Origin of the sequence: Pacificimonas pallii, from assembly GCF_019204005.1 — a bacterium.
GTDB classification, from domain to species: Bacteria; Pseudomonadota; Alphaproteobacteria; order Sphingomonadales; family Sphingomonadaceae; genus Pacificimonas; species Pacificimonas pallii.
The window spans coordinates 621,066-733,805 of sequence record NZ_JAGSPA010000002.1; the positions used below are offsets into that span (position 1 = coordinate 621,066).

The 112,740-nt window shown below is 61.7% G+C and carries 108 protein-coding genes and 3 tRNA genes (1 of these 111 cut by a window edge); 50 read left to right on the plus strand and 61 right to left on the minus strand.

The genetic code is table 11. From position 1 onward, the window contains the following. Both recN and KCG44_RS08100 read right to left on the minus strand, forming a co-directional pair. Window positions 1-888, minus strand: the 5' portion of a protein-coding gene (recN, locus tag KCG44_RS08095; RefSeq protein ID WP_218445478.1) for a DNA repair protein RecN. 777 nt of this gene lie to the left of the window's left edge; 888 of the gene's 1,665 nt are visible here — the first part of the coding sequence; it begins with the start codon at window positions 886-888; its stop codon lies beyond the left edge, outside the window. A gap of 66 nt (window positions 889-954) precedes the next feature. Continuing rightward, entirely contained in the window at window positions 955-1,737 is a 783-nt protein-coding gene (locus tag KCG44_RS08100) for an outer membrane protein assembly factor BamD (protein WP_218445479.1), read from the minus strand. Between the two features lie 89 nt (window positions 1,738-1,826). Here KCG44_RS08100 and KCG44_RS08105 point away from each other — a divergent pair, with 89 nt between their 5' ends. Continuing rightward, window positions 1,827-2,981 carry a glycosyltransferase gene (locus tag KCG44_RS08105; protein ID WP_218445480.1) on the plus strand — a complete coding sequence of 385 codons (1,155 nt, stop codon included), beginning with the start codon at window positions 1,827-1,829 and terminating at the stop codon, window positions 2,979-2,981. Here KCG44_RS08105 and KCG44_RS08110 read toward each other — a convergent pair. The 4 genes from KCG44_RS08110 to yajC are packed head-to-tail and all read right to left on the minus strand — an operon-like array spanning window position 2,974 to window position 6,293. After that, window positions 2,974-3,354 carry an Mth938-like domain-containing protein gene (locus tag KCG44_RS08110; RefSeq protein ID WP_218445482.1) on the minus strand — a complete coding sequence of 127 codons (381 nt, stop codon included), beginning with the start codon at window positions 3,352-3,354 and terminating at the stop codon, window positions 2,974-2,976. The two genes, KCG44_RS08105 and KCG44_RS08110, sit on opposite strands and share 8 nt — an antisense overlap. Window positions 3,355-3,378: 24 nt before the next feature. Next, on the minus strand, window positions 3,379-4,335 hold the full coding sequence (gene secF / locus KCG44_RS08115; protein ID WP_218445483.1) for a protein translocase subunit SecF: 957 nt from the start codon (window positions 4,333-4,335) through the stop codon (window positions 3,379-3,381). Continuing rightward, the gene (gene secD, locus KCG44_RS08120) at window positions 4,332-5,930 is read right to left on the minus strand and encodes a protein translocase subunit SecD (protein ID WP_218445484.1); all 1,599 of its coding nucleotides are present in this window, start codon (window positions 5,928-5,930) and stop codon (window positions 4,332-4,334) included. Before secD ends, secF begins: the two co-directional genes overlap by 4 nt. Window positions 5,931-5,960: 30 nt before the next feature. Beyond that, entirely contained in the window at window positions 5,961-6,293 is a 333-nt protein-coding gene (yajC, locus tag KCG44_RS08125) for a preprotein translocase subunit YajC (protein WP_218445485.1), read from the minus strand. Window positions 6,294-6,353: 60 nt separating this feature from the next. Here yajC and KCG44_RS08130 point away from each other — a divergent pair, with 60 nt between their 5' ends. Continuing rightward, window positions 6,354-7,154: a DUF815 domain-containing protein gene (locus KCG44_RS08130; RefSeq protein WP_218445486.1), complete on the plus strand. Its 801-nt coding sequence runs from the start codon at window positions 6,354-6,356 to the stop codon at window positions 7,152-7,154. Between the two features lie 20 nt (window positions 7,155-7,174). Here the strand turns inward: KCG44_RS08130 and KCG44_RS08135 are convergent, their stop codons facing one another. After that, window positions 7,175-9,151, minus strand: a complete 1,977-nt coding sequence (locus tag KCG44_RS08135; RefSeq protein ID WP_218445487.1) for a CHASE3 domain-containing protein — start codon at window positions 9,149-9,151, stop codon at window positions 7,175-7,177. A gap of 159 nt (window positions 9,152-9,310) precedes the next feature. Here KCG44_RS08135 and ilvB point away from each other — a divergent pair, with 159 nt between their 5' ends. The 3 genes from ilvB to ilvC all read left to right on the plus strand — a co-directional run bounded on the left by ilvB (window position 9,311) and on the right by ilvC (window position 12,658). Then, the gene (gene ilvB / locus KCG44_RS08140; protein WP_218445489.1) at window positions 9,311-11,062 is read left to right on the plus strand and encodes a biosynthetic-type acetolactate synthase large subunit; all 1,752 of its coding nucleotides are present in this window, start codon (window positions 9,311-9,313) and stop codon (window positions 11,060-11,062) included. Then, complete coding sequence (ilvN, locus tag KCG44_RS08145; protein WP_218445490.1) at window positions 11,062-11,574, plus strand: acetolactate synthase small subunit; 513 nt, start codon at window positions 11,062-11,064, stop codon at window positions 11,572-11,574. Before ilvB ends, ilvN begins: the two co-directional genes overlap by 1 nt. 64 nt (window positions 11,575-11,638) lie before the next feature. Then, entirely contained in the window at window positions 11,639-12,658 is a 1,020-nt protein-coding gene (gene ilvC / locus KCG44_RS08150) for a ketol-acid reductoisomerase (protein WP_218445491.1), read from the plus strand. 63 nt (window positions 12,659-12,721) lie between these two features. On the opposite strand, the gene KCG44_RS08155 is transcribed toward ilvC, so the two are convergent. After that, on the minus strand, window positions 12,722-13,750 hold the full coding sequence (locus KCG44_RS08155) for a L,D-transpeptidase family protein (protein ID WP_218445492.1): 1,029 nt from the start codon (window positions 13,748-13,750) through the stop codon (window positions 12,722-12,724). Between the two features lie 99 nt (window positions 13,751-13,849). Between KCG44_RS08155 and KCG44_RS08160 the strand changes: the two genes are divergently transcribed. The 3 genes from KCG44_RS08160 to KCG44_RS08170 are packed head-to-tail and all read left to right on the plus strand — an operon-like array spanning window position 13,850 to window position 16,965. After that, window positions 13,850-14,890, plus strand: coding sequence for a glycosyltransferase (locus KCG44_RS08160; RefSeq protein ID WP_218445493.1), 1,041 nt, complete (start codon window positions 13,850-13,852; stop codon window positions 14,888-14,890). After that, on the plus strand, window positions 14,887-15,795 hold the full coding sequence (locus tag KCG44_RS08165; RefSeq protein ID WP_218445494.1) for a hypothetical protein: 909 nt from the start codon (window positions 14,887-14,889) through the stop codon (window positions 15,793-15,795). The genes KCG44_RS08160 and KCG44_RS08165 overlap by 4 nt, the downstream gene beginning before the upstream one ends. 21 nt (window positions 15,796-15,816) lie before the next feature. Continuing rightward, window positions 15,817-16,965 (plus strand): glycosyltransferase, encoded by a 1,149-nt coding sequence (locus tag KCG44_RS08170; RefSeq protein WP_218445496.1) that lies wholly within the window; start codon window positions 15,817-15,819, stop codon window positions 16,963-16,965. Here the strand turns inward: KCG44_RS08170 and KCG44_RS08175 are convergent. From KCG44_RS08175 to KCG44_RS08185, 3 genes are read right to left on the minus strand one after another with little or no spacing between them, the layout of a single operon-like run. Continuing rightward, window positions 16,955-18,301, minus strand: coding sequence for an SPOR domain-containing protein (locus KCG44_RS08175; protein ID WP_218445497.1), 1,347 nt, complete (start codon window positions 18,299-18,301; stop codon window positions 16,955-16,957). The two genes, KCG44_RS08170 and KCG44_RS08175, sit on opposite strands and share 11 nt — an antisense overlap. Before the next feature lie 30 nt (window positions 18,302-18,331). Beyond that, the gene (locus KCG44_RS08180) at window positions 18,332-19,000 is read right to left on the minus strand and encodes a hypothetical protein (protein WP_218445498.1); all 669 of its coding nucleotides are present in this window, start codon (window positions 18,998-19,000) and stop codon (window positions 18,332-18,334) included. Window positions 19,001-19,018: 18 nt separating this feature from the next. Then, entirely contained in the window at window positions 19,019-19,747 is a 729-nt protein-coding gene (locus KCG44_RS08185) for an AAA family ATPase (RefSeq protein WP_218445499.1), read from the minus strand. A 248-nt stretch (window positions 19,748-19,995) separates the two neighbouring features. On the opposite strand from KCG44_RS08185, the gene KCG44_RS08190 reads away from it, so the two are divergent. Together KCG44_RS08190 and KCG44_RS08195 are read left to right on the plus strand one after the other, a co-directional pair. After that, window positions 19,996-21,012 carry an SPOR domain-containing protein gene (locus KCG44_RS08190; protein ID WP_218445500.1) on the plus strand — a complete coding sequence of 339 codons (1,017 nt, stop codon included), beginning with the start codon at window positions 19,996-19,998 and terminating at the stop codon, window positions 21,010-21,012. Between the two features lie 72 nt (window positions 21,013-21,084). Next, complete coding sequence (locus KCG44_RS08195) at window positions 21,085-21,402, plus strand: hypothetical protein (protein ID WP_218445502.1); 318 nt, start codon at window positions 21,085-21,087, stop codon at window positions 21,400-21,402. Here KCG44_RS08195 and serB read toward each other — a convergent pair. Further along, complete coding sequence (serB, locus tag KCG44_RS08200) at window positions 21,399-22,268, minus strand: phosphoserine phosphatase SerB (protein ID WP_218445503.1); 870 nt, start codon at window positions 22,266-22,268, stop codon at window positions 21,399-21,401. The two genes, KCG44_RS08195 and serB, sit on opposite strands and share 4 nt — an antisense overlap. Between serB and miaA the strand changes: the two genes are divergently transcribed. After that, entirely contained in the window at window positions 22,267-23,148 is an 882-nt protein-coding gene (miaA, locus tag KCG44_RS08205; RefSeq protein ID WP_218445504.1) for a tRNA (adenosine(37)-N6)-dimethylallyltransferase MiaA, read from the plus strand. The genes serB and miaA overlap by 2 nt on opposite strands. Here the strand turns inward: miaA and clpP are convergent. The 8 genes from clpP to KCG44_RS08245 form a co-directional block, all read right to left on the minus strand. Beyond that, window positions 23,138-23,767, minus strand: coding sequence for an ATP-dependent Clp endopeptidase proteolytic subunit ClpP (gene clpP / locus KCG44_RS08210; protein WP_218445505.1), 630 nt, complete (start codon window positions 23,765-23,767; stop codon window positions 23,138-23,140). The two genes, miaA and clpP, sit on opposite strands and share 11 nt — an antisense overlap. Window positions 23,768-23,941: 174 nt before the next feature. Continuing rightward, the gene (gene tig, locus KCG44_RS08215; protein ID WP_218445506.1) at window positions 23,942-25,591 is read right to left on the minus strand and encodes a trigger factor; all 1,650 of its coding nucleotides are present in this window, start codon (window positions 25,589-25,591) and stop codon (window positions 23,942-23,944) included. A 52-nt stretch (window positions 25,592-25,643) separates the two neighbouring features. Continuing rightward, a tRNA-Leu gene (locus KCG44_RS08220) sits at window positions 25,644-25,728 on the minus strand. Between the two features lie 334 nt (window positions 25,729-26,062). Then, on the minus strand, window positions 26,063-26,800 hold the full coding sequence (locus KCG44_RS08225) for a TlyA family RNA methyltransferase (RefSeq protein WP_218445507.1): 738 nt from the start codon (window positions 26,798-26,800) through the stop codon (window positions 26,063-26,065). A 97-nt stretch (window positions 26,801-26,897) separates the two neighbouring features. Further along, window positions 26,898-28,247 (minus strand): IgGFc-binding protein, encoded by a 1,350-nt coding sequence (locus tag KCG44_RS08230; protein ID WP_218445509.1) that lies wholly within the window; start codon window positions 28,245-28,247, stop codon window positions 26,898-26,900. 214 nt (window positions 28,248-28,461) lie between these two features. Next, window positions 28,462-30,387 carry a 1-deoxy-D-xylulose-5-phosphate synthase gene (dxs, locus tag KCG44_RS08235; RefSeq protein ID WP_218445510.1) on the minus strand — a complete coding sequence of 642 codons (1,926 nt, stop codon included), beginning with the start codon at window positions 30,385-30,387 and terminating at the stop codon, window positions 28,462-28,464. A 123-nt stretch (window positions 30,388-30,510) separates the two neighbouring features. After that, window positions 30,511-30,966 carry a Fur family transcriptional regulator gene (locus KCG44_RS08240; RefSeq protein ID WP_218445666.1) on the minus strand — a complete coding sequence of 152 codons (456 nt, stop codon included), beginning with the start codon at window positions 30,964-30,966 and terminating at the stop codon, window positions 30,511-30,513. A gap of 47 nt (window positions 30,967-31,013) precedes the next feature. Continuing rightward, window positions 31,014-31,412, minus strand: a complete 399-nt coding sequence (locus tag KCG44_RS08245; RefSeq protein ID WP_218445511.1) for a MerC domain-containing protein — start codon at window positions 31,410-31,412, stop codon at window positions 31,014-31,016. Between the two features lie 103 nt (window positions 31,413-31,515). Between KCG44_RS08245 and KCG44_RS08250 the strand changes: the two genes are divergently transcribed. From KCG44_RS08250 to KCG44_RS08300, 11 genes are all read left to right on the plus strand, one after another. Beyond that, the gene (locus tag KCG44_RS08250) at window positions 31,516-32,562 is read left to right on the plus strand and encodes a COX15/CtaA family protein (protein ID WP_218445512.1); all 1,047 of its coding nucleotides are present in this window, start codon (window positions 31,516-31,518) and stop codon (window positions 32,560-32,562) included. Continuing rightward, the gene (locus KCG44_RS08255; RefSeq protein ID WP_218445513.1) at window positions 32,559-32,942 is read left to right on the plus strand and encodes a DUF2237 family protein; all 384 of its coding nucleotides are present in this window, start codon (window positions 32,559-32,561) and stop codon (window positions 32,940-32,942) included. Before KCG44_RS08250 ends, KCG44_RS08255 begins: the two co-directional genes overlap by 4 nt. Window positions 32,943-33,092: 150 nt before the next feature. Then, window positions 33,093-33,566, plus strand: a complete 474-nt coding sequence (gene rplM, locus KCG44_RS08260; protein WP_218445515.1) for a 50S ribosomal protein L13 — start codon at window positions 33,093-33,095, stop codon at window positions 33,564-33,566. 1 nt (window position 33,567) lies between these two features. Continuing rightward, a complete protein-coding gene (gene rpsI / locus KCG44_RS08265; protein WP_218445516.1) occupies window positions 33,568-34,152 on the plus strand; it encodes a 30S ribosomal protein S9 in 585 nt (194 codons plus the stop codon). A gap of 186 nt (window positions 34,153-34,338) precedes the next feature. After that, complete coding sequence (locus tag KCG44_RS08270) at window positions 34,339-34,716, plus strand: VOC family protein (protein WP_218445518.1); 378 nt, start codon at window positions 34,339-34,341, stop codon at window positions 34,714-34,716. Beyond that, window positions 34,716-35,411, plus strand: a complete 696-nt coding sequence (locus KCG44_RS08275) for a helix-turn-helix transcriptional regulator (protein ID WP_218445519.1) — start codon at window positions 34,716-34,718, stop codon at window positions 35,409-35,411. The genes KCG44_RS08270 and KCG44_RS08275 overlap by 1 nt, the downstream gene beginning before the upstream one ends. Window positions 35,412-35,448: 37 nt before the next feature. Next, window positions 35,449-37,542, plus strand: coding sequence for a protein-disulfide reductase DsbD family protein (locus KCG44_RS08280; RefSeq protein WP_369411949.1), 2,094 nt, complete (start codon window positions 35,449-35,451; stop codon window positions 37,540-37,542). A gap of 199 nt (window positions 37,543-37,741) precedes the next feature. After that, window positions 37,742-38,353, plus strand: a complete 612-nt coding sequence (locus KCG44_RS08285) for a redoxin domain-containing protein (protein WP_218445522.1) — start codon at window positions 37,742-37,744, stop codon at window positions 38,351-38,353. Between the two features lie 47 nt (window positions 38,354-38,400). Then, the gene (gene argC / locus KCG44_RS08290) at window positions 38,401-39,444 is read left to right on the plus strand and encodes an N-acetyl-gamma-glutamyl-phosphate reductase (protein ID WP_218445524.1); all 1,044 of its coding nucleotides are present in this window, start codon (window positions 38,401-38,403) and stop codon (window positions 39,442-39,444) included. After that, entirely contained in the window at window positions 39,441-39,986 is a 546-nt protein-coding gene (locus tag KCG44_RS08295; protein WP_218445526.1) for a GNAT family N-acetyltransferase, read from the plus strand. Before argC ends, KCG44_RS08295 begins: the two co-directional genes overlap by 4 nt. Window positions 39,987-40,002: 16 nt before the next feature. Next, complete coding sequence (locus KCG44_RS08300; RefSeq protein ID WP_218445527.1) at window positions 40,003-40,524, plus strand: gamma carbonic anhydrase family protein; 522 nt, start codon at window positions 40,003-40,005, stop codon at window positions 40,522-40,524. Window position 40,525: 1 nt separating this feature from the next. Here the strand turns inward: KCG44_RS08300 and KCG44_RS08305 are convergent, their stop codons facing one another. The 4 genes from KCG44_RS08305 to KCG44_RS08320 all read right to left on the minus strand — a co-directional run bounded on the left by KCG44_RS08305 (window position 40,526) and on the right by KCG44_RS08320 (window position 47,075). Next, window positions 40,526-42,304, minus strand: coding sequence for an ABC transporter transmembrane domain-containing protein (locus tag KCG44_RS08305; RefSeq protein ID WP_218445529.1), 1,779 nt, complete (start codon window positions 42,302-42,304; stop codon window positions 40,526-40,528). 174 nt (window positions 42,305-42,478) lie between these two features. Beyond that, the gene (gene recA / locus KCG44_RS08310; RefSeq protein WP_218445531.1) at window positions 42,479-43,537 is read right to left on the minus strand and encodes a recombinase RecA; all 1,059 of its coding nucleotides are present in this window, start codon (window positions 43,535-43,537) and stop codon (window positions 42,479-42,481) included. 116 nt (window positions 43,538-43,653) lie between these two features. Continuing rightward, entirely contained in the window at window positions 43,654-46,134 is a 2,481-nt protein-coding gene (locus KCG44_RS08315; RefSeq protein WP_255536399.1) for a hybrid sensor histidine kinase/response regulator, read from the minus strand. A gap of 107 nt (window positions 46,135-46,241) precedes the next feature. Then, window positions 46,242-47,075, minus strand: a complete 834-nt coding sequence (locus KCG44_RS08320) for a TorF family putative porin (protein WP_255536400.1) — start codon at window positions 47,073-47,075, stop codon at window positions 46,242-46,244. Window positions 47,076-47,483: 408 nt separating this feature from the next. On the opposite strand from KCG44_RS08320, the gene parE reads away from it, so the two are divergent. Continuing rightward, entirely contained in the window at window positions 47,484-49,466 is a 1,983-nt protein-coding gene (gene parE / locus KCG44_RS08325; RefSeq protein WP_439651436.1) for a DNA topoisomerase IV subunit B, read from the plus strand. Window positions 49,467-49,476: 10 nt separating this feature from the next. Here parE and KCG44_RS08330 read toward each other — a convergent pair whose 3' ends face one another. Together KCG44_RS08330 and KCG44_RS08335 are read right to left on the minus strand one after the other, a co-directional pair. Further along, complete coding sequence (locus tag KCG44_RS08330) at window positions 49,477-50,337, minus strand: LysR family transcriptional regulator (protein WP_218445535.1); 861 nt, start codon at window positions 50,335-50,337, stop codon at window positions 49,477-49,479. 29 nt (window positions 50,338-50,366) lie between these two features. Next, entirely contained in the window at window positions 50,367-52,355 is a 1,989-nt protein-coding gene (locus tag KCG44_RS08335; protein WP_218445537.1) for an energy transducer TonB, read from the minus strand. Between the two features lie 50 nt (window positions 52,356-52,405). On the opposite strand from KCG44_RS08335, the gene queC reads away from it, so the two are divergent. Both queC and queE read left to right on the plus strand, forming a co-directional pair. Then, window positions 52,406-53,101 (plus strand): 7-cyano-7-deazaguanine synthase QueC, encoded by a 696-nt coding sequence (gene queC / locus KCG44_RS08340; protein WP_218445539.1) that lies wholly within the window; start codon window positions 52,406-52,408, stop codon window positions 53,099-53,101. Next, window positions 53,098-53,730, plus strand: a complete 633-nt coding sequence (gene queE / locus KCG44_RS08345; RefSeq protein WP_218445542.1) for a 7-carboxy-7-deazaguanine synthase — start codon at window positions 53,098-53,100, stop codon at window positions 53,728-53,730. The genes queC and queE overlap by 4 nt, the downstream gene beginning before the upstream one ends. Before the next feature lie 134 nt (window positions 53,731-53,864). Here the strand turns inward: queE and lysM are convergent, their stop codons facing one another. The 3 genes from lysM to KCG44_RS08360 form a co-directional block, all read right to left on the minus strand. After that, the gene (gene lysM, locus KCG44_RS08350) at window positions 53,865-54,326 is read right to left on the minus strand and encodes a peptidoglycan-binding protein LysM (protein WP_218445544.1); all 462 of its coding nucleotides are present in this window, start codon (window positions 54,324-54,326) and stop codon (window positions 53,865-53,867) included. A 63-nt stretch (window positions 54,327-54,389) separates the two neighbouring features. Continuing rightward, window positions 54,390-55,364, minus strand: a complete 975-nt coding sequence (locus KCG44_RS08355; protein ID WP_218445546.1) for an NADPH:quinone oxidoreductase family protein — start codon at window positions 55,362-55,364, stop codon at window positions 54,390-54,392. A gap of 49 nt (window positions 55,365-55,413) precedes the next feature. Next, the gene (locus tag KCG44_RS08360; RefSeq protein WP_218445548.1) at window positions 55,414-56,319 is read right to left on the minus strand and encodes a hydrogen peroxide-inducible genes activator; all 906 of its coding nucleotides are present in this window, start codon (window positions 56,317-56,319) and stop codon (window positions 55,414-55,416) included. Between the two features lie 159 nt (window positions 56,320-56,478). On the opposite strand from KCG44_RS08360, the gene KCG44_RS08365 reads away from it, so the two are divergent. The 4 genes from KCG44_RS08365 to KCG44_RS08380 all read left to right on the plus strand — a co-directional run bounded on the left by KCG44_RS08365 (window position 56,479) and on the right by KCG44_RS08380 (window position 58,792). Then, window positions 56,479-57,021 (plus strand): peroxiredoxin, encoded by a 543-nt coding sequence (locus tag KCG44_RS08365; RefSeq protein WP_218445550.1) that lies wholly within the window; start codon window positions 56,479-56,481, stop codon window positions 57,019-57,021. 85 nt (window positions 57,022-57,106) lie between these two features. After that, a complete protein-coding gene (ahpD, locus tag KCG44_RS08370) occupies window positions 57,107-57,625 on the plus strand; it encodes an alkylhydroperoxidase, AhpD family (RefSeq protein ID WP_218445553.1) in 519 nt (172 codons plus the stop codon). 129 nt (window positions 57,626-57,754) lie between these two features. Continuing rightward, window positions 57,755-58,441 (plus strand): serine O-acetyltransferase EpsC, encoded by a 687-nt coding sequence (gene epsC, locus KCG44_RS08375; protein ID WP_218445555.1) that lies wholly within the window; start codon window positions 57,755-57,757, stop codon window positions 58,439-58,441. After that, window positions 58,442-58,792 (plus strand): DUF2794 domain-containing protein, encoded by a 351-nt coding sequence (locus KCG44_RS08380; protein WP_369411950.1) that lies wholly within the window; start codon window positions 58,442-58,444, stop codon window positions 58,790-58,792. Window positions 58,793-58,836: 44 nt separating this feature from the next. Here KCG44_RS08380 and KCG44_RS08385 read toward each other — a convergent pair whose 3' ends face one another. From KCG44_RS08385 to KCG44_RS08415, 7 genes are all read right to left on the minus strand, one after another. Then, the gene (locus KCG44_RS08385; protein WP_218445671.1) at window positions 58,837-59,736 is read right to left on the minus strand and encodes an SDR family NAD(P)-dependent oxidoreductase; all 900 of its coding nucleotides are present in this window, start codon (window positions 59,734-59,736) and stop codon (window positions 58,837-58,839) included. 125 nt (window positions 59,737-59,861) lie between these two features. Beyond that, the gene (phoB, locus tag KCG44_RS08390; RefSeq protein WP_218445557.1) at window positions 59,862-60,560 is read right to left on the minus strand and encodes a phosphate regulon transcriptional regulator PhoB; all 699 of its coding nucleotides are present in this window, start codon (window positions 60,558-60,560) and stop codon (window positions 59,862-59,864) included. A 16-nt stretch (window positions 60,561-60,576) separates the two neighbouring features. After that, window positions 60,577-61,287, minus strand: coding sequence for a phosphate signaling complex protein PhoU (gene phoU, locus KCG44_RS08395; RefSeq protein WP_218445559.1), 711 nt, complete (start codon window positions 61,285-61,287; stop codon window positions 60,577-60,579). Window positions 61,288-61,309: 22 nt separating this feature from the next. Continuing rightward, window positions 61,310-62,110 (minus strand): phosphate ABC transporter ATP-binding protein PstB, encoded by an 801-nt coding sequence (gene pstB, locus KCG44_RS08400; protein ID WP_218445561.1) that lies wholly within the window; start codon window positions 62,108-62,110, stop codon window positions 61,310-61,312. Then, window positions 62,111-63,397 carry a phosphate ABC transporter permease PstA gene (gene pstA, locus KCG44_RS08405; RefSeq protein WP_255536401.1) on the minus strand — a complete coding sequence of 429 codons (1,287 nt, stop codon included), beginning with the start codon at window positions 63,395-63,397 and terminating at the stop codon, window positions 62,111-62,113. After that, window positions 63,394-64,779: a phosphate ABC transporter permease subunit PstC gene (pstC, locus tag KCG44_RS08410; RefSeq protein WP_218445562.1), complete on the minus strand. Its 1,386-nt coding sequence runs from the start codon at window positions 64,777-64,779 to the stop codon at window positions 63,394-63,396. The genes pstA and pstC overlap by 4 nt, the downstream gene beginning before the upstream one ends. A 158-nt stretch (window positions 64,780-64,937) precedes the next feature. Beyond that, window positions 64,938-66,131: an ATP-binding protein gene (locus tag KCG44_RS08415; RefSeq protein ID WP_218445563.1), complete on the minus strand. Its 1,194-nt coding sequence runs from the start codon at window positions 66,129-66,131 to the stop codon at window positions 64,938-64,940. Between the two features lie 277 nt (window positions 66,132-66,408). On the opposite strand from KCG44_RS08415, the gene KCG44_RS08420 reads away from it, so the two are divergent. Genes KCG44_RS08420 through KCG44_RS08435 form a run of 4 tightly spaced genes read left to right on the plus strand, consistent with a single transcriptional unit; the run spans window position 66,409 to window position 69,186 of the window. Continuing rightward, entirely contained in the window at window positions 66,409-66,927 is a 519-nt protein-coding gene (locus KCG44_RS08420) for a hypothetical protein (protein WP_218445564.1), read from the plus strand. A 5-nt stretch (window positions 66,928-66,932) separates the two neighbouring features. Further along, window positions 66,933-67,220 (plus strand): HPr-rel-A system PqqD family peptide chaperone, encoded by a 288-nt coding sequence (locus tag KCG44_RS08425; protein ID WP_218445565.1) that lies wholly within the window; start codon window positions 66,933-66,935, stop codon window positions 67,218-67,220. Beyond that, a complete protein-coding gene (locus KCG44_RS08430) occupies window positions 67,217-68,098 on the plus strand; it encodes an HprK-related kinase A (protein WP_255536402.1) in 882 nt (293 codons plus the stop codon). Before KCG44_RS08425 ends, KCG44_RS08430 begins: the two co-directional genes overlap by 4 nt. Further along, entirely contained in the window at window positions 68,095-69,186 is a 1,092-nt protein-coding gene (locus tag KCG44_RS08435; protein ID WP_369411951.1) for a nucleotidyltransferase domain-containing protein, read from the plus strand. The genes KCG44_RS08430 and KCG44_RS08435 overlap by 4 nt, the downstream gene beginning before the upstream one ends. On the opposite strand, the gene KCG44_RS08440 is transcribed toward KCG44_RS08435, so the two are convergent. Continuing rightward, entirely contained in the window at window positions 69,104-69,802 is a 699-nt protein-coding gene (locus tag KCG44_RS08440) for an HAD family hydrolase (protein ID WP_218445567.1), read from the minus strand. The two genes, KCG44_RS08435 and KCG44_RS08440, sit on opposite strands and share 83 nt — an antisense overlap. A gap of 81 nt (window positions 69,803-69,883) precedes the next feature. Between KCG44_RS08440 and glmU the strand changes: the two genes are divergently transcribed. From glmU to KCG44_RS08455, 3 genes are read left to right on the plus strand one after another with little or no spacing between them, the layout of a single operon-like run. Further along, window positions 69,884-71,236 (plus strand): bifunctional UDP-N-acetylglucosamine diphosphorylase/glucosamine-1-phosphate N-acetyltransferase GlmU, encoded by a 1,353-nt coding sequence (glmU, locus tag KCG44_RS08445; protein WP_218445568.1) that lies wholly within the window; start codon window positions 69,884-69,886, stop codon window positions 71,234-71,236. A 6-nt stretch (window positions 71,237-71,242) separates the two neighbouring features. After that, window positions 71,243-73,069 carry a glutamine--fructose-6-phosphate transaminase (isomerizing) gene (gene glmS, locus KCG44_RS08450; RefSeq protein ID WP_218445569.1) on the plus strand — a complete coding sequence of 609 codons (1,827 nt, stop codon included), beginning with the start codon at window positions 71,243-71,245 and terminating at the stop codon, window positions 73,067-73,069. Between the two features lie 12 nt (window positions 73,070-73,081). Further along, window positions 73,082-73,453 (plus strand): GFA family protein, encoded by a 372-nt coding sequence (locus KCG44_RS08455; protein WP_218445570.1) that lies wholly within the window; start codon window positions 73,082-73,084, stop codon window positions 73,451-73,453. 3 nt (window positions 73,454-73,456) lie between these two features. Here the strand turns inward: KCG44_RS08455 and KCG44_RS08460 are convergent, their stop codons facing one another. The 7 genes from KCG44_RS08460 to hisI all read right to left on the minus strand — a co-directional run bounded on the left by KCG44_RS08460 (window position 73,457) and on the right by hisI (window position 81,422). Further along, window positions 73,457-74,464: a D-alanyl-D-alanine carboxypeptidase family protein gene (locus KCG44_RS08460; RefSeq protein ID WP_218445571.1), complete on the minus strand. Its 1,008-nt coding sequence runs from the start codon at window positions 74,462-74,464 to the stop codon at window positions 73,457-73,459. Between the two features lie 155 nt (window positions 74,465-74,619). Then, entirely contained in the window at window positions 74,620-76,815 is a 2,196-nt protein-coding gene (locus tag KCG44_RS08465; RefSeq protein ID WP_218445573.1) for a 3-hydroxyacyl-CoA dehydrogenase NAD-binding domain-containing protein, read from the minus strand. Between the two features lie 73 nt (window positions 76,816-76,888). Continuing rightward, window positions 76,889-78,100 (minus strand): acetyl-CoA C-acetyltransferase, encoded by a 1,212-nt coding sequence (locus KCG44_RS08470; RefSeq protein ID WP_218445574.1) that lies wholly within the window; start codon window positions 78,098-78,100, stop codon window positions 76,889-76,891. A 62-nt stretch (window positions 78,101-78,162) separates the two neighbouring features. Then, complete coding sequence (locus KCG44_RS08475) at window positions 78,163-79,965, minus strand: acyl-CoA dehydrogenase C-terminal domain-containing protein (RefSeq protein ID WP_218445575.1); 1,803 nt, start codon at window positions 79,963-79,965, stop codon at window positions 78,163-78,165. Further along, window positions 79,958-80,392: a MerR family transcriptional regulator gene (locus tag KCG44_RS08480; protein WP_218445576.1), complete on the minus strand. Its 435-nt coding sequence runs from the start codon at window positions 80,390-80,392 to the stop codon at window positions 79,958-79,960. The genes KCG44_RS08475 and KCG44_RS08480 overlap by 8 nt, the downstream gene beginning before the upstream one ends. Window positions 80,393-80,428: 36 nt before the next feature. Continuing rightward, window positions 80,429-81,091 carry an NAD(P)H-binding protein gene (locus tag KCG44_RS08485; protein ID WP_218445577.1) on the minus strand — a complete coding sequence of 221 codons (663 nt, stop codon included), beginning with the start codon at window positions 81,089-81,091 and terminating at the stop codon, window positions 80,429-80,431. Next, the gene (gene hisI, locus KCG44_RS08490) at window positions 81,066-81,422 is read right to left on the minus strand and encodes a phosphoribosyl-AMP cyclohydrolase (protein ID WP_218445579.1); all 357 of its coding nucleotides are present in this window, start codon (window positions 81,420-81,422) and stop codon (window positions 81,066-81,068) included. Before hisI ends, KCG44_RS08485 begins: the two co-directional genes overlap by 26 nt. A gap of 109 nt (window positions 81,423-81,531) precedes the next feature. Between hisI and KCG44_RS08495 the strand changes: the two genes are divergently transcribed. Next, window positions 81,532-82,287 (plus strand): hypothetical protein, encoded by a 756-nt coding sequence (locus KCG44_RS08495; RefSeq protein ID WP_218445580.1) that lies wholly within the window; start codon window positions 81,532-81,534, stop codon window positions 82,285-82,287. Here KCG44_RS08495 and KCG44_RS08500 read toward each other — a convergent pair. Continuing rightward, a complete protein-coding gene (locus KCG44_RS08500; RefSeq protein WP_218445581.1) occupies window positions 82,229-82,477 on the minus strand; it encodes a Rho termination factor N-terminal domain-containing protein in 249 nt (82 codons plus the stop codon). The two genes, KCG44_RS08495 and KCG44_RS08500, sit on opposite strands and share 59 nt — an antisense overlap. A 113-nt stretch (window positions 82,478-82,590) precedes the next feature. On the opposite strand from KCG44_RS08500, the gene purF reads away from it, so the two are divergent. Both purF and KCG44_RS08510 read left to right on the plus strand, forming a co-directional pair. After that, window positions 82,591-84,051: an amidophosphoribosyltransferase gene (gene purF / locus KCG44_RS08505; protein WP_218445582.1), complete on the plus strand. Its 1,461-nt coding sequence runs from the start codon at window positions 82,591-82,593 to the stop codon at window positions 84,049-84,051. Window positions 84,052-84,096: 45 nt separating this feature from the next. Then, the gene (locus KCG44_RS08510; protein WP_218445675.1) at window positions 84,097-84,777 is read left to right on the plus strand and encodes an SDR family NAD(P)-dependent oxidoreductase; all 681 of its coding nucleotides are present in this window, start codon (window positions 84,097-84,099) and stop codon (window positions 84,775-84,777) included. Here the strand turns inward: KCG44_RS08510 and KCG44_RS08515 are convergent. Next, window positions 84,767-85,738, minus strand: coding sequence for a YncE family protein (locus tag KCG44_RS08515; protein WP_218445584.1), 972 nt, complete (start codon window positions 85,736-85,738; stop codon window positions 84,767-84,769). The genes KCG44_RS08510 and KCG44_RS08515 overlap by 11 nt on opposite strands. A gap of 106 nt (window positions 85,739-85,844) precedes the next feature. Between KCG44_RS08515 and KCG44_RS08520 the strand changes: the two genes are divergently transcribed. Both KCG44_RS08520 and cysK read left to right on the plus strand, forming a co-directional pair. Next, on the plus strand, window positions 85,845-87,143 hold the full coding sequence (locus KCG44_RS08520) for an MFS transporter (RefSeq protein WP_369411952.1): 1,299 nt from the start codon (window positions 85,845-85,847) through the stop codon (window positions 87,141-87,143). Next, on the plus strand, window positions 87,140-88,060 hold the full coding sequence (cysK, locus tag KCG44_RS08525) for a cysteine synthase A (RefSeq protein WP_218445586.1): 921 nt from the start codon (window positions 87,140-87,142) through the stop codon (window positions 88,058-88,060). Before KCG44_RS08520 ends, cysK begins: the two co-directional genes overlap by 4 nt. A gap of 28 nt (window positions 88,061-88,088) precedes the next feature. Here cysK and KCG44_RS08530 read toward each other — a convergent pair whose 3' ends face one another. The 4 genes from KCG44_RS08530 to carB all read right to left on the minus strand — a co-directional run bounded on the left by KCG44_RS08530 (window position 88,089) and on the right by carB (window position 93,062). Continuing rightward, window positions 88,089-88,544 carry a hemerythrin domain-containing protein gene (locus KCG44_RS08530; RefSeq protein WP_218445587.1) on the minus strand — a complete coding sequence of 152 codons (456 nt, stop codon included), beginning with the start codon at window positions 88,542-88,544 and terminating at the stop codon, window positions 88,089-88,091. 81 nt (window positions 88,545-88,625) lie between these two features. Beyond that, a complete protein-coding gene (locus tag KCG44_RS08535; RefSeq protein ID WP_218445588.1) occupies window positions 88,626-89,264 on the minus strand; it encodes a rhomboid family intramembrane serine protease in 639 nt (212 codons plus the stop codon). After that, window positions 89,251-89,730: a transcription elongation factor GreA gene (greA, locus tag KCG44_RS08540; protein ID WP_218445590.1), complete on the minus strand. Its 480-nt coding sequence runs from the start codon at window positions 89,728-89,730 to the stop codon at window positions 89,251-89,253. The genes KCG44_RS08535 and greA overlap by 14 nt, the downstream gene beginning before the upstream one ends. Before the next feature lie 83 nt (window positions 89,731-89,813). Then, entirely contained in the window at window positions 89,814-93,062 is a 3,249-nt protein-coding gene (gene carB / locus KCG44_RS08545; RefSeq protein WP_218445591.1) for a carbamoyl-phosphate synthase large subunit, read from the minus strand. Window positions 93,063-93,138: 76 nt separating this feature from the next. Between carB and KCG44_RS08550 the strand changes: the two genes are divergently transcribed. Continuing rightward, window positions 93,139-93,507, plus strand: coding sequence for an endonuclease domain-containing protein (locus KCG44_RS08550; RefSeq protein WP_218445592.1), 369 nt, complete (start codon window positions 93,139-93,141; stop codon window positions 93,505-93,507). Window positions 93,508-93,533: 26 nt separating this feature from the next. Here KCG44_RS08550 and carA read toward each other — a convergent pair whose 3' ends face one another. Beyond that, window positions 93,534-94,691 (minus strand): glutamine-hydrolyzing carbamoyl-phosphate synthase small subunit, encoded by a 1,158-nt coding sequence (gene carA / locus KCG44_RS08555; RefSeq protein ID WP_218445593.1) that lies wholly within the window; start codon window positions 94,689-94,691, stop codon window positions 93,534-93,536. 138 nt (window positions 94,692-94,829) lie between these two features. Here carA and KCG44_RS08560 point away from each other — a divergent pair, with 138 nt between their 5' ends. The 4 genes from KCG44_RS08560 to KCG44_RS08575 all read left to right on the plus strand — a co-directional run bounded on the left by KCG44_RS08560 (window position 94,830) and on the right by KCG44_RS08575 (window position 100,085). Then, complete coding sequence (locus KCG44_RS08560; protein WP_439651437.1) at window positions 94,830-95,291, plus strand: GatB/YqeY domain-containing protein; 462 nt, start codon at window positions 94,830-94,832, stop codon at window positions 95,289-95,291. Window positions 95,292-95,368: 77 nt separating this feature from the next. Then, complete coding sequence (dnaG, locus tag KCG44_RS08565; RefSeq protein WP_218445595.1) at window positions 95,369-97,264, plus strand: DNA primase; 1,896 nt, start codon at window positions 95,369-95,371, stop codon at window positions 97,262-97,264. A gap of 36 nt (window positions 97,265-97,300) precedes the next feature. After that, window positions 97,301-99,328: an RNA polymerase sigma factor RpoD gene (gene rpoD, locus KCG44_RS08570; protein WP_218445596.1), complete on the plus strand. Its 2,028-nt coding sequence runs from the start codon at window positions 97,301-97,303 to the stop codon at window positions 99,326-99,328. Window positions 99,329-99,365: 37 nt separating this feature from the next. After that, window positions 99,366-100,085 carry a hypothetical protein gene (locus KCG44_RS08575; RefSeq protein ID WP_218445597.1) on the plus strand — a complete coding sequence of 240 codons (720 nt, stop codon included), beginning with the start codon at window positions 99,366-99,368 and terminating at the stop codon, window positions 100,083-100,085. A gap of 6 nt (window positions 100,086-100,091) precedes the next feature. On the opposite strand, the gene KCG44_RS08580 is transcribed toward KCG44_RS08575, so the two are convergent. Further along, complete coding sequence (locus tag KCG44_RS08580; protein WP_218445598.1) at window positions 100,092-101,780, minus strand: M20/M25/M40 family metallo-hydrolase; 1,689 nt, start codon at window positions 101,778-101,780, stop codon at window positions 100,092-100,094. A 189-nt stretch (window positions 101,781-101,969) separates the two neighbouring features. Between KCG44_RS08580 and KCG44_RS08585 the strand changes: the two genes are divergently transcribed. Then, the gene (locus KCG44_RS08585; RefSeq protein WP_218445599.1) at window positions 101,970-102,371 is read left to right on the plus strand and encodes a DUF3775 domain-containing protein; all 402 of its coding nucleotides are present in this window, start codon (window positions 101,970-101,972) and stop codon (window positions 102,369-102,371) included. On the opposite strand, the gene KCG44_RS08590 is transcribed toward KCG44_RS08585, so the two are convergent. Next, window positions 102,368-102,880, minus strand: a complete 513-nt coding sequence (locus KCG44_RS08590) for a 2'-5' RNA ligase family protein (RefSeq protein ID WP_218445601.1) — start codon at window positions 102,878-102,880, stop codon at window positions 102,368-102,370. The two genes, KCG44_RS08585 and KCG44_RS08590, sit on opposite strands and share 4 nt — an antisense overlap. 79 nt (window positions 102,881-102,959) lie before the next feature. Between KCG44_RS08590 and KCG44_RS08595 the strand changes: the two genes are divergently transcribed. Next, window positions 102,960-104,216 carry a cation:proton antiporter gene (locus KCG44_RS08595; RefSeq protein ID WP_218445603.1) on the plus strand — a complete coding sequence of 419 codons (1,257 nt, stop codon included), beginning with the start codon at window positions 102,960-102,962 and terminating at the stop codon, window positions 104,214-104,216. A 12-nt stretch (window positions 104,217-104,228) separates the two neighbouring features. On the opposite strand, the gene KCG44_RS08600 is transcribed toward KCG44_RS08595, so the two are convergent. Then, a tRNA-Lys gene (locus KCG44_RS08600) sits at window positions 104,229-104,304 on the minus strand. Window positions 104,305-104,346: 42 nt separating this feature from the next. Further along, window positions 104,347-104,820, minus strand: coding sequence for a 2-amino-4-hydroxy-6-hydroxymethyldihydropteridine diphosphokinase (gene folK, locus KCG44_RS08605; protein WP_218445605.1), 474 nt, complete (start codon window positions 104,818-104,820; stop codon window positions 104,347-104,349). Between the two features lie 79 nt (window positions 104,821-104,899). Between folK and KCG44_RS08610 the strand changes: the two genes are divergently transcribed. Continuing rightward, window positions 104,900-105,544, plus strand: a complete 645-nt coding sequence (locus KCG44_RS08610; protein ID WP_218445607.1) for a uracil-DNA glycosylase — start codon at window positions 104,900-104,902, stop codon at window positions 105,542-105,544. On the opposite strand, the gene aguB is transcribed toward KCG44_RS08610, so the two are convergent. From aguB to KCG44_RS08640, 6 genes are all read right to left on the minus strand, one after another. Then, window positions 105,541-106,386 carry an N-carbamoylputrescine amidase gene (aguB, locus tag KCG44_RS08615; RefSeq protein WP_218445609.1) on the minus strand — a complete coding sequence of 282 codons (846 nt, stop codon included), beginning with the start codon at window positions 106,384-106,386 and terminating at the stop codon, window positions 105,541-105,543. The genes KCG44_RS08610 and aguB overlap by 4 nt on opposite strands. Further along, window positions 106,383-107,333 (minus strand): agmatine deiminase family protein, encoded by a 951-nt coding sequence (locus tag KCG44_RS08620; protein WP_218445611.1) that lies wholly within the window; start codon window positions 107,331-107,333, stop codon window positions 106,383-106,385. The genes aguB and KCG44_RS08620 overlap by 4 nt, the downstream gene beginning before the upstream one ends. Before the next feature lie 5 nt (window positions 107,334-107,338). Beyond that, window positions 107,339-109,012, minus strand: coding sequence for a M28 family metallopeptidase (locus KCG44_RS08625; protein WP_439651442.1), 1,674 nt, complete (start codon window positions 109,010-109,012; stop codon window positions 107,339-107,341). 341 nt (window positions 109,013-109,353) lie between these two features. Further along, window positions 109,354-110,067, minus strand: a complete 714-nt coding sequence (locus tag KCG44_RS08630) for a PEP-CTERM sorting domain-containing protein (protein ID WP_218445616.1) — start codon at window positions 110,065-110,067, stop codon at window positions 109,354-109,356. Between the two features lie 429 nt (window positions 110,068-110,496). Next, the gene (locus KCG44_RS08635; RefSeq protein ID WP_218445618.1) at window positions 110,497-111,177 is read right to left on the minus strand and encodes an RlmE family RNA methyltransferase; all 681 of its coding nucleotides are present in this window, start codon (window positions 111,175-111,177) and stop codon (window positions 110,497-110,499) included. A gap of 1 nt (window position 111,178) precedes the next feature. Then, a complete protein-coding gene (locus KCG44_RS08640) occupies window positions 111,179-112,237 on the minus strand; it encodes a Ppx/GppA phosphatase family protein (RefSeq protein WP_218445620.1) in 1,059 nt (352 codons plus the stop codon). A gap of 205 nt (window positions 112,238-112,442) precedes the next feature. Here KCG44_RS08640 and KCG44_RS08645 point away from each other — a divergent pair. Next, window positions 112,443-112,516: transfer RNA gene (locus tag KCG44_RS08645), tRNA-Gln, on the plus strand. The last annotated feature ends 224 nt before the right edge of the window (window positions 112,517-112,740 follow it).

Consider the following 112,740-nt stretch of genomic DNA (forward strand, 5'->3'; position numbering starts at 1 on the left):
CCGGTTTTCATCATAGGCCATCTCTTCGGCGGCGCGGCGCAAATGGGTCTCCACATCATCGGTTTCCACCAATGCGCGGTCGAGTGCACCGAGCGCCTCAGCCAGCGATTCATGCACGTCTGAAATCCGTTCCAGCCGCCGCGCGACACCGCGAAGTCCGGCCAGCGCGCCCTTGGAACCGCTCAGTTCCTTATCGATCGTCGACAGATCCTCGGCAATCTTCTGCCCGGCGAGCATGTCCGCACGCTCTTTCGCCAGTTCGGTCTCTTCACCGGCGACGGGGCCAAAGGCCTCGATTTCATCAATGGCATGGTCCAGCCATTCGCGGTCTTCGGCGGCGCGGGCGATCCGCGCCTGCAACTCGGAAAGCTGTTTGCGGGCAGTTTTCAGCGCCGCATGTGCGCTGCGCACCTTCTCCTTCGGCGCGTCAAGGCCGCCATATAGATCCAGCAGGTCGCGATGGCCCCGCGCGTCCAGCAGGCCGCGTTCATCATGCTGTCCGTGAATTTCCGTCAGCGCACTGCCGATATCCCGCAGCAGCGCCGCCGATACCGGCTGGTCATTAACCCATGCCCGGCTACCGCCGTCGGCCTTCACGACCCGGCGCAGGACCAGTTCATCTTCTCCGACATCGATATCCTGAGCCTGAAGCAGACGGCGTGATACATGATCAGGCCCGGCGGAAAATGTCGCGGACACCTGCGCGCGGTCCTGGCCCGCCCGGACAAGACCGCTATCCGCCCGCGCGCCAAGGGTCAGGCCGAGCGAATCCAGCAGGATCGACTTGCCCGCGCCGGTCTCCCCGGTCAGCACCGTAAGGCCGCTGGCGAAATCAAGATCCAGAGTCTCGATCAGCAAAACGTCATTGATGGTCAGCGCCGTCAGCATGCGGGCGGTCTAGACCAGAACAAAGTGGCAACCAATAGCGGAAATGGGCCTCCGCGCACCGGCGGACTATCCGTGCTTCTGGATCAGCTTGTACGAGCGTTCATACCATTTTGAGCCGGGATAGTTCGAGCCGAGCACCGCCGCCGTACGGCGTGCCTCTTCGGGAATACCCAGCAGCAGGAAGCTCTCCACCATGCGGTGCAGCGCTTCCGGTGCGTGGCTGGTCGTGTCGTACCGTTCCACCACATTTTCGAACCGCTTGATGGCGGCGATATATTGCTGACGTTCCTGATAGAAGCGGCCGATCGTCATTTCCTTGCCCGCCAGATGGTCGTTCGCAAGGTCGATCTTTAGCCGCGCATCGGAGGCATAGCGTGTGTTCGGATAGCGCCGCGTCAGCTCGGTCAAGGCGTTGAGCGCCCGCAGCGTCGTCTGCTGGTCGCGCTCGACATCCTCGATCTGTTCATAATGAGAAAGCGCAATCAGATAATAGGCATAGGGCGCGTTCTTGTTACCGGGGTGCAGCGAGAGAAACCGCTGCGCGGCAGAGATGGAATCCTGATATTCCTGTGCCGTGTAATAGCTGAATGCGCTCATCAACTGTGCGCGGCGCGCCCATACCGAATAAGGGTGCTGGCGCTCGACCTCGTCAAATATGGCAGCGGCCTGACGGTAACGCCCCGCATCGAGGCTATCCTTACCAAAGGTGTAGAGGGTTGCCACATCGCGAGCGACATATTTGCGGTCAATGACGCCGTCCGCTGCGTTCTTGCCTGCGCAGGCGGACAGCGTGAGTGCGGCGGCAATCGTAATCGGCAGCGGATGCCTGAGGACGGAAAAGAGCTTCATGAGGTGTGCGTCTAACCTTTCATCCGGCATTCGCCAACCACCATCATACGCTGGCGCTCCTTTGCGTCACCCGCTAGGGAATAGGGGGCATGTTGCGCGTACTGACCCTCTCCACATTATATCCAAATGCGGTCCAGCCGGACCTGGGAAGCTTCTGCGCGCGTCAGACGGAGCGCCTGGCGGCAAGAGATGATGTGGAGGTGGAAGTGATCGCGCCCGTGGCTCGCTTTCCCATTCCCGTGCCAGGTGCGCCGTACAGCGCCCTTCGCGACATCCCCGAACGCGATGAACGCGGCGGCCTCAGCGTCCATCACCCGCGCTACGCGTCCGTGCCGTTCATCGGCTGGCGGTGGAATGCGAAGTCGCTGGCAAGGGCCGTCGTGCCACTTGCCCGTCAGCTGCATCAGGCAAATCCGTTCGACGTCATCGACTGCGAGTTTTTTTTCCCCGATTCCGTTGCCGCGCATGAAATCAGCCGCGCGCTCCATTTGCCCTACTCCATCAAGGCACGCGGCTCCGACATCCGCTATTGGGGGCGCAGGAACTTCACGCGCCGCCAGATGGTCGGAGCCGGTCGGCATTCGAACGGGATGCTGGCGGTCAGCCGGTCCTTGCGGACAGATATGAGCCGGATCGGCCTGTCGCTGGAACGCATCACCGTCCATTATACCGGTGTCGATCTGTCCCGCTTCGCCCCCGATAAATCCATCACCCGCGAGGCGGGGCTGCTTCTTGCCATTGGCAATCTTGTCCCCCTGAAACGACATCTGCTTCTTATCGAAATGATGGTGCACCTGCCCGAATATCGGCTTGAGATTCTGGGCGAGGGCCCGGAACGCGGCGCACTTGAAAGCGCGATCGAGACGTTCGGCGTGAGTGACCGCGTCACGTTGCTCGGTCGGCGCCCGCACGACGAACTCGCCCCGCGACTGGCCGCCGCCGAGGCGCTCGTGCACTCGTCCGAAAGCGAGGGCCTCGCCAATGTCTGGATCGAGGCCCTGGCCTGCGGCACGCCTGTCGTCACGACAAATGTCGGCGGTGCGGCAGAGGTGGTCACGCGCGATACCGGTGTGCTGGTGCCAGTCACGGCGACAGCGGCGCGGTTCGCCAGCGCGGTCAGGCAGCTTCGCAGCCGGCCCCGCAATATTCAGGCGATCAGGGCGGCCGCCGAACCTTTTTCGTGGGCGCGCAACACTGAAACGCTGTTCCAGCATCTCAATTCAATCCGCCAGACCGTTAAATAAGCGGCAGAATCAACGCCGCGACCTGACGGTCCTCCGCGACCAGTAGATTATAGGTTCTGGCCGCGGCCCGCGAATCCATCACCTCGGGGCCAAGGCCGCGGGCGCGCAGCTGCTCCAGCAGGGCAAGGGGCGGCCACGCCATCCGCGCGCCGCTGCCGATCAGCAGGACATCCCGCGCGGGATCGATGGCAAGGACGGCTTCGAAATCCGCCAGTTTCAGCGCTGACAGATCGGGAATATCGGCGGGCACAATGGCAGCCGGCCAGATCAGGAAAGCACCCGCCTGCGCGTCGCCGCCAACCACGAACATGTTTCCTCTGACCGCTTCGATCCGCTTTGCGCCTTCGGGTCCGTGGATTTCCTCAAACGCCATGATATCCAAAGCTGTCCTGCACCTTTATGGCCGCGTGGATACGCGTTCCGCGGCACCTGTGTCCTCTGGCAGGAAACTGTCCGGGCCGACGCCCAGCCAGATTAGAATCGGACCCGCGACATAAATGGACGAATAGGTCCCAACGATAATCCCGATCAGCATCGCAAGCGTGAAGCCGAACAGCGCTTCTCCGCCGTAGACGATCAGTGCGATCAGAGCGACGGCCATCGTCAATGACGTCATGACAGTGCGGGCAAGCATTTCGTTGACGGACAGGTCGACGAGCGGAATCATTTCCATTTTCCGGTACTTGCGCAAATTTTCGCGAATCCGGTCATAGTTCACGATGGTGTCGTTCAGCGAATAGCCGATGATCGTCAGCAGTGCGGCGATGATGTTGAGATTGAACTCCAGGCTCGTCCAGGCAAAGATACCAAGGGCAATCACCACATCATGGACGAGCGCGACGAGCGCCCCGACCCCGAACTGCCATTCGAAACGAACCCAGATAAAGATCGCCACGCCAATCATAGCCACGATCGCGGCGAGCGTACCGTCACGAATGAGCTCGCCGGAAACCTTGCCCGAAACCACGTCCTGGCTGCGCAGGCTTGCGTCTGGATATGCTTCCATGATCGCGCCCAGCACCTGGGCTTCAACGGCCTTCGCCGCGTCCGGATTGTCGTCTTCCTGCAAAGGGACGCGGATGGAGATGATTTCCGCAGAATCAATTTCCTGAATCGTCGCGCTGCCGATGCCGAGGGCGCCGATGCGGCTGCGGACATCATCGACATTGGCTGGCTGTTCAAAGCCGACTTCCATCTTCAGTCCGCCGGCAAAGTCGACGCCGTAGTTCAGGCCCCGGGTCGCGAGGCCAAAGATCGATAACGCAATCAGAATGAGCGTCACGCCAACGCCCACGAAACGCCAGCGAACAAAACCAATATTTGTATTATCAGGAACCAGCTTCACGAGTCTCATATCAGCAGCTCCTTGATCCGGCCCTCACGCCTGGAAAACCAGAAATAGGCGAACATGCGTGTGACCGTCACCGCGGTGAAAAGGCTGGTTACGATGCCGATCGTCAGCACCACGGCAAAACCCTTGATGGGGCCAGAACCGAGCCAGAACATGATGATCGCCGCGATGATATTGGTAACGTTCGCGTCGAAAATGGTTGTCGAGGCCTGCTCATAGCCGGTCTTCACCGCATCCATCACGCGCCGGCCCTTGCGCAGCTCTTCGCGGATGCGCTCGTTGATCAGCACATTGGCGTCGACCGCCGCACCGACGGTCAGAACGAAGCCCGCCAGTCCCGGCAGCGTCAGCGTTGCGCCAAGCAAACTCATCACGCCGACGATCAAGGTCATGTTCAGCGCGAGTGCGATACAGGAATAAATGCCGAACCGTCCGTAGGTGGCAACCATGAACAACATGACGAGCGCGACCGCCAGGATCGAGGAAAAGACGCCAGCGTCGATGGAATCCTGACCAAGATCGGGACCGACCGTCCGCTCTTCGATGACATTCAGTTCGACAGGCAGCCGGCCGGACCGGAGCAGGATCGCGAGTTCATTCGCGCTTTCGACGGTGAAATTGCCGGAAATCTGGCCGCTGCCGCCCAGGATCGGCGACCGAATGGTCGGTGCGGAAATGATGACGTCGTCGAGGATAATGGCAAAAGGCTTGCCCACATTCTGCTGTGTGACGCGCGCAAACCGGCGCGCGCCCGTCGCGTCGAAGTTGAAATTGACGATGGCCTGACCGCGATCGAAACTCTGCTGGGCATTGGTCAGCTGGTCGCCCGAAATAATCACGCGGCGTTTCACGGCCATGGGCTGGCCAATGTCCGCATTCATCAAAAGTTCGCTACCCGGAGGCGCGCGGCCCGACGCGATCTGCTGCGCGTCGGCGTCCACATCGACCATCTTGAATTCAAGCTTCGCGGTCTTCCCGAGAAGGTCCTTCAGTGCCTGTGGATCGTCAAGGCCCGGCACCTGGACGACGACGCGGTCGTCGCCTTCACGAATAATGGTCGGTTCACGGGTGCCGAGTTCGTCGATACGGCGGCGGATGACTTCCACCGCCTGTAGCATGGCGACATTCACGGCGTCCGCCTTGCCCTCAGGCGTCGGCGTGAACAGAAGACGGTTATCGTCCTCAACGGTGACATTATAATCGCGGGCACCGGTGACGCCAACAGCCTGGGTCAGCCCGCGTGCGATGTCGACGGCCTGGTCCACCCGCGCGGCATCGCGAACCATGAACCGAAGCCGGTCACCGCGCAGCGAAACGTCACCAATCGCGATTGCGCCGCCTTCGGCACGGCGCATCTCCACGCGGACATTGTCTTCAAGGCTTTCAAGGCGGGTTTCGAACAGGCTGTCGGAATTCGCTTCGAGCAGCAAGTGACTGCCACCACGAAGATCAAGGCCCAGGTTCATCTGCGCGCGCGGCGCCCATTCCGGCCAGGCACTAACCTGCTTTTCCGGAAACGCATTCGGCACGGCGAAGAAAATTCCCGCGGCCAGCAGGATGATGATCCCCCAGACCTTCGTTTTTGAAAAATCAAGCATCCGGGCGCACCCGTCTATGGCTCGCCAACATCAGTCGTTCGCTGCCTTTGGCATGCCGGGCTGACGGACCTCAGACAGCGTGCCTTTAACAACCTTGACGATGTTGCCATTGCCAAGGTCGACATCGATTTCCGTGTCGGAAACCTTCTTGACCTTGCCGATCAGTCCGCCCGCGGTAACCACAGTGTCGTTCTTCTTGACGCCGTCCACCATCGCGCGGTGCGCTTTCATGCGCTTTTGCTGTGGTCTGATGAGCAGAAAATAGAAGATCGGGATGATGAGAAGCAGCGGCATGATCGCATTGAGAAAGCCGCCGGTGCCGCCTGCGCCGCCCGCCTGCGCATATGCTGGAAAGGAAAACATCGTATATCTCTTGGCTGTGTGTGTGCGGGCGCTACTTAGGCGCGGGAACGAAGAGGTGCAATGCAAGTGACAGATGAGATCAATCTTGGCCGCATCGCGGATGCCCTTGAAAGACTGTCGCCGCCGCCGCGCCGCACCATATTAACGGGCGCGCGCGCTTATGTCTGGTCTGCCGAGGGGTTTCGCCCGGTTCAGCGGATGAACGCCATGCGTGTCGATACGTTTGCCGCCATCGATGACCAGCGGGATGCGTTTCTGGAAAATGTTCGGCGGCACGGCGCCGGCTTACCGGCACATGATACGCTCCTTTGGGGTGCCCGCGGCATGGGGAAAAGCGCGCTCGTCAGGGCCGCCGCCGCGCACATCGCCCTGCCGCTTGTTCAGGTTGAGGCCAACCGATTGACGGACCTGCCGGACATTTTCCGGCAACTTTCTGTGGTGCCGCGCCGCTTCCTTGTTTTCATCGACGATCTTGGCATCGACGACTATGCCGCGGCACGCGTGCTCCGCTCGATCCTCGATGGCGGTCTCGACGCCCGGCCGGACAATTGCTGCCTCGCGGTGACCGCCAATCGCCGCCACCTGGTCAGGCGCAAACTCGCCAGCGATGATGACCGGCAGGACGTTAATCCGCGCGACCGGGTGGATGACGAGCTTGCCCTGTCAGAGCGTTTCGGCCTCTCGCTCGGCTTCCATGCCTGTTCGCAGGAGGATTATCTTTCGATTTGCGAAAAACTAGCCGCCGAGGCCGGCGTCACTATCAGTGCCGCCGAAGCCGTCCGCTTCGCAACGGAGCGCGGCGCCCGCTCAGGCAGGGTTGCGCACCATTATATCACGGACGTCTCCGGACGAACGGCCTGATATCTTCATTCCGTCCGGGGCTAGCCATCGAGGGCGCGCCTCACCGCGCGCGCAAGGGCATCCACCTGATAGGGCTTCCGCAGCAGCTCCGCCGGTGGGTTCAGCCGCGCGGCATCGACACCCGCGGCCTGGGTATAGCCGCTCGTGTAAAGCAGCTTCAGTTCCGGTATTTTCGCAAGCGCCGTGCGGGCAAGCTCCTCGCCAGACAGGTCCGGCATCACGATATCGGTGAACAACAACGCGGCGACCGGCTGCTCTTCCAGTGCGGTTAACGCTTCGCTGGCCGACGATGCGTGCCGCACGACGTAGCCAAGGTCTCGCAGGACATCGACCGTCAACGCGCGCAGCTGCGCCTCATCCTCGACGACGAGGATCGTTTCGCTTTCACGCGCTTCAGGCAGTTCCTGCTCCATATCCGGTTGGGCATATCCGGCGTCCGCGCCGGTAACGGCCTTGCCCTCGGGCAGGAGGAGATCGATGCGCGACCCCTCGCCGGGCTTGGAGAAAATCTCGATCGATCCGCCCGACTGCAACACGAAGCCCTGCACCTGACTAAGCCCCAGGCCGGTTCCCTTCCCCACCGGCTTTGTGGTGAAGAACGGTTCATATACCTTGGCAAGAACATCGGGGGGCATACCTTCACCGGTATCCGCAACCGATATCTTGGCGTAAGTTCCGGCCTGAAGTGATTGACCAAAGGAAATCTTTTCACGTTCGAGCACATATTTCTCGGTCGAAACCGTCAGCACGCCGCCCTTTGGCATCGCATCGCGCGCATTGGCGGCAAGATTGATCAGTACATTCTCAAGTTCGGCGGCATCCGCGAATACGTGCGGCGTATCCTCATGCAGGTCTATCTCGATATGCACCGTCTCGGTCAGCGTCCTGGTGAGGAATTCCTCCATTCCGAGCACCAGTGCGTTCGGATCGATCGCTTCCGGTTTCAGGCTTTGCTGCCTTGAAAACGCGAGCAGCCTTGCTGTCAGCGTCGCGGCCCTGTCGGCGCCTTCATGGGCGTTGTCGATCAGTTTGTGCAGCTTCGGCTGGTCCTTTGTGCGGCGGCGCAGCAGGTCGAGGCTGCCAATGACGACGGCCAGCATATTGTTGAAATCATGCGCAATGCCCCCCGTCAGCTGTCCGACCGCCTCCATACGCTGCGCCTGCCGCAGGCGATTTTCCGCACTTTCGCGTGACTGCGCCTCCGCAATCAGACGCTCATTCGCGTCAACCAGCTCCCGCGTGCGCGCGACGACGGCCTCCTCCAACGCCTCATTTTCTTCCTCCACCACCAATTCGCGGCGCAGTGCGCGTCTGGCGCGGATCAGAAGCGCGGCGACACCGATCAGCGCCAGGAAGGCGACAATCAACAGGGCAAGGCCAAGTTTCGCCAGTTCCGCGATCGAACTTGCAAGCTCCCGCTCTGATTTCTGGACTGCCGTGCCCCGCTCGGCGAGCTGAAGCTGCTCCTCTTCGCGAAGCTCCGTCATAATGTCGCGAATGTCGATCATCAGGCGGCGGCCATAGCCCGAGGCGATTTCCCGTTCCGCCCGCGATTGCTGTCCCGCCTCGATCATTTTCACGACTTCGGCCATCTCCTGCACCTTCAGGTCGGAGATACGGCGCAGGACCATGACCCGCGCAGCCTGTGTCTCGCTCTTCGCCGCCAGATCATCCAACTCAGCCAGACGCGGCGCCACAAGGGAAACATTGTCGCGATAAGGTTCAAGAAATTCCGGATTTTGCGTAAGCGCATAGCCGCGCTGTCCGCGTTCCGCGTCCTGTAGGGCGTTATAGACACCCTCCGCCGCCATAATCGTCTGATAGCTTTCCGCATATAGGTCGGCGGCACGCATGCGCGCACTGTCGTCACCGATCGTTTGGCGGTATCCTGCAGCCGCCAGAAGGGCGATACCGACAAGGGCGGCAGCCAGTATCCCCAGGACAAGGGCCCAGACCCAGAGCCGCTCAGTACCCCGTCGTTCACGCTCACCTGCCATACATAGTGATTATCAGGTGACGCGTAAGACGCAAAGGTGGACTTCAAGACGTTTTATATCAATATTATTCTTATATTCGCAATTTAATAATAAATTAAACGGTTGTAACGCAATGCAATGCTCGGTATCAGCGGTTTCGCATTGTAAGGACCCTCTCCCATGTCAGAGCCCCGCGCTTCGGGTGCGCACAATCTGGTTCGCGCCCTCATCGACCTTGGTGTCGACACCGTCTTTGGTTACCCGGGCGGTGCGGTGCTGCCGATTTACGATATTCTTCATGAACATAAGCAAATCCGGCATATTCTCGTGCGGCATGAGCAGGCGGCGCTGCACGCGGCGGAGGGTTACGCGAGAGCCACCGGAAAATGCGGCGTCGCGCTGGTGACATCCGGTCCCGGCGCGACGAATACAGTGACGGGACTCACCGATGCGATGATGGATTCGATCCCCGTCGTTGTCATTACGGGTCAGGTCGCGACTCACCTGATCGGCACCGACGCGTTTCAGGAATGTGATACCGTCGGCATCACGCGGCACTGTTCGAAATATAATTATCTGGTGAAGACGCCCGAACGCCTTGGCGATGTGGTTCACGAGGCTTTTCGCATCGCCACGACCGGACGTCCGGGACCCGTGGTTATCGACCTTCCGAAGGACGTGCAGGTTGCAGAGGCCCCTTACCGCGCCAATGAGACCCGCCATGCCGGCTACGACCCGCAGATCAAGGGCGATATCGACCTCATTCGCCAGGCAGTGGAATTATTGGCCAAGGCGGAACGCCCGATCATCTATTCGGGCGGCGGCGTCATCAATTCCGGCAGGGGCGCCAGCCAATTGCTGCGCGACCTGCAGCGTGTTACGGGTGCCCCTGTGACCTCGACCCTGATGGGCCTGGGTGCGTTTCCGTCCGAACATAAGGACTGGCTCGGCATGCTCGGCATGCATGGCACCTACGAGGCCAATATGGCCATGAACCAGTGTGACGTCATGCTGTGCGTCGGCGCACGCTTCGACGACCGCGTGACGGGGCTGGTCGAGGCGTTCTCGCCCACCTCCACGAAGATTCACATCGATATAGACAGATCCAGCATCAACAAGAACATCCGCGTGGATCTTGGCATTATAGGTGATGTCGGTCACGTGCTTGAGGATATGCTGAAGATCTGGCGTGCCGCCGGACATAAGGCGCCGGATCAGGAAGAATGGCAGCGTCGTATCAAGGGCTGGCGCGCGACGGGGTGCCTGGAATACGGCCAGCCCGAAAGCGGCGGTATCATGCCCCAGCACGCCGTCTCGCGGCTGCATGCGCTTACGGCAAGGCGGCAGCCGATCATCACCACCGAAGTCGGTCAGCATCAGATGTGGGCCGCGCAATATATCGGTTTCGAGGCACCGAACAAATGGCTGACCTCTGGCGGTCTCGGGACCATGGGATACGGGCTGCCCGCCGCGATCGGTGCGCAGCTCGGCATGCCCAAAGCGCTCGTTATCGACGTTGCCGGCGAAGCGTCCATCCAGATGAACATTCAGGAACTGGCGACCTGCACACAATACCGTCTGCCCGTGAAAGTGTTCGTCCTGAACAACGAATATATGGGCATGGTTCGCCAATGGCAGGAAATCACATATGAAAGCCGATATTCAAACAGTTATTCCGACAGTCTGCCAGACTTTGTGAAGCTGGCCGAGGCATATGGCTGGAAAGGCATTCGTATTGAGGATGTATCCGAACTCGATGCCGGTATCGAGGAGATGCTCGCGCATGATGGCCCTGTGTTTGTCGACTGCCTCGTCGAAAAGCTTGAAAACTGTTTCCCAATGATCCCTTCGGGTGCGGCGCATACCGAGATGATCTTCTCAACGGACGAAATGCTCGGCACGGTTGAAAAGGGTGCGGAGGCGCTGGTCTGATGGTCATTGATGAAACACCCCTTCCGCATACGCTGACCGTGACTCTGGATAATGAGCCGGGTGCCCTCGCCCGTATTGTCGGACTGTTCTCCGCGCGCGGCTATAATATCGAAAGCCTGACCGTCGCGGATATCAGCGAGGGTCATGATGTCAGCCGCATCACGATCGTAACGACGGGCACGCAGCATGTGATCGAGCAGATCATGGCGCAGCTGGAAAAACTGATCCCTGTCCACAAGGTGAGCGACCTCAGCGTAGGCGGTGTCCATGTCGAGCGCGAAATGGCACTGGTGAAAGTCGCCGGCATAGGCGACGACCGGCTGGAGGCGATGCGTCTGGCCGAGATCTACCGGGCACGCGTCGTCGATGCGACGATGGACAGTTTCATCTTTGAAATCACGGGCGCGGCGGAGAAGGTCGACCAGTTCATCGCCCTGATGCGCCAGATCGGCCTCGTCGAAATCGGCAAGTCGGGCATCGTCGCGATTTCACGCGGGAACGACGCGGGTTAAGACGCCGCTGACGCTTGCCTCGATCCGAACCGAACTACCGAAATTTATAAGGGAAATCATCAATATGAAAGTCTATTATGACAGCGATGCCGACATCGGCCTCGTCAAGGGCAAGAAGATCGCCATCATCGGCTATGGCAGCCAGGGTCATGCGCATGCAATGAATCTGCGCGATTCCGGCGTTGCCGATGTCGCGGTCGCGCTTCGCGAGGGGTCCGCCACCGCAAAAAAGGCAGAGGGCGCTGGCTTCCAGGTAATGACCAATGCCGACGCCGCCAAATGGGCGGACATCATCATGATGCTTGCCCCCGATGAACATCAGGCGGGCATCTATAATGACCATCTGCATGCCAATATGAAGGAGGGCGCTGCGCTCGCCTTCGCCCATGGTCTCAATATTCACTTCGGCCTCATCGAGCCGCGCGCCGATCTCGACATCATCATGATCGCGCCAAAAGGGCCCGGTCACACCGTTCGCGGCGAGTATCAGAAAGGCGGCGGCGTCCCCTGCCTGATGGCGGTCGAGCAGGACGCGTCCGGCAACGCCCACGATCTTTGCCTCAGCTATGCGAGTGCCATTGGCGGCGGCCGTTCCGGCATTATCGAGACGAACTTCCGCGAGGAATGCGAAACCGATCTGTTCGGTGAGCAGGCGGTGCTGTGCGGCGGCGTCACGCAGCTCGTCATGGCGGGTTTCGAAACGCTTACCGAGGCGGGCTATGCGCCTGAAATGGCCTATTTCGAATGCCTGCATGAGGTGAAGCTGATCGTCGATCTGATGTATGAAGGCGGCATCGCCAATATGCGCTACTCGATCTCCAACACCGCAGAATATGGCGATTACAAGACCGGCCCGCGTATCATTACCCCGGAAACAAAGGCGGAGATGGCGCGCGTTCTGGACGATATCCAGTCAGGACGTTTTGTAAAAGACTTCATCAGCGACAACCGCGTCGGCAATCCGGAAATGAAGGCGGCCCGCAAGCGCCAGGCCGCTCATCCGATTGAGAAGGTCGGAGCGAAGCTGCGTGCGATGATGCCGTGGATCGGTAAGAACAAGCTGGTCGACAAGGACGTCAACTAAGGCTGTTGTCGTGGCCGTTATCGATCCGGTCAATCCGGCTCGATAACGGCCATTTCCCATGTCCTAATTTACGAACGACACCTGCGTTCCGGCAGATACGGCGTCAGCAAGCTTTCGCGCGTCCCAATTCGTCAGCCGGACACAGCCATGGCTGGCGGTTTTGCCGATGGTCGAAGGGTTCGGCGTCCCGTGAATGCCGTAGGTATCCTTGGTCAGGTCTATCCATACGCCGCCGACGGGATTGTTCGGACCGGCAGCCAAGGTGAGATTCTGATCCGGCCCCCAATTCGGGTTTGCCTCTGGGTCGAAATAGTATTTCGCCTCTGGCGCGACCGCACGTACCTCCATCTTGCCATCTGGCGACGGCATGTCGGAAGACCCCACTGTCGCTGGAAAAGCAGTGATGAGCTTGCCGTCCGCATCATAAACACGCAGCCTGTTTTCCGAACGGGAAATCTCAAGCAGGGCGATCTCGCCGGTCAAGGGCGCGGTGCTCTTTCGAACGACCGTTATTGTTTCCCCCGCCTTGGAAAAATCAGCGTCGGGGTTCAGTTTTTTAAGAAGGTCGATGTCCATGTGATACCGCTCGGCGAACATCTCTTCAGCGCTCTCATAGCCAAGATGATCAAGCTCGGCCTGCGCCTCCATACCATCCGGTATCGAGCTGAAAGATTGCGACGCGTCTTCGGTACTGACCTGGATTTCCTGAAGAAGGGGTGCCTGATCGGCAGACCTCAGGGCATTCAGCAGCGCCTGATCGGTGGTCCCATCGACCGTCATGCCATTGGCTTTTTGCCAGTCGCGGACCGCGGCCTTGGTGTTTCCGCCACCAAAGCCGTCGATGACACCCGGAGAAAAGCCGGCCCTGCCGAGCAGGATCTGCACCGACAGGTCCTGCGCGCTGACGCCTGCCGCCTTGGCCTTCTGGGAAAAATCGTCCTGAGAGACGGTATCAGCGCTTTCGGTATCTGCTGCGGAACCGGACGTAGAACCGGACTTGGCGCGGGACGTGTCCTGCGCTTCCTGCGCTGACACGGGAACAGCTGCACATATGCCCGCCGCTGCAATAAGGGTGATAAAGGCACGTGCCATGGGACAATCCAGTTCGTTATATGTTCGCAGGGGGTCTACGCGTCACTGCGATTTACGTTCCTCTTGAGCGGGATGGGCTCGCCCCCTAGGCGTGGCTTTATGCGCATCGTCACAGCGATTTACGGACAAGGCCGTGGCGGTTCGGAACGGGCCGCGATGCGTCTTGTCAGAGGCTGGCGCGCTGCTGGTCACGATGTGGACTGTATCGGTGAGCGGGGCGATGGAAAGGCGCGCCCTTACGCGCTGGCGGCAAGGATCGCGCGCGCCTGTGGTGCAGCCCCGACCGATGTGCTGTTCGCGCCGGGTCAAACATATGCTGTCCCATTTGCATTGAGCCGCGTGCGCACCGGCAACGCGCCGCCGCTCGTCACCAAGATCAGCAATATGCCCGAAGCGGGCCTGCGCGGGGCCGCAGGGCGATTTTGGCTGGGACAGCAACGCCGCTGGACAAATGTCTTCGTCGCGCCTGATGAAATGAGCCGAAATGCACTGGCACGGGCAATGCCCGCATTGGCGCCGCGTCTCATCGCCATCGCAAATCCTGCCGCGGACGAGCCGCACCTGCGCGCACTTCGAAAGATTCGCGGGCCTGATGCCGATGGTTTGAACCTGCTGGCCATAGGCAGGCTGGTTCGACAAAAAAATTTCGCGCTGCTGATAAGGGCGTTCGCGCAGATCATGCAGCCCGGCGATCGACTCACGATCCTTGGCGACGGACCTGAAAAAGCCCGTTTGTCGGCCCTGGCGCGGCGACTTTCCGTGGACATTGACCTACCCGGTCACCAGATCGACGTTACCCCATGGATCGCGCGCGCGACCGCCTTTGCAAGTTCGAGCGAATTCGAAGGACTACCTGCGGTTCTTGTTGAGGCGATGGCCGCGGGACTGCCCATTGCGGCAACCGATAGCAGTCCTGCCATTGGTACCTTATTGCGAAACGGTGAACTTGGTATTCTCGTGTCGGATGGCAGCGTGCCTGCTTTTGCATCGGCGCTGACGCGCTTGCGCGATTTCACGCCGAACCAGGAAAAAATGTACGACGCGGCGTGCACCTTTACAGGTGAACGGGCCGCCCCGGCCTATCTCGCCCTGTTCGAAAGCCTTGCGAATTCGGCGGGACACGCCAATGCGAACCGATGACGTCCCCGGTCACGACTTTCGCACCTGCTGACGCGGCTGCACTCACCTCAAAGGCGAGGGGGTGGCAGCGCTGGCTTGCGCTCGCCTTCTCGGCGATATTGCTGCTTGTCATCCTGTTCGAACTTCGCGAGGGCGAGCTGGACGATCTGGTGGCGGCATTGCCAAATGCGGTGCCCTTCTACGCCGCTTTTGCGGTCAGCTATCTTGCCCTCCCCATGTTCGACTGGCTGATCTACCGCCGTCTTTGGGGCCTGCCGCTTGCCAGTCTGACACCGCTTATCAAGAAGCGCGTCGCGAACGATGTCATGTTCGGATATTCAGGCGAGGCCTATTTCTATCTGTGGCTGCGCGAACGGCCCGGTCTTGCTGAAGCGCCGCTGCGCACGATCAAGGATGTCTCCATCCTCTCCGCCCTGGCCGGCAATGCGATGACGCTACTGCTCCTGATCTGGGCCTGGCCAATGCTGACGGACCTGACCCTGACCATGGACCCGCGGCTGCTGCTCGGTTCCGGTGCCGTGGTGATCGCGATCAGCTTCGCGATCCTGCTGTTCGGCAAGAAGATATTCTACCTGAGCATGCCGGACCTCCGCGCCAGCTTCGGCCTGCACATGGTTCGCAGCGCGACATCGACATTCTTTCTGGCCATGGCATGGTATTTTGCCCTGCCGGATGTCGGTATCGGCTATTGGGTCATGTTCGCGGCGCTCAGAATGGTGATAAACCGCCTGCCGCTCATCCCGTCAAAGGACCTTCTTTTCGCCGCCGCCGCCATGGTATTGACCGATCAGGGCAGTGCCATGGGCGCCGTCGTCGCGATGAGCGCGGGACTGTTTCTCGCCGCCAATCTGCTCGTTGGCATCCTGTTGACGGGCACCGATTTCATCGGCCGCCGCCGCCGCTAGGGCCGGGCCGCGACATCCGACATGCGCATCGCCGATATATGCGAATTCTATTCCCCCGAAGGCGGCGGCGTGAAAACCTATGTCCACGCGCGCTGGAAGGCAGCTGCCGCGCGAGGACACCAGATCTCCATCATCGCCCCGTCCGCACATGACAGGGTGACGAAGGTGGAAGGCGGGGCACTCGTCGAGGTCAAGGCCCCCCGGCACCCCATAGATCCCCGCTACCATATCTTCTGGGGCACAGCGCGCGTGCACGCCGCGCTCGGCCGCATCTCCCCCGACCTGATCGAGGCCAGCTCACCGTGGCGCGGGGGCTGGCTGGCGGCATCCTATCCCGGTGATATCCCAAAGACCCTGTTCATGCACGAAGAACCCGTCATGAAATGGGCATATGGTCTGTTCGACCGCTGGGCGTCCCGTCAAACCATCGACACACGCCTGACACCCTGGTTCTGGCGCCACCTGAAGCGGTTATATGCCCAGTTCGATCATCTCGTCTGCGCAGCGCCCAGCGTCGCCAAACGACTGAACGCCGCTGGCATATCGAACACCCTCACAATTCCGATGGGCGTTGAAGACGGAGTGTTTTCAGCCCGTCATCGCGACACCGAATTGCGGGGCGGGCTTCTGGAGCGGATGGGCCTGCCAGAGACTGCGCTTCTTCTTATCGGCATTGGCAGGCTTACGGGAGAGAAACGCTGGCCCGTGATCATGGATGCGGTAAATATCGCCGCGCGCGATGTACCACTGGGTCTTGTCATCCTTGGCGGCGGCCATGCGCATGACACGGTGCGCAGTGAAGTGGAGCGCAATCGCCACATGACGTTGCAGCCACCCATTCCCGGACGCCGCGAATATGCGCGGTTCATCGCCAGCGCGGATGTTTTCATTCATGCCAGCAATGCGGAAACCTTTGGCCTCGCGGCGGCCGAAGCGCGCGCCAGCGGCCTGCGGATGATCCTGCCTGATGAGGGCGCGGTCGCCGATCTTGCGGAAGCGCATGTCGATCTGACGTACCGAGCGAAGGACAGCGCCGAAGCCGCTGTCAAAATCCTGCAGGAACATGCCCGCTTCACGCGGGAAGGCGCCGGGCGGCCGCCTTGTGCTGTGCGCACATTGGATCAACACTTTACAGATATTTTTGCTGAATATAAGAAGCTTAGGCTTTGAAATTCCCTTCCCGCACAAAGCAGGAGCCGCCTTTGCTCTTTAGTGCTGCGCAAAGCAGCTTCGCGTCTCCGGCGGTCTCGAAGCGGCCTACGGACAACCGGTAATAGTCGCGGCCATCGATATTGGTGCGTGATTTGACCGGGCGATACCGGGCCAGGAATCCGTTCCGGGTTTTCAGGACCTGCCAATTGTCCTCGACCCATTCCAGCCGGTCGTACGCCCCCAGTTGGACCAGCCAGCTTCCGTCGCCGGATTCAGGCAGCGTCGGCGTATCATCGACCATGGCGGTCGGCGAAATGGCGGTAGCGGTTTCCTCCTCCTGAGGCGCTTCTGGATCGCTTGCCAGCTCGGCTTTATCGATTGGCGCGCGCGGTGCGACTTTCAGCGGAGCGGCCGCATTGATCACGTCCGGGCGCGGTTCCATAGGGACCGATGTGCGCACGACAGAGGCCGGCGCAGCGGTGGCGACGGTTCTGATTTTTGTTTCCGAAGCGGGGCCGACCGCGTCATCAGTCGCGGCCAGCTGAACCGTCATATCGTCGGCGGGAGGCGACCAGGCCAATTGTACCGGACGTCCAATGTCCATCGCGGCGGGCGTGATTTTCATGAGCCCGGCAGTGCGCCATGCGGTGTCATCACTGACCGCGAGGGCAGCCCACTCGCCCACGCGTGCATCGACTTCGGTTGGCGAAAGATCCATGGCGGCGGTTACCCGCGCCGCATTCCATTCCCCTGACAATGCCTGCGCGAGAGCGAGATTCTGTCGCTCGCGCGCATTCGATGTGCCGGACTGAACTGCCGCCTTCAGCATCGCGGTGCCCTTGGTCATGTCGCCCAGCAGAACATAGGCAAGCCCAACATCGCCCTGCCGCCCGGGATCGTCTTCCAGGTCTTTCAAGAGCGCGCGCGCGCGATATTCGTTACCATTGGCCAGCGCGGTAAGGGCAGCGCCAAATTTGTACGTTTGCGCGGATGGGTTCATCGCCAGCAGGTCAGCATAAGCCTGCGCGGCGGACTGGAACCGCCCGGCCGCGAAATAACTTGTGGCCAGCGTCCGGCGCGCGCCCTCATCATTGGTATCGAGCGCGATGGCCTGTTCCGCGAGTTGAATTGCCGACGCAAGATGACCTGCCAGCCGCGCCGCTTCAGCTTCAGCCGCGAATCGATCGTTCATCTTCGCGGCTCGTGATGACGCCTGCTCTATCAGTGCCCGTGTATGCACGGCATTGTTTAGCGTTACGACCGGACTTGCCTGACCGGTCGCGCAGGCTGTGACAAGAAGGCCGCCGGTGGCAATGATAGTCCTGTGCGCGAGCTTAGCCCCGATGCTGAACATGATTTGCTCCTTTAAACTGGCGCGCGAACATTACGCGGGAAGATCCGGAAAATGCTTGGAAAGATATTCGTCCAGCGCTTCGACGACGAGCTTCTGGGCGCTCTTGTGCGCATAAGCGGTCGCCAGGCGAAGACGAAGATGCCGTTTCTTGTCCAGACGCAGCGTGAAGGCTGATTTTGGCCCTGAACCCGCGGGTGCGCGTTGGACCACGCGTTTTGGCGCGTGGACAGGCTCCGGCACGATGAGCGGGTCGTCGGGCTCGCTCTCCCGTGCGAGCCGCGCGAGAAAGGCCGATTGTTCCGCCTCCTTTTCTTTCTCGGCGAGTTCGTCGGCGAGTTGCCGCTGCTGTTCAACGACACTGGGAACATGCTCGGCTTCTGGCTGATCTGCCGCGTCCTCCTGCGGATGGGCGGTATCGCGAATATGTGTCTCAGCATGCTCGGGCCGGGGGGCACCGACACTGGCAGGCTGCGCACCGGTGCCGTCGGCAGAGGGCAGGAGCGATTCACGCTGCTCGGGTGTGAGCATATCGGCGCCAATATCCTCGCCCATGTCATTCCAGCCGCAATCGTCGTCTGCGGCGGAATTATCACCATGATCGAAACGATAGGCCTGAGGGCGCATGGCGGGTTTTGCACCGCCTTTGCGCGCCAGCAGGCTACCCGATAAGGATCCGAAAGATGGTTGCGATGACGTCATCGTTTTCCCCTCGCCCCCTTAAATCGCTGTCTTGCGGCCGAAGCCGCCGGCTGCGCGCGAATGAATGGGCGCTGCGGCGCCGACCCCGGGCCGGCTGCCCGGTCCGTTGAAAATGGTCCTGCGGAAATTCCGTTCGAGGCGATCGGCAAGATATACCCAAAGTTCCTCTATTTCCTTCGCGGACCGGCCATTGGGGTCGACTTCCATCACCGTGCGGCCATCGATCATCGACGCTGCGTAGTCCGTTCGATGATGCAGGGTGACGGGGGCCAGCGTACCATGCTGTGAAAGGGCGACGGCGGCTTCATAGGTGATTTTGGCGCGCGGTGTTGCAGCGTTGATGACAAAGACCAGCGGTTTCCCCGCGCGATCGCAAAGATCGACCGTCGCGCCGGCGGCGCGAAGATCATGTGGGCTCGGACGGGTCGGGATGACGACAAGCTCGGCTACGCTCAGAACGCTTTGAATGGCCACCGTGATCGCCGGCGGCGTATCGAGGACGGCAAGTTTGAAGCCCTGCTGGCGCAGCGCCTCAAGATCGGTCGCGAGACGTGCGACGGTCGTCTGCGCAAATGCAGGAGCGTCCGCCTCGCGCTCGTTCCACCAGTCCGCAAGAGAGCCTTGGGGATCGATGTCTATGAGGACGACAGGACCGGCCCCGGCCCGTTCCGCCTGTACCGCCATGTGGCCCGAAAGGGTCGTTTTGCCCGACCCGCCCTTTTGAGAGGCAATTGCCAACACCCGCATGAAGACGACCCCAATTCCAATATCAAAACGTCAATGAAATCTCCCTTGCGCTCCCTCCACCTAAAATTCCGTAAAGGTACGGTTCACTCCTTTTATAGAAGATGGCAGATACGCGCTTTCGAACCTTGTTTCGGGAGGAATTTTCCTCTTGAAGCCTACCTTGTGGCGAGGGGCATGACCACAGCTGCAACGTAAACCGTGTATTAGGCATCGAAAGATAGACGAGCAGAGATTTCGACTGGGGTATTATGAAAACTGGCCTGCTTCTTCGCGCTGCAAGTCTGATGCTGTTTGCGTTTCTGCTTGGCGGCGTCCCCGCCACAGCATCCGTCGCGGATGGCGTCGAGAAATGGAAAGCGGGGGCGTATAAGGAAGCGGTCATGTTGTGGCTGCCTCCGGCGGCGCGCGGCGATGCGCACGCATTGTTCAACCTCGGCCTTGCCGCGCGGCAAGGGCGGGGTCTTCCCAAGGATCTCGACCGGGCGGAGGATTTCTTTCGCCGCGCCGCACTCAAAGGTCACAATCCCGCCCGTACCTATCTCGGGATATTCCTCGCGCGGCGCGGTGAGGAGAAGGAAGCGGTCGAATTGTGGCAGCTGGCGGCGCGGTCCGGTGATCCGCACGCGCGCTACATGCTTGGCATTCGGCTGTTCAACGGTGACAGCGTCGCGCGGGATTGGCCGCGTGCCTACGCTTATATGCTGATTGCCCGCAATGCGGGTCTGCGGCAGGCAACAAGGGCGCTCGTGAAAATGAATGCGAACATGCCGGCCGCCGATCGCGAAAAGGGCCGGGCGCTGGCGAATGAACTGATGGGCTTCGGCAACGCTGCGGATGGTGTGACGGTCGACGAAGCCGTCTCGGACCCAGCCGCGCCGCCAGCAGAGCGCGCCGCCGCCATTCTGCGCGCAGAGGCGGACGTCGACGGCACGCTGCCAAGAACAGCCCCCGCCAACGCACCCGAACTGGCAGAGCCCCTTCCCGTTCGCGCCGCCGCGATGCCGCAAGCCGCGACATCGTCAGACGTCAGCGGCTTTCGCGTCCAGCTTGGCGCCTATGGCCGTGAAAGCGTCGCGCGTGAAGGCTGGGCGGCCATCAGCGCCGCGCACCCCGACATTCTGGGCGGCATTTCGCCTGTTTTTGCGCAATTCGAGGGCGGCGTTCGCCTGCAAGTGGGCGCATTCGAGGACCGCGGCCCGGCGCGGGATCTGTGCCTCCGTCTCGAGCAGGCCGGCCGGGCGTGTTTCGTGACCACCGCGAATTAACCGAATATTGGCGGTCACGCCGCTAATCCGTCCCCCGCACGCTCGGGTGCGACCGGAAGGATGTCGATCATCATGGGCAAACTCGCCTCGCTGGACCGCAACCGGGCCTCTGTGAAACTGTGCATCCTCACTTGCACCGAAGGTCAATGGCCGGGCCGCCTGGCCGAGCTGTCGGCGCGCAGCGCCCTCGTCGAAACCACCGGCCGCCCCGCCCTTGGCGCGACCGTCGCACTTGTCCATCCGGACGTGGGCGGGATCGTCGGCACGGTATCGCGTCACGGCCTTGACGGCATCGCGATCGAGTTCACGATAAGCGCTGAAACAAGTGCCTTCGCGCTTGCCGTGACGGCGCAGAACATGACCAAACCCGCCGCGCGCACCGCGCGTTAATTCCCGCTGCTATCGGCAGCGCGGTCTGGCAGGTTCAGGCCGATCCTTACGGCGTCCAACGTGCCGTTCCGGACATGAATGTCGGCGGCCCGATTGAGCGCGGCCTTCGCATGATATGCAATGCCCGTTCCGGCCGCCGCCACCATCAGCAGGTCGTTCGCGCCGTCGCCGATCGCCGCGGCTGCATCCAGAGGGATTTGGAGCCGGGCACACTCCTCCCGCAGCACCGCTTCCTTTGTGGCGGCGCTGACCATTTCGCCTTCCACCCTGCCGGTAAGTCGCCCCCCTTCGACCTGAAGGTGATTGGCAACGACCCGGTCAAACCCAAGCGCCTTCCCCACCGGCAAGGCAAATGCGGTAAAACCACCTGAGACCAGCACGGTGCGGGCTCCCGCGGCCTTCAGGCCGCCGACCAACGCGCGGGCACCTGGGGTGTGCGTGACGCGGGCATTGAGACAGTCCTCGATCGCACCTTCTTTCAGGCCGGCGAGCTGCGCCACGCGCTCATGCAGGGCCTCGGTGAAATCAAGCTCGCCGCGCATGGCCGCTTCGGTGACGGCTGCGACTTCGGCCTTGCGTCCTGCATAGTCGGCGAGTTCGTCGATACACTCCACGGTGATCATGGTGGAATCCATATCGGCGACAAAGAGGCGCGGCATCGCAGCGCTATGGCGGACAAAGATATCTACATGGGGAAGTTCACTTTCCAACCTGTCTCGCAGGCCGGGGAGCCGCGCTTTTGGCACGTGAACGTCCAGCGCCCGGCCACCTTCGCGCGTCCGCCCGTCGGCGGCGCAGGTTTCGCTGGCGTGGGCTATGTCAGCGCGCGATAACGGCGTCATGCCGACAAGCGTGACGATGGACATGACTACCTCCGCGAAGAAAACCGTCGCGGTCATCGCAGGCCCTACGGCCAGCGGCAAGTCCGCTTATGCGTTGGCGATGGCGAAAGCGCGAAATGGCGTGATCATCAACGCCGATGCTTCACAGCTATACGCGGACTTGCAGATATTGAGCGCGCGCCCCGATGCCTATGAGCTGGAGCAGGCTGAACACCGGCTCTACGGCGTCCGTGACGGTGCACTGCCCTGCTCGGCAGCGCAGTGGGCGGAAATGGCGCGTGCCGAAATCGGCCCCGCCCATGACGCCGGGAAGCTACCGATCCTGGTGGGCGGGACGGGCATGTATCTGAATGTTCTGATGAACGGCATCGCGCCCGTGCCGGATATTGACGACGGAATCCGGGCCGAGGTGAGATCGCTTTCCACCGCCGAGCTGGCCGCGGCGCTGGCGGCTGAGGATGCCGGGATGGCCGGGCGGCTGCGGCCCAGCGATACGCAGCGCATGGCGCGGGCGCTGGAGGTCGTCAGGAGTACGGGCAAATCGCTGGCGGCGTGGCAGCGGGAAATGGAGGGCGGTATTGGCGGTGAGGTCGATACCGAAGTGTACATCATAGACCTGCCCCGTGAGACGCTCTACGCCCGCTGTGACGCCCGTTTGGGGCATATGCTGGGCGCGGGCGGCCTGGAGGAGGTCAGCGCCCTCAAGGCGCGCCAGCTTGACCCTGCCCTCCCCGTCATGAAAGCGATTGGCGTGCCGCCTTTGATCGCGTTCCTGTCCGGCCGAATCAATCTGGAAGACGCGGCCGCGCAGGCCCGGCAGGATACGCGGCGCTACGCCAAGCGGCAGCGGACCTGGTTCCGGACGCAGGGTCCGAAACTAGGCCGACTGATGGCTATTTCTTAGCCGCGTCGTCGTCCGCCGGGACAGGGCGCTTGTTCATGACCTCGTCGACAATGCCGAAATCCTTGGATTCGTCGGCCGACATGAACTTGTCGCGCTCAACGGCATTTTCGATGATGTCGATGTCCTTGCCAGTGTATTTCGCCATCAGCTCGTTCATCCTGTGCCGGATACGCAGGATTTCCTTGGCCTGAATCTCGATGTCCGTTGCCTGACCCTGTGCACCGCCAGATGGCTGGTGAATCATGATGCGCGCATTGGTCAGGGCAACGCGCATGCCAGGCTCGCCCGCGGCAAGCAGGAACGCCCCCATGGACGCCGCCTGCCCCATGCAGACCGTGCCGACGCGGGGCCGGATATACTGCATGGTATCGTGGATCGCCATGCCCGCCGTAACGACACCGCCCGGCGAGTTGATGTACATGTAGATGTCTTTCTTGGGGTTTTCACTCTCAAGATAAAGCAGCTGCGCGGTGATCAGCGTTGCCATATGGTCTTCGACCTGGCCGGTTACGAACACGATCCGCTCACGCAGAAGTCGGGAATAAATATCGAACGAACGCTCGCCCCGGTTGGACTGTTCGATGACGATGGGAACGAGGGCGCTGAGCGGATCTTGCATAAAGTTTCGGCTTTCTGGCTGGCTTGTTTGGAACAAGGTCGGGGGCATCAGCATCCAAGTCAAGTGGGCGCGTGGCCGGGCGGAGTTTTCATGCCCGGCAGCGGCGGCCTGGAAACGAAAAGGGCCACGGCCGGGAAACGTCCAGCCATGGCCCTCTCCTGTATTGACGCGCGCCTACTTTTTCTTTGCAGCGGGCTTTTTGGGAGCCGCTTTCTTGGCAGGGGCTTTCTTCGCGGCGGGTTTCGCTGCGGCTTTGGCAGGCGCTTTCTTGGCTGGTGCCTTTTTCGCGGCAGGCTTCGCCGCAGCGGGTTTCGCTTCAGCCTTCTTTGCCGGTGCTGTCTTCGCCGGTGTCTTCTTTGCCGGTTCCTTCTTTGCCGGTGCCTTCTTTGCCGGTGCTTTCTTCGCCGGTGCCTCTTTTTCATCCGCCGACGTCTTGGCTACCGGCGTCTTCGCGGCGGCCTTTTTCTTGGCGGGTGCCTTCTTCTCGGGCTCCGGCGTCTCGTCCTCATCCTCGATCGCGGCGGTCAGCTCTTCACGTGTCACCTTGCGCTCGGTGATCTCCGCATTTTCGAGCATCAGGTCGACAACCTTGTCTTCGAACAGCGGCGCGCGCAGCTGGGCAGCGGCCATCTGGTTCTCGCGGAAATATTTCACGACCTCTTCCTGCTGGCCCTGATATTTCTGCGCCTCCTGGAAGATCAGCTGGTTCATCTCCTGCTGCGACACCTGAACGCCCTGCTTCTGACCAATCTCGCTTAGCAACAGGCCAAGGCGAACGCGGCGTTCCGCAATGCGGCGATAGTCATCCTTTTCAGCCTCAAGCTCCTTCATCGCCGCGTCCTTGTCGTCGGCGTTTGACGCTTCCTGCTCCAGCTGCTGCCAGATCTGGTTGAATTCAGCCTCCACCATACCCACCGGCACCGCGAAATCGTAACGCGCCGCCAGCGTGTCGAGCAGCTTCCGCTTCATGTGGGTGCGCGTAAGATTCTCAAGTTCCTGGTTCATCTGGCCGCCGAGCAGCTCTTTCAGCTGATCGAGGCTTTCAAGACCCAGATTTGTCGCCATCTCGTCATCGACCTTCGCGGTCTTCGGCTTGCGGACTTCGTTCACTGTCACGGCGAACTCAGCCTTCTTTCCCTTTAGATAGGCGACATTATAGTCGTCAGGGAACGTGACCTTGACCGTCTTCTGATCGTTCGCCTTCACACCGACGAGCTGATCCTCAAAGCCTGGGATCAGACGGCCGGTGCCGAGTTCGACATCCATGCCTTCACCGGTACCGCCCTCGAACGGCTCACCGTCGACCGTGCCGACGAAATCCATGGCAACAACGTCGCCCATGGCAGCCTTGTAGGATTTGGCGGCGGGTTCGAAGCTCTTCTGCTGCTCCGCGAAACGCTCCAGCGCTTCGGTCATTTCAGCCTCGCCGGCTTCCACGACAAGCTTCTCAAGCTCGATATCGTCAATCGCACCAAGTTCGATCTGCGGCAGGATTTCCAGTTCCATGCCGAATTCGACATCGCTGCCCTGTTCACCCGATTTCAGGTCAACGCTGGGCTGACCTGCGGGGCGCAGTTCCTTTTCGGACATGACCTTCTGCACGCCCTCCTGAACCGCGTTCTGCAGCGCTTCACCGTAAAGCGCGTCGCCGTGCATCTTGCGGACCAGGTTCGCGGGCACCTTTCCGGGGCGGAAACCGGGCATGCGAATTGTCTTTGAAACCTGGGTTAGCTGCGCATCGACGCGATCATCCATATCCTTGGACGGGATCGTAACGGTATAGGCGCGGGCGAGGCCCTCATTCTTGGTTTCTTCGATGCGCATGAGATTGATCGGCTTTCTGTAATCTTGTCAGTGTGCTGCGAGGAGCTTTTTTTGGTGCGGACGAAGGGACTCGAACCCCCACATCTTTCGATACTTGGACCTAAACCAAGCGCGTCTACCAATTCCGCCACGTCCGCAAAGGTTTTGAAGGGCGCGACATAGGCGAGAGCGCGCAGAAGGGCAAGGCGAAGCGCGCCGGTGCGGCGGCCCCGGGAGATGAAGTTGGCGAAGGTGCCACGGAAAGGCGACATCTGAAGTGTCCCCCCGCCCAATCCCAGACCGACGACATCGCAATCGCGCTGCCGCGTGCGATGACACCCGATTTGCGGCGCGTAGGAAAATCACCCGCCGCGGCGGCGTGGCCGCCTGTGCGCGCCGTCCATCTGAAAGTTGCCGGGGGGTCAGGCCGAAGGTTGTGCCGGTCGCGGTCAGGTTCATTCCCTCGCGGGCGAAGTTGCCACCATCAGATGGTCAGGGCGCGCAGGCACCGATCAGGAATTCGACATTGCCGGCCGGGCCGGTGATCGGGCTTCGCGTGATCCCGAGCACCCGCCATTTCGCAATGTCCGTAAGCCAGGCTTCCACCTCTGCACAAACGCGCGCGTGGACCGCCGCGCTGCGGACGACGCCGCCCTTTTCGACATCGCCGGGCCCCGCCTCGAACTGGGGCTTGATAAGCGCCACGAGCACAGCACCCGGCGCGGCGAATGTCAGGGGTGTTTCCAATACCTTGGCAAGGCCAATGAAGCTGGCATCGCAAACGATGAGACCGACCGGTTCGGGGATATGTTCAGACGTCAGATGCCGGGCATTCGTTTGTTCGTGAACGATAACGCGCTCATCCTGGCGCAATTTCCATGCGAGCTGGTTGGTGCCGGAATCCACCGCATAGACACGTTCCGCGCCGCGCGAGAGCAGGACGTCGGTAAACCCGCCCGTGGAGCTGCCCACGTCGAGCGCGACCTGACCCGATGGGTCGAAAGTGAAATGGTCGAGCCCATGCGCGAGTTTCAGCCCGCCGCGCGAAACCCACGGATGATCCTTGCCGCGTACTTCAAGCGGGGCGTCGATTGCCAGCGTATCGCCCGCCTTCGCAATTTTTCGCTCGTTCGAAAACACCAGTCCGGCCATGATAAGCGCCTGCGCGCGCGACCGGCTCTCCGCCAGCCCGCGTTCGGTGAGGAGGAGGTCGGCGCGGCACGTTTTCATGGCATCAGCCATAGCGGTTGGAACACGCAAATAGAAGAAGGGGCACGGCACCTTTTCAAGTGCCGCGCCCCTTCTGTCATCTTTGTCCGCCGCCGCGTCAGGCCATCTTGCGGCGCCGACGCAGACCAAGGCCAAGAAGGCCAAGGCCCAGCAGCCCGATGGCACCCGGTGCCGGAACATCGCCCGGTGGTGGTGGTGGTGGTGGCGAGATGCCCGGTGCGAAGGTCGCACCGCCATAGGTGAAGTAGCTGTCAGCCTGCGCGCCGCCACCGAGCATCACGAGAAATTCGCTATCCGCGGTCAGGTCGAAGAGACCGAGCGGCAAATCGACAACGCCGCGGGCAAAGCCGGACATGCCAATCGCCGTGAAGCCCGAAACGTCAACAGCGACACCATCAAGCATCAGCGAATTGAGATCGGCGAGGCCAATCACGATGGACGCGTAATTCTCGTTGAACGCCTGGGCGCCGTCGGGCGTGGCAAGGCGGTATTCCGCAAGCCAGCTGTCGGCCCCCGGAACCATCGAAAACGCCGGATCGGTCAACTGACCGCTTCTTCCCGTGCCGATCAGATATTGAGCCACGGCGACATCCGCCGTGGCGGTAACGCGCGAGCCACTATTGCCAGACTGGCTGAATTCATGGACCTCGCCAGCATCCAGCGTGGCGACGACAACGCCGTTGACGCTGACCTGGGTATTGTCGACAGTCGCGATTACGCGAACAAGATCCTCGCCCACAGCGCCGCCAGCCGCATCGGAAGCGGCCACGTAATATTCGTTGCTGAGGCGATCGGTCGGGATCATCTGCTCGATCAGAAGATCGCAGGCCACGCGGCCGACCGGGACCTGAGCGCATTCATGGCCAGAGGAAACGGCGACGTCCTTATCCGATGACACAAAGGAGCCCGTCAGATCGGTGGAACCACCGGTATATTTGTAAGTTTCGCCGGCCTGCAGGGTCTGGACAATCGGGGCACCACCTTTTGGCGTGAAGGTGATCGTCGTATTGTCCTCGACGGCCTGGATCATCACCTGGCTACCCTCGCCAATGGAGCCACCCTGGCTGGCAATGACATAGTCGGTACCAAGTGAACCACGCTCCAGAATATATGCCATGTCGGTCGTTGCGCTGGCGCGGTTCACGAAATAGGCGGCGAGTGGATCGGCGGAACTGATCTGAAATCCCGTATTGCGAACGCCGGTACCGGACTGTTGATACTGATTTGGCAGGAACTGGTTAAAAAAACCGTCCCCGTTCAAAACCACGTTCTCGCTAAAACCGGCATTATTGGTGATCGTAGCCATCTGGCCGGATGCCCCGAACAGGAACACCGAGGCGTTTGGCGAATGGAAATTAGAGTTAAAATCGAAATAAAGCGCGGCTGCGTTGGTCGTGGTGCTGCCGAGCAGTCCGGCGGCGGCGGCCGCTAGAATTTTGGCTTTCATGTGGAAGCCCTCCGTTGAAAGTTGAGTTCAAACAGGAGAAGATACGCTCTCGGCTGACCGGGTAAGCAATAACCGTGCCGTTTTTCGCTACTCTGAATAAGACGCTATTTTATAGCTTGAAAAAACCATTGCCGCGGCGTGGCGCGTTTTGGCTGAACCGGAAATGTAAAATATTCCGACACAGGAAAAGTGGAACTTTACCTTGGACTTCCGGTCAGGCGCGGACGCCCCGCTCGACGCCAAGATCGTTGTGGCGAAGCGCCTCAAGGACCTTTTTGACGATCGCCTCGGCGTCCAGTTCCGCCTCCCGGTACTGTTTGGCGGGATCATCGTGATCCTGAAACACATCCGGCAGGCGCATCGTGCGAATTTTCAGACCCGCATCGAGGAGCCCCGTGTCACTTGCGAGCGTCAGGACATGCGCGCCAAGGCCGCCAATCGCGGCCTCTTCCACCGTGACGACGATATCGTGCGTGGTCGCAAGTCTGCGGATCAGCTGTTCGTCCAGCGGTTTGACGAACCGCAGGTCGGCAACAGTCGTCGATAATCCCTTCGCATCGAGTTCGTCAGCGGCCTTCATCGCTTCATGGAGGCGGGTGCCCAGCGACAGGATCGCGACCTTATTGCCCTCGCGGACCACCCTGCCCTTGCCGATCTCAAGCCTGATCGGGGTGTCGGGAAGGTCGATGCCCGTGCCGTTGCCGCGCGGATAACGGAACGCGATGGGACCGTCATCATATTCGGCGGCGGTGTAGGTCATGTGCACCAGCTCCGCCTCATCCGCGGGGGACATGACGATCATGTTTGGCAATGTCGCCAGATAGGTAAGGTCGAAGCTGCCCGCATGGGTCGCGCCATCGGCACCGACAAGGCCCGCCCGGTCAATGGCGAAACGCACAGGCAGGTTCTGGATGCAGACATCGTGCACGACCTGATCATAGGCCCGTTGCAGGAAGGTCGAGTAGATCGCCGCGAAGGGCCGCATGCCCTGCGCGGCAAGCCCGGCGGCAAAGGTCACGCCGTGCTGTTCGGCGATGCCGACGTCGAACGCGCGGTCGGGATGAGCCTTTGCGAATTTGTCGACGCCAGTGCCGGACGGCATGGCGGCGGTAATGGCGCAGATCCGCCCGTCAGTCTCCGCAAGCTTCGCCAGCGTTTCGCCAAAGACGTTCTGGTAGGAAGGCGGCCCCTTGGTCTTGGGCGCCATTTCACCGGAAATCACGTCGAATTTCGTGACGCCGTGATATTTGTCCGCGCTCGCCTCCGCAGGCGCGTAGCCATGGCCCTTTTTGGTGACGACGTGCACCAGGATCGGGCCCTGTTCGCTGTCGCGCACATTTTCCAGCACGGGAATCAGATGGTCGAGATTGTGCCCGTCGATCGGGCCGACATAGTAGAAGCCAAGCTCCTCAAACAGCGTGCCGCCGGTTGCCATGCCGCGGGCATATTCCTCCGCCTTCGCCGCGGCGCTGTGGACGCGGCGGTGCAGCTTCTTCGTAACGCGCTTGGCAAGGCTGCGCAGGCCGAGATATTCCGACGAAGACACCGCGCGCGCCAGATAGGCGCTGAGGCCGCCAACGGGCGGCGCGATGGACATGTCATTGTCGTTCAGGATGACGATCAGGCGATTGCCCGCCTGCTGCGCATTGTTCATCGCCTCATACGCCATGCCCGCCGACATGGCGCCATCGCCGATGACGGCGATGCCCTTGCCCGGATTGCCGGACAGCTTGTTGGCGACCGCGAAGCCGAGCGCCGAGGAAATGGACGTGGAGGAATGCGCCGCGCCGAAAGGATCATATTCGCTTTCGGAACGCTTGGTGAAACCGCTGATCCCGCCGCCCTGCCGGATGGTGCGCATCTGTTCGCGGCGACCTGTGAGGATCTTGTGCGGATAGGCCTGATGGCCGACATCCCAGATCAGGCGGTCCTCGGGCGTGTTGAAGATATAATGCAGCGCGACCGACAGTTCCACGACGCCAAGACCAGCACCAAGATGTCCGCCCGTCTGGCTGACCGCGTCGATCATGTCCGCGCGCACTTCATCGGATAATTGGCGCAGTTGTTCGGGTCTCAGCTTGCGCAGGTCGGCAGGTACGTCAACATGATCAAGAAGCGGCGTTTCAGGACGCGATGTCAAAAGGGTTTCCTCAAGCAATTTGGCACGCTTGTTAACCGCCGCGCCCGGCTTTGTCGAACGCGCTTTGTGTCTCAGGGCTCGGGACGGATTGGCGCGCGTGGGAGATGCGCACCGGCCGCACGGCTAGGCAGCGCAGCTTTTGCAGGTGCCCCTGACCTCCATAACCGGATTGGCGGGCCGAAACCCCGTGTCCAATGCACGCGAACGCATGGAATTGGCGAGTTCGTCATCGTCGAGATGCGTAATCGCACCACAATCGTCGCAGATCAGAAAGATGCAGTCATGCACGCAGTCGGGATGCGCATTCGCCACATAAGCATTCTGTGTCTCGACACGCTTGGCAAGATTGTTGTCCACGAAGAGGTCGAGGATGCGATAGACGCTGTTGGGGGCGACGCGTTTGCCGCGCGTTTTGGAAACCGCATCGGCGATGTCGTAGGCGCTCGCAGGCCCTCTGGTCCTTGCCAGCGCGTCGAAGATGAGCGCGCGCATTTCGGTCCACTGCTCGCCCGCACGGGTCAGCGCGCCCCTGGCGGCATCGGCAAGGGCCTCGCCCCTATATTCATGATGTCCTGACATGACCTGATTATCGTCCTTCACGGGCCAGCCCGCAAGGGCGCGCGGGATCAGCCCCGCTTTGGATGCGCCCAACGCATATTGAGCGCATGCGCGATGGCGACCAGAATGACGCCGAGAATGGTCAGCACAATCTCCCGCGGCCCATGTCCGGCAAGAAGTGCGCCGCCCATGGCGCCCACACCGAAACTGCCGACGGCGACAGCCTCCCACCGGCCATGGCTGACGGCCCCGCCAACCAGCGCGACCACCGCCAGCGGCACCGCGATGGCAAGGCCCCATTGATGTACATTATGACCCAGTACCGCCGTACCGGACGCCGCCACAAAGGCCATGAACAGCGCGCCAATCAGACAGTGCACAAGGCAGAGGCCGGAAAGGCCGATCGCAAAGCGATCCAGATAGACGTTGAACCGGCGGGCCATGATGGCGGAGATATAGTGTATCATTCGCACCGCCGCAAGAGATCAAGCGGCGCTTCCGGTCAATTCCATGGCACGCGACAATTCACGCGTCTTGGTGTGTCAGGCTTCAGCGGTTAAGTGCCGCCAGATGAGCATGTCGAGCGCGATCACATCACCACCGCCACCAGCACCGGCAACCACCCGGCCAAGAGCCATTGCCGCCTGGCTTTCCGCCGTGGCGGCGATCGTCGTGCTGATGGTGGTCGTTGGCGGCATTACGCGCCTGACCGAGTCCGGCCTGTCCATGGTTCGCTGGGAACCTGTGACAGGCATCGTTCCGCCGCTGAGTGAAAGCGGCTGGCAGGCGGAATTCGCCGATTATAAGGCGTCACCCGAATATCGTTACAAAAATGCCGGTATGTCGCTGGCAGAATATAAGAACATCTATTTCTGGGAATGGGCGCACCGGCTGCTGGGCCGCTTCATCGGACTGGCATTCGCGCTGCCGCTGATATGGTTCTGGGCGAAAAAGCAGATTCCCGAAGGCTATAAGCCGCGCCTGGTCGCCCTGCTGGCGCTTGGCGGCCTGCAGGGTGTTATCGGCTGGTGGATGGTGAAGTCGGGCCTTGCGGACGTGCCCGACGTTTCGCACCTGCGCCTCGCGGTGCACCTGAACCTCGCCTTCTTTATCATCGCCGCGCTGATCTGGACGGCGAGCGACCTGATCCGGGGACATGCGCGCATCACGGCACTGGCGGCCGCGGCGTTCATCGCGCTGTTCATCCAGACGGTATTGGGGGCGTTCGTCGCGGGCATGGACGCGGGGCATATTTATGCCGAATGGCCGGGCATGGGCGGGGAGTTCTTTCCCGACCATCCCGAATGGATCGCGCCCGCATGGCGCAATGTCGTCGATAACCCCGTCATCGTGCAATGGCTTCACCGCTGGTGGGCGTTCATTGCCGCCGGCCTGTTGATCGCCCTGTCCGTGGCGGCGATGAAGCGCGGATCGCGCCGGACGCCGATCGCGCTCAAGCTCCTGCTGGTCGCGCAGATCATACTTGGAATCATGACGCTGATGTCCGGTGTCGAATTGTGGATCGCGGCGACACATCAGGGCGTGGCCGCGCTTATCATCTGGTGCGCGGCGGCGTGCGCCCACCGTATCGGCGAACCCAAAGGAGTAGCGGCATGAGCAAGGGAGACGTTAAGAACGTCATTGGCGGCAAGCTTGCCGATTGCAGTCACGACCCGCTGACCGGCTGGCACCGCGATGGCTGCTGTCATTCCATCGATGAGGATATCGGCAATCACAGTGTCTGCGCCGTGATGACGGACGAGTTCCTGGCCTTTTCAAAGGCCGCGGGAAACGATCTGTCGACGCCGCGCCCCGAATTCCTGTTCCCCGGACTGAAAGCCGGCGATCAATGGTGCGTCTGCGCGGCCCGGTGGGAAGAGGCGCGCCAGGGCGGTGCCGCGCCGCTGGTCATGCTTGCCGCGACGCACGAACGGGCGCTGGAAGTGTTGCAATTGGGGCATTTACAGGCACATGCGGCGGACGAAGCCGACGCCTGAGTCCGGCCCGTTGATCCCAATGAGGTATTATTTTACCACATTCGCAACTTACCTTAATCCTTGATCTTTTTCGCGGCTTGCGGCATATGATGCGCATAAAGCGGGCGGCTTCGGCTGCCCGCCTTTTGTTTTTCAACAAGGAATCCATTCATGTACGGCAAGCAGACCGCTTCTTTGAAAGCGGGCGAGATCGAAAAGAAATGGGTGCTGATCGATGCGGAGAACCTCGTCGTGGGTCGCCTCGCCTCCATCATTGCGCTCCGCCTGCGCGGCAAGCACAAGGCGAGCTACACCCCCCACATGGATTGCGGTGACAATGTCATCGTCATCAATGCGGACAAGGTGCGTTTCACCGGCAACAAGCTGACCGACAAGGTCTATTACCGGCACACCGGCTATCCCGGCGGCATCAAGGAAACGACGCCCGCGAAAATCCTGGAAGGCAGGTTTCCGGAACGCGTGCTGGTGAAAGCTGTCGAACGCATGATTCCCGACGGACCGCTCGGCCGCCAGCAGATGCGCAACCTGCGTGTCTTCGCCGGTACAGAACATAGTCATGACGCGCAGTCGCCCGAAGTCCTCGACGTCGCCGCGATGAACCGCAAGAACAAGGTGGGCAAGTAAGATGGCAGAAGAGAAAAAGGGTCTGGAAGACCTGAAGGAACTGCAGAAGGAAGCCGCAGCAGCGCCTGCCGCCGCCCCGGCCGCCGATGCGAACGCCGCCGCGCCTGCCGGTGCAGCCGATACGTCCGCTCCCGCCGTGCAGCACGAGGACCCCAATGCCGTCAACGCGGCCGTTCTGCGTGAGAAGAAGGTCGACGAATATGGCCGCGCCTATGCCACCGGCCGCCGCAAGGATGCCGTTGCGCGCGTCTGGCTGAAGCCCGGCAAGGGCACCATCACGGTCAATGGCCGCGATCAGGGCAAATATTTCGCCCGTCCGACGCTGCGCCTGGTGATCAATCAGCCGTTCGAAATCGCCCAGCGCAAGGGGCAGTATGACATTGTCGCCACGGTTTCGGGCGGCGGTCTGTCCGGTCAGGCGGGCGCGGTGCTGCACGGCATCGCCCAGGCCCTGACGCGCATGGAACCGGAACTGCGCACCGAGATCAAGCGCGCCGGCTTCCTGACCCGCGACAGCCGCGTCGTCGAGCGTAAGAAATATGGCCGCGCCAAGGCCCGCAAGAGCTTCCAGTTCTCGAAGCGCTAATCCGCAAACCGAGAATATTGCTCAGAAAAAAAGGGGCGGGTCACTGGAAGGTGGCCCGCCCCTTTTCTTTGGGGATATGTCCATGCGGCTGAAACTATCACCGTTCAGACAAGACTACTGACACGATGGTGTCAGGAGGGCTATGACAGGAGAGGCTTGTTCAAAACAGAAAAAAGGAACAAGCGAATGACTGAAGCGAACCCCGGACAGATCGTCTTTACCGAAATCCCCGCCGCCAATCCCGAACGGGCCCGCAGGTTCTACGAAGCCCTGTTGCAGGACGGGCTGGTCGAAGACCGAACCGGTCCCAATCCCATCTGGATGCTTCCCCAAGCGCCTAGCGGCTACGCCACGGGACATATCTATCCCGGACAACCGGCAAAAAACGGCGAGGGGATTACCGCGCATCTTGCCGTGACCGATGACCTGGCCGATGTCATGAAGCGTGTTAAGGATGCCGGCGGTGAAGTGGTGTCGGACATCGTCGACATTCCCGTCGGCTCGTTCTTTTACGCCAAGGATACGGAAGGCAATAGTCTGGGCCTTTTCAAATATAAGAGCTGATGCGCCGCGCCGACCGCCTTTTCCAGATCGTGCAGTATCTGCGGGGCGGTCGGCTTGTCACCGCAGCAATGCTCGCGGAGCGGCTGGAGGTTTCGGAACGCACCATTTACCGCGACATTGCCGACCTGCAGTCCACCGGCGTGCCGGTCGATGGCGAAGCGGGCGTCGGCTATGTCCTGCGCAGCGGCTATGACCTGCCACCGCTGATGTTCACGCGGGACGAGATCGTTGCCCTGGTGGCTGGCCTTCGAATGGTGAACTCCTGGGGCGGAATGAGCATGGCGCGCGCCGCCGTGGAAGCGATGGTGAAGATCGAGTCCGTCCTGCCGGAAGCGCTGCGGGGCCGCGTCGCCGATACGAGAATTTTCGCGCCGCCGATGAACCTGAGCGAAGATGTGCGCAAATTGATCGACGTGATCGAAGCGGCAATCGCGAACCGCGAAATTCTGCGTTTCGATTATGAAGATCAGCATGGCAACCAGACCAGCCGCCAGGTGCATCCGCTCGGCCTGTGGTTCTGGGGCAAGGTCTGGACGCTGGTGTCCTGGTGCGAAACGCGGCAGGATTTCCGGATGTTTCGGCTGGATCGTACCATCGGACTGGCCGCAACGGGCGGGACGTTCACACCAGTCGCCGAACGTTCGCTTGCCGCATGCCTGCGCCAGTATGAAACGGAGTGCGGACCGCAGGACTGAGCGGTGCATGGGGGCATGCCCATCCGTGCCAAGCGCCGTGAGTAACGCTTTGCCGAAAGACGCCGAAGTCGGTATCATGTCCGTCATGCACCTGAGCAAAATCCTGATGACGCTGCTGGCGTTGCTAATTGTGCTGCCCGCAAGTGCGCAGCTGGTGCAGAACCCCTATGCACGGATCGAACTGAAGGCCGGGCCCGCCGAGGCCGGCGCGCGAACGGTCGCGATCGTGATGACGCCGATGGCGGGCTGGCATACCTATTGGAAGAATCCGGGTGCGGCGGGCGTCGAGACACGCGCGCAGTGGGAATTGCCGCGGGGCGCGTCCGCAGCGGATATCCAATATCCCGTGCCGTCTCGCTTCCTTGTGTCGGGCATCATGAATTATGTGTTCGAAGGCGAGAGCGCTTTGCTGGTCGACATGGCCGGACTGCCGCAAACGGGTCCGCACCGGGCGGCGCTGACGCTCGATTATCTGGTCTGCGATGACAGTATTTGCGTGCCCGAAAGCGCCGCGCTGTCCGCGGATTTGCGCGACATCGAGACGAGCGACCGGCAGATCGCGGAATATCGCAGCGCGCTGCCCGCGCGTGATGGCTGGACCGGTCAGTTCGCGATCGAGAGCGATGTCCTGCGCGCCGCCATTTCCATGCCCGGCGCGGCGCGCGTGACCGACGCCTACTTCTTTCCGCTGATCGACGGCGCGCTGGATTATAACGCACCGCAGGCGGTGAGCGTGGCGGGCGGCAAGCTCGTGCTGGAAACGGCGGCCGGATATGATCCGGGTGTGACGGAGATCCCGGGCGTCCTGAAGCTGTTCATGGGCGGTGACGCCGTGGGCGCAGAGCTTCTGCTGAGCGCGGGCGATGTTCCGGCGATGGGGGCACCGCTGGCCGCGGGCGCGCCGCCGGCAGAGAGTGCGGGTGCGCCGTCGCCGTCATTGGCGCTGGCATTCGGGCTGGCCTTGCTGGGCGGGCTGTTCCTGAACGTGATGCCCTGCGTGTTTCCGATTTTGAGCCTGAAGGCGCTAAGCCTGGCAAAAGGCGGCGCATCGCCCGCGGCGGCGCGATCGGAGGCACTGTTCTATACGCTGGGCATTGTAACGACGATCCTGGCCCTGGGCGGCGCGCTGCTGGCGCTGCGCGCTGGCGGCGCGAGTGTCGGCTGGGCGTTTCAGTTGCAGGACCCGCGTGTCGTGGCCGGTCTGTTGCTGCTGGTAACGGCCATCGCCCTGAACCTGGCGGGGCTGTATCAACTGCCCGGCATTTCCCTGTCGGGAGACGGCGCGGCGGCATCGGGCGGCAAATCAGGGGCATTCTGGACAGGCGCGCTGGCCGCCGTCGTGGCGACGCCCTGCACCGGCCCCTTCATGGGCGCGGCGCTGGGCGCGGCGCTGGTGCTGAGCGGTCCGGCGGCCATGGTCATTTTCCTGGGGCTGGGACTGGGGCTCGCCCTGCCCTTCCTGGCGATCGGGTTCGTTCCGGCGCTGCGTCACCGGCTGCCAAGACCGGGGCCGTGGATGGCGCGGCTGCGCAAATTGCTGAGCCTGCCGATGTTCGCAACGGCGCTGGGCCTGATCTGGGTGCTGGGGCGGCAGGCCGGTGTCGACGGACTGGTGATCGGTGTGGGCGCGGCGCTGCTGCTGGGGCTGGCGCTGTGGTGGCTTGGCATGTCGGGCAGAAAGATACTGCCGATGCTGACGGGCGCCGCAGCTGTGATCATCGCCGCGATGGTGCCCCTGAAGGCGCAGGAAGGGGCGGCCGCGGCGGTAACGACCGCCGCGCTGCCGAACAGTGCGGCCTTTTCCCGTGCGGCCCTGCAGGGCCTGCGCGATGAGGGCGTGCCGACATTCGTCTATTTCACGGCCGACTGGTGCATCACCTGCAAGGTGAACGAGAAAGGCGCGCTGTCGGATGCGGATGTCGTGCAGGCGTTTCAGGATGCGGGTGTCAGGACGCTGGTCGGCGACTGGACCCGCGCCGACCCGGAAATCACGGACTATCTGGCGAGCCACGGCCGTGCGGGCGTGCCGCTCTATCTCTATTTCGCGGCAGGTGACGAGGCGCGGCTATTGCCGCAAATCCTGAGTGCCGACATGCTCATCGCCCTCACCAGGGAACCGGACACCGCGTGACGGACCGCCCCCCCCCCATTCCGCCTTACCCGCGAGGTGGACATCACCGGCCCATGGATATGACGACATCGCCGCTCTGGCGAGCGCGGGAGCGATCCGGGCGGCGGATGAAGCGAAGTTCCTCAACTTCGAAAAATCATGTATGTTCGCAAATGAGCAATATGAGGTTGTACGCCGACCGCCGCCAAAGGAATCCGATATGAAACTGCTTTTTCTCACTGCTGCGATGATTGCCCTGCCCATGACTGCGTCCACCGCGCTTGCCGCGCCGAAAATCGGTGCACCCGCGCCCGCATTCACCGCAATGTCCGCCGAAGGCACGCCGGTCAGCCTGTCGGATTACCGGGGCAAGACGGTCGTTCTGGAATGGACGAACAAGGGCTGCCCCTATGTGAAGAAGCACTATGAATCGAGCAATATGCAGGAATTGCAGGCGACCGCGGCGCGCGATGGCACGGTGTGGCTGACCATAAACAGCAGCGCGCCGGGCAAGCAGGGCCATGTCGACAGCGCGGGCGCGGCCGCGGAAATGGCGCATTTCGATACCATTCAGGAGGCATATCTGCTGGACCATGACGGCAAGGTCGGCCGTGCGTACGGCGCAAGCGCGACACCGCACATGTACGTGATCGATGATGAGGGCATGCTGGCCTATATGGGCGCAATCGACGACAGGCCGACCAGCGATCCCGCCGACATCAAAGGCGCGCAGAACTATGTGGCCAGCGCCCTTGGCGCACTGGCGGCTGGTGAAACGCCGTCAAAGGCCGCGACGCGGGCCTATGGCTGTTCGATCAAATATGCCGATTAGCTGAGAGGGACTTGGTCTTCCCCCCGGGTACCGCTATCGAGCGGCGCATGAGCAAGACCATTCGCATCGCCGTCCTTGGCGCGTCGGGATATACCGGCGCGGATCTCGTGCGTCTGGCGCTGACGCACCCGCATGTGGAAATCGCCGCGCTGAGCGCCAATGCCAAGGCGGGGCAGCCAATGGCCGATATCTGGCCGCACTTTGCCGCCTATCCCGAGCTGCCGCCCCTGGTGACGGCGGACGAAATCGACTGGGCGGGCATTGACGTGGTGTTCGGCTGCCTGCCCCATGCGACCAGTGCGGCGCTGCTGTCCGGGCTGTCCGGGCCGCGGATCATCGACCTGAGCGCGGATTTCCGGCTGGACGACGCGGACAGCTATGCCAGATGGTACGGCACGGCGCACCCGGCCCCGCAGCTGATGACGAAGGCTGTTTACGGACTGACCGAATATGCGGCGGAGGAGTTGCCGGACGCGCGCCTGGTGGCCTGTCCGGGCTGCTATCCGACGGCGGCCCTCCTGGCCCTGCTGCCGGGTGTCGACGCGGGGATGATCTCGCCGGAGCGGATCTCCATCACCGCGCTATCGGGCGTCAGCGGCGCGGGGCGCGGACTGAAGGAAGCGAACCTGTTCGGGGAAGTGGCCGAGGCCGTGCACCCCTACGGCCTTTCGGGCCACCGCCACATGCCGGAAATCGAGCAGGAGCTTGGCAAACGCGCCGGACGCGATGTCCGGATCAGCTTTGTGCCCCATCTGGTGCCGATGAACAGGGGCGAGCTGGAAACGATCACCGTTGACCTGGCGGAGGGCGTTACCGCCGAAGGGCTGAGGACGGCGATGGCGCAGCGCTATGCCGGGGCGCCCTTCGTACATGTCCTGCCCGAGGGCAAGGCACCGGCGACGCGCATGGTCCGGGGGTCGAACCATGCCGTGATCAACGTCTTTCCCGACCGCATCGCAGGCCGGGCCATCATCGTGGCGGCCATCGACAATCTGGTAAAGGGGTCGAGCGGCCAGGCGATCCAGAACATGAATTTGATGTTCGGACTGGATCAGACAGCTGGTCTGACGCAGGCACCGCTGTTCCCGTGAGCCGGGAGGTGGTCATCGAGACCGAGCGGCTGATCATCCGCGACTGGCGCGACGACGACCGCGCGGCCTTTGCGGCGCTGAACGGCGACCCCGAGGTGATGGCGACACTCGGCCCGCCCATGTCGCGGGAAACAAGTGACGCGCTCGTCGACGACCTGATCGCCCGCAAGGCCCGCGACGGGTTCACATATGGTCCCGTCGAACGGCGGGAGGATGGCGCGTTTCTGGGGTTTGTCGGCCTGAGCCGGGCGCATGTCGGTCTTGATTTCGACGGCATGGGCGAGATTGGCTGGCGACTGAACCGCGCGTCATGGGGCCATGGCTATGCGACCGAAGCGGCGAAGTCTGTCTTGGCGTGGGCCTGGCGGACGCTGCCCGGTGATCAGGTCATGAGCATGACCGCGCGCATCAACAAGAGGTCGGAGGCGGTGATGAAACGCATTGGCATGCGGCACTGTCCGGAGCGCGATTTCGATCATCCGCGCGTCGCCAGGGGCAGCCCGCTGCGGCCGCATATCTTCTACCTGATCGACCGGCCCTGAGGAGCGCCCCCGTCCGATGCCTGTCCATCGTTTCAATGGCGTAGAGCCACGCATCGCCGAAGACGCCTTTGTCGCCCCCGGCGCGCAGATCATCGGCGATGTCGAACTGCATGACGGCGCAAGTGTCTGGTATAATTGCGTGCTACGCGCGGATGTGCAGACCATCGTGGTGGGCGCGCGGTCCAATATTCAGGATGGCAGCGTCGTGCACGTCACGCGGAAAACACATGGCACGTTCATTGGCGAGGACTGCCTGATCGGCCATATGGCGATGATCCACGGGTGCACCCTGCAAGATCACAGCTTCGTCGGGCTCGGCGCGATCGTCATGGATGCGTGTGTGATCGAAACGGACGCGATGCTGGCGGCGGGTGCCATGCTGACCCCCGGCAAGGTGATTCCGTCGGGCGAATTATGGGCGGGGCGTCCGGCGAAGTTCTTTTCCAAAATGACGTCGGCGCAAATCGAGCGAAACCGTGCGGGTGCGGCAGGCTATGTCGACCTGGCGCAGATGCACCGCGCCGAAGCCGGGGACTAGGTCAGGACGCGTCGAACTGAAGACGGGCAAGGCGGGCGTAGAGCCCGTCCTGCTGGATCAGGTCGTCGTGGCGGCCCTCGGCGACGATGCGGCCATCATCCATGACCACGATCCTGTCAGCACCGCGCACGGTGGCGAGACGGTGCGCGATGACGAGCGTCGTGCGGCCCTGCATCAGGCGTTCGAGCGCGGTCTGAACTTCACGTTCGGACTCGGCGTCGAGGGCGCTGGTCGCCTCGTCGAGCAGCAGGATCGGTGCGTCGCGCAGAATGGCGCGCGCAATGGCGACGCGCTGGCGCTGTCCGCCCGACAGGCGTGTGCCCGCCTCTCCCATGAAGGTATCGAGGCCGTCCGGGAGCGCGCGCAGAAAACCGTCAGCATTCGCATCCGCAGCGGCCCGCCAGATGTCCTCCTCACTGGCACCCGGTCGGCCATAGGCGATGTTCTGGCCCGCGGTCGCGGCGAAGACCACGGTTTCCTGCGGCACGACCGAAAGCCGCTGGCGCAGGTCGGACGGGCGCAGCCTGTCAATCGCGACACCGTCGACGCTGACGCTGCCCTTCTGGGGATCATAGAAACGCTGAATAAGCTGAAACAGGGTCGACTTGCCCGCGCCGGACGGGCCGACGACGGCCACCGTTTCCCCCGCCTTAACATGCAGCGTAAAATCGCTGATCGCGGGAATGGCGACCTTGGACGGATAGGCGAAGGTGACATTATCGAATGCGAGCGTCCCCACGGCCTGCGCCGGAAGAGATGCAGGCACCTCTGGCGCGCGGATGTCCGGCACCTGCTGCAACAGTTCTGAAATGCGGGCAGCCGCGCCGGCACCGCGCATGACGTCGCCATACACTTCGGTCAGCGCCCCGAACGCGCCCGCGACAAGCGCACTGGCAAATACGAAGGCAGTAATCGTGCCGCCGGTGATGCGGCCGTCGATGACGTCGACCGCACCCTGCCAGAGCACGAGCGTGATCGACGCGAAAATCAGGAAGATAACGATGGATGTCATGACCGCACGAATACGAATGCGGCGTTTGGCGGCCGCGAAAGCATCGTCGACGGCCCCGGCGAAACGGGCCGATTCGCGCGGTTCCTGCGTGAACGCCTGCACGATGCGGATCGCCCCAAGCGTTTCGGATACGATGGCGCCGACATCGGCAATGCGGTCCTGACTGGTCCGGCTCAGCGCCTGTACCTTGCGGCCAAGCAGAATGATGGGACCAATGGTCAGCGGAATGACGAGGAACATCAGCCCGGTCAGTTTCGGGCTGAGATAGAAAAGATAGACGACGCCGCCCAGCCCCATGAAGATGTTGCGCAGGGCTACGGAAAAACTGGTGCCCACCACCTGCTCGATCACCGAAGTGTCCGCAGTCAGGCGGCTGGCGATTTCCGACGGCCTGTTATCCTCGAAAAACGCCGGGTCGAGCGACAGGAGGTGACGATGAACGGAAACACGCAGATCAGCGACCACACGCTCACCAAGCCAGGAGACGAAATAGAACCTGACCGCGGTCGCAATCGCAAGAATGATGACGATGCCGATGAGCGCGATGAAATAGGGAGCAATGGCGGACGAATCGTCATTCCCGAAGCCCTGATCGACGACCAGCTTCAGACCCTGCGGGATGGCGAGTGTCGACGCCGCCGCCACGACAAGCGCAACCAGCGCCGCGACGATGGGAAAAGGATAAACCTTCGCAAACTGCCAGATGAGTTGCAGCTTGGAGAATTTACGGCTTTTCGGGGGAAGGTCAGCAGTCGGAATATCAGCCATTTGAGTGGCGCTTAGACGTCACGGCGTGCGGCGTCGAGGGTATATGAACAGGATATCGATTGCGGCGCAGAGGCAAGAGCAGGCACGCGCACGCATCCGGATCATATTTTCGAACCGAAAGCGGCGGCTCCGAAATACGAAGCCGCCGCCGGAAAATCGTTCAAATGGAACCGGCTATTTTTCCTCGCCGGCGTCTTTTCCATCCAGAAGGGCCTCGTCGACCGCCTCGGACTTGCCGCGAATGGCGGCCTCGATCTTTGCAAGCAGCTCCGGATTATCGTTCAGGAATGTCTTCGAATTTTCGCGGCCCTGCCCGATGCGTATCGAATCATAGCTGAACCAGGCACCCGACTTTTCAACGATGCCCGCCTTGACGCCAAGGTCCAGGATTTCACCGGTCTTCGAAATACCAAGGCCGTACATGATGTCGAATTCGACCTGCCGGAACGGCGGTGCGACCTTGTTCTTCACGACCTTCACGCGCGTCGTGTTCCCGACCACTTCGTCGCGGTCCTTGATCTGGCCGATGCGGCGAATGTCGAGGCGGCAGGAGGCATAGAATTTCAGCGCATTGCCGCCGGTCGTGGTTTCCGGATTACCGTACATCACACCGATTTTCATGCGCAGCTGGTTGATGAAGATCACCGTCGTCTTCGACCGGTTGATGGAACCGGTCAGCTTGCGCAGCGACTGGCTCATCAAGCGGGCCTGCAGGCCGACATGGCTGTCCCCCATCTCACCCTCGATTTCCGCACGCGGCGTCAGCGCGGCGACGGAATCGATGACCAGAATATCGACAGCATTGGAACGAACGAGCGTATCGACGATCTCAAGCGCCTGCTCGCCCGTATCCGGCTGTGAGACGATCAGTTCCGCAGTGTCGACGCCCAGTTTTTTCGCATAGATGGGATCGAGCGCATGTTCCGCATCGACAAATGCAGCGGTACCGCCCGCCTTCTGCGCCTCTGCAATGGCATGCAGCGCAAGCGTCGTCTTGCCGGAGCTTTCCGGGCCGTAAATCTCGATAATGCGGCCGCGCGGAAACCCGCCAACACCCAAAGCCAGATCAAGGCCGATCGAGCCCGTCGAAATGGCATCGATCTCAACCTTTTCCTGCTGACCCAGTTTCATGGCCGAGCCCTTGCCAAACGCACGGTCAATCTGCGCGAGGGCGGCGTCGAGTGCCTTTTGCTTGTCCATCCCGGTCTCTACTACCTTCAACGATGCGGCCATAGTCTTCGCCTCCCTAAACGCGGCTTCGCAGCCGTTCAACATGCGTATTTCGTACGCACTTTGTTCTCATGAAGCAAGAAAAAAGTTCTTATAATGTTCCGCCGCGCCGAAACCCGTTATCCGGCAAGCGTATTGCGAACCTTTTCGGTGATTTCGGCGACGGAGAACGGCTTTGCCAAGAACCCCGCATCGTCGATTTCCACAGAAGAGCGGAGCTGTTCCTCGGCATATCCCGACATGAAGATGATCTTGAGGTCGGGGAACAGCGCGCGCGCCTCCGCGACCAGCGCCGGGCCGTCCATGATGGGCATCACCACGTCCGTGATCAGCAGGTGCGGCGGCGTGTCCATGCCGCGCAATATGTCGAGCGCGACTTCGCCGTCGGCAGCGCAGATGACATCATAGCCCTTTCTGGTGAGCGCGCGTTCCGCAACGGCGCGGACCATGTCTTCATCCTCCGCGATCAGGATCGTGCCTTCGCCAAAGCTGACCTCCTCACCGACCTTCTGCGCGGGCGTTTCGTCGGTTTCCGCCAGCGCCTCCTGCGCGGGGAGGTAGATGGTGAACCGGGTACCCTCATCCGGTGTCGAGTCCGCGAAGATAAAGCCGCCGGACTGCTTTACGATGCCGTAAACGGTGGAAAGGCCAAGGCCGGTGCCGCGTCCAACCTCCTTCGTCGTGAAGAAGGGTTCGAAGATCTTCGGCAGGGCTTCGGGCGGAATGCCCGATCCCGTATCGGCAACGGAAATGGCAACATAATCGTCAGGGGGCATCCCCTCGCGGTTGAGGCGCTTGCTATCCTGCGGCGTGACGGCAAATGTCCGGATGGTCAGCGCGCCGCCATCGGGCATGGCATCGCGCGCGTTCACCGCCAGATTGACGATGACCTGCTCCATCTGGCCCGGATCGGCGCGCACCGGCGCCAGACCGCGGCCGTGCTCCACCCTGAAGGTGACACGTTCGCCAAGAAGGCGCTTCAGAAGGTGCGACAGCTCGCCAACAATGTCGCTGACCTGCAGCATCTGCGGTTTCAGGGTCTGCTGGCGCGAAAATGCGAGCAGCTGGCGGACCAGATTCGCCGCGCGATTGGCGTTCTGCCGAACCTGATTGATATCGTCGAAATCGGTATCGCCAGGGCTGTGGCGCATCATCATCAGATCGCAATAGCCGATGATGGCCGTCAGGATATTGTTGAAGTCGTGCGCGACGCCGCCGGCAAGCTGGCCCACGGCCTGCATCTTCGTGGCCTGGGTAATCTGCCGTTCTAGTTTCAGCTGTTCGCGGTTATCCTTGAGGGACAGGACGACTGCCGGACCGTCCTGCCACGGCGCGCGGCCGATGGTCAGCATCACCGGCTCGTCCGGGCGGTGCTTCAGGCGAACGCGAATATCCCTGGCAACGTCCATATTTCGCGCGGCCGTGCGCACCATGTCGGCAACCGCCGCCTTGTCGTCCTTGCCAACAAGGTCGCTGGGATAAATCAGCCCGGTGCTTGAATCGCCGGAAATGCCGGCGGCGACGCGGAACGCATCGTTCATATAGGCAAGCTGCCCGTCGCGATCCGCCAGCGCCAGACCGATCGGGAGAACCCCCATCAGCGCGGGAAGGTCGGTGGGCGCAGGCGCAGATGTCGCCGCAGCCGGCGCATCATCGGCGCGCATCAAGAAGAGATATGCGCCGGCTTCCTCGGCATCGGCATCCTCCATATCCATATCCTCCGACGCGTCCTGATTGCTATTGTCCGTCAAGGGAAGCCGCGTGAGCCGGATGTAGATGCGGTCCGCATCGGGCGTCGCCGGGTGAACCGACAGCCAGTGCCCGCCATCATCATCAAGCTCGACAAGATTGCCAAGATTCAGCGGGATACCCGGCGGCTGCGCGCCAATATTGTCGAGAAACGCCGTATTGCTGGCAAGGACGCGGCCATCCGCGCCCGCCATCACAGTCCAAATCCCGGCATCGCCAAACCAGCCGCCGAGCGGCCCCTCGATCATGTCGCGCGTGTCATCAATCGCCTTGTCGATGTGGTTCCGGCGCAGCGTCCATAATAGATAGTCACGCCCCTGCTCCGCAGGACGAACGGTGATGCGAAGGCGGCGCCTGAGGCCGTCGTCGCCGTGCACCGTAAGGTCCGCAAAGCCCGTGCCATCGCGGCGGGCGGCATCGGCCGCGTTGCGGATGGCATCACCGCCCCTGCCGCTGTCGACGAGTTCGAATGGTGAAGGAAAGCCGCCAGCGCGCACGCCATAGGCCGCATTGGCACAGACCAGCCGACCCTCCCTGTCCGTAATCGCAAGCGAGACCCGCTGCGATTCAAGGGCGGCCCTGACGAGCGCCCAGTCGATACGGCCGCCGCCACGGCGTACCCGGCCAAGCGCGGTGAAATAGGCGACAATGGCGCTGCCGATGATGAGCGCGGCAAACAGCGCCGCGAACTGCCACACCCCCAAGGCATATCCCACAAGGGCGGCGGAACCGATCGCCAGCAGGACGGCCATCCCGATGATGCTCCACATACTGCGCTGCACACCAGGCAGGCGCGGCCATTCTGTGGGGTCAGGGAGCTGGTCGGCGCGAAACGGAGCTTGGGATTCCATGCCCTTTCTCATCCCTTCCGCTCGCGCTTCGGTCAAGGCGCTTACAATGATCGGCGGGATGGGCGGCGCACCATTTTCGCTGCGCTGCCCATCCCCTGATCAGGCGGTCAGAAGCTGTAGCCGACCGAGACCACGACCTGACCATCCGCCACGAACGGAGAGCCGCTGCCGATCACGCGGGTGCCGACCACGTTTTCCCGGGTCTTGCCGATGTTCGTGTCGACATAGGCAACACCGAATTCAAGGCCGACAAGTTCGGCTGACGCCCCGATCGACCAATCAAGATAATTGTCGCTGAAGGACTCGAAACCGGCGGCGGAGACGCCCGTCCCCCCCAGCCCCAGAGCCCCATCGGTGTAACCAAGATGTGCTGAAAGGCTGATGGGCGTGTTCGGTATGCCTGCCCCGAGATCGCCATAGACATAAATATTGTCGTCGCCAATCGAGCCCTGGTCCGGTGCCCAGGCCACGCCAACGGTGGCTTCCGCAGGGCCGATCTCAGCGCCCAGGGAACCGTAGAACTCGACATAGTCGTTATTGCCCGCGGCACCCGGATAGAGATAATAGAGCACGCCGATATCATAGGTGCCGACACCGCCGACGGTGCCGCCATAACCGGCATAGACATCGAGTTCGAGATTGGGATCGCCAAAAGTGCCGAAGCCGCCGAGGTTCGAACCCCAGGTGCCGACATAGAAACCGGAACTGTGCGCCAGATCGATGCCGCCCTGCAACGCCAGTTCCTCGTCGGAAAAGGAAATGCCGCGGAAGCGATAGTCGGAATAAAGGCCGACATTGCCCGACAATTCCCAGTCGCCCGGGATGTCGGTATCGGTCGCGGCGTCAAGTGCGGTATCCTGTGCCGTCACCGCGGTCGCGGCCATCGCGGCGCAAAGCCATGCGCCTGCAAAGGCACTGCGTCTTGGAGCGTTATTCATCATTCTATATACCCTTCTGATTTCAGCTGTTTTGCCGCTCGCCCGGAAGGGAAACAAATCGATCTTGCGCCGATCTGCACCCATCATGGCAAAGGTCCTCATGCCACTCAAGCCTGCCTATTAGGCAGCGCGGAGAATTGCACGGTCCTGATGCAAAATCGTCACAAATTGCATGGCGCTGATGCAAAATCGTCACATAAAAAAGGGGCCGCCCCTCAAAAAGAGGAACGGCCCAGTCAATCCTTGGGGAGGATCGCTCCGAAGAGCATGATCATATTGCATCGCAGCATAACGTGACGCAAGGATAAATATATTACGATTTTTCTGATTCTTATCGTTTCCGCATTGCAGCATTCGCCGGGCACGGTGCCAGGTACGGGTGACGCGCAGGATCGCCGCTGATAAGCAGGCGTGATGAGCGATCTGTTTGTCGGCGCCGACGCGCAGCCTGAAAATTACAACGCCAGTGAAATCGAGGTCCTGGAAGGTCTCGAGCCCGTCCGGCGGCGACCGGGCATGTATATCGGTGGCACCGACGAGCGCGCCCTGCACCACCTTGCCAATGAAGTCATCGACAATGCCATGGATGAGGCCGTGGCAGGCCATGCGACCCGCATCTCGATGCACCTGTCCGCCGATGGCAGCCTGAGCGTCAGCGACAATGGCCGCGGTATCCCGGTCGACGAACACCCCCGCTATCCCGGCAAAAGCGCGCTCGAAGTCATCTTCATGATGCTGCATTCCGGCGGTAAGTTTTCCGGCAAGGCCTACGAAACCTCGGGCGGTCTGCACGGTGTCGGCGTGTCGGTGGTCAACGCCCTGTCGGAAATGCTGGAGGTCGAGGTCACCCGGAACAAGACCGTCTACCGGGCCACATTTTCTCGCGGGGACGTCGTCGACGCGCTGGCGGAGGTGGGAACGGCGACCAATCGCCGGGGCACGCGCATCACCTTCCGCCCGGACGCCGAGATTTTCGGAAGAAAGGCGCGCCTGAAGGCCCCGCGCCTGTTCCGGCTCGCCCGGTCGAAGGCGTATCTGTTCGGCGGCGTCGAGATTCGCTGGACGTGCGATGAGCCGCTGGCCGACGCGGACGTGCCGACGGAAGCGACCTTCAAATTCCCAGGCGGTCTGGCGGATCATCTGAAAGAGCTGGTCGACGACCGCGAATGTGCGACAAGCGACGCCTTTACCGGCAGCGCGGAATTTCCCGATGGCCAGGGCCGCGTCGAATGGGCCGTGGCCTGGCCATTATATGGCGAGGGATCGTCAAGCTATTACTGTAACACGATCCCGACGCCGGATGGCGGCACGCACGAAAATGGCCTGCGCGGAGCGCTGACCAAAGGCATGCGCGCCTTCGCAGAGCTGACCGGCACGAAGAAGGGCGCGCAATTGACCGCCGACGACATGGTCAACGGCGCCGAGATCATGCTGTCGGTTTTCGTGCGCGAACCGCAATTCCAGTCGCAGACCAAGGACCGCCTCACCAGCCCCGAGGCGGCGCGCCTGGTCGAGGCCGCGGTGCGCGATAATTTCGACCATTTCCTGTCGGACGATATGAATCGTGGGCGCTCGCTGATGGGGTTCGCGCTCGACCGGCTCGATGAACGGCTGAAGCGCAAGGCGGAAAAGGAGGTCAAGCGCAAGACGGCGACAAATAAGAAAGGACTGCGCCTGCCCGGCAAGCTGACCGACTGTTCGGCCGGCGGTGCCGGTGACACCGAACTGTTCATCGTCGAGGGCGATTCAGCCGGGGGCAGTGCGAAACAGGCGCGGGACCGCAAGACGCAGGCGATCCTGCCCATCCGCGGCAAGATCCTGAATGTGGCAAGCTCCACCACGGCGAAGATTGCCGCCAATAGCGAGATTGCCGATTTGATTCTGGCCATCGGTGCGGGTGCGGGTGCAACTTATGACGACGATGCCGTGCGCTATGACCGCATCGTCATCATGACCGACGCCGACGTCGATGGCGCGCATATCGCAACGCTGTTGATGACGTTCTTTTTTCAGGAAATGCCGGGGCTTGTGAAAGGGGGCCGCCTGTATCTGGCGCAGCCGCCGCTGTACCGCATCGCGCAGGGCGGCAAGGTTGCCTATGCCCGCGACGACGCGCACCGCGAAGAGCTGATGCGGGTTGAATTCACCGGCAAGGGCAAGATCGATACGAGCCGCTTCAAGGGCCTGGGCGAGATGTCGCCGGGGCAGTTGAAGGAGACCACGATGGATCCCCAGAAGCGTACGCTGATCCGCGTGACCCTGCCGTCAGAATATCAGGCCGGTGCGCCGGTACGCGAGCTGGTCGACAGGCTGATGGGCAAGGATCCGGCCCACCGCTTCCAGTTCATTCAGGACAATGCCCGCGAACTGGATGAAGCGGCGATCGACGCGTAGGGCGCGTGCGCTATGCCGTGAGCGCCGTGACGACCGCCTTCACCTTGGCCTGACGCCAGCGTTCGGGCGGCGCGACGAGCCAGAAATGGTCGTCGCTGGGAATGCCATCGAACAGCTGCACCACACGTCTGGCATTGATATCGTCGCGTGCCAATGTGAGGGGCACGCGGGCAATGCCATAGCCAGAGGCGGCGGCGTCGAGCGCAAGGCCTTCGTCGACGACACTCAGGCCGCCATCCACATCCTTGTGCACCAGGCCATGCCCATCGAACCAGGCCTGCCAGCTTTCGCCGGGATGATGGATGAGCGACAGCGTCAGAAGATCGGCGGGCGCGGCGACATTGGCCGCCGCCGCGGGCGCGGCGACGACGATCACCTGCTCCTCCGCGACCCGTGCGCCCGACAGTTCCTCTTCGGCTGGCAGCGCCCCCCATCTGACGGCCAGATCCATATTGGCGGTCGCGAAATCGGTACCGTCGTCGGTCGGGACGAGAATGAAGCGCTGTTCCGGCGCGTCCGCGCCAAGAGCGGCGAGCCGGGCCGACAGCCACTTGCCGATGACCGCACGCGGCGCGCCAATGGTCATGACCTTGTCGCCCTGCCCCGACTGCATACGATCAACAGCCGTCTCAATTTCCGCAAAGCCGTCGCGTAGTGCCGGAAGCGCCGCCTCCGCCTCGGGCGTCAGTTCAAGATTGCGCGTAAGACGGCGAAACAGGACGACGCCGAGCACCTCTTCCAATGTGCGGATCTGCTGACCGACAGCCGCCGGTGTGACGTGCAGTTCATCGGCCGCCTTCGTGAAGGACAAATGCCGCGCCGCAGCGTCGAAGACGCGCAGACCGTTGAGGGGAAGAAGGCTGCGTTTCATTTCGACGTCTCTCGATATTCAAATATAATTTAATCAGCTGACTCAAATTTGTAGCGTTGCCTCCAATCCTGACATCCGATCTGCGTACCCTGCCTGTAAATCGGTGCGAACCGCATTCTGCGCGCTGCTGCACTTACGGTCTTGTTAAACACGAAAGGAGGAAAGGAGTAAGTAATCCTGGGCGTAATTGCCTTGCCGTCGGAACCAATGTCAAACTCGGAAACAACCTGTCCGCTCATGCCGAGCCGGATCAATATGTCCGGGTAATTCCCGCTTGAAATACCTTTCCGTTCCACCAGCGGGCGCAGGTCCACCAAGGAACATTGATCCGGCGTCAGGCCGCTGTTCGTCAGATAATTTTCAGCATCTTCGAACCTCTTGAGTTCCGCCGAAAGCGACGCGAGCCGCAGATTCGCAAGCTGCATGGACAGACTGGATTCCGGCAGACCTGTTTTCAAGACCGACGCATAATCGGAAAGCGCCGTCCGCTTATCATCCTCGAATTCGCGTTCACGGCCCGCTCGTATGTACAACAGCGCCAGCGCTTCTGCGCGCAGGGGGTCCGTGCTTTTCTCTACATCGGCAATCCTGGCAAGATATTCGTCACGCATCGTAAAGTGCTCGAAGTGTTCAGGAAACGCCCACAATAAGGCGCGTTCGCTTGCCGACCAACCAAGCGAACGCGCGAGCGCGTCGGCTCGTGCCTGAAACGCCTGTGCAGCCTCGCGGTCCGTTTCCACATTGGCGAGCTCTACCAAAGTGATCAGACCGGAAAGACTATCGACCGCATCGGCGGCCTCCAATTTTGCCAGCGCGCCGCGCAGGCGAACACGGAACGACTGATCCAATTCATCATCGCCAGGATACAGAATATGTCGAAACTGGCCAACTTCCTCAAACTTTGAATTGACAAGAGAAAATGCATGATCACCCATGGTTCGCAACTGGCGATCATTCTTATTGGTACAACTGACCTGCACGCGCATCGACGCGCGGAAAAAGCGCGAAACATTCTTCAGATTGGCCGAGTTCCAGGCCGTCTTTCGCATTTCCGAAATAAATTCCGCCTCGATTGCGCCGGGGCGCGAGGAATAAATGGGGGTCACGCTTGCAATTGTTCCGTCTTCAGCGATGCCGAGGTCAAGAATCATGCTGTCCTCGGGCCGCACGATGCCGAGCGGTGCGCATTGCGGTAGTCCTAGCCGATCCGGGGCTGGCGGCGTCTCCTCCATCATGCGGCCAGCCCCTGAGCTTTCAAGGACGAGCAGTGCATCATACCTGCGGCCGCGGAGAAAATCGGGATATGACGCCTCCGCACGCAGGCGCGCATCATAAATGTCGATTTTTCTTGAGCGCCGCCCCGCCAGCGCCAGCGCCTTGTCATAATAATCATCGGCGACGGCCGGAGCCTCGTGATTGAGCGCGATGCGGCCCCTCAATGTGAAGAGGGCGGTGAGCAGTTCTTCATTCTCCTTTGTATGCTCCATGCCCTGTACCTCGGCAATGGCCGCTTCAGCGAGCGCCCGCGCCCGGTCAGGGCGATGGAAGATACTGGATCGCGCCTCTCCCATCTTTGCGGGAGACAATGCCGTGCTCGAGGGATCGATTTCCTCAGCGTGAGCATATGTCGCCGCAGCGATGGGCAGGTTGCCATTCATTTCATATATCGAGGCGAGGGCAATGCTGTTCGCGGCGGCTTCACTGCCGCCACCCTCCGGTAAGCCCTCAAATATACGTGCGGCTTCCTCCAGATCGCCAAGGGCCTGTGCGCGCTGGCCGAAATTGACGAGCGCATCCCCGCGGCGGCTAAGGACGGCTGCGCCGACAGCACCGCCGCGCTGGGTTTCACTGAGGTCGTCGAGCAACGCTCCGAACAGCTTCGCAGCGTCGGCCCAATTCTCAGCCTCATAAGCTGTCTGTGCGGTATCGAATCGGTCCTGAAGACTCTGCGCCGATATGGGCGCCGCGAGCAGGATCGCCCCTGCCAGAGCGGCCGCCTGTGCTGTCCTTCTCATCATCCTGCTCCGACCTGCTTGCCCCCGTGCGGCGCAGCGTTTATCGCGCCAGCATGTCAAAAGGTAAAGCCATTGTGCTGCTCTCAGGCGGCCTCGATTCAACGACTTGCGCGGCCGCCGCGAAAGCTGCCGGATTTGCCGTCATGGCCCTGACGATCGACTATAATCAGCGGCACCGGGTCGAGCTCAACGCGGCGCGGCGCGCGGCGGACGCGTTTGGGGCGGAGCGGCATGTGATCCTGCCGCTCGACCTGTCGATGTTTGGCGGATCTTCGCTGACCGACGATATCGATGTCCCGAAGGGCGACGGCGCGGTCGATGAAAGCATCATTCCGCCGACCTACGTTCCCGCGCGCAATACGGTGTTCCTGTCAGTGGCGCTGGCGTGGGCCGAGGCGGTCGGTGCGCGCGACATCTTTATCGGCGTCAATGCGCTGGATTATTCCGGATATCCGGACTGCCGCCCGGATTTCATTAGGGCGTTCGAAGCGCTGGCCGCGCAGGCGACGAAGGCGGGTGTCGAGGGCGACGCGTTTCGGATCCACACGCCGCTGCTTGACCTGGACAAGGCGGGGATCGCGAAGCTGGCGCACAGGCTGGACGTTGACATAAAGGCGACGTGGACGTGCTACGATCCCGTAATGGACGGCGATAGTGCGCTGCATTGTGGTCGCTGCGACGCGTGCCGCCTGCGCAAGAAGGGCTTTGTCGAGGCCGATTTGCCCGATCCCACCCGTTACGCGGCATGACCTATGCGGTGAAGGAACTGTTCCTGACCCTGCAGGGCGAGGGCGCGCAGGCGGGGCGGCGCGCGGTGTTCCTGCGCTTCGCCGGGTGCAATTTGTGGAGCGGACGGGAGCGGGACCGGGCCGCCGCGGTCTGCACATTCTGCGACACCGATTTTGTCGGGACCGATGGGCCGGGCGGCGGAAAATTCTTCGACGCCGCCAGCCTGGCAGGCGCAGCCGTCACGGCGTGGGGCGATATCGATGAGCACCGACTGATCGTGTGCACGGGGGGCGAGCCCTTGTTGCAGCTCGATCGCGCATTGATCGACGCGCTGCACGGCCAGGGTTTTCGGATCGCGGTGGAAACAAATGGAACGATCGCTGCGCCTGACGGGATCGACTGGATTTGCGTCAGTCCGAAGGCCGCCGAACCACTGGTGCAGACATCGGGACAGGAATTGAAGCTGGTATATCCGCAGAGGGAGAATGATCCGGCGGAATTCGCGGATCTGGATTTCGAGCATTTCTTTCTGCAGCCAATGGATAGTCCCGCGCAGGCGGAGAATATCGCGGCGGCGACGCGCTACTGCCTGGAAAACCCGCGCTGGCGGCTGAGTTTGCAGACGCACAAGATGATTGGGATACCATAAATCGAGAAGCAGCACTCATAGGATGAGCCGATCTCGTGCCTTTCGCGGACGACCACGACGTTCGCGCTGAATATGACGACACGCCATTCCCGGATCAGCGGGAATAGCGTGTCGTAAACGAACCGCTGGCCGATTTAGACGGCGGCATTCTCGTCGGGGATGCGCAGAACCTGGCCCGGGTAGATCTTGTCCGGGTCGCTTAGCATCGGCTTATTGGCCTCGAATATTTTCATGTAAGCGCTGGCGTTACCGTAATATTCCTTGGCGATCTTCGACAGGCTGTCGCCGCTTTCCACCGTATGATAACGGCTGGCCGGAGCGCTGCTCGGTGGTCCGTCCGTATCGAGATCGTCGTCATCGACCTTGTTGATATATTTGGTGTTGCCGGCGAGGACCATCAGTCTTTCCTTGGTCGCCTGATCGGGGACCTTGCCGCTGATCTTGACCTTATTGCCATCGACATGGACCTTGATGTCGCCCTTCAGGCCCATGCGTTCGATTTCGTCACGGATCCTCTCGGCCTTTTTCTCGGCGGGTGTCTGCTCGTCGAACAGCTCCGTACCCTTGTCTTTCTTGAAAAAGTCGAAAATTCCCATGGCGTTCGTTCCTTCCTGATATCTGCGATGCCGTATCAACGGCGGATCGCCGAATAAGGTCCATTACATTTCCACTAAGACCTTCCCCATGGCCTTGCGGTCCATCATCCAGCGGATCGCCTGGCCGCCCTCGGCGAGCGGGAAGCGTTTGGAAACATGCGGTTTCAGCTTGCCTTCGCCAAGCCAGGTCAGCAGCTCCGCCATGTTCGCCTGATGCACCTTCGGTTCGTGCTGCGTGAACGCGCCCCAGAATACACCGACAATGGCCGCGCCCTTGATAAGCGCGAGGTTGAGCGGAAGTTTCGGAATCTCGCCTGCGGCAAAGCCGACGACGAGATAGCGGCCTTTCCATGCCATGGAGCGAAACGCGGGCTCGGCGAATTTGTCACCGACAGGGTCGTAGACGACGTCGACGCCCTTCCCGCCTGTCGCACGCTTGATACCGGCGCGCAGGTCCTCTTCGGTGTAATTGATGACTTCATCCGCGCCATATTCGCGGCAGAGGTCGAGCTTCTCCTGTGTGGAGGCGGCGGCGATGACCTTCGCCCCCATCAGCTTGCCAAGTTCAACGGCGGCAAGGCCGACACCGCCCGCCGCGCCCAGGACGAGAAGGGTCTCACCGGCCCGCAGGTCCGCACGCTGTTTCAGCGCATGATGAGATGTCCCGTAAGTCATCGTGAACCCTGCCGCGATATCGTCGGGCATGGCGTCGGGAATCGGGATGACCCGCGGAGCGTCGGTGACGATCATTTCCGCAAAGGCACCGTGACCGGTCATGGCGAGGACCCGCTGACCCACTTTCAGATTTTCAACGCCCTCGCCCACAGCATCAATGACGCCCGCGGCCTCGCCGCCCGGACTGAACGGAAGTTCCGGTTTGAACTGATAGAGGTTCTGAATGATGAGCGTGTCGGGAAAATTCACGCCCGCGACATTGACCTTGACGCGGACCTCGCCTTTGCCGGGCTCGGGCATATCGACCTCTCGCAGCACGAGGTTTTCGGGCGGGCCATGTTCGACGCACAATAGGGCTTTCATCAGCTTGGTCCTTATGTTGGGCTGTTCAGTCAGTTCGGATGCCACCGGCTTATGCAGCCGCCCTGCCCGCGTCGATTAGCGCTTTGGCCAGCATGCGGAACTCATCCCCGCGCGGGCTGGAGGTGCGCCAGACGAGCGCGATTTGCCGCGCCGGATCGGTTCCGGCAAGCGGGCGCGCCTCTACATTTGTGTCCTTCAAAATGCCCGCTTCGATGGCCATCCCCGGAATGAGTGTCAGGCCGAGCCGATTGTCCACCATCTGCACCAGCGTATGCAGCGACGTTCCGATCACACTTGCCTCCGTACGGAATTCAGGACGGCGGCAGGCGCTGAGCGCGTGCTCTTTCAGGCAGTGCCCGTCCTCCAGAAGCAGAAGCTTGTGCGGGTCGATTTCGCCCGCCGCCACGCTTTCCTTCGCACCCGGCTGATCATCCTGATGTGCGGCCACGAAGAAGGGGTCGTCGAACAGGCGGACGGTTTCAACATCGCCGCAGGCCCAGGGCAGCGCCAGCAGCACACAATCCACCTGCCCCTTGTGCAGCGCCTCGCAAATCGGTGCGCTTGGCTCCTCGCGCAGGAACAGGCGGAGCTGCGGGAACGCCGCGCGCAATCTGGGCAGCAGTTTCGGCAGCAGGAACGGCGCAATCGTGGGAATGACACCCATGCGCAGCTCGCCTGCCAGCGGCTTTGATTCCGCATGGGCCAGCTGCGCGAGCTCCTCGGCGCTTGAGAGGACCGATCTGGCCTTGGCGGCGACCCGTTCGCCAAGCGGTGTGAAGCGCACGACCCGCCGTGTCCGCTCGACAAGGTTTGCGTCAAGCTGCGTCTCCAGCTCCCGCAGGCCGGCGGACAGGGTTGACTGGGTCACGAAACTCGCCTCTGCCGCGCGGCCGAAATGACCATGATCGTGCAAAGCGACCAGATATTGCAGCTGCTTCAAAGTCGGCAAATGCATGATTGACCCCATCGATCATACTGTAAAATAAAATTCATTGGCACGATAACGGAACCAGACCCATATGCAAGGTCTTGGTTAGATATGATCGCAGCGCCCGTACGTCGTGGCGGTGCGTTCTGTTACGATTTTCTCATCCGATAAAGGAGCATTAGCATTATGTTGACCGTGGGCGACAAACTTCCCGAATTCAAGGTTCCCGTACAGCAGGGCGTCGGCGCCCTGCCCGCCGACGAGACGATGACCGACAAGGACTTCGACGGTAAGTGGAAAATCCTGTTCTGGTGGCCGAAGGACTTCACATTTGTCTGCCCCACGGAGATCATGGGCTATGGCGACCTGAAAGATGATTTCGAGGATCGCGACGCCGTTCTGATCGGTGCGTCCACCGATACGGATTTCGTGCACTTCGCATGGCGCAAATCGGATGAGCGCCTGGCCGCCTGCGATTTCCCGTGGATCGCGGATAATAAGAGCGAGCTGGCCGGTGCCCTTGGCATTCTGGACAAAAACGCAGGCGTTGCCCTGCGTGCGACGTTCATCGTGGACCCGGACAATATTATCCAGCACGTCACGATCAACGGCCTGAACGTGGGCCGCAATCCGAAGGAAACGCTGCGCATTCTCGACGCGTTGCAGACCGACGAACTTTGCCCATGCAATTGGGAAGAGGGCCAGGAGGTCCTGAAGCCAGCCGCTTAGGCGCACCCCCTGACGAAACTGAAAAGGGCGGCGGGAGCGTTGGCTGACGCCGCCCTTTTTCTGTCCAAAAGAAAGGAATTCACCCATGTCCGTCAAAGACCTTGCCCGCACCCTTCCCGATTATGCGAAGGACACGAAGCTGAACATTTCTTCCCTGCTCGACGATCAGATGGTCGACGATCAGAAGAAATATGGCCTGCTGGTCGCCTGCGCCCATGCCACCGGCTATGGGCCGCTGATCGACGCCGCCGAGGAAGAGGCCGCGGAAAAATTGTCCGCCGAAGCGCTGACCGCCGCCAAGGGCGCCGCATCCGTGATGGCGATGAACAATATTTATTACCGCTTCACACACCTCGTCTCCAACGGGGAATATGGCCAGATGCCCGCAAAGCTGCGCATGTCGATCATTGGCAAGCCAGGCGTCGACAAGGCCGACTTCGAACTATGGGCGCTTGCCGTCAGCGCCATTAATGGTTGCGGCATGTGCGTCGACAGCCATGAAAAGGTCCTGCGCGGTGAAGGCGTTAACGCGGACGTCATCCAGTACGCAGCCCGTATGGCCGCCGTGACGTTTGCGCTCGGCCGCTCGCTGGCCGCGGCGTAAACACGTCGCCGGCACTCGATGTTCCGGGGGTGCCATATGTCGGCATCTCCGGAAAATCAGCTTCAGCATTTGCAAGCGCTGCAACCAGTGCCTAAATCGAGTCGGACTTGAAGGATGGAGGACGCCATCATGCTGACTGCGCTTATTTCATATCTCGACAGCGTGAAGGCGCGTGATCCTGCGGCACGTTCGCGCTGGGAGGTGCTGCTTTATCCGGGTGTCTGGGCACTTGGTATGCACCGGATCGCGAATTTCCTGTACCGCGGAGAGCTGTTTCTGTTCGCACGCGTCGTGAACCATCTGGCCCGCATGTTCACCGCGATCGATATTCATCCGGGTGCCACGATCGGAAGGCACCTGTTCATCGATCATGGATTTACCGTCATCGGCGAAACCGCGGAAATCGGCGACGATGTGACGATCTATCAGTGTGTGACGCTGGGCGGGACGAACCCTGCAAACGGCATCCCCGGCAAGCGGCATCCCACGTTGCAGGACGGTTGCATCGTCGGTTCCGGCGCCCAGATTCTGGGGCCGATCGAGGTCGGCAAGCGGGCACGTATCGGCGCCAATGCCGTCGTGACGCGCGACGTCGCCGAAGGCGCGACAATGGTCGGCATTCCTGCCCGCGCCGTGCCGGTGGCCGCCGAGAATTACGCGCAGGACTTCCTTCCCTACGGGACGCCTTGCAGCGAGAAATTCGATCCCCAGACAAAGCAGATCGATTTCCTGCGCTGTGAATTGCAGGCCATGCAAAAGCGCCTGGACGCCCTGGACCAGGCCGCGGATGACGAACAGAAAGAACGCCGCGCCTAGGTGCCAGCGACGGTTACACCCTTATTCGACGCCTCTCAGGCGGCGACGCGGCAGGTCCCGTGGCTTCGACCGGAACTTGCGCGCCTGATGGACCTTTATGGCCGCATGGTGGCGGCCGGCGAGTGGCGCGATTACCAGATCAGCATGGAAAGAAACGAAGCCCGCTTCGCCGCCTTTCGCCGCGCCGCTGATCGACCGGAAGTCACCGTGGTCAAGCGGCCGAGCCTGCTCCGCAAACAGGGGCAATATGCCCTGATCGGCGAGCATGGGCAGATCCTGAAACGCGGTAATGACCTGCAGGCGCTGCTGGTTCCGGTCGAGCGACGACTGGTCAAGCTGGTGCAGGCCTAACGGCATGCGGCCTGCCGGACCGCCAGTTCCTTCTGGTTTCCGCCTCAGCTGATTTCACTTTGCCGCATCATCACAAGCTGACCCTGTTCAGCTCCCGACTGCGGTACGGTTTCGCCGGTACGGTCGACGATTTCGTCAAAGCGGGCGGCGATGGTTTCCGCCGAGCGCTCATCCGCCGTCAGCATGATGCCCTTCGTCAGCGTGACATGTGCCGCATGATAGCCGCCCGCGCCCGCGCCCAGTATCGTATTGGTCGGTGCCTCCTCAGAGGCGAGGAAGACGACGGCGGGCGCGACCTTGTCAGGCGCATATAGTTTCAGCATCTCCTCGGGCATGATGTCCTCGGTCATGCGCGTTCCGGCGACGGGGATGATGGCATTCACATGGATGTTATTTTTCGCGCCCTCCTGCGCGAGGCTTTTCATGAAACCGACCAGACCAAGCTTCGCAGCGCCGTAATTGGTCTGTCCGAAATTGCCATAGCAGCCGGTCGAAGACCCGGTCATGACGATACGCCCGTAATTCGCGTCACGCATATGCTGCCAAACGGCTTTCGAACAATTGACGCTGCCCATCAAATGGACGTCCATGACGAATTCGAAATCGTCGAGCGTCATTTTTGCGAAGCTCTTGTCGCGCAGGACGCCCGCATTGTTGATGAGGATGTCGATACGGCCCCATTTTTCCATGACCTCCGCAACCATGGCGCTGACGGCATCCCGGTCGGTGACCGATGCGGAATTCGCAATCGCTATCCCGCCCGCAGCCTGGATTTCATCAACGACCGTCTGCGCCGCACTGGCACTGCCGCCGGAGCCGTCGCGGGCACCGCCCAGATCATTGACACACACCTTCACGCCGCGGCGGCCCAGCGCAAGCGCATATTCGCGGCCAAGCCCGCCGCCGGCACCCGTTACGATCGCGGTGCGGTTCGTGAAATCCATCATGAGTCTCCAAAAGAAATGGGGCGCGGCCGGTCATCTACACGGCGCGCGGCGATACCTGCCTAGAATAGGCCTGCCCACGCATCAGCGGCTACCCTGTGCTTTTGCCAGTCCGGCGGACGGGCTCAGTCGACCTTGCCAGCCTCGTCGAGCGCATATCCCGCCGAGCGCACGGTTCGGATCAGATCGGGCTTGCCGCCTTCGTTGATCGCTTTGCGCAGGCGGCGGATATGGACATCGACAGTGCGCTGCTCGACATAGACATCCCTGCCCCAGACATTGTCCAGCAATTGTTCGCGGCTGAAGACGCGGCCCGGGTGCTCGAGAAAATGCCGCAGGAGACGGAATTCGGTCGGTCCCAGCGGCACACGGTCGCCCCCGCGCAGCACCTTATGCGCGCCCAGATCCATTTCGATGTCCGCATAAGCGAGCGTGGAATTGGCAATGGCGGGACGCAGGCGGCGCAGCACAGCGTGCACGCGCGCGATGAGCTCCCGCGGGCTGAACGGCTTTGTGATATAATCGTCCGCGCCGGTGTCGAGCCCGCGAATGCGGTCCGCTTCGTCCGTGCGCGCGGTCAGCATGATCACGGGCAGATTCGCCGTCTGCGGATCGCGGCGCAGGCGGCGGCAGACTTCGATCCCACTGAGATTCGCGATCATCCAGTCCAGGATAATGATGTCCGGGTCCTGCTCGAGCGCGAGCATCAACGCCTCCTCACCATCCTCCGTCTGGATGGTATCGAAACCCTCCTTCTGGAAATTATAGGTGAGAAGCTCAACGAGATTGGCGTCATCCTCGACGATCAGCACTTTCGGGTTCATGGTGCCTTCTTCCTATCTATAGCGGGAGCGTGAGGCCGGTCGCGTCGCCGCCCTTGGCCCGCGCTTCCAGATATTCGCCCGTCGCGCTATAGTGAACCATCTCGGCGATATTTGTCGCGTGATCGCCGATCCGCTCAAGATTTTTGATGATGAAGATGTAGTGCGTCGCGGGCGCGGTCAGCTCGCTATCCTCCGCGATTTCCCCAAGCAGGGTCTGGAACAGGCTTTCGTAGAAATCGTCGATCGCTTCGTCCTGGTCATTGACGGCGCGGGCCAGATAGGGATCACGGTCAAGAAATGCCCGCATGGCGTCATCGACCTGTTCCGAAACCATCTGGCCCATGCGCTCGACCCCGGAACCCGCACCGCGATATTTGGAATCCGATATCGAGGCGACGCGTTTGGATATGTTCTTGCCATAGTCGCCGATGCGCTCGATCAGCGCGCCGATCTTGAGAGCGGCAATCACCTCGCGCAGGTCCTGCGCCATGGGTGCGCGGCGGGCGATGATGGAGATGGCGAATGCCTCCACCTCCATTTCAAGGTCATCGATCCTGCGATCATCCGCAATGACGCGTTCCGCAAGCTCCATGTCGAAACTGAGAAGGGACTGAATGCTGCGGTCGAGCCCGGAACGGGCAAGGCCGCCCATTTCGCCGATGATGGAGCGAAGCGCGCGAAGGTCGTCGTCGAACGATTTGACGATATGTGCGTTGGGAGGTGCCATTTTTCTGCTCTTCTCTAACCGATCAGCCGAAGCGGCCAGTAATGTAATCGCGTGTCCGGTCCGCACGCGGATTGGTGAAGATGGCCTCGGTACCCCCATATTCGACCAGATTACCGAGATGGAAGAACGCGGTCCGCTGCGACACACGCGCTGCCTGCTGCATATTATGCGTGACGATGACGATCGCATAGTTGCCGCGAAGGTCATCGATCAGTTCTTCGATGCGGGCCGTCGCAATCGGGTCCAATGCCGAACAGGGCTCGTCCATCAGGATGACTTCCGGATCGACCGCGATCGCCCGCGCGATGCACAGGCGCTGCTGCTGACCGCCTGACATCGCCGTTCCGCTTTCGTCGAGCCGGTCCTTGACCTCGTTCCAAAGGCCCGCGCGGGTAAGGCTGCGCTCGACGATCTCGTCCATATCCGCCTTCGCGCTGGCAAGGCCGTGAATGCGCGGACCATAGGCGATATTCTCATAGATCGATTTCGGGAACGGGTTTGGTTTCTGAAAGACCATACCGACCCGGGCGCGAAGCTGCACCACATCCATCTTCGGATCGTAAATGTCCTTACCGTCCAGTTCGATCCTGCCGCCAACCCGGGCGATGTCGATGGTGTCGTTCATGCGGTTGAAGCAGCGCAGGAACGTGGACTTGCCGCAGCCCGAGGGGCCGATAAAGGCAGTCACATAATGTGAGTCCACGTCGATAGAGACCTTATCGACGGCCTGCTTCTCGCCATAGAACACGTCCACGTCACGAGCTGTCATCTTGGCACCATCGGCCATGACCACCTCATCATGAACTACAGTTGCATCAGGCATTTACCAGCGCCTCTCAAACTTGTTTCTCAGGTAGATGGCTACGGCGTTCATGCTTAGTAGCACTGTAAGAAGCACCATGATAGCGGCGCTCGTCTTTTCGACGAACCCGCGGCCGACCTCGTCGGACCACAGGAAAATCTGTACGGGCAGAACCGTCGCGGGCTCGGTCACCCCTTCCGGCACATCGGAAACAAAGGCACGCATGCCGATGAGCAGCAGCGGCGCGGTCTCCCCAAGCGCGCGGCTGAGACCGATGATGGTGCCGGTAAGAATGCCCGGCAGTGCCACGGGTATCAGATGATGTAGGATCACCTGCAAGCGGGAGGCACCGATACCCAGCGCGGCATCGCGGATCGACGGCGGCACGGATTTCAGTGCCACGCGCGAGGAAATGACGATCACCGGCAACGTCATCAGCGCGAGCGTCAGACCGCCGACCACAGGCGCGGAACGCTGCATGCCGAAAGTATTCAGAAACACGGCAAGACCGAGCAGGCCAAAAATGATCGACGGTACCGCGGCGAGATTGTTGATCGACACTTCGATAATATCGGTCAGCTTGTTTTTCGGTGCATATTCCTCGAGATAGACGGCTGTCATGACACCAAGCGGAAAGCTGATTCCAAGCGTGATGGCCATGGTCAGAATGGAGCCGATCAGCGCGCCCCAAATGCCCGCCAGTTCGGAATTGGTGCTGTCGGCCTGCGTCAGGAAACCGCTATTGAACGCCAGCCGGATGCGCCCCTCTTCACGAAGGGTGCGGTAGGCAGCGACCGTGGCAGTGGACACGCCGCGCCGGTCCGGGGCGAGGTCGAAGTCAACCTGTCCCTTGGCCAGAATATCCATGTTCGGTGCACCAACGACCCAGACACGCTGTGTGGTCCCGATCAGGGATGGATCCTCGACCACCTGATCGCGCACCGCAAGCCACGCGCCCTCGCTAACGAGGCTGCTGTCGCCAAGTTGCGCCTGCGCCGCAGATGCGAGCAGCGGCCGAAAATCCGCACGGCTGACGGCGGTTGCGGCCGCCTCTTCCGACGAATCGGACGCCTGAATGCCGAGAATCGCCGGGTCGTAGTTCAGGTCCAGCGCCAGTTCCGCGCGGCGGAAACCGCCAATGCCGTTCGACGTGATGGTGAAGAGGAGGAACGCCAGAAAGCTGGCCGCGATGATGACAGCGCCAAGGCCGACCCGGCGGAACCGCCGCTCGCGCACGTAACGCCGACGCACGCGGGCTTGCATCTCCTTGCTCTGCCAGTCGAGTTTCCTAGTGCCAGACTGGCTCATTCGTAAGCCTCCCGGTAGCGCTTCACGACCGTCAGGGCGTAAATGTTCAGCATCAGCGTCACAATGAACAGCACGAGGCCAAGCGCAAAAGCGCTGAGCGTCTTCGCGCTGTCGAATTCCTGGTCACCGGTGAGAAGCTGGACGATCTGCGCCGTCACGGTGGTCACCGATTCCAGCGGATTCGCCGTCAGGTTCGCCGCCTGCCCCGCCGCCATGACCACGATCATGGTTTCACCGATCGCGCGGCTTATCGCGAGCAATACGCCGCCGACAATACCGGGAAGTGCGGCGGGGACCAGTACGCGCTTGATGGTTTCCGACGATGTCGCGCCCAAAGCGAAACTGCCATCGCGCATCGCGCCCGGCACCGACGACAGGGCATCGTCGGCCATGGATGAAATAAAGGGGATGATCATGATCCCCATCACGCTGCCGGCGGCGAGCGCGCTTTCCGACGACGCACTTTCAATGCCGACGGAAATTGCGAGATCGCGCACCGCCGGTGCGACGGTCAGGGCCGCGAAATAGCCATAGACGACGGTCGGCACGCCGGCGAGAATCTCAAGAAGCGGTTTCAGGATCTTGCGTGTCGATGAACGGGCATATTGCGTCAGATAGATGGCCGCCATCAGACCGAGCGGTATGGCGACCAGCATCGCGATGATCGCCCCGATGAAGATCGTCCCCCAGAACAGCGGCACGGCACCGAAGGCACCGCTTGAGCCGACCTGATCGGCGCGGATTGCCGTTTGCGGACTCCACTGCGTGCCGAAAATGAACTCGAGCGGATTGACCCGACTGAAGAATTCGAGGCTTTCGTAAAGAAGCGACAATACGATGCCCAGCGTGGTCAAGATCGCGATAAGCGATGCCAGGGCCAACACGACGGTGGCGAACATTTCGACCTGCGTTCGCGCCCGCACATCAGGTGCCGTCCTGAGCCAGGCGTAACCGCCGCCGATCAGGGCGAGCAGCACCGCGAGGCCGCCGATCAGCAGCGTCCAGCTTTGCTGCGTTGACCGGTAAATGGGAACGGCTTCGTTCGCGGCGGGGCGGAATGCGGCCGGAAGCTCACCCGATACCACGCCGCGCACTTCGTTGAGGAACGCCTGCTTATCGAGGCCGGGGGCGGGACGACTTGCCTCTGGAAGCTGCGAAAGCGTCTGTTCCGCGACAACGCCGTCGCCGACAATACCCCAGGCGAGAATCAGCAGGCCCGCGGGGACGAGTGCCGTCAGGCCGGCGCGCAGGCCGTGATAGCTGGGGCGGGAGTGAACATGGTGGTGACTGTCCACCTTGAACGCCCGCGCCCGCGCACGCGCGGCGACGTAAGAGAGCGTTGCCAACGCCAAAAGTACAAGCGCGAACGCGCCAAGCGACATTTTCGTACTCCCGAATCGCCGCCACGGACGCGCTGAATGGATATACCCGACCGGCTTCGCCGATTACGCAGTCGTTTCTTTCCGATCCGACGGGTCGCCCTTGCCACAGGCATTTGTCACTTTTGTTACGGCAGAAGGCATAGCGCACGGGCATCGCCTCAATCGGAAGATTCCGGCAGGGAGAAACTGACCGTCGTGCCGACGCCCTGCGTTGACCTAATGTCAAGGCGGCCGCGATGACGTTCCACCATGTGTTTGACGATCGCCAGGCCAAGCCCGGTCCCGCCGAGTTTTCGCGACCGCCCGGCATCGACCCGGTAGAAACGCTCGGTAAGACGCGGAAGGTGTTCGGGCGCGATGCCGTCGCTACTGTCCGTGACCCGCACGGCAACGCCGCCCGGCATGCGCGCCGCCGTAATCGTCACGGGTGTCCCGGCGTGCCCGTATTTCAGGGAATTGCTGACCAGATTATTGAAAATCTGCAGCAATTGATCACGATCCCCGATGACATTGGGAATATCGTCCTCAACCTCTATGATCAGGCTGCGGTCCCAATCGCTGAATTTGACGGCCATCGTTTCCGCAAATTCGCGAATCAGAGGTGCGAGGCGGACTGACTGGCGCGGGCGGAGATTCTTGTCGAGCTCCACACGCGACAGGGAAAGCAGGTCGTCGATCAGCCGCGTCATGCGCGCCGCTTCCTCGGCCATCAGCCCCAGAAAGCGCGTGCTCGCCTCCATATCATCCGCGGCAGGCCCCTGTAAGGTCTCGATGAACCCCGCAAGCGTCGCGAGCGGGGTGCGCAGCTCGTGACTGGAATTCGCGACGAAGTCCGCACGCATGCGCTCTGCGGCGCGGGCGGACGAGACGTCGGCAAAGGTGACGATAAAGCCGCCATTCTCGGTCGGCGCGGCGCGCAGGCGGTGCACAGCGGTCTGCAGGCCGATTCCCTCAACCTCCGCCGTGACTTCGCGCTGTTCCCGAATGGCCCGCTTCACAGCATCGAGCGCGGCCGGATATCTGAGGGCCAGTGCGACGTCCTCACCCACACTGTCGCCAAATAGTTTCACCGCATCGGCATTGACCGCAAGGACCGCGCCCTGCCGATCCAGAATCATGGCGGCCATTTCAAGATCGGCAAGGCGAAGCACGTCAAAATTCTGGGGCGATGGCGGGACGTCCGTCGCCCTGCGATTATGTTCAGACGCGGACTTCGACGGGAACCCCACGGAGAGCGCGATGGCTATAGTGCCTGCGACCAGCGCGACGGACCAGGAGCCTGTGCCAATACCATAGCCGGCGGTCAGCAGCAGGGTCGAAACGAGCAAGAAGCGAATGACATGATTGTTCATGACGTCAGAATATCCCCGCATCCATTCGGACGGCGCACCCGCAAGAGAATACCGCCTGTCCGTCCGTTGCCACCATGTCCTGACAAGCGACTTGGAATGTGTCGGGATATTTTACAACTCCAGAACGGTGACAATATGGTTAATCTTGCTTTCCAGTCAGTTAGGATGTTGGTACGAATATTGCTTTCGATTTGTTATGATTGTTTCGATAAGGCTTTTCCCTTAAGGGGAAGGCGAAATCGGACATATTGATAGACCAGAATACAGGTGAGATAGCATGGCTAACGAGACCGAAACGCCCGAAGGTACGAGTATCGATGCGGAAGAGAACGCACGGGTGGCGTCGCGCCGCCGCGTCCTGAAGCTTGGCGCAATCGCAGTTCCCGCGGTCGCTACGCTCAGCCCGTCGATGGCGATGGCCAATAATGGCGGCGGCGCTGCCGTCTCGATGATGGCATGCCAGGTGCGCATCCCGAGCAGGATCGACGCCGATGGCGATGTGGTGCCGGATAACGCCCACGTGTTCCGACAGGGCGGCCATTGGGTGTATAAGAAAGACCCCAACAGCAAACAAAAGACCCGCGTTTTCAGGGTTGGCTCGAACTTTTCGTATAGCGGCCAGCAGATCAAGGATGCGACCGCCGGCGGCGTGATCAATCCCCCCGCCGGTGTCGGCAGGCATAAATTCGAGGCCCATGTGCGCTACATGCAGCACGTTCGGAGCGGAAATGTACCTGGCGCGGGCCTGAGCTGCCTCGTCTCGCTGACGAACAGCCTAAACGTCGCTAATATCTAATTCACATGTCCGGCGCGCGCTACATTCCGGCGCGCGCTGACCTGCGCGTTGAACCTTTGGAAGACCTGACGCTGGTCTTTCATCGTCTTTCGGGTGAAACGCATATATTATCTCCCGAGATGGAGATGATGTTTTCTCATTTACCAGATGCCGGAATTCATCCGGCTGGTCTCCTCCGCACGCTCGAAACGGAATATGGCGCTGTCGAGGCGGAGGATGGCGACGCGCTTGCCGTCATTTCGCAAAGACTGGAAGAACTTGCCGCCCTTGGCCTGGTGATCCGGGCGGCATGACCATGCAGCATATGCGGGTGCGTATCGGCCCCGCAACTTTCGACATTCGATCGCCGTTCCGCGCCCCGGTCGAAGCCGCGCGCCGCCTTTATGCGGAATATCCACAGGGTAGCGATGACGAGATATTCGACTTTGCCGTCGCCGCGGTGCCGACCGTCTGGTGGCGGCGCTGGTACCGCAGGTCCATGACGTTTCGCGCCGATTATATGATGGAGGATATTGTTCCCATCGAAGAACGGCTCGGGCTGCTGGGGTTCGAGATGGCGGTGAACATGCAGATGGCCCTTGGCTATCGCCGCGACATCGTCCTGCACGCGGCAAGCGCCGCGCAGGGAGACCGGGCGATCATCATTGTCGGCGACAGCGGCGCGGGCAAAAGCACGCTGTCGGCGCTGTTGTCCTACAGCGCGGGCTGGCGGCATCTTGGCGATGAGCTGGCCCTGATCGCGATGGACGACCCAATCACGCTGAAACCCTATCCGCGCCCCATCGGGCTGAAGAACCAGTCGATTGCGGTGATGCGGGAGCGCGTCGATGGATCGCGTTTCGGTCCGGAACTGACCGGCACGATGAAAGGGACCGTACGGCACCTGCTGCCGCCCGCGGGCGCCATTGCGAACATGGATGTACCAGCGCGGCCCGCCCTTATCGTATCGCCGCACTTTGCCGAGGGTGTCGCGCCGCGAACCGAACAGATGTCGCAGTCAGAAGCATATATGCGCCTGTCGGTCGCCTCGACCAATCAGCTGCAATTGGGTGAACCGGGATTTGATACGCTGATCCGGCTGGTGCGCGAGGTGCCCGCCTATGACCTGCACTATAGCGACAGTGAGGACGCACTGAAGCTGGTCGCGGACCTGTGGGCGAAAGCGGGGTGACACCGTCGCTCATCCTGCATGAGGCGCTGCGTCACCCGTCTACCATCGGGACATTGGGGACACGCCAGTGGAACGCGCTGATCCGCGTCGCGCGTGCGGAGATGCTGATGGCGACGCTGGGCGAGCGCGCCGCCGGGACGGACGTTCCGGACAAGGCGAGACTGCTGCTGGACGAGGCGCGCGCGGCCGCGCGGCGCAATCATGATGCGGCGCGTTTCGAAGTGCTGCGCATGGCCGATGCCCTGAGAGACAGCGGCATTCCGGTGGTCCTGATGAAGGGGTCGGCCTATCTGATGGCCCTGCTGCCGCCGCTGCCGGGCCGCAATATTGGCGATCTTGACATCATGGTCCCACGCGAATCGCTGGCGGATACGGAGCGCGCGCTGAAAGGGGCCGGCTGGTTGTCCGTCAAGCCCAGGGGCACGTATGATGACGCCTATTACCGGCAGTGGATGCACGAACTGCCGCCGCTGGCGCACGAAATGCGCGGCGGTGTCATCGATCTGCACCACACCATCCTGCCGCTGACGGCGCGGCTGACGCCCCGCCCCGAACGGATCTTCGAACATGCCGTTCGGCCAGCGGCGTTGGCTCCAGGCGGCGAAACAGATGCGCTGCCGGACAATATATTCGTGATGTCACCACCGGAAATGCTGCTGCATAGCGCGACTCACCTGGCCTATGACGGTGACTTCCAGGGCGGTGCCCGCAATCTGTGGGACATTGACCGGCTCGTCAGGCATTTCGCAAAGGCCGAGGGGTTCTGGGACGAACTGACGATAGCAGCAGCGGCGCATGACCTGACGGTGCCGCTGGCGCGGGCGCTGCGGCTGGCCGAGGCGCTTTATGAAACGCCGTCCCCGCCATCGGTTCGGGGACGCGGCGATATTGTCGACAGGCTCGCCCTGCGGAAGCTGCGAGGACATGATGAATATGGCCAGGGGGCAGCGCCCGGCGCGCAGTTTCTGCTGTTCCTGCGCGGCCACTGGCTGCGCATGCCGCCGCTTATGCTGGCCCGGCACCTGTGGACCAAATGGAGGGCGCGGCGCGGCGAAGGGCGGCGGGAAGCTCCGCAAAATGCGCGATAACGGCATCCGCCCTCAGGTCGGCCACCGGGGCATCCAGATAGCCGTAACTGACGAGCACGGATGGAATATTGGCAGCGCGCGCCGCGCCCATGTCCGAACTTGAATCGCCGATCATCGCCGCGCGGGCGGGATCGCCGCCGGATCTTGCAATGACTTCGTAGAGCGGTGCCGCGTCGGGCTTGCGCACGGGAAGGCTGTCGCCGCCGAGAATTGCCGCGAATCGGTCGCCCCACCCGAGCGATGCGATGAGCTTTTCCGCGAGCGCGACCGGCTTGTTCGTGCAGACGGCGAGCGCGGCATCGGCGGCAAGCCGGTCGAGTACGGACTCGACCCCGTCAAAGGGGCGCGACTCGACGCAGATATTCCGGCCATAATGGTCGAGAAAAATCGGCTGGCCTTCATCCAGCATGGCATCCGTGCCGCCGCCGGTGAGTCGCAGCCCCTCGGCCATGGTCCGCCGCGCGCCATGGCCGACCATCCGCCGCACGGCATCGGTGCTGACCTCGCTTCGGCCAAAGTGGCGCAGGACCGCGTTCATCGCGCCCGCCAGATCAGGCGCGGTGTCGACGAGAGTTCCATCTAGATCAAAAACGATACAGGGTTTATTCGTGTTCATGGGCAGCGTCTGTTTCAGCCTTGTAGAAATCGCAAGACTTCTCCGTTATGCGCCGCAATTCATTCAGGAGATAAGACCCTCATGAGCAGCAGGCCTGTTGCCGCCATCATCCTTGCCGCAGGCAAGGGTACGCGTATGAAATCCAGTCTTCACAAAGTGCTGCATCCCGTCGGCGGCCAGCCGATGCTGCGCGGCCTTGTCGGCGAGCTGACGAAGCTGAAACTGGAGAAAACCGTTATCATCGTCGGCGCGGGCGCGGAAAGCGTGCGCGCGGAGATGGAAGGCGACGGAACGGCGTTTGCCTATCAGCGCGAGCAGCTGGGAACGGCCCACGCCGCCGCGCAGGCCGAGGAAGAGCTGAAGGATTTTGTCGGCGACGTGCTTGTCTGCTTTGGCGATGTGCCGCTGTTGAAGAGTGAAACCGTGTCGCGCATGCAGCAGCGCCTTGCCGCCGACGACGGCCCCGCATGCGTCGTCCTGGGGTTTCGGCCCGATGATGCGAAATCCTATGGGCGCATCCTGGCATCCGAAGACGGCACGATCGAGAAGATGGTCGAGTATAAGGATGCGAGTGAGGAGGAGCGCGCCGCGAAACTGTGCAACGCCGGACCGGTCATGGTGCGCGGGGAAGAGCTGTTCGCACTATTGTCGCGAATCGACAATGAGAATGCGCAGGGCGAATATTATCTGCCAGACCTCGTGACCATTGCAGGCCAGGACCGCCGCACATCGGCCGTCGTCGAGGCGCCGGAGCGCGAAGTCACCGGCGTCAATGACCGGGTCGACCTCGCCTTCGCCGAAAAGCTTTGGCAGCAGGACCGGCGCGAGGCGATGATGCGCGCCGGCGTGACCCTGCGTGACCCGGAAAGCGTATATTTCTCCTGGGACACGGATATCGCTTCTGATGTCGTCATCGAGCCGAATGTCGTTTTTGGACCGGGCGTGAAGATCGAGAGCGGCGCCACCATCCGCGCGCACAGCCATCTGGAAGGCGCGCATGTCGGAGAGAATTGCGACGTCGGCCCCTTCGCGCGCCTGCGCCCCGGTGCCGTGATGAAGGCCGGCGCGAAGGTCGGTAATTTCGTCGAGATGAAGAAATCGACGCTTGGTGAGGGCGCAAAGGCGAACCACCTGACCTATCTGGGCGACGCCACCATCGGCGCGGGCGCGAATGTCGGCGCGGGTACGATCACATGTAATTATGACGGATTTTTCAAATATCAGACTGTCATCGGCGAAGGTGCCTTCATCGGCTCCAACAGCAGCCTGGTCGCGCCCGTGAACATCGGCGCAGGCGCGATCGTCGGCGCCGGGTCGGTCGTCACCAAGGATGTTGAGGCGGGCGCGCTTGCCGTCGCCCGCGGACAGCAGAATGAACGTGAAGGCTGGGCGGAACGCTTCCGCGCGGTCCAGCAGAAAAAGAAGGCAGGCTAGACGCATATGTGCGGAATTATTGGAATCATCGGCCAGCGCGATATTGCGCCGGATCTGTTCGACGGCCTGAAACGCCTGGAATATCGCGGCTATGACAGCGCGGGCATCTGCACGCTGCACGACGGCGATCTGAAACGCCGCCGCGCCGAGGGCAAGCTGCGCAATCTGGGTGAGAAACTGCAGGCGGACCCGCTGCCGGGCCAGCTCGGCATCGCGCATACGCGCTGGGCGACGCACGGCGCGCCGACGGTCGACAATGCGCATCCGCACGCGACGGACCATGTCGCGCTGGTGCACAATGGCATCATCGAGAATTTCAAACCGCTGCGCGAAGAACTGGTGGCGGAAGGCCGCACGTTCCTGAGCGAGACGGACAGCGAAGTCGTCACCCATCTGATCAGCCGCGAAGTCGAGAATGGCGCGTCGCCGGAAGAGGCGCTGAAGGCGGTGCTGCCCCGCCTGCGCGGCGCGTTCGCGCTCGCCATCATCTTCAAATCGCATCCCGACATGATGATCGGTGCGCGGCTGGGCTCGCCGCTGGTGGTCGGGCATGGCGAAGATGGCGAGATGTACCTCGGGTCGGACGCCCTGGCGCTGGCCGGGCTGACACAGAAAATCTGCTATTTGGAAGAGGGGGACTGGACCGTCGTCACGCGAGACGGCGCGACCGTTTATGACAAGGATAATCAGCAGGTTGAGCGCGAAGTCTCTACCAGCGGCGCAAGTGCGGCGTCGGTCGAAAAAGGCAATTATCGCCATTTCATGCTGAAGGAAATCTACGAGCAGCCCATCGTGGTCGCCCAGACGCTGCAATCCTATCTGCGCCCGCTGGAAGAGCAGGTTGCCCTGCCCGACATGGAATTCGACCTGTCGACGGTAAAGCGTGTCACCATCGTGGCCTGCGGAACGTCGTCCTATGTCGGGATGGTCGGCAAATATTGGATCGAACAGCTGGCGCGCGTGTCCGTTGAGGTCGATGTGGCATCGGAATACCGGTACCGCGATCCTGTGATCGAGGACGATCATCTGGCGCTGTTCATCTCCCAGTCGGGCGAGACCGCCGACACCCTTGCGGCGCTGCGCCACTGCAAGGACGCCGGTGCCACGACCGCAGGCATCATCAACGTCCCGACGTCGACCATGGCGCGGGAAGCCGATTTGCTGATGCCCACACATGCCGGTCCCGAGATCGGTGTGGCGTCGACAAAGGCGTTCACCTGCCAGCTGGCCGTCATGGCGGCATTCGCCACCAATCTGGCCCGCGCGAAGGGCCGCCTGACACCCGAAGCCGAGAAGGACATTGTGCACCACCTGTCCGAAGTGCCCGCCGCGATGCAGCAGGCGCTGGAGCATGACGAAGAGATCGAGGCGATGGCGGGCACCATCGCAAAGGCACGCGATGTCCTGTATCTGGGCCGCGGCCCGGACTACCCGCTGGCGCTGGAAGGCGCGCTGAAGCTGAAGGAAATCAGCTATATCCACGCCGAAGGCTATGCGTCGGGCGAGATGAAGCACGGTCCCATCGCGCTGATCGACGAGAATGTGCCGCTCATCGTGATTGCACCGTCAGGACCGCTGTTCGAGAAGACCGTCAGCAACATGCACGAAGCGCAGGCGCGCGGGGCGCTGGTGGTGCTGATCTCTGACGCCGAAGGCCTGAAGGAAGCTGGCGACGGCCTGCTCGCGACGATTGAGATGCCGAAGGTTCACCCGCTGATCGCGCCGCTCGTCTATGCCATCCCGGTGCAGCTCTTGGCCTATCACGTTGCCGTCGCCAAGGGCACCGATGTCGACCAGCCGCGAAACCTCGCCAAGTCGGTCACCGTCGAGTGAAGGATTAGCGGCATGACACTGTCGGGCGGATGCCATTGCGGCGCAGTGCGCTTCAAGGTGAACGTCACCGCGCCATTGTCGCTGCTCGACTGTAATTGCTCGATCTGTACGATGACGGGTTATCTGCATCTGATCGTGAATCGCACGGACTTCGCGCTTCAGTCGGGTGCGAATGCGATGAATGATTACCGGTTCAACACCGGTGCGGCGCGGCATTTGTTCTGTTCAAAATGCGGCGTCAAAAGCCATTATATCCCGCGATCCCACCCGGACGGCGTCAGCGTGAATGCACGTTGTCTGGATAAATGGCCGGATCTTGAGACAGAGGTAGAGCCCTATGACGGCCGCGACTGGGAAGCCGCCCGGGCGAAGCTGAAACGCTAGGACCTAGTGATCGCGCCGAACCGGGCGGGTCGGTTCATAGTCGGGCTCTTCCTCCTCATCCAGCGACCCCTGCGCCACGGCGGTGGCCCATGGACGCAGATCCTGAACGGGCTCCAGCATCTGCTGCGCGATCGACAGAACGCGGCCATCCCGCCGCTTGCGGAGAACCTCGAACCCGGCATTGATGAGTGACGCGATATTCTCATTGCGCTGCTTGCCGGACGGTGCGCCGAGCACGATCGCGATCAGCCGCTTGCCATCGCGTTGTGCCGAAGCCGCAAGCGTATAGCCAGACGCATTTGTGTAGCCGGTCTTGATGCCATCGAGGCCAACGAGCTTGCCAAGAAGGCGGTTATGATTGGGAAACCGTTTGCCGTAGAAATTATAGCTCTGCTGAGAGAAAAAAGCGTAATAATGCGGAAACGCCGTGATCAGATGTTTCGACATGATGGCAAGATCGCGCGCCGAGGTTGAATGCGCGGGATTGGGGAGCCCGCTGGCATTGTAGAACGCGGTCTGCGTCATGCCGATATCGCGGGCCTTTTCCGTCATCTTCTGCGCGAAAGCGAGTTCACTTCCCTCGACATGTTCGGCCAGGGCAACGGCAACATCATTGGCTGATTTGGTGGACAAAAGCCGAATGGCTTCCTCAACGGATATCCAGCCACCCTGCCCCAGGCCAAGCTTGGATGGGGGCTGCGCGGCAGCGGCTTTTGAAAAGACGATCCGGTCGTCCATCTTGATCTTGCCCGCGTCGAGTGCCTCGAACGCCAGCATCAGCGTCATCACCTTCGTAATGGACGCGGGATGCCGTGCGGCCTCGGCATTATGGGCATAGAGAACCTCTTCGGTGTCCATATCCATCACAATGGCCGCGTATTTCGGCACCTGGAGCAGTGACCGGGCATGCACCGGGGCCTGAACCAGAAATGACAGCGCCGCCAGCGCCATCATGGTCGTGATTATCCGATGAAGCCGGAAAACCTGCCCGCCAACGGTTTTCGACTGCATATTCCTTGCCTCCATGCTTCCCACATGTGTCTTATGGCGAATAAGACATTAACAGGAAAGAAATCAAAGAGGTGGGAGAGCCGAAACGAGTCGGTTTTGCGACGAACCGATATCAGAAACTCCCCCTCCGGCGTGGTGGAGGGGGAGCTTCTCGGTCAGGCCGCCCTTTTCCTGGCCGCATTGCCGTAAAAGCTCTCGCCCTTTTCGGCCATGTCGCGCAGCATCTGCGGCACCGCGAAACGCTCGCCATGTTCCTGCGCCAGGCGGTCCAGCACGCGGACGACATGCTCGAGGCCAAGTGTGTCCATGTGGCTGAACGGGCCGCCGGTGAAAGGCATGAAACCCCAGCCGAAAATAGCGCCCAAATCGCCGTCTTCCGGCGTCGTCAGCACGCCCTCCTCGAAACAGCGCGCGCATTCGACCAGCTGGCGGAATTTCAGGCGTTCCTGAACTTCCTCGACCTGCGGATCGACGGCACCGTCCTTCGCGGGAAACGCCTCGCGAAGGCCGGGCCATAGCACCTTGCCACGGCCGCCCTCCTCATAGTCGTAATAGCCCTTGCCGTTCTTGCGGCCGTGGCGGCCCTCATCCATCATCTTCTCGACAACGGTATCGGCAGCACCGGATTTATAGGCGTCGCCCATGTCCTTCTTCGTCTGCTGCATCACCTTGTAGCCGAGTTCGATGGAAACCTCGTCAGACACCGCGAGCGGCCCCACCGGCATGCCCATATGCTTGCCCGCATTTTCGATGAGCGCGGGGTTGACGCCTTCACCCAGCAGCGTCGTGCCTTCCTGCACATAGATGCCGAAGCAGCGCGAGGTGTAGAAACCGCGGCTGTCATTGACGACGATCGGCGTCTTGCGAATCTGCGCGACGTAATCGAGCGCCTTGGCGATCGCTTCCGGCCCGGTCTTTTCGCCGACGATAATCTCCACCAGCGGCATTTTTTCGACCGGTGAGAAGAAGTGCACGCCGATGAAATTCTCCGGTTTCGAATGCGCCTTCGCCAGGCCCGTGATGGGCAGCGTCGAGGTATTGGAGCCGAAGATCACGTCCGCGCCGATGACGGCCTCGACTTTTTCGGTCGTTTCGCGCTTGATATCCCGATCCTCGAACACCGCCTCGATAATGAAATCGCAGCCCGCCAAATCAGCGAAATCGGTCGTCGGGTGGATGCGGTCGAGGATCGGCTGGACCTTATCTGCGGACATGCGCTTGCCCAGCTTGTCGCTGGTATAGTTCTTGCCCTTTTCCGCAGCCTCCATCGTGCGATCGAGAAGAACGACGTCCATGCCCGCACGCGCCGACACCATGGCGATCCCGGCGCCCATCATGCCCGCGCCCAGCATGCCCAGCTTCTGCGTCTTCATCGGCGCGATGCCTTCGGGACGGCGCGCACCCTTTTCGGCGGCCTGTTTCGACACGAACAGACTGCGGATCATGTTGCCCGCCTGCGGATCCGCCACCAGTTTCGCGAAATATTTGCTTTCGATGCGCAGCGCCGTGTCCATCGGTAGCTGCGTCCCCTCATAGACCGAACTCAGGATCGCGAAGGGGCCATTCATATTGCCGCTGGTCTGTTTGATCGTCATCGCCGTACCGCCGATAAAGGTCTGGGCAAAGCCGGGGTTCATCGCGCTGGCCGGACCGCCGGGAAATTTGAATTTCTTCTGGTCCCATGGCTGCACGCCGCCCGCCGGATTGGCCTTCACCCACGCCTTGGCCTTCGCGACAATCTGATCGGCGGGCGCCACTTCGTGCACGACACCAAAGCCGAGCGCCTCCTGCGGCGACATGTTCTTGCCCTGGATCAGGTACATCAGCGCGGGCTGCACACCCATCAGTCGCGGCAGCCGCTGCGTCCCGCCCGCGCCCGGCATCAAACCGACCATGACCTCCGGCAGGCCGAGCGCGATCTTCGGATGATCGGCGACCACGCGATAATGACAGGCGAGCGCCACCTCAAGGCCGCCGCCGAGCGCGAGGCCGTTGATCGCGCAGGCGACCGGCTTGCCGCAGGTTTCGAGGTCACGCAGCATTTTGTTGAGCGCGAACACGGCATCGAAAATGGTCGCCATTTTCGATTTGTCCGGCCCGCCGCCACTGTCGCCGCCGCCCGAGAAATTCATGCCCTTGAGGTCGGCACCGGCCATGAAGCCACTCGCCTTGCCCGATGTGATGACCGCGCCCTTGATGGCGTCGTCGCTGGCCAGCTTCCCGATCAGCGCGGACATGTCCGTCTGCAGCTGCTGGTTGATGACGTTCATGGACTGGCCGGGCAGGTCGATGGTCAACAGCGCAATGCCGTCGGCGTCGAGGTCATATGTAATGGTTTCGGTGGAGGTCATTGATATTCTCCGTAAATCTTTATGTTCATCATCCCGAGCGCGCGGGAGGGACGGCACCAAGGCCGCGTTCGGGTCAGACCCGCTCGATGATCGTCGCCGTACCCATGCCCGCGCCCACGCACAGATTGGCAAGCGCCGTGCCCTTGCCGGTGCGCTCAAGCTCGTCGAGCACCGTGCCCAGGATCATCGCGCCCGTCGCGCCGAGAGGGTGACCCATCGCGATCGCGCCGCCATTCACGTTCAGCTTGCCATGGTCGATATTGAGCGCCTGCATGTAGCGCAGCACGACCGAAGCGAACGCCTCATTCAGCTCGTAAATGTCGATGTCATTCACATCCATGCCAGCGCGGTCGAGCGCCTTTCGAGTCACGAATTCCGGCCCCGTCAGCATGATGGTCGGCTCCGACCCGATGCTCGCCATGGCGCGGATCCGGGCCCGCGGCTTCAGGCCGTATTTCTCGCCCATTTCCTTCGTGCCGAGCAGAATACCCGCGGCCCCGTCGACGATGCCGGAGGAATTGCCGCCGTGATGCACGTGATTGATCTTCTCAAGCTCGGGATATTTTTGCAGCACCACATCGTCATAGCCCGGCATCTGCGTGCCGATGCCCTCGAAGCTGGGATTGAGGCCGCCGAGGGACTGCATGTCCGTGCCGGGGCGCATATGCTCGTCATGGTCGAGGACGACCTCGCCGATGACATCCTTCACCGGCACGACCGAGCCCTTGAAATAGCCCTTTTCCCAGGCGGCCGCGGCGCGCTTCTGGGATTCGACGGCATAGGCGTCGGCATCGTCGCGGCTGAAGCCGTATTTGGTCGCGATCAGGTCCGCCGACACGCCCTGCGGCGCGAAATAGCTGTGGAAGTTTACAGCAGGGTCGGTCGCCCAGGCGGCACCGTCGCTGCCCATCGGCACGCGGCTCATCGATTCGACACCGCCGCCGATCGCCATCATCGCTTCGCCCGACATGACTTTCGCGGCGGCCATGTTGGTGGCCTCAAGACCGGAGGCGCAAAAGCGGTTGACCTGCACACCCGCTGTCGTCTGTGCGTAATCGGCGACCATGACCGCTGTGCGGGCAATGTCGCCGCCCTGCTCGCCCACAGGGCTGACGCAGCCGAGCACGACGTCGTCAATATCCGCCGTATCGACGTTCGTGCGGTCCCGCAAAGCCTCCAGCACCTGCGCCGCCAGTTGCACCGGCGTGATTTCATGCAGGGCGCCATTCGGCTTGCCCTTGCCGCGCGGCGTGCGGACGGCGTCGTAGATATAGGCTTCGGTCATAGGGGGATCCTCTCTCATAAAACGAACGCCGTCCCGGCTTATGCCGGGACGGCGGTATTCAGCTACGCCCGGGCGAACATGTCCTCCGGCAGAGCCATCATGCTTTCCGCTCCGGCTTCCAGCTTCCGGCGCAGTGCGCCCGCATCGGGCAGATACCGGTCCATATAGTATCGCGCGGTGATCATCTTAGCCTGATAAAATGGATCGTCTGCCGACCCGTTGGTCAGCTTCGCCTGCGCGGCCCTGGCCATTTTCAGCCACATCAGGCCCAGCGAGACGATGCCCATCAGGTGCAGATAAGGCACGGCCCCCGCGCCGGCATTGTTCGGATTCGCCATGCCATTCTGCATCAGCCACATGGTCGCGGCCTGCAATTCTCCGCCCGCCTTTTCCAGCTTCTCAGCGAGTGGCTTCAGGGCCTCGTCTTCTTTCGCGGACGCGATTTCGTCGTTCATCATCTGCGCGAACTGCATCAGCGCCTTGCCGCCATTGCGGCCCAGCTTGCGCCCCACCAGGTCCATGGCCTGAACGCCGTTGGTGCCCTCGTAAATCTGCGCGATGCGGGCGTCGCGGACATACTGCTCCATGCCCCATTCGGTGACATAGCCGTGGCCGCCATAGACCTGCTGCGCGTTGACGGCGGTTTCAAAGCCCTTGTCGGTGAAATACCCCTTGATCACCGGCGTCAGCAGACCGACGATCTCGTCGGCTTCCGCGCGCTCTTCCTCGGTCTGCGCGCTGTGCGCCAGATCGATCTGCAACGCCGCCCACAGGCTGAGCGCGCGCGCGCCCTCCGTAAAAGCGCGGGCATCCATCAGCATGCGGCGTACATCGGGATGCACCATGATCGTGTCGGCCTTCGCATCGGGATCGGCGACGCCGGTCAGCGCCCGGCCCTGCCGCCGCTCATTGGCGTAGGTGACAGCGTTCTGATAGGCGACCTCGCCCTGGCTCAGCCCCTGAATGCCGACACCAAGCCGCGCCGCGTTCATCATGATGAACATGGCCGCCAGCCCTTTTTCGGGTTCGCCGACCAGATAACCGGTCGCATCGTCATAGTTCATGACGCAGGTGGCATTGCCGTGAATGCCCATCTTCTCCTCGATGGAGCCGCACATGACGCCGTTGCGCGCGCCGGGCGAGCCGTCTTCGTTGACGATGAATTTCGGGACGATGAACAGCGAGATGCCCTTCACATCGTCGGGTGCGCCCTCGCGCTTCGCCAGCACCAGGTGGATGATGTTCGACGCCAGATCATGCTCACCGGCGGAAATGAAGATCTTCTGGCCGGTAATACGATAGCTGCCATCGCCATTATCAACGGCCTTGGTGCGAATGAGGCCGAGATCGGTACCGCAATGCGGCTCCGTCAGGTTCATGGTCCCCGTCCATTCGCCGGAGATCATCTTCGGCATGTAAGTCTGCTTCTGCTCGTCGGAGCCCTTCACATTGATCGCCGCGATCGCGCCCGCCGTGAGGCCGGGATACATGCCGAACGCCATATTGCCCGACGACATATATTCCTCGAACGCCATGGAGACGATATGCGGCAGGCCCTGTCCGCCATATTCGGGATTCTGACCCAGCGTGCCCCAGCCGCCCTCGACGAACTTGTCGTAGGCTTCCTTGAAACCGGTCGGCGTCGTTACGCTGCCATCCTCATGGCGCGTGCAGCCCTCGTGATCGCCCACCTGATTGAGCGGAAACATGACCTCGGACACGAACTTGCCGCCCTCTTCCAGGACCGCGTTGATCGTATCGGTATCGGCATTCGCGAAGCCCGGCAGGTTCGCGTATTTTTCCAGATTGAGGACGTCCGACATGACGAACTGCGTGTCGCGGACGGGGGCGGTGTAACTAGGCATTCGAATGGGTTCCTTGTCTGGGCGCGTCAGGCATGTCCTGAACCGCGCCTATGAACGATTGAAGGTCGGTAATGGTCTCGTCGATATCGGTGCGCTGGCTTTCGAGGGCGGCCACGCGCTCGCGGCATTTTTCAACGAGGGCGCTGCGCTGCTTCGCCGGGCCGCCGCTTTTGTAGATATCGAGAAGGTCGCGGATTTCCGCCAGGCTGAATCCCACCCGCTTGCCGCGCAGGATCCAGCCGAGGCGCGCCCGGTCGCGTTTGGAATAGATACGGTTCTGCCCCGCGCGCTTCGGCGCCAGCAATCCCTCCGCCTCATAATAACGGATGGTGCGGGCGGTGACATCATATTCGCGTGACAGCTCAGCGATCGTGAAAGACTCCTGTCCGGCAGGTTCAAGATCGGCGGTCAGGGCTGTTCTCGGCATTCTGTCTTTATAGTTTACGCTGACGTAAACGTCAAGCTAACGTCCCAAGGTGGCGATGTCCCGATTATGGTGGATATGGCGCCCCTGCCCCGGCGCGCCGATCAATGCGACGAGCGCGGCGGCGACGCGCTCCGCCGCGATTGCGCGGTAGCGCGACAGACGGCCATGAAGGAAAAGATTCAGGACGGGTGCGAGAATGGCCCCCGCACGCTCGGCGGCCCGAAATTCGCCGCGATCGCCAAGCAGCAGGCCGGGACGGATGATGTCGAGACGCCCGAACCGCAAGGACGCCAGACCCGCCTCCGTATCGCCTTTCATCGCCAGATATCTGTTCGATGCCGACGGACGGGCACCCACTGAACTGACGTGCAGGAACTGGCGCGCGCCGGCGCGCTTCGCGGCCGCGGCGAATGCAAGCACATAGCCGGTATCGATCTTGCGGAACTCTTCCCAGCTGCCCGCCTTGCCGATCGTACTGCCAAGGCAGCAGATCGCGACGTCGCACCGCGCTCCCTCCATGTCGACGTCAGGCAGGGTATCAAAATCGATCAGGCGCTCGCATGCGCGCCCGCTTTCCCGCCTGACGAGAGACGTAAGCTGGACATTATTGTCAGCGCGCAGACGCCGCGCGGCGCCGCGTCCAACAAGACCGGTACCGCCGATCATCCAGACATTAGTCAAAACGAAGCCGATCGCCATCAACCCGCCGGTAGAAGCAGCTCCGCCGGCCGGTGTGGCATGCAGGCCCGTAAGCCTTCACCTTCATCCACACGGCGTCCTGGTCGCAATCGACGCGTAATTCGATGACAGTCAGAACATTCCCGCTCGTTTCACCCTTCATCCATAATCTGCCGCGCGAGCGGGACCAGAAATGCGCCCTGCCGGTTTCCTGCGTCCTTTGAAACGCTTCGGCGTTCATATGTGCGAGCATGAGGAGCCCGCCATCTGCCGCGTCGGTGGCGACGGCGGTGACAAGTCCATTCGCGTCGAATTTCAGGTTCAGCGCCCGGCTTTCCTCATCTTCACCCATCACGGAAATTTCCCTTATGCATTTGCTATCTTTCTGTTTTTGTGCTTATCCGAGGCGTCTTTGTATTGTTGCGTTTCCTGTTTCTTAACCTGAAAAAGGAGAGCCAAATATGAAAAACCTGAGTTTCATATCCGCAACATGTCTCGCGCTCGCCGCTATTGGAGCGCCTGCACATGCCGCCATCACCCCATTCGTCCAAAATGTGTCAGGGTCTATTGACGACGCCGTTTTTTCGTCGCCAGGCAGCCTGATCGCGTCGGTGCCGATTCTTTGGCAGGGTCCCGCGCCCACAGGTGATGATCTTAACGATATTCCTGTGTTCATTTCCCTGGATCTGACCCTGTTCGAACAATTCACTGCCGCGGATTCCGGATCGACGTTCATCGGCAATCAGTTCCTTGTGGAGACGCAGGAAGACAGCGCGGGTGTGTTCGGATTTCCCCCGCCGAGCCCACCGGTCAATGTTGGCGGCGGTCCATTCGATATCGTTATCGGTGAGAGGTACGAGTTTACCTTTACCGAGACTTTCGAATTGGCGTTCACGATCGATATTGATCCTGCATTCGCGTTTGCAACCGACCCATTATTCCTTCTGAATGTCATCGCCAATTCTCCGGACCTCGACCGCGATGCGCAAGTGGGTGCGACCACGATCGTCTCTTTTGACGGAACGGTTGAGATTGGGCCCCGCCTTGCGGTTCCCGCGCCGCCCATATTTGCACTGTTGGGATTGGGCGTGCTTGGTCTGGCGCTGCGCCGCCGTGGAAGACAAGTGGGCTGGTATGCGTCCGGGGCGCTGCGCAGCCCTAATGCCGCCGCAGCGCCTCGATCAACTCATCTTTCGACATGCTGGAGCGGCCCTTGATTCCGATCTCCTGCGCGTCTTCATATAGTTCATCTTTTGTGCGCTTTTCATAGGGGCGATTGTCATGGTCGACACTGCCTGCCGCCTGGGCATTGGCGATGCGTGCCGCCTTTTCCTTTGATGCACCCTCTTCGCGAAGCGCCTGATACGTCCTGTCGTTCTTAATGGACGGCCCGTGATCTTTTGCCATTTCGAAACCAGTCTCCTTTCCCGACGCTCAACGCATGAGGATGGCTTTGGTGACAAGCGGCGATGGCCACCCTATATGCCGACTGTCCACAGCGTTTCGGGGCCGTCCCTAATATGTTTACCACGCATCCTTTCGATGACGACAAGCTGCGCGAAGAGTGCGGTGTTTTTGGTGTCTATGGCACCGAGGGGGCAGCCGCGGTCGCCGCGCTCGGCCTGCATGCCCTGCAGCATCGCGGGCAGGAAGCGGCGGGCATTACGAGCTTTGACGGAAAACTGTTCCATACCAAGCGCGAGATGGGACATGTCGCCGGTAATTTCGATTCCGAAGACGCGATTCGCCAGCTGCCCGGCCACACGGCAATTGGCCATGTCCGCTATTCCACGACCGGTGAAACGGCGATGCGCAACGTCCAGCCCCTGTTCGCCGAGCTATCGTCGGGCGGCTTCGCGGTGGCGCATAATGGCAATATCTCAAACGCGCTGCACCTGAGAAAGGCGCTGAACCGCCGCGGGTCCATCTTTCAATCGACGAGCGACACCGAGGTCCTGATCCATCTGGTCGCCACCTCCGCCTATCGACCGCCGCTCGACCGGTTCATCGACGCGCTGAAACAGGTGGAGGGCGCCTATTCGCTGGTCTGCCTTACCCCCGAAGGCATGATCGCCTGCCGCGACCCGCTCGGCATTCGCCCGCTCGTGCTGGGACGCCTTGAGGAAAGCCTCATCGTCGCTTCGGAAACCGTTGCCCTCGACATTGTCGGCGCGACGTTCATCCGGCAGATCGATCCCGGCGAAATGCTGGTCATCAACGAAAAAGGCATGCGCAGCCTCCGTCCCTTCGGCGACCGCGACGCCCGCCCCTGCGTTTTCGAACATGTGTATTTTTCCAGGCCCGACAGCGTGCTCGATGGCAATAGTGTCTATCAGGTGCGCAAGAATATCGGCGCTGAACTGGCCAAGGAAGGCCCGGTCGACGCGGATATCGTCATCCCTGTCCCCGATAGCGGAAACCCGGCGGCGCTCGGCTTTGCGCAGGAATCGCTCATCCCCTTCGAACAGGGGATTATCCGTTCACATTATGTCGGACGTACCTTCATCCAGCCGGGCCAGGGCATTCGCGACCTGTCGGTAAAGCTGAAACACAATGCCAATCGCGGCCTGGTCGAAGGCAAGCGTATCATCCTCGTAGACGACAGCATTGTCCGCGGCACGACCAGCCTGAAAATCGTACAGATGATGCGCGATGCGGGCGCGAAGGAAGTACATATGCGCATCGCCAGCCCGCCGACGCGCAATCCCTGCTTCTATGGCGTCGATACGCCCGACCGGTCAAAACTGCTGGCCGCGCAGATGGACGTGGAGCGCATGCGCAGCTTCATCAAGGCGGATACGCTGGCCTTTATCAGTGTCGATGGACTGTACCGCGCGCTGGGCGAAGAGGAGCGGTCCGATCAGAAGCCGCAATATTGCGATGCGTGTTTCACGGGCGCTTATCCCACGTCGCTGACCGACCAGAGCGACGAGGAAGGCCCCGACCAGTTCAGCCTGCTGACGGGGCAAGCTGCGGAGTAAACGCCGCGAATTGCGCATGAGCGGAGCAGAAACGGACGGCACATGATGACGGATATCGACAAGAAACCCCTGGCCCTGGTGACAGGCGCATCGCGCGGCATCGGCGCTGCGACGGCAAAGGCGCTGGCGGCGAAGGGCTATCATGTCCTGCTGACGGCGCGCACCGATGGCGGGCTGGAGGAGGTCGATGACGACATCCACGCGGCGGGCGGGACGGCAACGCTGGCCCCGTTCGATCTGAGTGATTTCGAGGCGATCGACCGGCTGGCGCAAGCGGTTGCGGGGCGCTGGGAACGGCTGGATGCGCTCGTCATGAACGCGGCCATGCTGGGCGATATGACGCCCCTGTCCCATGTCGATGCGGATGCGTTCGAGGCGCTTTTCAAACTGAATGTCACTGCCAATTTCAGGCTGCTGAAGGCGTTCGACCCGCTGCTGAGAGCGGCGCCGCATGCGGATGTGATTGCGCTCACATCATCAGTCGCGAACGAGCCGCGCGCCTTCTGGGGGCCCTATGCCGCGTCAAAGGCGGCGCTGGCCAATCTGACGGAGACCTACGGCGCGGAGATGGACGGGCTGGCGGACGTGAAGGTGCATGTCGTCGACCCCAAGGGCACCGCAACAAGCATGCGGGCGTCCGCCTTTCCGGGTGAAGATCCATCCACGCTGCGCACGCCCGAAGACGTCGCCAGCGAGATTTTGGCGCTGCTGCGCATTAGCGGCTGACGCCGAGACTGACAGGCGACCAGCCGATCCCGTCACTGCCAGCGCCCGCGGGAAGATAGCGAACGATCCTGCCGGTTGCGAAATCTACCTCGGCAATGCGCGCATTGGCCGTCTCCGCGGCGAAGAGCCGTTTGCCGTCGCGAGACCAGATCAAGGTCACCTGCCGCGTATCGGCATTGCCGCCGATCTTGATCGTACGGACTTTCTCGCGCTTCGCCACGTCGATCACGGACACGCTGCCATCGACCAGGTCGCTGGTCACGGCCCATTTCCCATCAGGCGAAATGGCGAGGCGGATCGGCATTCGTCCGACATCGATACTGGCGAGGCGGTCGCCGCTATCGGGGTCGAGGACGTAGACGGTGTTGGAGGCGCGGTTGGCAACCCACAGCTCCTTGCCGTCCGGGGTCAGGGCGATGCCCTCGGGCTCTTCAGCCGCATCGAAATCACCGATCTTCTCGCCCCGGGCGAGGTCGATCACGGTGACGCTTTTGTCCTGCAGGTTGGAGACATAGGCCCGGGCGCGCCGTTCATCGAAGGCGAGCATGTGGCTGCCCGCCTGACCAGTGGAAATGGCGGCGGCGTCTTCGCAATCGGAGGTCACCATGGTCAAGGTCCTGCTGCCCTCGGTCGTGGCCAGAATGACATTCACACTGGTCCAGACAATGCCGTGCGGACGCAGATTCGCGCCGAGGCTGCACGTGCCGATCTTCTTCGCCTTTGCGACGTCGAACAGATCGAGCGTGTTGCCGCCATAGGCGACGACCATGGCGCGCGTGCCATCGGGGGAGACGGCCACCTCATGCGGCATGGGCCCGGTCGCGACCTCCGCGACTTCCGCGCCGCTTGCGAGGTCGATGAAACTGACCGTGTTCGCCTCTTTATTGCCGACGATGAGCGTGGCGGCGCTGGCCGCGGTGGTCAGCAGGCTGGCGGCGGCGAGAGACAGAAGCGTTTTCATAAGCGGAAGGCTAGCACAGCCCCTGCCCCGCCGTGAAAGGGAATCCTTGCCGCGGGCAAATTTCCATGGGGTGTTCAGCCCCCAGGGTTGCGCTAGGGAGGCGGGCGTGAGCAGCGACGACACCATCCACCCCCTCCGCATCCCGAATTTCCGCGCATTCTGGTTCACGCGGCTGGCGATGACGCTGGCGCAATATGCCATGATGCTGATCATCGGCTGGCAGACGTATAACATCGCGCGCGACGGCGGGATGAGCGTGGCGGGGGCGTCGGGGCAATTGGCGCTGATCGGCCTTTTGCAGTTCCTGCCGCTTTTTTTTCTGACGCCGTTTTCCGGCCTTGCGGCGGATCGTCTGGACCGCCGCACGGTCGGCAAGGTGACAATGGCGATGCAGGCTGTCTGCGCAGCTATATTGGCGGTGTTCACGCAGGCGGATGCGATGACCCTGCCCGTGCTGTTTTCGATTGCCGTCGTCCTGGGCATTGTGCGCGCGTTCACAGGACCGGCACTCAGCTCGCTGGCACCGAACCTGGTGCCGAAAGCCGTTTTGCCCAACGCCATCGCGCTGAGTTCGATTTCATGGCAGTCGGGCGCCATTATCGGCCCGGCCATTGGCGGCTATTTCTATGAGGTCGCACCGGCGCTGCCCTATGCCATTGGCTGCGGCCTGTTCATCACGGCGTTCATCGCGCTGAGCCGGATCGGCAAGGTCCCGCGCCCGGCGATCACCGGTACAAAGCGGCCCATCGGTCAGATCGTCGACGGGCTGGCCTATGTCCGGAAGAACAAGATCGTGCTGGGGTCGATCACGCTCGACCTGTTCGCGGTGTTTCTGGCGGGCGCGACGGCGCTGTTTCCGGTCTATGCACGCGACATATTGCACGTCGGCGCAAGCGGGCTGAGCCAGCTGGCCGCCGCCCCGGCGGCAGGCGCGGCGCTGACCGCTTTATGGTTCAGTTTTCGCCCGCTGAAGACCGGCGTGGGGCCAAAAATGCTGGGTGCAGTTGCCATATTCGCCGTGGCCACCATCATCTTCGCGTTCAGCACGCTGATGGCATTATCACTGGCGGCGCTGTTCGTCATCGGCGCGGCGGATATGTTCAGCGTCTATATCCGCAGCTCGCTGATCCAGCTGCATACGCCGGACGAGAAGCGCGGCCGGGTGAATGCCGTGTCGCAGATGACGATCAGCGCATCGAACGAGCTTGGCGATGCGTTTTCAGGGACGCTTGCCTATCTGCTCGGTCCCGTTGCGGCCGTCGCGATTGGCGGACTGGGTGCGTTGGCGGTGGTGGGCGGGTATCTTGGCCTGTTCCCGGAACTTCGCCGCGCACGAACCTTTGATCCGCCAGATGAAATCACCGATATAGTCCCCGACAAGAAACCATCCGGAGAGCCCACATGATCGCCGACAGCATCCTGGCCACGATTGGCAACACACCGCACATTCACATGAAACGCCTGTTCCCGGGCCACGATGTCTGGATCAAGTCGGAACGCGGCAATCCCGGCGGCTCCATCAAGGACCGCATCGCGCTTGCCATGGTCGAGGACGCGGAAGCCTCCGGCGCGCTGAAGCCCGGCGGCACGATCATCGAACCGACATCGGGCAATACCGGCATCGGCCTTGCCATGGTCGCGGCGGTGAAGGGCTATAAGCTCGTCCTCGTTATGCCGGAAAGCATGTCCGTCGAGCGGCGCCGGCTGATGCTGGCCTATGGCGCTAGCTTCGACCTGACCGACAAGGCAAAGGGCATGAAGGGCGCCATCGAGCGCGCCATCGAGCTGGTCGAAGACACGCCGGACGCATGGATGCCGCAGCAGTTCGACAATCCATCGAATGTGGACGTACACACGAAGACCACGGCGCTGGAAATCCTGAAAGATTTTGGCGATAATCCGCTGGACGCAATGATTACCGGCGTCGGCACCGGCGGGCATATCACAGGTTGCGCGGAAGTGCTGAAGCCGGAAATGCCGGGCCTGCAGGTGCTGGCCGTGGAGCCGACGCTGTCGCCGGTCATCTCTGGCGGCCAGCCCGGACCGCATCCCATTCAGGGCATCGGCGCGGGCTTCATCCCCGGCAATCTGCACACGTCCAGCATAGACGGTGCGATCAAGGTGGATCCCGACGATGCAAAGGAAATGGCGCGCCGCTGTGCCCGTGAAGAAGGCATGCTGGTCGGCATTTCATCCGGGGCGACACTGGCCGCCATCGCGCAATGGCTGGAAGCGCAGGACGGGCCGAAGCGCGTTCTCGGTTTCAATTACGATACTGGCGAGCGCTATCTGAGCGTCGCGGACTTCCTGCCAACGGAATAGACTGGACGGCCAAGGGCGCTGCCGCGATTCAGGCAGCGCGCACAGCCCTTTCCGGCGCGGCGACCCTGTCGGCGAGTACGTATAGAATCGTGTTTTCGCGTTCTATGCGTTGTTCCAGCATGTCAAATATCTGTTTTGTTTCCAGGCGGAAGCCGGACCAGTTGCGCCTGATATCGACGATATTGCGCCAGCGTTCGATGAAGATATCGAAATCATGCCCGATACGGCCAATTTCATTGCGGAACCGGCGCGCCGTCTCGGCAATCTCCGCATCGTCGGAATTTATCATCCGCGGGTAGAGATCCTTGTTCTCCCGCACGAGATGCCTGCGAAGCCCGCCCGACAATTTCGCGAGCAGCAGGCCAAGTTCAAAGGCTTCGTCAGCCCCCGGCTCGCTGCCGATATTGTCAATCCGCGCGCCGATACCCTGAATGAGCGTCAGGGTGCTCTCATGCTGCCGACGTAGTTTTACCATATCGCTCATTGGGCTCACCTCACGGGATAGAGCCCGGGGTTCATAAACCTTACCGCTTACAAAGCGGTAAATTCGCCGTGACGACGGTGCCTAGCGCGCCTTGATCGCGTCCCGCGCCAGCGGCAGGCCGAGGATCAGGCCGCACAGGAAACCGCCGACATGCGCCCAGATCGCGATGCCGCCGCCGCTGCCATCGTTGAAAACATAGCCGATGCCGAGTTGCAGGATGATCCAGACGGCGGCCAGTTTGAGGGCCTGCGTGCGTTCCGTCGCACCGCCTTCCCGCCTGCCGAAAATCATCGCATGGGCCGCGAATATGCCTGCGATGGAGCCGGAGGCCCCGACATGGGGGATGACGGACCCGGGGTCGAGCGCCACCTCAAGGACGGCACCCGCCACGCCGCTGACGACGTACAGTGCGACAAAACGACCTGTCCCCAGAAGGTTTTCAACGAACCTGCCGATAAAGATCAGGAAGACCATATTGAGGAAAAGGTGACCGAAGTCGGCATGCGCGAACTGCATTGTGATCGGCGTCAGATACGCCGGCACGAAAAAGCCCTGCGCGACGATCTCGCCCGTCAGGCGCGCCGGGATAAGCGATAATTGGCCGCCAATATTGGCAAGCGGCAGGAAAATATCGACAAGCCAGAACAGCACGCACAGACCGGCCAGCGCACTTGTCGCCGGCGCAGTCTGAATCAGCGTGGGTTTGCTATTTAAATGCAATCGCGGCGATTTCGTAATATTTCTCGCCCGATGGCGTCGCAACCTCGACCTCGTCACCCTTGCGGCGACCGATCAATGCGCGGCCGAGCGGCGAGGTATATGAGATACGCCCCGCCTTTGCGTCCGCCTCGTAGGGGCCGACGATCTGATAGGTGACGGGCTTGTCATCCTCGTCGAGGAGTTCCACCGTCGCCGCGAACACGACCTTGTCGCCCGTCAGGTCGGCGGGGTCGATGATCTGCGCACGGCTGATCTTGTCCTCAAGATCGGTGATCTGGGCTTCGACCTGGCCCTGACGCTCCTTCGCGGCATGATATTCGGCGTTCTCGGACAGATCGCCATGCGCCCGCGCCTCTTCAATGGCCGCGACGATCTGGTGCCGCTCCGTATTCTTCAGTTTGTTCAGCTCTGCTGTCATCCGGTCATAGCCGTCACGCAACATGGGCGTTTTTTCGAGCGTAGCCATGCGCTTAATCCCTCATAGCAAAAGACAACCTGTCCGTCGGCGGCGTTAACCACACGCGTCATTGGCCGGGCTGTCGGAAAACCTCAGATCGCTGAATAATAAGACTGTAGCGAGCGGACTTCAAGAGGGCCGGCGCGCATGGCCGCAATCGCCTGCACCGCGGCCCTGCTCGCCGCGGCTGTCGTATAATAGGGCACCTTCCCCATAACGGCGCTCGACCGGATGCTCTTGGAATCCTCCAGCGCCTGCGCGCCTTCGGTGGTGTTGAATATCATCGCGACAGCGTCATTCTTTATTTCATCAACGATGTGCGGCGACCCCTCAAGGACCTTGTTGATGCGCTTTACGGCGAGACCCTCGGCGCGCAGATACGCTTCGGTGCCGCCTGTGGCGATCAGCGAGAAACCAAGATCGACGAGTTGGCGCGCTGCGGCGAGGATTTGCGGCTTGTCCGTGTCCTTCACCGATATGAAGACAACGCCATCGTCCGGCAGATTGGTCTGCACGGCGATCTGGGATTTCGCGAAAGCGATTTCGAAATTCATGTCTATGCCCATGACTTCACCGGTCGATTTCATTTCCGGGCCAAGCACGGGATCGGTGCCGGGGAAGCGGGCAAAGGGAAAAATCGCCTCCTTCACCGCGATGTGCTTCATATGCCGCGGCGGCATTTCGAAGTCGGTGAGTGTTTCACCGGCCATCACGCGCGCCGCGATCTTGGCGATGGGCGCGCCCTTCGCCTTCGCCACAAAGGGCACAGTGCGGGAGGCGCGCGGGTTTACCTCGATCAGATAGACCTCCTCATCCTTAACGGCATATTGCACGTTCATCAGACCGCGCACGTTCAGCGCCATGGCAAGTGCCTCGGTCTGCCGTTCGATCTCGGCAATCACGTTGTCAGACAGGGAATATGGCGGCAGCGAACAGGCGCTGTCGCCGGAATGCACGCCCGCCTCCTCAATGTGCTGCAAAACCCCCGCGACATGAACGGTTTCACCGTCGGCAAGCGCGTCGACGTCGACTTCTATGGCATCGCGCAGATACTGGTCGACCAAGACCGGCAGGCCGTCGGGAACCAGCATGGCGGCCTTCATATAGGTTTCCAGCTGGCGGTCGCTGTCGACGACCTCCATGCCCCGCCCGCCAAGGACGTTGGAGGGGCGCAGCAGCACGGGATAACCAAGCTTGCTCGCCTCGCGCTGGGCCTCCTCCAGCGTGCGGGCAATGCCATTGGCGGGCTGTTTCAGGCCAAGGCGGTCGATGAGAGCCGCGAAACGCTCTCTGTCCTCCGCCTCGTCAATGGCGCTGACGGCGGTGCCGAGGATGGGGATTCCGGCCGCCTCCAGCGCGGGTGCGAGTTTCAGCGGTGTCTGACCGCCGAACTGCACGATGACACCCGCCAGGGTGCCATTCTGCTGCTCGACATGCAGGATTTCGAGTACATCCTCGGCTGTCAGCGGTTCGAAATAGAGGCGGTCGGACGTGTCGTAATCCGTTGAAACGGTCTCTGGATTGCAGTTGACCATGATGGTTTCATAACCCGCATCGGCAAGCGCAAAGGCGGCGTGGCAGCAGCAATAGTCGAATTCGATGCCCTGCCCGATCCGGTTCGGTCCGCCGCCCAGAATAACGACCTTGTTGCGCGGCGTGGGGACCGATTCGCACTCCGGCGCGCCAAAGATCGGCCCCTCATAGGTGGAGTACATGTAAGGCGTCTTCGCTTCGAACTCGGCAGCGCAGGTGTCGATGCGTTTGTAGACGGGGCGCACATTGAGGGCGTGCCGATGCGCCGCCGCGTCGATGCCCGACAGCGCGGAGAGACGCGCATCGGAGAAGCCCATGCTTTTCAGCGCGCGCATATCTGCGGCGCCGGCGGGGAGGCCGTTCGCCTCGACCTGCCGTTCCGCTTCGATAATCTCGCGGATGCGCGCCAGGAACCAGGGATCGTAGAAGCTGAGGCGGTGAATCTCCTCATCGGGAAACCCGCGCCGCATGGCTTCCGCGACGACCAGAAGGCGGTCGGGCGTCGCCTTGGCAAGCCGCGCGGCCACCCCGCCATCGCCTTCGGCGGTGAGTTCCGGCATCGGATCGAGGCCGTCGAGACCGGTTTCCAGGCCGCGCAGCGCCTTCTGGAAGCTTTCCGCGAAGTTCCGGCCGATGGCCATCACTTCACCCACGGACTTCATCGCCGTCGACAGGGTGTTGGAGGCGCCGCGGAATTTCTCAAAGGCGAAGCGCGGGATTTTCGTTACGACATAATCGATTGTCGGTTCGAACGAGGCGGGCGTTGCACCCGTGATATCATTTTCGATCTCGTCGAGCGTATAGCCGACGGCCAGCTTTGCCGCGACCTTGGCGATGGGGAAGCCGGTCGCCTTGGAAGCGAGCGCGGAACTGCGCGACACGCGCGGGTTCATCTCGATGACGATCAGGCGCCCGGTCTTCGGATTGACGGCGAACTGGACGTTCGAACCGCCGGTTTCGACGCCAATCTCGCGCAGCACCGCGATGCTGGCGTTGCGCATGATCTGATATTCCTTGTCGGTCAGCGTCAGCGCGGGGGCAACGGTGATCGAATCGCCCGTGTGCACACCCATGGGATCGACATTTTCGATGCTGCAGATGATGATGCAATTGTCGTTTTTATCGCGCACCACCTCCATCTCATATTCTTTCCAGCCGAGGACGCTCTCCTCGATCAGGACTTCGGTTGTGGGCGAGGCGTCGAGGCCGCCGCGGACGATCTCAAGGAAGTCCTCCTTGTTATACGCGACGCCGCCGCCAGTGCCGCCAAGCGTGAAGCTGGGCCGGATGATGGCGGGCAGGCCGACCTTTTCGAGCGCGGCCAGCGCCTCCTGATCGGTGTGCGCGATGGCGGAGATCGGGCTTTCGAGGCCAATCTTGTCCATTGCGTTCCGGAATTTCAGCCGGTCCTCCGCCTTGTCGATGGCCTCAGCGTCGGCGCCGATCAGCTCAACGCCGTATTTTTCAAGCGTCCCATCCTGATGCAGCGCCAGCGCGGTGTTCAGCGCCGTCTGGCCGCCCATGGTGGGCAGCACCGCCAGCGTCTCCTCTGGGTGCAGCGCGCGTTCCTTTGCGATGACCTTGGCGACCATTTCGGGCGTGATTGGCTCGATATAGGTCGCGTCCGCCATGTCGGGATCGGTCATGATCGTGGCGGGGTTGGAGTTCACCAGAACGATCCGGTACCCCTCCTCGCGCAGCGCCTTGCACGCCTGCACGCCCGAATAATCGAACTCACACGCCTGCCCGATGACGATAGGACCAGCGCCGATGATGAGAATGGAGGAGATGTCGGTGCGTTTAGGCATGATGACGGACCTTTAAGCCCTCTCCCCGCCGGGGAGAGGGTCTGGGAGAGGGGGACGATGCGGCTAAAGAGGTCGAATGCCCAGAAGAGATCCAATCCCTCTCAAACGTGCGAAGGCCCTGCGGTCGAACATACCGCTGGCGGAGGCCCTGCTGTGGGAGAAGCTCCGCGCCAGGCGCCTCGGCGGCATGAAGTTCTCGCGGCAGGTTCCGATCGGACCCTACATTGTCGACTTCGCCGCGCGGCGCGAGCGGCTGGCGATTGAGCTCGACGGCGACAGCCATGCCGGGCGCGAGACCTACGACGCGGCCCGGACGGCGTTCATCGAGGGCCAGGGCTGGCATGTCCTGCGGTTCTGGAACGACGACATTTTCACCAATATCGAAGGCGCCTGCGCCGACATTCTCCGCGCCGCGGAGAGCCGCTGCGCGGCCCCCTCTCCCTAACCCTCTCCCCGGCGGGGAGAGGGGATTCATGACAGCGCCCCAACAAACTTCTGGAACAGATAATCGCTATCCATCGGACCCGGACTGGCTTCCGGATGGTACTGCACCCCGAAGGCCCGCTTGCCCGTCAGCTCGATCCCGCACAGCGTCCCGTCGAACAGGCTGGTGTGCGTCGCCTCGACGCCGTCGGGCAGCGTGTCCGCGTCGACGGCGAAACCATGGTTCATGCTGGTGATCTCGACGCGGCCGTCGGAGAGGCGCTGGACGGGGTGGTTGGCGCCTCTGTGGCCCTGAAACATCTTGGCGGTTTTCGCGCCTGCGGCCAGGCCGAGGAGCTGGTGGCCGAGGCAGATGCCGAAGATGGGCATATCGGCGGCGAGCAGCTGCTGAATGACGGGGACGGCATAAGCGGCGGTGGCGGCGGGGTCGCCGGGGCCGTTCGACAGGAAGACGCCCGCGGGCTTCAGCGCCATGATCTCGTCAAAGCTGGTCTCTGCCGGGACGACCGTGACGCGCGCGCCGGCATTGGTCAGGCGGCGAAGGATGTTCTTCTTCGCGCCATAATCGATGGCGACGACGTGAGGGCCGTGCTGTGGCCCCGCTGCGAAGCCCTGCCCCAATTGCCACGGGCCATCGTTCCAGCCGCCGGTGTCTTCGCGTGTGACGTCCCTTGCCAGATCGAGGCCTTCAAGACCGCTCCATTCCCGTGCGGCGGCGCGGAGGGTGTCCATGTCGAATTTGCCGTCGGGCGCATGGGCGATAACGGCATTGGGCGCGCCCTCCAGCCGGACTTTCCGGGTGAGCGCGCGCGTGTCGACGCCCGAAATTCCGATGCGGCCATGCCGCGCCAGCCACTCGTCGAAGCGCTCGGCGCTGCGGAAATTGCTGGGTTCGGTGACGGTTTCGCGGACGATACAGCCGACGGCATGCGGCGTATCGGCTTCGGTGTCCTCATCATTAACGCCGACATTGCCGATATGGGGAAAGGTGAAGGTGACGATCTGCCGGGCGTAGCTGGGATCGGTCATGATCTCCTGATAGCCCGTCATGGCGGTGTTGAAGCAGACTTCGCCCACCGCATGTCCGGCCGCCCCGAATCCCCTGCCCCAGATGATTTCACCCGATGCGAGAATCAACGCGCCAGTGGCTCCGGAGGGAGGGCGCGCAGGTGTGGCTTCGGTCACGCTTGGGGGCGCTCCTTCACGAGGGGTGGATCGAAATGTAAGCTAAGGGGGCGTGCTAGGCCCGCGAAGGATTCGCGTCAATTCTGTTAAAGTGGCCTTCGGCACATTATCTGGCCCGGCAACCAATCAGGAGACTCGATGATGATCGCCGCAAATGTGAAGACCGCGCAGATAACCGCCATGAAAGCGGGCGAAAAAGACCGCGTGGCCGCCACCCGTGCCATTCTGGCCGCCATCAAGCAAAAAGAAATCGATACGCGCGTCGGCGCGGGCAATGGCGATGACAAGCTGGCCGCCGATGTGCTCACCAAGATGGCGAAGCAGCGCAGGGAATCGATTGGCATGTATGAGCAGGGCGACCGCCAGGAACTTGCCGATCAGGAACGCAGTGAGCTTGCCGTCATCGAGGAGTTCATGCCGCAGATGATGCCCGCCGCCGAGGCACAGGCCGAGGTGCGCAAGCTGGTCGAAGCGCTGGGCGCGGAAGGCCCGCAGGACATGGGCAAGGTCATGGCCGCGCTGAAGGAACGCTTCGCGGGGCAGATCGACATGTCGAGCGCAAGCGCGATGGTGAAACAGGAACTGACGGCGAAGGGCTGACGGGCGGTCGCAAGTATCCACAGGTAAATCGCCCGCGCCCCTTCACGGCGAGGCCTGCGTGGACGATAGTGGCAAGCGTGTCGATCCCGCCTGCCTTCCTTGACGAACTGCGCATGCGCGTCCCGGTTTCGGACGTCGTCGGTCCGGCGGTGAAACTGATCCGTGCCGGCCGGGAGATGAAAGCCTGCTGTCCCTTTCACAAGGAAAAAACGCCAAGCTTTTATGTGAATGACGAGAAGGCGTTCTACCATTGTTTCGGTTGCGGCGCGCATGGCGATATCATCACGTTCCTGATGGAACAGGCCGGGCAGGATTTTCGCGGCGCCGTCGAGCAACTGGCCGGGATGGCGGGCCTGCCCATGCCGGAGGAAAGCCCCGAACAGCGCGAACGCGCGAAGGCTGCGCAGGGTCTGCACGATGTCGCGGCGCTGGCGGAGGCCTGGTTTACACGCAATTTGCGGTCAGACGCGGGGGCGTCCGCGCGGGCCTATATACAGGACCGCGGACTGTCGCAGGAGACGGCGGCGCGGTTCGGCATGGGCTTCGCACCCGACAGCCGCGGGGCGCTGATGAACGCCATCGACGCGCCAATGGCAAAACTGGTCGATGCGGGCCTGCTCGTGCAGCCGGACGACGATCGCCGCGACGCCTATGACCGGTTTCGCAGCCGGCTGATCTTTCCCATCCACGACACGCGAAACCGGACGGTTGGCTTTGGCGGCCGCATCCTGGGGCCGGGCGAGCCGAAATATCTGAATTCGCCCGACGGCCCGCTGTTCGACAAAGGCCGCCTGCTCTACAATCTGAACCGGGCGGCGCCAGCGGCGCGCAAGTCGGGCCGCCTTGCCGTGGTCGAAGGATATATGGACGTCATCGCGCTTGCACAGGCGGGTTTCGCCGAGGCGGTGGCCCCGATGGGCACGGCGATGACCGAGGACCAGATGAAGCTGGCGTGGCGCGCCGTTCCCGAACCAGTGCTGTGCTTCGATGGCGATGCCGCGGGTTTGCGGGCGGCGCACCGCGCCGCCATTCGCGCCCTGCCCCTGCTGGAACCCGGCAAATCGCTGCGCTTCGCCGTCCTGCCCGACGGCAAGGACCCGGACGACCTGGTGCGCGCCTCTGGCCTGAAGGCGTTTGAAACGCTGCTGGCGGGTGCGGAGCCGCTGATCGACTATCTGTGGCGCAGCGAAACCGAAGGCGTCGATCTGAAAACGCCGGAACGCCGCGCCGCCGTACGCCAGCGCCTGGGCGAACATGCCAGCAGCATCGAGGATGGCAGCGTCCAGCAGCTGTACCGGTCGGAGTTCAAGGCGCGCTTCGACGCGGCCTTCGTACAGCGCGGCCGGGGCGACGATGGCCGTGGGCGCAACCGGGGCGGCGCTGCGATACCGGTATGGATGCGCGCCACCGCGGGCGCCACGTCCGATGTGAAGACGACTGCGCAGCGCACGCCTTTTGAGCGTGAAATCAGCGCGATCATCGTCGGTCTTCTTCATTTTCCGCAGCTGGCGGACACATGCGGCGAAGCGATTGCCGATCTGGAAATCGCCGACCCGGAGATCGTCCGCCTGCGCGCGGCAATTTTTCGTGCCGTTGCAGGCAACCCGGCGCTTGACAAAACGTCCCTGCATTCCGACTTGGAGCGTAGAGGGCTCGGTCAGCTCGCGGAAACCGTCACGGTATCGAACCGGTTGGACTTCAGTTTCACGCGTTCCCGGACGCCCGGTGCCCGTGCGGCAGAAGACTTGGCATGTGTCGCGGGGCATCTTATGGCACTCGCGCATATAAATGATGAGGAAGCGGACCTGCGCGCGCGCTATGATTCGCTGTCTCAGGAAGAATTCGAACGCCGCAGTGCCCTCACCTATGAGAAACTGCGGATACAGGACGAGCTAAGGCTGCTCGCTCACGGTCGAAGGCTGGAGGCTGAAGAGGCGGCGACCGCCGCCGCTGAAGCCGGCATCGACCATTAAGAGCGCGCGGTCCGATCAGGTGTTGGAACGATAAGTATGGCGACGGCAACGAAGAGCAGGGATGCGGAAGACGGCGCACCCTTGATCGACATGAATGATGCGGGCGTGAAGAAACTGATCGCCGCGGCGAAGAAACGCGGCTGGATCACCTATGAACAGGTGAACGAAGCGCTTTTGCAGGACCAGGTTTCGCCCGACCAGATCGAGGACGTCATGGCCGCGCTGAGCCAGATGGGCATCAACGTCACCGAATCGGATGAAGTGGATGACGATGACGACGGCGCGCCTGCACCCGCCGATGCCAAAAAGGCCGACGGACCGCAGCCGGAAAAGTTCGTATCCTCCCGCACCAAGGAAAAACTGGACCGCACCGATGATCCGGTGCGCATGTATCTGCGCGAGATGGGCGCCGTGGAGCTGCTGTCGCGTGAGGGCGAAATCGCGATCGCAAAGCGCATCGAGGCCGGCCGCGACATGATGATCGTCGGCCTGTGCGAAAGCCCGCTGACCTTCTCCACCATTATCTACTGGTCTGAAGCCGTCAAAGCCGGCGAGATGCAGCTGCGCGAGATCCTCGACCTCGACACCATGCTCAATCAGGGCCCGACGGACGAGGAAGTCGCCAATGCCGGCGAGAATGACGGCGGTAGCGACCTTCCCAAGGGCGTGGAGCTGAAGGAAGATGATGACGCCGTCGATAATGAATCGGCCGGGGGCGACGATAGTGAGGGCGACGCATCCGATGCGGGCGCGAAGGCGGCAAAGGCCGGGGCCAAGGACGATGATGACGACGCCAACGTCCTGTCGCTGGCGCAGATGGAAGAGCAGCTGACGCCGCAGGCGCTGGCGCAGTTCGACGACATCCAGAAGGTCTATGGGAAATTCGCCAAATTACAGGATGAGCGCCTGGAAGCGATGCACGCGGGCGAAGACTATGATGTCAAGCTGGAGACCAGATACCAGAAACTTCGCGCCGACCTGACCGACAAGGTCGAGGCCGTGTTCTTCAACAATGCGAAAATCGAATTCCTGGTTGAGCAGCTATATAGTTACAATAAGCGCCTGATGTCGCTGAGTGGCCAGATGCTGCGCCTTGCCGAACGCTACAAGATTCCGCGCCGTGATTTTCTCGAGACCTATGTCGGTCATGAACTTGATGAAAACTGGATCGAAGAGGTCAAGTCGCGCGGTCCGAAATGGGCGAGCTTCGCCGAGGACGAATCGCAGGCGGTCGATAATATCCGCATGCAGGTGATGGATATCGCCGCGCAGACCGGCGTTTCGCTGCAGGAATTCCGCCGCATCGTGAACATGGTGCAAAAGGCCGAGCGCGAGGCGCGGATCGCGAAGAAGGAAATGGTCGAGGCGAACCTGCGCCTCGTGATCTCCATTGCCAAGAAATACACCAATCGCGGCCTGCAATTCCTGGACCTGATCCAGGAGGGCAATATCGGCCTGATGAAAGCCGTCGACAAGTTCGAGTATCGCCGCGGCTATAAATTCTCGACCTATGCGACCTGGTGGATCCGGCAGGCCATCACGCGCTCCATCGCCGATCAGGCGCGCACCATCCGCATTCCGGTGCACATGATCGAGACGATCAACAAGCTGGTTCGGACATCGCGCCAGTTCCTGCATGAATTCGGCCGCGAGCCGACGCCGGAAGAGATGGCGGAGCGTCTCGGCATGCCGCTCGACAAGGTCCGCAAGGTGATGAAGATCGCCAAGGAACCGATCAGCCTTGAAACGCCGATCGGCGATGAGGAAGATTCGCAGCTGGGTGACTTTATCGAGGACAAGAACGCGATTATTCCCGTCGATGCCGCCGTGCATGCGAATTTGAAGGAAACCGTGACCCGCGTCCTCGCCAGTCTGACGCCGCGTGAAGAACGTGTTCTCAGAATGCGCTTTGGCATTGGCATGAACACCGATCATACGCTGGAGGAGGTCGGGCAGCAGTTCAGCGTGACGCGCGAGCGTATTCGCCAGATCGAGGCAAAGGCGCTGAGGAAATTGAAGCACCCGAGCCGCAGCCGGAAAATGCGCAGCTTCCTCGACGTTTGATCTGCTGGCTGGCGGGTCCTTCATTCAGGGGAATGACATGATGTCGGCCGTAGGTGAACGGACCATGCGCCTATTTGTCATTCTTTTCGTATCATTTGCCATGGCGGCAGGCGTTGCCGCAACTATCCTGCCTGGCATCCAGCAGCAGATCATGGCCGAAGCGTCGCAGCAATCTGCGGATGACCTGGCCTTTACGCGTACCGTCGAGATCGAGGGCCGCTCAAAGGACGGGACCGAGACCATCCGCATGGTTGAGCGCTATGACCCGCGGCGACCGGACAACAAGCGATGGACGCTCGTCAGTGTGGATGGCCGCGAACCGACGAAGGACGAGCGCAAGGACGCTGATGGTCGCCGCAGCGATGGACCAATTCCGGGCTATTACCGCCTGGGCAACTGGTTCGGGACCGAGGCGAAGGCACAGGGCCAGGCCTCCCTGCACTTCCAGTCCTTTCCGAAGGGCACGTTCGACGTCGGCCCGATTGACCTGTCACGCCGGATTACAGCCATTGCCACGATCGGCGGGACGGATGACGCCCCTTATGTCACGGAAACCCGCTTCCGCCTGAAAGAGCCGTTCCGCGTCATGCTGGTCGCGAAGGTCACGGCGTTTGACGCGAAGACGCGCTATACACGCCTGCCGAGCGGACGCCCGGTTCTTGCCGAGCAGACGCTGACATTTACGGGCAGCCGCTTTGGCAAGGAAGGCACGCAGCGCACGGTGACGCGATATTCCGACTATGTTGAGGTCCGGTAGGCCAGCCTAGCGCGGCATGCGAAACTCGCTGTAGACGGCGACGGTTTCCGCGACCGGGTCCAGGCGAACCCACAGGGCCAAAGCCAGGGCAGCGATCAGCAAAAAGGCAGCGATGATGTTCCCCGCCCGCCCGCTGACTGGCGGTGCGAGAATGGTCAATGGCGGAAGGGCAAGCGCCGCCAGAAGTGCGGCGACCATCGGCATGGCCGGGCCCACACCCTGCATCAACGCATGGCTATTCTGGAACAGGAAGCCAAGCGATATGGCGGCGAACAGAACGGCCAGGGCGATGCCCCCGCCCCCGCCAACCCGCCGCTTCGCGACCGCCGCAAGCCCGCCCAGAAGCAGCGGAATCACGATGATATACGCCGCGGTCGGGGCAAATAACTGAACGACAATAGCAAGGATGATGCCGATCAGACTGGCCCGCTGCCCGCCGAGCCAGGCGAGTGCGAGCACAAGCATTGCCGCACAGATCAGTAGCGCCTGCACCTCAAGGCGTGTCGTCGCCGCCAGCCGGTCGTAATAATTTATAGCACCGTCAGCGCCCGACAGGAGGTTGAACAGGTAAAGCAGCCCGGCCCCGAGCAGGATAACAAGCAGGGTCGCCGCGCTGCCCCGCGCCATGGTCTTGCGGGTCTCCGCGGCGCGAATCTGGTCGATGACGAGCAGCGCCGCCGCCGCAATCAGCAGCCACCCAGCCCATGCCGGATAGGAAATCAGGAACAGCCCGAACATATCGAAGAAGGTCAGATCGGCCGCCTTGCCGGGCAATGTCTCCGCCGAAAGCAGCGCCCAGGTCAGGTCCAGCCCCTGCGCGCCCATGTCCTGCAGTGCGCCCTGATCAAGATTTTCCGGTGTCGCGTCAGGGGAATGATAGAGGCCGGGGCGTCCGATAAACGCGAAATTATAGGCGGTGTAGTCACCCGACAGGGCCGGTGTCAGGTCGGTGTCATTGGGAAGCACGCTGTAGACAAAGGCGGCAAGGGACGACGCGCCCGGTCGATCGACAGCCCTATGATAGAGGCGCATGGCCTCGCCATTTTGCGCGGACGTCTGGAAAAGCGTCGTCCGGCCGCCGCCGCCGCGTGCCTCCAGATTGATGATGGCCCCCACGCGCCGCCGATTGGAATTATTGGCGAAAAAATATTTCGCGCCTTCCAGCCCGAGTTCCTCGGCATCGGTGAACAGCACAAGGAGATCGCGCGGGAGTGCTCCCTTCGCCTTGACCGCGCGAACGATCTCCAGAATCGCGGCGACACCTGCGGCATCATCGGAAGCGCCCGCCGACCCCCAGACACTATCATAATGCGCCATCAGAAGAACCGCCGGAAGCGACGGATCACTGCCGCCAAGTCGCGCGAAGATGTTCTCGACAGGCGGCGCGGCCATCTCATCGCCGCGCCACTGCCGCAGGCGCGCAGCCCCCTGTTCACCAAGCGGAGATGCGGTGGTTCCGGTATCGAGCCCGAGCGCCCGCAATCGTTCGACCAGATACGCCCGGACGCGGGCATTCTCGGCACTGCCAGTGACATGCGGAGCCGCGGCAACCTGCCGTACATCGACCATTGCACGCGCCGCGGAGAAGTCAGTCTGCGGTGCCGTCTCATCCCGCGGCGATGGCGGCGTGGTTCCGACAATCGCCAAAATGAGCGCGATTGACACCGCCGCGAGAAGACCCAGATATTTCCGCATGCTTCATATCCCCCGGATTTTTCCGGGGGACCCTGATGCCCTCTGCGCGGCGCGTCAAACCGCATCTTTTTCAGGATGAGCGCATCAATTCCATGCGCGCCCGTTTCCGGACATGCCGGAACCCGCGACAGCTATGGCGAGTTACGTCATCGCCTAGGAAAGAACATAAATTCAAACAGGGACAGGCCCATGGAATTGAACATCTCTCTCAACGAAGTTTGCCGCCTGGTCGTTCGTGCCCGCGAATTCGACGCGCAGGTCCCGGCGGTCGATCCCGATGATTCCAGCAATATGGCGGACGATGGTGCTGTCGGTGTGCTGGAGGACGAAACGAACACGTCGGTCGAGGAAGAGATGCGGACATTTATCGACGATCTGCCCGAGGACGAGCAGGTGGAACTGTACGCCCTGATGGCCGTCGGGCGAGGCGATTATGATGCCGATGAATGGGATGACGCCCTTGAGTCGATCACGGGCGAAGTCTCCGATTTCGCTGACGAACTGATGGAGACGCCCGCGCTGGCGTCATTGCTGGAGGCCGGTCTCGCCGCTTTTGGCATGAGCTGCGACGGCGAAGGTCAGCTCAGCTAAGCGGGAAATCGAATGTCGCGAAGCTTTTCCCAGGGCCCACCACGATACCACCAGAGGGAAACGCCCTCAATAATGAACGGCCAGGGCGTGAACTCGTCGGATAGACGGTTGTAGAGCGCCTTTGCCGCCTTTCCTTCCCCTTTGTTCTGCACTGTGACGTGCGGTCGCCAGCCCTGGCTGTCCTGCGGCACCAGCAGCGGTGCCCAGTTCGCGGCCAGCCGCGCACGAAATTCTGACAGCGCTTCCGAGTCGACGATGATGGAGGATCCTCTGCCCATAAAATGAAGACGGCTGGCGCGGGCTGCCATGCGCGTTTCATGCCGCGCGGCATCCTTCAGTTCGCGAACGATTTCCGCCGACTGCGGGCCTGGCAGGTGATGGAACATGGTGATGTGCGCGCCCAAAAGATTCCGCTCCGGCGGAAAATGCGCGCGGCGCAGGGCGTCAAACCGCGCAAAAGCCGAACGCTCCATTAGTGCAGTCAGGATGAGGGGTACCGCATCGGTCATGGTGGACGCCCTGCCACCGCGCCATGGACCGGATCAAGGCACGGCTTGCCGCACCGCCCTCTCCCTGTAGAAGCGGACCATGCACGGCACCTCACCCATCACCGCCTTCGAAGCCAGCGCCATCGTCATCGTTCTGGCGGCGCTGCTCGGCTATCTGAACCATCGCCTGCTGAAGCTGCCGCATGTGATCGGTCTGACCATACTTGGCGCGGCGCTGTCGCTGGCGGCGGTCGCGGCCGATATCCTGATCCCGGGGATCGGCATCGGCGCATGGACGACGGATTTCCTGACCGGACTCGATTTTTCCGAAACGCTGTTACAGGGCATGCTGAGCTTCCTGCTGTTCGCGGGCGCATTGCACGTCGACCTGGACGAGCTCAAAAAGGGCTGGTTGCCAATCCTTGTCCTGTCGACGGTCGGCGTGGTCATCTCGACGATGATTGTCGGCTTTGCCTTCTCCTTTGTCACCGGCGTGATCGGCGTCGATGTGCCGTTCATCTGGTGCCTGGTCTTCGGCGCGCTGATCAGCCCGACCGATCCCGTCTCCGTACTCGGCATCCTCAAAAAGGCGGCCGTACCGCCGACATTGCAGGCGACCGTCGCAGGCGAGAGCCTATTCAATGACGGTGTCGGCGTCGTCGTGTTCTCGATCCTTCTGGCCGCCGCGCTGTCCGGCGCGGACTTCTCGCTCGTCAATGGGCTGGAACTGTTCGCGGTCGAGGCGGGCGGCGGCATCCTTCTCGGCCTCGTCACCGGCTACATCGCCTTCAGAGCCATGCGCGCCATCGATGTATATTCAATCGAGGTCCTGATCAGCCTCGCCGTCGTCATGGGCGGCTATGCGCTCGCCACGCGCCTGCATCTTGCGGGTCCGGTCGCCATGGCCGTCGCCGGCCTGCTCATCGGCAATCAGGGCGTCAGCTTCGCGATGAGCGACATCACGCGCGATTACCTCCTGAAATTCTGGGAAATCGTCGACGAGGTTTTGAACAGCGTGTTGTTCTTGCTCATCGGCCTTGAAGTCATCATTATCGCCGCCAATGGCAATTATCTGGTGCTCGCCATCATCGCCATTCCCATGGTGCTGGCCGCGCGTGCCATCGCCGTCGGCATTCCGATGAGCGGTCTCAGGCGTTTCACACCACTGTCCAAAATGGCGACACCGATTCTGATCTGGGGCGGCCTGCGCGGCGGGATTTCCATCGCCCTGGCGCTTAGCCTGCCACCAGGTCCCGTCCGCGACACAATTCTGGCGACCACATATGGCGTGGTGCTGTTCAGTGTGCTGGTTCAGGGCGCGACCGTCGGACGGCTGGTCGAGAGACTGAAACGCTGACGAAAATTCGGCTGGTGAGTCCTGCTGGGTTCGAACCAGCGACCTACTGATTAAAAGTCAGTTGCTCTACCAACTGAGCTAAGGACCCAAACCAGCCGAAGCGGCGATGTAGAAGGCCTTCGCCTCCGGGTCAACGGCGTGCGGTCAATCGCGCGTACATCTGCCGCACTGTGAGGCCGAGAATAGGATGCCGCCATGTGGGCGCGACCTCCATCATCGGGGCAAGCACGAAGCGGCGCAGGTGCATGGCCGGATGCGGCAGATAAAGGCCGGGGCCGCCGCGGACCCGGTCATGATAGGCGATGAGGTCGAGATCGAGGACGCGTGCGCCCCAGCGCCGCTGCCTGCGCCTGCCAAAATCATCCTCGATATCGTGCAACAGACCAAGGAGCGCACCGGGAGGGAGATCAGTCGCGACGGCGGCGACGGCGTTGGCGTAACGTCGCTGGGATGGCCCTAGCGGCGCGGTGGTATGAATGCGCGAGCGGCGCTCGACAGCGATGCCCGCATCCGCAAGCGCGCGCAGTGCCGCCGCCACCACCCGGCGCGGGGCGCCATGGCGTCCGTGCGCGCGATTGGAACCAAGGGCGATGACGATGGCCATGTGCCTCCCCCCTAAGCGGAAATTGCATGCACGCGAAGCACCGGATGACGCCGGACGCGCATTTGGCTAGGACGCCCACATGCTTACCGAAGCCGACATTCCCCAGCCGCCGCTTGATTGCCGTATCTGTCCGCGCCTGGCCGCATTTCTGGATGAACAGCGCGCCGCGCATCCGGACTGGTTCAACGCGCCTGTTCCGGGCTGGGGCGATCCGAACGCGTGGCTGTGCTTTGTCGGCCTGGCACCTGGTCTGAGGGGAGCGAACCGCACGGGAAGGCCCTTCACCGGCGACTGGGCCGGCGACCTTTTATATGACACGCTCGACAAATTCGGCTGGTCTGAGGGGACCTATGATGCGCGCGCGGACGATGGCTATCGGCTGAAAGGCGCATATATCGCCAACGCGGTGCGCTGCGTACCGCCGCAGAACAAGCCGACGCCCGCCGAGATCACCAACTGCCGTCCCTATTTCGATACGCAGCTCAAGGCGCTCAGGAATGTTCGCGTCCTGCTGGCGCTGGGGCTGATCGCGCATCAGCAGGTGATGAAGGTTTACGGGCTGACGCTAAACCATTTCAAATTTGCCCACGGCGCCCGGCACGAACTGCCCGATGGCCGCGTGCTGGTCGATAGCTATCATTGCAGCCGCTACAACACGAATACCGGGCGCCTGACACCGGAGATGTTCGCGGACATATTCAGGATTGCCGAGGCCGCCCGTTAAATTTCCGTCAGGCGGCCGTAAAGTTCCGGGCGGCGGTCGCGGAAGAAGCCCATGCTTGCCCGGTGCGCCTTTGCGGCGGCAAGATCAAAAGTGGCGATGGCCATGCCGGTCTCGGCCTTGTCGAGTCCAGCGACGATCTCGCCATATTCATTGGCCGCGAAGCTTGAGCCGTAGAAGGTCTGGCCGCCTTCCGTTCCGACCCGGTTCGCGGCAATGACGGGCATGGTGTTCGATACCGCATGCCCCTGCATCGCCCGCTGCCACATCGCGGATGTATCAAGCTCGGGCTCGTCAGGTTCCGAGCCGATCGCGGTCGGGTAAAGCAGCATTTCCGCCCCCATCAGCGCCATTGATCGTGCCGCTTCGGGGAACCACTGGTCCCAGCAGATGCCGACGCCAATCGTGCCAAAGGGCGTCGCCCATACACGAAACCCACCATTGCCGGGGCGGAAATAGAATTTTTCCTCATAGCCCGGACCGTCCGGAATATGCGCTTTTCGGTAGCGGCCCTGCACCCTGCCCTGCGCGTCGATCATCGCCAGACTGTTATAATAATGCGGCCCGTCAACTTCGAAGAAGCTGGCCGGGATGATCGTACCGGTGTCGGCGGCGACCTGTTGCATCGCCCGGATCGCCGGGTGGGAATCGGCGGGATGGGCGCGCGCGAAATGCGCTTCCTTCTCCTCGCGGCAAAAATAGTGACCCTGAAACAATTCCGGCGGCAGGATAAGCTGCGCGCCGCGCGCGGCCGCCTCACGCGCCAGATCGGCAGTGGCCGCAATATCGCGCGCCTCATCGTCGGTGAAGGAGAGTTGCAGCACTGCCGCTGTGATCATCGTCATATCGCGCCCTTCGGCAGTTGATTGGTCATGCAGTGAAACGCACCGCCGCCCGCCAATATCGCGCGCGCGGACAATCCAACCGCGCGCCGTTCCGGGAAGAGTGCGGCAAAGGCGTCAACGGCAGCGGCATCGTTCCCGGTCCCGAACTGCGGCACGACAACCAGTTCATTCGTGAGCACGAAATTCGCGTAGCTGGCGGGAATGACCGCGCCGCTTGCGTCATCGACTCGGCCGGGGGACGGAATTCGCGTCAGCTTCAGACCCGCTTCGGTGACCGTCCTTGCGGCATCGGCATAGACGAGGACATTCGGATCATCCTTCCGGTCCGGACAGGCGATGACGACGTGCCCCGGCGCAACGAAGCGCGCCAGATTATCGACATGGCCGTCCGTATGGTCATTCACGAGGCCCCGGTCGAGCCAGACGAGCCGCGCGAGACCGAGACTGTTCGCGAGCGCGGCCTCCACATCGCCCTCGCCCATGGCAGGATTGCGATTGGGATTGAGGAGGCACTGACGCGTGGTGAGCGCCGCGCCGGTACCATCATGGTCGATGGCGCCGCCCTCCAGCACGAAATCATGCATGTGAAGCGGCAAACCGGCCTCTATGGCCAGATGGCGCGCCACGCCCTCATCCCCCGCCATCAAATATTTGCCACCCCAACCGTTGAAGCGAAACGCCTGCGCCGCACCCGCCGCAAAAACCGGGCCGGTGTCGCGCAGCCAGATATCGCCGTATCGCGCGCTGCTGATACCGGCGGAAGACCCGGCGGCATCGCCGGGCGGCGCGAGGAGCGTGACGGGCGTGCCCGCCGCCTGCACCGTTTCAACGAAGGCGAGCACCTCTGCCCGCGCAGCGTCCAGCGCCTCACCCCATTCACGCACGTCCCAAGGCAGCGCCGCGAACAGGCGCGCGATCGGCTCCCATTCGGGCTCCGGAGGTGCCATCGCGCTTATTGGAGCCCTGCCCGGCTCTGGTCGCGAACGGCGCGGAATTCATCGCCTTCACGCCAGTTCGGCCAATCCTGACTATTCGCGAGCGCGCGGCCAATCCGGTAGTTCAATTCCAGATCCTGAACCGCGCCGTCCCACACCCAGTCAGGGTCATATTCATCGCCCGGCAGATGATAGCGGTTGGTGATGTAGTCATCCGCGGCCGCTTCGCCGAATTCCCCGCCCTTTCCGACAATATCCACACCGCCCTCAGCATAGAGCATGGGCACGCCTTTCTTGGCGAGACTGAAATGGTCGGAACGGTAGAAATAGCCTTTCTCCGGGCTGCTCTCAAGTTCCATGCGGCGGCCCTGCGCTTCCGCTTCGGCGGTCAGGATGTCCTCAAGTTCGGACTTCCCCGCGCCAATCACGACGACATCATTTGTCCTGCCCAGAATGTTGAGGCCGTCCATGTTGAGGCCGCCGACCGTCTGCGCAAGCGGATAGACCGGCTGTTCGGCGTAATAGGCACTGCCCAGCAGGCCGGATTCCTCGGCGGTCACGGCAAGAAAAACAAGGCTGCGGTCCGCTGGTCCCGCCTCGGCATGCGCACGCGCAAGTTCGATCAGCCCCGCCGTCCCGGTGGCATTGTCAAACGCGCCGTTGCAGATCTCGTCCGCTTCCCCCGGTGCACAGCGGCCAAGATGATCCCAATGGGCGGTATAGAGCACATATTCATCCGGACGTTTCGAACCCGGCAAAATGCCGATGACGTTATTCGACTGCTGCCGGCGGATCGTATTGGTCAGCGTTGCAGAAGCGGTCACGCCCATCGGCACAGCGGCAAAGTCGCGGGACTTCGCCCGCGCCACCAGCGCGGCCATATCGAGATCCGCCGCGCTGAACAGCTTCGCGGCAAGATCACCATGCATCCAGCCCTCCACGGCGACGCGGCCCGCGCCATTATCCGGCCTGTCCATTTCGATTTGCGGGCCAGACCAGCTGCTTTCGACGGTGGACCAGCCATAAGCGGCAGGTTCGGTATCGTGAATGATAAGCGCACCGGCGGCGCCCTGCCGTGCCGCCTCCTCATATTTATAGGTCCAGCGGCCATAATAGGTCATCGCGCGCCCGCCAAATTCGCCGTCCAGCCCCTCGGTTTCCCAATCAGGGTCATTGACCAGAATGACCGCAACCTTGCCCGCCATGTCGATACCCTCATAATCGTTCCACGCTTTTTCCGGAGCGTTGACGCCATATCCGACGAAGACCAATTCGGCATCCGCCATGTTGACTTCGGGTTCGATACGCTTGGTCCAGATGACCTGCTCTATCCCATACTTGCCGATAAACAGTGGCTTTCCATCATTTACGAAGCTGATGTCCGCGGCGGATTCATCGACGCCGACCTCGACAAGCGGCACTTCCTGAAACCAGGCATCGCCATTGCCCGGTTGCAGGCCCGCTGCCGCGAACGCCTCTGATATGTAAGCGATGGTTTTCTGTTCGCCGTCCGTCATGGGAGCGCGGCCACCGAAGACGTCGGAAGACAGCACCTGCGTATCCCGCTTCAGATTTTCCGCAGAAAGCTGCGGTGACTTGCCAACAAGAGTGGTCTCGCCGCCAGCCTCGCTGGCACATGCAGCGAGCGCAAAGGCGGATATCAGAAAGAGCGGCGGCGGAACGCGGGTCATCATGTTCGGCAATCCTTTTGATCAGTGTGACTGATCGTTGCCTGCCGATACTCCTCCGCGTCAAGGGGCGCGGCGATTGGCGCGCAGAAGTCGAAATCCTCTTATCGGCCGCGACGCCATACATCTCGGCCACGCCGCCGGTTCACATTCTTGTGAAATGGCGCGGATTTGGCATTCGCAAAAGGCGGCTTGGTAAACGGCGGGTTGGCCATGATGCGGCACAACTGCCATCCTGTCCCTGCGGAAGAAACGTATCATCAAAAAGAAAAAGGGCCGCTCTCACCGATGTGGGAGCGGCCCTTTTTCTGTCGATCACGCGGAAACGCGATCAATCGGTAAGCCTAGCGCTTGCGGCGAAGACCCAGACCAGCGAGGCCAAGACCCAGCAGCGCGAGGCCGGCAGGAGCCGGAACCTGCTGAAGCGGGCCGCCCGGGATGTCCAGAACGATCTGGCTGAGCTGGAAGTCAAGGCCGGCACCGAAGCTGGCGCCAGCTACACCTGCATCGGCGAAGATCTTGAACTCGTCATCGCCATCAAGAAGGTCATTGCTGAACTCAAGAACGATGTCACGGGGCGCCAAGGTGTATTCCGTGTCGATCAGGATTTCCTCAAAATCAACCTCAACGCCGTTGACGAACAGAGTGAATGTGCGCGGACGATCAGCAAAGACTTCACGTAGCGTCAGCGATGCGGTTTCACCCGCCGTCGCACCATTGAAGAAAGCGCCTGTGTTATAAGTCAGCGTGACGATCGACTCTACGCCGCTGTCGCTCGAAGACTGGAACTGGCCATCGGCACCGCCGCCCGGGAAAATAATGCTCGCATGGGAAGCGGAGGGTGCTCCGTTCGCATTGCCATCAACTTCCAACATTACGTCGCGAGAAAATACATTACCGCTGACAGCGATCGCATGAGCGCCGGTCGAAACGGCAGCGCCTGTCGTCGTCAGCGTTCCACCAGGAAGCATCGTCTGAAAATCTTCAAGGATAATGAGTGCCTGCGCGCTGGTAGCGACACTTGCAGCGAGAGCGAGACCAGTAAGGATCGTTTTCATAATAATAGTTCCCAGTCCAAATGTGAGCCGAAAAGACGGCCTCTACCCCGACCCCAGCAAGGTGTATGCCAAATCAACAATAATGTTACTTAACAATATATTATAAAATGTTTCGTGTCCAGAATGAGGCGTATCTGTAAAGAATTTCGACACCTTTAAAGGCTCGACTCGTCGCTGGACCAACCGCGACCGCACGATGAACTGTGCGATTAACCCAGATTTAACAAGAGAAAATTGAGATTCCTGCCAAAATTATGAACATATGGACGGCAGGCGATTGATATAGTTATATAATTAACATGGACCGCCAACGATGCGCGGCACCGGGACCACAGACGGTCATGTCCCATGTCTCTTCTTGCCGCCAGATGAGAACAGTTTAACGCATTAAAAGTGTAAAATATTCCGACACATTTGTGTCAGGAGGCTTCACTCGCCTTTGAAGCCCTGCGCTACAACATACCATTCACTCGACCCCTTGCGGCTCGCTGGTGGCTTCACATGCTTCACCGCCGCGAAGTTCCGTTTCAGTTCCGCAACCAGCGCCGCGTCGGCACCGCCAGCGAGCACCTTGGCCACGAAGCTTCCGCCTGGGATCAGGTTGCGGTGCGCGAAATCCACGGCAACTTCGACCAGACCCATGGTACGCAAATGATCGGTCTGACGATGCCCGGTCGTATTCGCGGCCATATCCGACAGGACGAGATCAGGCTGACCGCCGAGCGCTTCGATTAGCTTTCCGGGGGCGGCGTCATCGAGAAAATCCATCTTGAAAATGGTCGCGCCTTCAATCGGATCGATGTCAAGCAGGTCGATCCCAACAAGCCCCGCACCCGGCCGTTTCTGCCGCACCACCTGTATCCAGCCTCCGGGCGCCGCACCGAGATCGACAACACGCTTCACACCGCGCAATAAGTTGAATTTCTCGTCCAGTTCCAACAATTTGAAGGCAGCGCGGCTACGAAAACCCTGTGCCTTGGCAGCCTTCACATAGGGATCATCAAGCTGCCTTTGCAGCCAGCGGGTCGACTGCGCGGTTCGCCTGCGCGCGGTTTTTACCCGGGTCTTTCCCTGCCCCGATTTGCCAATGCCCGATTTGCCGGACGACATATCAGTGCCCGTCCCGCGTCATCAATGTGCGCAGGATCCCTTCTCGAATACCGCGATCGGCGACGCACAGCATCTTTACCGGAAACGCCGCCAGTATCGCATCGAGAATGGCGCAGCCGGCGACGACCAGGTCCGCGCGGTCACGACCGATACACGGCTGCTGCGAACGCTCATCGTAGCTCATCCTCGACAAGCTGTCGGCGATGCCGCGCATCGCAGCGTTCTCTACCCACGCGCCGTCAACGCGGCTACGGTCGTAATGCGGTAAGCCAAGGTGCAGGCTGGTGAGCGTTGTAATCGTACCGGATGTACCGAGCAGTTGCAGCCCCTCCAGGCCGCGCGGCGATGTCAGCCTTTCCATCGCCTGACCGATATTGTCGGCCACGCGGCCGCGCATCCGCTCATAGGCCGCCAGACGGCTTTCCAGGCAGTCATGCGTCCGCCGCTCTGTCTCCGTCAGCGATACGACGCCCCAGGGAACACTGTTCCAACCGAGTTGCCGCACCGCCCGGTGCCCGTCGGTTTCAACGAGGCTGATCTCGGTGGACCCCCCGCCAATGTCAAATACCAGCGCATGGGTAAACTCCGGACGAAAGAGCGCCTGACAGCCGATGACGGCAAGATGCGCCTCTTCTGCCGGGGTGATCACATCGAGCGCGATGCCGGTCCGTTCATGGACACGCTCAATAAATTCGGGACCATTGGCGGCACGGCGACAGGCTTCGGTAGCGACGTTGCGGGTGATCCAGACGTCGCGGCGCTCAAGCTTGTCAGCACAAACCGACAGCGCGTCCAGTGCCTTATCGATGGCAGCATCGGAAATCCGCCCGGTTTCCAGCAATCCCTCGCCCAGGCGGACGATACGGGAGAAGGCATCGATAACGTAAAACCCGTCGGCGCTCGGCCGAGCGATCAGCAGGCGGCAATTGTTCGTACCAAGGTCAAGCGCGCCATATGCGCGCCGCGCCTTCGGGATGTGCCGGGGTTTTGGTGCCCTTCGCCGTTTGTGCACGCCATCCTGCGTACCGGTTCGACTCCGGGCATGGGCGTTTGTCGCCATATTTATGCCAGTCTATTCCACTCGGGCCGCGTGCCGGAATAAGCTGGCACTGCGGTAACTTGCGGTTCACATTAGCGTTCGCGGGTGAATTGGCAAGGCAATCGAAGGTAATCCGAACAGAACGGACGTGAAATAGCGATAGCTACCGGCACCGATAGCGTTGACAGGCCCGCTCCAGCACCTATATCGCGCGCCTTCATGGCATTGCCCCGTCGTCTAATGGTAAGACTACGGATTCTGATTCCGTCTATTGAGGTTCGAATCCTCACGGGGCATCCAACATTTCATCCTTTGACAAGATAACCTGCCCGCTTTGACAAAAAAGTGGGCCGCATAGGTCCGAAGCAGACCGAATGAGCAAGCCTCTCCGTGCTCCAATCTCTGATTTCTCTATATTCCGGCAGTGCGGCTCGCTCAGTAATTAGTCATCCGGCCGAACCCGCGCCAGCCATATGCCGACGGCAGCCTCGCGCCCCAATCCAAGACGTAATCATCCGAGATAC

Excerpts from the sequence above, each read along its gene's own strand:
- KCG44_RS08365 (WP_218445550.1), top strand. The coding sequence starts at position 56,479 with ATGTTGACCGTGGGCGACAAACTTCCCGAATTCAAGGTTCCCGTACAG.
- KCG44_RS08320 (WP_255536400.1), bottom strand. The coding sequence starts at position 47,075 with ATGATGAATAACGCTCCAAGACGCAGTGCCTTTGCAGGCGCATGGCTT.
- KCG44_RS08510 (WP_218445675.1), top strand. The coding sequence starts at position 84,097 with ATGACGGATATCGACAAGAAACCCCTGGCCCTGGTGACAGGCGCATCG.
- KCG44_RS08135 (WP_218445487.1), bottom strand. The coding sequence starts at position 9,151 with ATGGCAGGTGAGCGTGAACGACGGGGTACTGAGCGGCTCTGGGTCTGG.
- KCG44_RS08495 (WP_218445580.1), top strand. The coding sequence starts at position 81,532 with ATGAAAAACCTGAGTTTCATATCCGCAACATGTCTCGCGCTCGCCGCT.
- KCG44_RS08530 (WP_218445587.1), bottom strand. The coding sequence starts at position 88,544 with ATGAGCGATATGGTAAAACTACGTCGGCAGCATGAGAGCACCCTGACG.
- KCG44_RS08470 (WP_218445574.1), bottom strand. The coding sequence starts at position 78,100 with ATGACCGAAGCCTATATCTACGACGCCGTCCGCACGCCGCGCGGCAAG.
- KCG44_RS08635 (WP_218445618.1), bottom strand. The coding sequence starts at position 111,177 with ATGTCGTCCGGCAAATCGGGCATTGGCAAATCGGGGCAGGGAAAGACC.
- KCG44_RS08185 (WP_218445499.1), bottom strand. The coding sequence starts at position 19,747 with ATGCGGGTGTTGGCAATTGCCTCTCAAAAGGGCGGGTCGGGCAAAACG.
- KCG44_RS08170 (WP_218445496.1), top strand. The coding sequence starts at position 15,817 with ATGCGCATCGCCGATATATGCGAATTCTATTCCCCCGAAGGCGGCGGC.
- rplM (WP_218445515.1), top strand. The coding sequence starts at position 33,093 with ATGTACGGCAAGCAGACCGCTTCTTTGAAAGCGGGCGAGATCGAAAAG.
- epsC (WP_218445555.1), top strand. The coding sequence starts at position 57,755 with ATGCTGACTGCGCTTATTTCATATCTCGACAGCGTGAAGGCGCGTGAT.
- KCG44_RS08560 (WP_439651437.1), top strand. The coding sequence starts at position 94,830 with ATGATGATCGCCGCAAATGTGAAGACCGCGCAGATAACCGCCATGAAA.
- KCG44_RS08315 (WP_255536399.1), bottom strand. The coding sequence starts at position 46,134 with ATGGAATCCCAAGCTCCGTTTCGCGCCGACCAGCTCCCTGACCCCACA.
- KCG44_RS08255 (WP_218445513.1), top strand. The coding sequence starts at position 32,559 with ATGAGCAAGGGAGACGTTAAGAACGTCATTGGCGGCAAGCTTGCCGAT.
- KCG44_RS08440 (WP_218445567.1), bottom strand. The coding sequence starts at position 69,802 with ATGAACACGAATAAACCCTGTATCGTTTTTGATCTAGATGGAACTCTC.
- KCG44_RS08180 (WP_218445498.1), bottom strand. The coding sequence starts at position 19,000 with ATGACGTCATCGCAACCATCTTTCGGATCCTTATCGGGTAGCCTGCTG.
- KCG44_RS08485 (WP_218445577.1), bottom strand. The coding sequence starts at position 81,091 with ATGGCGATCGGCTTCGTTTTGACTAATGTCTGGATGATCGGCGGTACC.
- KCG44_RS08580 (WP_218445598.1), bottom strand. The coding sequence starts at position 101,780 with ATGCGGAAATATCTGGGTCTTCTCGCGGCGGTGTCAATCGCGCTCATT.
- KCG44_RS08160 (WP_218445493.1), top strand. The coding sequence starts at position 13,850 with ATGCGCATCGTCACAGCGATTTACGGACAAGGCCGTGGCGGTTCGGAA.
- glmU (WP_218445568.1), top strand. The coding sequence starts at position 69,884 with ATGAGCAGCAGGCCTGTTGCCGCCATCATCCTTGCCGCAGGCAAGGGT.
- KCG44_RS08275 (WP_218445519.1), top strand. The coding sequence starts at position 34,716 with ATGCGCCGCGCCGACCGCCTTTTCCAGATCGTGCAGTATCTGCGGGGC.
- KCG44_RS08110 (WP_218445482.1), bottom strand. The coding sequence starts at position 3,354 with ATGGCGTTTGAGGAAATCCACGGACCCGAAGGCGCAAAGCGGATCGAA.
- KCG44_RS08500 (WP_218445581.1), bottom strand. The coding sequence starts at position 82,477 with ATGGCAAAAGATCACGGGCCGTCCATTAAGAACGACAGGACGTATCAG.
- purF (WP_218445582.1), top strand. The coding sequence starts at position 82,591 with ATGTTTACCACGCATCCTTTCGATGACGACAAGCTGCGCGAAGAGTGC.
- pstC (WP_218445562.1), bottom strand. The coding sequence starts at position 64,779 with ATGTCGCTTGGCGCGTTCGCGCTTGTACTTTTGGCGTTGGCAACGCTC.
- miaA (WP_218445504.1), top strand. The coding sequence starts at position 22,267 with ATGACTACCTCCGCGAAGAAAACCGTCGCGGTCATCGCAGGCCCTACG.
- phoU (WP_218445559.1), bottom strand. The coding sequence starts at position 61,287 with ATGGCACCTCCCAACGCACATATCGTCAAATCGTTCGACGACGACCTT.
- tig (WP_218445506.1), bottom strand. The coding sequence starts at position 25,591 with ATGCGCATCGAAGAAACCAAGAATGAGGGCCTCGCCCGCGCCTATACC.
- KCG44_RS08100 (WP_218445479.1), bottom strand. The coding sequence starts at position 1,737 with ATGAAGCTCTTTTCCGTCCTCAGGCATCCGCTGCCGATTACGATTGCC.
- KCG44_RS08225 (WP_218445507.1), bottom strand. The coding sequence starts at position 26,800 with ATGAAAACGTGCCGCGCCGACCTCCTCCTCACCGAACGCGGGCTGGCG.
- pstA (WP_255536401.1), bottom strand. The coding sequence starts at position 63,397 with ATGAGCCAGTCTGGCACTAGGAAACTCGACTGGCAGAGCAAGGAGATG.
- KCG44_RS08360 (WP_218445548.1), bottom strand. The coding sequence starts at position 56,319 with ATGCATTTGCCGACTTTGAAGCAGCTGCAATATCTGGTCGCTTTGCAC.
- secF (WP_218445483.1), bottom strand. The coding sequence starts at position 4,335 with ATGAGACTCGTGAAGCTGGTTCCTGATAATACAAATATTGGTTTTGTT.
- folK (WP_218445605.1), bottom strand. The coding sequence starts at position 104,820 with ATGGCCATCGTCATCGCCCTTGGTTCCAATCGCGCGCACGGACGCCAT.
- KCG44_RS08455 (WP_218445570.1), top strand. The coding sequence starts at position 73,082 with ATGACACTGTCGGGCGGATGCCATTGCGGCGCAGTGCGCTTCAAGGTG.
- KCG44_RS08190 (WP_218445500.1), top strand. The coding sequence starts at position 19,996 with ATGAAAACTGGCCTGCTTCTTCGCGCTGCAAGTCTGATGCTGTTTGCG.
- KCG44_RS08620 (WP_218445611.1), bottom strand. The coding sequence starts at position 107,333 with ATGGCACCTCCGGAGCCCGAATGGGAGCCGATCGCGCGCCTGTTCGCG.
- KCG44_RS08460 (WP_218445571.1), bottom strand. The coding sequence starts at position 74,464 with ATGCAGTCGAAAACCGTTGGCGGGCAGGTTTTCCGGCTTCATCGGATA.
- KCG44_RS08335 (WP_218445537.1), bottom strand. The coding sequence starts at position 52,355 with ATGATGAGAAGGACAGCACAGGCGGCCGCTCTGGCAGGGGCGATCCTG.
- lysM (WP_218445544.1), bottom strand. The coding sequence starts at position 54,326 with ATGGGAATTTTCGACTTTTTCAAGAAAGACAAGGGTACGGAGCTGTTC.
- KCG44_RS08175 (WP_218445497.1), bottom strand. The coding sequence starts at position 18,301 with ATGTTCAGCATCGGGGCTAAGCTCGCGCACAGGACTATCATTGCCACC.
- KCG44_RS08480 (WP_218445576.1), bottom strand. The coding sequence starts at position 80,392 with ATGCCGAGAACAGCCCTGACCGCCGATCTTGAACCTGCCGGACAGGAG.
- carB (WP_218445591.1), bottom strand. The coding sequence starts at position 93,062 with ATGCCTAAACGCACCGACATCTCCTCCATTCTCATCATCGGCGCTGGT.
- KCG44_RS08300 (WP_218445527.1), top strand. The coding sequence starts at position 40,003 with ATGCCTGTCCATCGTTTCAATGGCGTAGAGCCACGCATCGCCGAAGAC.
- KCG44_RS08305 (WP_218445529.1), bottom strand. The coding sequence starts at position 42,304 with ATGGCTGATATTCCGACTGCTGACCTTCCCCCGAAAAGCCGTAAATTC.
- phoB (WP_218445557.1), bottom strand. The coding sequence starts at position 60,560 with ATGAACCCGAAAGTGCTGATCGTCGAGGATGACGCCAATCTCGTTGAG.
- aguB (WP_218445609.1), bottom strand. The coding sequence starts at position 106,386 with ATGACGATGATCACAGCGGCAGTGCTGCAACTCTCCTTCACCGACGAT.
- KCG44_RS08130 (WP_218445486.1), top strand. The coding sequence starts at position 6,354 with ATGCAAGTGACAGATGAGATCAATCTTGGCCGCATCGCGGATGCCCTT.
- clpP (WP_218445505.1), bottom strand. The coding sequence starts at position 23,767 with ATGCAAGATCCGCTCAGCGCCCTCGTTCCCATCGTCATCGAACAGTCC.
- KCG44_RS08595 (WP_218445603.1), top strand. The coding sequence starts at position 102,960 with ATGCACGGCACCTCACCCATCACCGCCTTCGAAGCCAGCGCCATCGTC.
- KCG44_RS08155 (WP_218445492.1), bottom strand. The coding sequence starts at position 13,750 with ATGGCACGTGCCTTTATCACCCTTATTGCAGCGGCGGGCATATGTGCA.
- KCG44_RS08585 (WP_218445599.1), top strand. The coding sequence starts at position 101,970 with ATGGAATTGAACATCTCTCTCAACGAAGTTTGCCGCCTGGTCGTTCGT.
- KCG44_RS08230 (WP_218445509.1), bottom strand. The coding sequence starts at position 28,247 with ATGAAAGCCAAAATTCTAGCGGCCGCCGCCGCCGGACTGCTCGGCAGC.
- queE (WP_218445542.1), top strand. The coding sequence starts at position 53,098 with ATGACCTATGCGGTGAAGGAACTGTTCCTGACCCTGCAGGGCGAGGGC.
- KCG44_RS08475 (WP_218445575.1), bottom strand. The coding sequence starts at position 79,965 with ATGCCTAGTTACACCGCCCCCGTCCGCGACACGCAGTTCGTCATGTCG.
- serB (WP_218445503.1), bottom strand. The coding sequence starts at position 22,268 with ATGTCCATCGTCACGCTTGTCGGCATGACGCCGTTATCGCGCGCTGAC.
- yajC (WP_218445485.1), bottom strand. The coding sequence starts at position 6,293 with ATGTTTTCCTTTCCAGCATATGCGCAGGCGGGCGGCGCAGGCGGCACC.
- ahpD (WP_218445553.1), top strand. The coding sequence starts at position 57,107 with ATGTCCGTCAAAGACCTTGCCCGCACCCTTCCCGATTATGCGAAGGAC.
- KCG44_RS08625 (WP_439651442.1), bottom strand. The coding sequence starts at position 109,012 with ATGACCCGCGTTCCGCCGCCGCTCTTTCTGATATCCGCCTTTGCGCTC.
- recA (WP_218445531.1), bottom strand. The coding sequence starts at position 43,537 with ATGGCCGCATCGTTGAAGGTAGTAGAGACCGGGATGGACAAGCAAAAG.
- KCG44_RS08465 (WP_218445573.1), bottom strand. The coding sequence starts at position 76,815 with ATGACCTCCACCGAAACCATTACATATGACCTCGACGCCGACGGCATT.
- KCG44_RS08430 (WP_255536402.1), top strand. The coding sequence starts at position 67,217 with ATGACCATGCAGCATATGCGGGTGCGTATCGGCCCCGCAACTTTCGAC.
- KCG44_RS08270 (WP_218445518.1), top strand. The coding sequence starts at position 34,339 with ATGACTGAAGCGAACCCCGGACAGATCGTCTTTACCGAAATCCCCGCC.
- KCG44_RS08385 (WP_218445671.1), bottom strand. The coding sequence starts at position 59,736 with ATGGATTTCACGAACCGCACCGCGATCGTAACGGGTGCCGGCGGCGGG.
- ilvB (WP_218445489.1), top strand. The coding sequence starts at position 9,311 with ATGTCAGAGCCCCGCGCTTCGGGTGCGCACAATCTGGTTCGCGCCCTC.
- KCG44_RS08515 (WP_218445584.1), bottom strand. The coding sequence starts at position 85,738 with ATGAAAACGCTTCTGTCTCTCGCCGCCGCCAGCCTGCTGACCACCGCG.
- KCG44_RS08250 (WP_218445512.1), top strand. The coding sequence starts at position 31,516 with ATGAGCATGTCGAGCGCGATCACATCACCACCGCCACCAGCACCGGCA.
- KCG44_RS08195 (WP_218445502.1), top strand. The coding sequence starts at position 21,085 with ATGGGCAAACTCGCCTCGCTGGACCGCAACCGGGCCTCTGTGAAACTG.
- rpsI (WP_218445516.1), top strand. The coding sequence starts at position 33,568 with ATGGCAGAAGAGAAAAAGGGTCTGGAAGACCTGAAGGAACTGCAGAAG.
- KCG44_RS08425 (WP_218445565.1), top strand. The coding sequence starts at position 66,933 with ATGTCCGGCGCGCGCTACATTCCGGCGCGCGCTGACCTGCGCGTTGAA.
- ilvC (WP_218445491.1), top strand. The coding sequence starts at position 11,639 with ATGAAAGTCTATTATGACAGCGATGCCGACATCGGCCTCGTCAAGGGC.
- KCG44_RS08575 (WP_218445597.1), top strand. The coding sequence starts at position 99,366 with ATGATGTCGGCCGTAGGTGAACGGACCATGCGCCTATTTGTCATTCTT.
- ilvN (WP_218445490.1), top strand. The coding sequence starts at position 11,062 with ATGGTCATTGATGAAACACCCCTTCCGCATACGCTGACCGTGACTCTG.
- KCG44_RS08590 (WP_218445601.1), bottom strand. The coding sequence starts at position 102,880 with ATGACCGATGCGGTACCCCTCATCCTGACTGCACTAATGGAGCGTTCG.
- KCG44_RS08640 (WP_218445620.1), bottom strand. The coding sequence starts at position 112,237 with ATGGCGACAAACGCCCATGCCCGGAGTCGAACCGGTACGCAGGATGGC.
- KCG44_RS08610 (WP_218445607.1), top strand. The coding sequence starts at position 104,900 with ATGCTTACCGAAGCCGACATTCCCCAGCCGCCGCTTGATTGCCGTATC.
- glmS (WP_218445569.1), top strand. The coding sequence starts at position 71,243 with ATGTGCGGAATTATTGGAATCATCGGCCAGCGCGATATTGCGCCGGAT.
- argC (WP_218445524.1), top strand. The coding sequence starts at position 38,401 with ATGAGCAAGACCATTCGCATCGCCGTCCTTGGCGCGTCGGGATATACC.
- queC (WP_218445539.1), top strand. The coding sequence starts at position 52,406 with ATGTCAAAAGGTAAAGCCATTGTGCTGCTCTCAGGCGGCCTCGATTCA.
- rpoD (WP_218445596.1), top strand. The coding sequence starts at position 97,301 with ATGGCGACGGCAACGAAGAGCAGGGATGCGGAAGACGGCGCACCCTTG.
- pstB (WP_218445561.1), bottom strand. The coding sequence starts at position 62,110 with ATGCCTGATGCAACTGTAGTTCATGATGAGGTGGTCATGGCCGATGGT.
- KCG44_RS08550 (WP_218445592.1), top strand. The coding sequence starts at position 93,139 with ATGCCCAGAAGAGATCCAATCCCTCTCAAACGTGCGAAGGCCCTGCGG.
- KCG44_RS08105 (WP_218445480.1), top strand. The coding sequence starts at position 1,827 with ATGTTGCGCGTACTGACCCTCTCCACATTATATCCAAATGCGGTCCAG.
- KCG44_RS08330 (WP_218445535.1), bottom strand. The coding sequence starts at position 50,337 with ATGAAACGCAGCCTTCTTCCCCTCAACGGTCTGCGCGTCTTCGACGCT.
- KCG44_RS08630 (WP_218445616.1), bottom strand. The coding sequence starts at position 110,067 with ATGAAAACGATCCTTACTGGTCTCGCTCTCGCTGCAAGTGTCGCTACC.
- KCG44_RS08165 (WP_218445494.1), top strand. The coding sequence starts at position 14,887 with ATGACGTCCCCGGTCACGACTTTCGCACCTGCTGACGCGGCTGCACTC.
- KCG44_RS08415 (WP_218445563.1), bottom strand. The coding sequence starts at position 66,131 with ATGAACAATCATGTCATTCGCTTCTTGCTCGTTTCGACCCTGCTGCTG.
- KCG44_RS08240 (WP_218445666.1), bottom strand. The coding sequence starts at position 30,966 with ATGTCAGGACATCATGAATATAGGGGCGAGGCCCTTGCCGATGCCGCC.
- secD (WP_218445484.1), bottom strand. The coding sequence starts at position 5,930 with ATGCTTGATTTTTCAAAAACGAAGGTCTGGGGGATCATCATCCTGCTG.
- KCG44_RS08285 (WP_218445522.1), top strand. The coding sequence starts at position 37,742 with ATGAAACTGCTTTTTCTCACTGCTGCGATGATTGCCCTGCCCATGACT.
- KCG44_RS08420 (WP_218445564.1), top strand. The coding sequence starts at position 66,409 with ATGGCTAACGAGACCGAAACGCCCGAAGGTACGAGTATCGATGCGGAA.
- cysK (WP_218445586.1), top strand. The coding sequence starts at position 87,140 with ATGATCGCCGACAGCATCCTGGCCACGATTGGCAACACACCGCACATT.
- hisI (WP_218445579.1), bottom strand. The coding sequence starts at position 81,422 with ATGGGTGAAGATGAGGAAAGCCGGGCGCTGAACCTGAAATTCGACGCG.
- KCG44_RS08355 (WP_218445546.1), bottom strand. The coding sequence starts at position 55,364 with ATGAAAGCCCTATTGTGCGTCGAACATGGCCCGCCCGAAAACCTCGTG.
- greA (WP_218445590.1), bottom strand. The coding sequence starts at position 89,730 with ATGGCTACGCTCGAAAAAACGCCCATGTTGCGTGACGGCTATGACCGG.
- KCG44_RS08245 (WP_218445511.1), bottom strand. The coding sequence starts at position 31,412 with ATGATACACTATATCTCCGCCATCATGGCCCGCCGGTTCAACGTCTAT.